Origin of the sequence: Psychrobacter sp. DWR1-2-3 (genome assembly GCF_049896465.1) — a bacterium.
GTDB lineage: Bacteria > Pseudomonadota > Gammaproteobacteria > Pseudomonadales > Moraxellaceae > Psychrobacter > Psychrobacter maritimus.
Genome location: NZ_JAFCUJ010000002.1, coordinates 288,357 through 403,699, shown reverse-complemented (window position 1 = coordinate 403,699; position 115,343 = coordinate 288,357). Strand labels below are relative to the sequence as shown.

Below are 115,343 nucleotides of genomic sequence, written 5' to 3'. Positions count from 1 at the left end.
AAGCTCGGATGAGGGTTCAAATGTTGCTGTCGATGCCACACTAATTACCGAAAGCACGGGTTTTGTGGCGCAGCGAGTTATTGCCATGGTAATTAATTTAGGTTGTGATATCGCGATGCAAGGTATTGCCACACCAAAGGATATCGACAATGCCGTCAAGCTTGGATTGGGTTATCCGTATGGTCCTATCTCATGGGGAGACGAGATTGGTGCCTCGCGTATTTTACTTATCTTAGAGCGTATTCATGGGTTAACGGGTGATCCACGTTATCGTCCTAGCCCATGGCTGCAACGCCGCGCCACCCTAGGTGTTTCACTGTTTACTCAGCAAAATAATTATTCAGGTTAATGGCGTATTAATGACTTAGCGCGCCCAGGTGTACAGTTGCTAAGCCTTATATTTTATTCAGAAAAACTCTCAAAACACAACAAGGAACAGTTATGTTAGACGCCTATATTTATGATGGATTAAGAAGTCCTTTTGGTCGCCACGCAGGGGCATTAGCCACGGTTCGTCCTGATGATTTGATCGCTACAGTGATGAAGAATTTAATCGAAAAGTACCAACTGCCTAACGATATCTTTGATGAAGTATTGATTGGTAATACCAATCAAGCCGGTGAGGACTCACGCAATATCGCCCGTAATGCTGCGCTGCTAGCAGGGTTAGATGTCAAAACACCCGGTCAAACCGTCAATCGCTTATGCGCTTCAGGACTATCGACCATTATCGATGCCGCTCGTAGTATTACTTGTAATGAGGGGGATATATTTTTAGCAGGTGGCGTTGAGTCAATGACTCGCGCACCCTTTGTATTTGCCAAAACCGAGCAGCCTTTTAGTCGTGAATTTAAAGTATTTGATACTACCATTGGCAGCCGCTTCCCCAATCCTATCATCGAAAAACAGTTTGGTAGCGATAGCATGCCGCAAACGGGTGATAATGTCGCTCGCAAATACGGTATCACTCGAGAAGAAGCAGATAAATTCGCAGCAGCCTCACAAGCTAAGTACCAAGCAGCCAAACAAGCTGGGTTCTTCAATGATGAAATAACGCCAATTATGGTATCGCAAGGTAAAAAACTGCCAGAAAAAGCGATATTGGATGATGAGCATCCTCGCGCCAGCTCTACTGTGGAAGCACTGCAAAAACTTAAGCCTTTAAACAATGAAGGTGTCGTCACAGCAGGCAATGCGTCAGGTATCAATGATGGCGCAGCTGCGCTGATTATTGGCTCTAAGCAGGCAGAGGAAAAGTTGGGCTTTAAGCCTATTGCCAAGATTCTGTCATCTGGTGCCATGGGCGTTGAGCCTAATATTATGGGCGTAGGCCCTGTTGAAGCCATTAAACTGGCATTGAAACGTGCTGATTTGACCCTTGATGATATGTCCATCATTGAGATTAATGAAGCATTTGCCTCGCAAGTACTCGGCTGCCTAAAAGGTTTAGACATTGATTTTGATGACAAGCGTGTCAACCCCAATGGCGGTGCGATTGCCGTCGGACATCCGCTGGGTGCATCAGGGGCAAGACTTGCATTAAGTACGGCACGAGAGCTACAGCGTACGGGCGAAAAATACGCGGTGGTCAGTTTATGTATTGGCATTGGGCAAGGGCTTGCCATGGTGATAGAACGAGTCTAAGCATTTTAAACTACCTTTACTATTACTGCCCTCGCCATACTATTTTATTATCAAGGACGACAATAATGACTTCTATACTTAACCAACATGAGGACTACCAGCAAGCTCAAGAAGCGTATGGTTTTCCTTTGATTATCAAGCAGCTGCTAAACCGTGCAAAAATTGCCTCTACTGATCAAACCATTAGTTATGCCGACAAGGTCACTTATACCTATGCTGAATTTTTTAAGCGGGTTAATCGCTTGGCAAACGTCCTTAAAAACATAGGGTTGCAAGCAGGTGACGTGGTTGCGGTTATGGACTGGGACAGTCATCGTTACCTTGAAGCGTATTTTGCCGTGCCAATGTCTGGCATGATTTTGCAAACGGTCAATGTACGCCTAGCCGAAGATAAAGTGCTGTATACCATCAACCACGCCAAACCCAAAGCCTTGCTCTTAAATGCCGAATTTGAGCCAATGGCGAAAAATTACCGTCATGAAGCGCCTTCTATTGAGCAAATTATTTGGCTCGATGATACTGGCTTTGATGATGCTGAGTATGGCGAAGACGATACAAAAAAAGATACAAAAACTGAGCAAGCTAGCATGCCAGATTATGTTGAAGGTGAGTATGAAGCCCTGCTAGCAGCGGCCAGCGATACGTTCGACTTTCCAGACTTCGATGAAAATACCATCGCCACCACATTTTATACCAGTGGCACGACTGGAGATCCAAAAGGGGTTTTCTTTACCCATCGACAGATCGTATTACAGACGCTGGCAAGCACGCTAGCATCCGCGCTAAACGCTGAAGGTCAAGGCGCGCGCTACAATGATGTGTACATGCCAATGACGCCATTATTCCATGTGCATGCATGGTGCTGGCCGTATGGGGCAACCATGATAGGGCTTAAACAAGTATATCCAGGACGCTATCTAGCCCCAATGTTGGTGGATTTAATTGAGCAGCACAAAGTCACGCTTTCACATGGTGTTCCTGCGATTTTACAGATGCTATTAAAAGAGATGGCAGCACGAGGACGTAAGTTTGATGGTCTGAAGTTGTTACTCGGTGGCTCAAAGCTGAATGAAGGTTTGGCTAAAGCGGCCATTGAAAGCGGTATTGAGTTTATGTCTGGATTTGGGATGTCAGAATCTTGTCCCGTGTTATCGAGAGCGGTATTTGATGATAAAACGGACTCGATGGAAATGAAAGAGCAGCTTAATTATCGTTGTCTGTCTGGCTCACCGATTATGCTCGTCTCAATGGAAATCTGGGATGAAAACGGCAAAGCTTTACCAATGGATGGTGAGTCGACAGGGGAACTTGTGATTCGAGCACCATGGCTGACTCAAAGCTATTTCAAAAACTCAGATGCTGGTAATGAGCTATGGCGCGGTGGCTGGATGCATACCCAAGATATCGCCTCTATCTCCTCTGACGGTACTCTAAGCATTACGGATCGATTAAAAGATGTGATTAAGTCTGGTGGTGAGTGGGTATCCTCGCTTGAAGTTGAGACCATTTTATCCTTTCACCCCAGTGTCGCTGATGTTGCCGTGATTGGAGTGCCAGATGAAAGATGGGGCGAACGACCTTTAGCATTGGTGGTTTTAAAACCTGAATATGTAGACACCAAAGCGGATGACATTTTAGCCTTAGGCCATCAAGCCGTGGAAAAAGGCCATTTACCAAAGTATGGCGTGCCAAGTGAAATCAAGTTTTTAGTGGAAATGCCTAAAACCAGTGTGGGTAAGCTTGATAAAAAAAGAATGCGCATGATGTGCGCAGAAAAACTGATTTAATTTAAAAAGGTCTTTCAATGACTTTAAAACAATCATTCAAGCTTACTGATAATTCTAACGTGTGTATTAATAACATGTATGTTTATTGGTATGACGAGACGAGAAAACTATGAAGGCTTTCGCTATATTACCGGAAATACAAGAGACACTGAATAAAGACAAACACCATCCCATGCATGGCTTTGCGGTTATCTATTCTCAACAAGTAGAGTGGGGCGATATGGATTCCTTTGGTCATGTTAATAATGTGGTCTATTACACTTATGCCCAAAACGCTCGTATTTACTATAACAGTCAATTAAATCTATTTAATGAAAATACCTTTTCAGTCATGGCAGCATCATCCTGTCAGTATTTTAAACCGGTGACTTATCCCGATACTTTATGGATTGGGGTTCGAGTGAAGAAAATTGGCAATGCCAGCTTGATTCATGAATATACCTATTATAGTACCGTGTTAAATACCATCGTTGCCAAGGCTGAGTCCGTGTTGGTATATCTTGATAAAGCCAGCGGACAAAAGAAAAATATCGATGAAACAAAAAAAGCCGCGATTAATGCTTTTGAAAGTTTTAATTAAATCAGGAGGCAAGTTTTTTATATAAGGATATGGTGCTGGTATTTATAAGACTAAAAAATGCGGTAGCAGTAGAGATTTAAAAGGATTGAAATGGATTTTAAAACAAAACAAGGAATGTATAGATCATGCTTTATATCAAAAAACTGTCTTTTGGTTTGGCTGTCCTTGGGGCATGCGTACAGGCACAAGCAATAGAGCTTGTCACAAATGGAGACACCACTTTAAGTATCGGTGGTTATGTTAAAGCCGAAGGTATCTTTTATTCTCCAGATGAAGGCGAGTCTGAGTTCAAAGGAAATGCACGGCAAACTCGGATTAATCTCAAAACCACCAAGAACGTAGAGGATAAAAAACTAACGGGTTTTATTGAAGGGGATTTTTATGGTAATGCTGCAAATGGTGGTTCAGACTTGCGGCTGCGCCATGCGTATGTTCAGCTCGATGATTTGACCGTAGGTAAGACATGGAATGGTCAGTTCTTAGCGGTTTACCCACTTTTGACTGAGCAGCTCGACTTTAAAGGTACGGGATTGGGCACCATCACTGGTGGCGGCGCTGATATTCGTCCAGATTTGACTATACATTACACTCATAAGGGACTTCGTTTTACAGCTCAAGACCCTGTTTATGATGAAGCTAACCTGCCTGATATGGTGGTCAGCTATAAAAATAACATATCTGATCTGAGCTATAACGTGGCGGTCACGGCGCGTGAGGCTAAAAATGGAGACGATTCAGATGTGGGCGTCGGTGCTTCTTTGGCGGGTAAACTCAAACTGGGTAATGACTCATTACATGCGAGCGTATATAACGGTAAAGGGATGGGAGCTTATTCTACAGTATGTGTCGGAAAAGTCCTTGGGGCGACCGGCGCTTCAGATTGTGACGCAGAAGACGGCAAGCTTATATCGCAAACTGGCTTTACGGTAGGCTATAGACACAAATTTACCGAGAAGCTTTTTAGTAACCTGCGTTATGGTGAGATTAATGTCGATGATGCGTCTGATACTTCTGTAAATGTGAAAAGCATCAACCTTATCTATAATTATTTACCTGATCTGGATTTTGGTATTGAATGGAGAGATCGCAGTGATAAGACCTTATCATCAGTAAAAGAAGGTCAGCAAGTTGAAATAATGGCCAAATATAATTTCTAAGCTAAAGGTTGCTAACACTGGATAAGATATAGTGCTAGCAACCTTTTTGTTAAAACGTTAATCCAAGCTATAAGGTTTACCAAGCTAATTAAACATAGCGTTCGCTAAGTTTTTAAGCCTATCATCACTCATGTGTGCCATGAATAGGATAATCGTTTTCTCGAATAAAAGACAAGCCGTTTGCAAGGGCTTCAAGCTCAGGTCTGACAAACGGAGCGTTCGAGATGTCTATGATTTGAATTTCCCCTTCAGCATTAATCACGAACACCTCAGGCTCGGCAAAGGGATGATCGGTTTCCTTCTCTGAGCGTGGGTCAGAGATGTACAGACCTAGCGTCTGCATCTGCTCAATCGTCAAACCATAAGCTATCGGAAAGCTGATAGTTAGTTTTTCCGAATGCTCCTCTAACTGCTGTTTACTATCTCCTGATATGGCAATGATATCGACACCAGTATCAAAAAATGCGCTTTTTATCGTCTCTAACTGATTGAGGTACTTGGTACAAATGGGACAATGCTTACCGCGGTAAACCACCACTAATTTCGGTGGTGTATCAGAAAGTATGCTGAGGGAATAAAGGAAGGAGGGTGACAGCCAAAGCAAGATGATATATTTGAGGTTATGAAGACACAAATAGATATCAGCTGCCCCGACTGTCACAGTTCCTATCTTATGAGTACTTCTAAAATTATGAGTTTTATTGAGACACTAGCAAAACTTCAAGAACAACGCGCCTCTGAAGAGAAATAAATCTAATAAAATCTGCTCAAAATAAAATCAAGAGATTCGTAGCTATGGGATGACTGGGATAAATTTAACAGTAAAAAAGGGTTTTCTAAAACTACGTCCGTTGTACATTAATAACATTGCTATAACATATCGTTTGTAGACTAATGACGACTTACCCTCTAAGATTTTATTATCTTTTGCCAGCGGGAAGCCAGCATGTCTAACTTAACATTAACGATTAATAAGCAAGATTATGAGTTTGATACTCTTGACCCGCGAACGACATTACTTGATGTTTGTCGCCACCATTTACATATCACCGGACCCAAAAAAGGCTGCGATCATGGGCAATGCGGTGCGTGCACCATGCTTATTAATGGGCGACGAATCAATTCTTGTTTGACGTTGGCGGTCATGCACGATGGTGATGAGATTACCACCATTGAAGGTATTGGACTACCTGAATCGCTATCAGAGTTGCAACAAGCTTTTAAAGACCACGATGCCTTTCAGTGTGGCTATTGTACGCCTGGGCAAATTTGTTCAGCAACGGCATTGATAGAAGAGGTCAAGCAACAATGGCCAAGTCATGTCACTACTGATTTGCAAAATCCCAATGGGCTGCTAGTACAAGAAATTGCTGAGCGCATGAGTGGCAATATCTGTCGCTGTTCAGCCTATCCTAATATTATCAAAGCCATCTCACAGGTACTCGAAAACCAACTATCAGATTCTTCTTCAGTGATTAACGATACACGCAATAATGAGGCAGCTGCTCTAACTATTAGCGGTATTTGGTCACCACCGCCAAGCGAAACACAAATTGGCAATCAGTCCATAGTAAAGCCGACTGCCCATGCCGATGCTGCCAGTGCTAAAGGAGAACGTTCATGAAACGCTTTGAATATATCCGTGCTCTTGAACCGCAACAAGCCGTGATGTTTGCTACTCCTAAAGACGCTTCATTTATTGCTGGTGGCACCAATTTATTAGATTTAATGAAAATTGAGATTGAGACGCCTCAAAAATTGGTTGATATCACACGCCTTGAATTAGCAGCAGTCGAACCTACTACTGATGGAGGTTTGCGCATCGGTGCTTTAGTCACCAATAGTGACTTGGCCGCGCATCCCTTAGTCACTGCAGGCTATCCTGTATTAGCGCGGGCAATGTTAGCAGGGGCATCAGGGCAACTGCGTAATAAAGCAACCACAGGCGGAAATCTATTGCAGCGTACCCGTTGTTATTATTTTTATCAGCCAGATAGTCCATGCAATAAGCGCAATCCTGGTTCTGGTTGTCCCGCTATCAAGGGGGAAAATCGCCCACTTGCCATCTTAGGGACGAGTGACGATTGTATCGCCCAGCACCCATCAGATATGGCGGTAGCGACGCGCTTACTTGATGCCATTATTGAGACGCTTAAAGCAGATGGCACCACGCGCCAGATTCCGATTAAAGACTTTTATTGTTTGCCAAAAGATACGCCAAACATTGAAACCGTTTTAGAAACGGGAGAGCTGATTACTCATATTGTTCTCCCAGCGCCCATTAAAGGGATGCACACCTATGATAAAGTCCGCGATCGCGCCTCTTACGCCTTTGCCTTAGTGTCCTGCGCGGCAGTAATCAACGTCAACGCTCAAGGGAATTTAGAAAACGTACGTTTAGCATTTGGTGGTATTGGCACTCAGCCTTGGCGTAATGAAGCGGTTGAAGCCTTACTTACGGATACAGACGGCAACCTTGATGTTATTACGCAAGCGGCAGATTTATTATTAAAAGATGCTAAGGGTCGTGGTCAAAACGACTTTAAAATATCGCTGACGCGGCGCTTGTTAAAACAAGTCATTCAGCGCGCATTGACGGCTAAGGGAGCATAATCATGTCATTATTGGACTCAGTACTGCTATCAGAACCCACAAAAAAACTGTCCATGGATCATCCAGTTGATTCTCTATTTGATGAAACTGCCAGTCAATTGGTTGGTAAACCTATCAACCGTGTAGACGGCTCCTTGAAAGTCAGTGGACAAGCGCCTTATAGCGCAGAATTTTATATTGAAGGGCAGGTTTACGGCGTCTTAGTGGGTGCGACCATTGCTAAAGGCAAGGTAAAGCATATCGATAGCCATGCAGTAGAAGCGCTTCCTGGTATTATTAAAGTGGTCACTGACCCCAAGCATTTTTTGCGTAACGCTCAGCAAGGCGGAAAGAAAAAAGCTCCTACTCAGGGCGCGGCCGAGATTTTTTATCATGGTCAGCCAATAGCTGCCGTGATTGCTGAAACTTTTGAAGCGGCTACTGAAGGCGCAAAAGCCCTCAAGGTGACTTATAAAGACGAGACAGAAGATGCCGTCATAGATTTTGAGGCAGCGTTAGAAAACGCCCATTCAGTCAATGAAGCGGAAGGCTCTGATAAAAACCACAAACAGGGGCATCCGGAGCAAGGACTTAAAGAGTCAGCGGTTTCGTTTGATCAGATTTATCATACGCCAAGCCAAAGTAATTCGCCCATGGAGCCACATGCCACATTGGCTTATTGGGAGGATGACAAGTTAATCATGTATACCTCCAACCAGATGTTGTCATCTTGCAAGCAACAAGTAGCAGATGCCTTAGAGTTGGATCCAGATAATGTACAACTGATTGCTCGTTATGTTGGCGGCGGCTTCGGCAGTAAACTTGGTATCGCCCCTGAATCGATTGCCGCGGCCATTTCTGCAAAAGAGCTCAAGCGTCCGGTATTGATTGTGATGACTCGTCCACAAGTCATGGAAACCACCATCAGACGCTCAGATACGCGTCAACGTATCGGCATTGGCTGCGATAAAAACGGTATTATTAATACCTTTATCCATAATACCATCACCAGTAATTTACTCGGCGAGAGCTTCTTTGAGCCCACAGCGTTGTCTACGCATTACTTATACCGCGGCGAAAATCGTCAGGTCGACTATCAGATGGTTGATGTCAATAAAGTCCTATCAGGTTCCATGCGCGCGCCTGGCGAGGCAGTCGGATTAATTGCTGTTGAATGTGCGATGGACGAGTTGGCCATTCAGTTAGATATCGATCCGATAGAGCTGCGCCGCCGTAATGAGCCTAAGCAAGATCCCAGTAAAGAGATACCTTTTTCAACTCGGCAACTGATTGCCTGTATGGAAAAAGGGGCTGAGCAGTTTGGTTGGGAGAAGCGCAATACCGTGCCTGCCAGCCGCTTAGAAGGAGATTGGTGGATGGGTATTGGTATGGCCGCCGCTGCTCGTGGCAATCAGTTAAAACTCTCTCAAGCACGAGCAACTCTACAAGTTGATGACTCAAAAAAGCTTGGGGTCAAAGCTATTATTGAGACGGATATGACCGATATTGGTACGGGCTCTTATACCGTATTTACCCAAGTTGCTGCTGACCTTTTGGGTCTACCGGTCGACCATGTTGAGATGAAGCTTGGCGATACCAGTCTGCCGCCAGCCGTTGGTTCTGGCGGTAGTATGGGTGCAGCAAGCTCAGGAAGCAGTATTTATCTGGCTTGCCAGCAATTGCGCGAAATGTTGGCAGATAAAGTCGGTCTATATTCTGACACCATCCAATTGCATGATGGGCAGATTAGCAAAATAGGTGAGCATAAAGTCACAGTAACAGAGACTATCCTCGAATCTGGTAAAAATTCTGCCACCGAGCTTGTAGATAAATTAGCAGAAAAGACGAGCGTACCTATCCCTGAATCTTTATTGGAACGCTTGCCAGAAACACAGAAAGCTAAACAAAGTAGCTATGATTTTAGTCATTCTAAAAGCTATTCACTGGCCGATATTGTTGCGCAATATGACGACCAAAAGCTCAGTGCGAAAGGCGAGATTAAACCGGGTAAAAATGAAAAAACCCATCGTCAATCCTCCTTCGGCGCTAACTTTGCGGAAGTCGCTGTGCACCGAGTGACGGGTGAGATTCGAGTCAAGCGTATGACAGGTGTGTTCGCCGCTGGGCGTATTCTTAATCACAAAACCGCCACTTCACAGTGCTATGGCGGCATGGTGTTTGGGATAGGTTCGGCGTTGATGGAAGAAGTTATCCATGACAAGCATGACGGGCGCTTGTGTAATCATGACCTTTCTGAATACCACATTCCTGTCAATGCTGATGTACCGCAACTAGAAGTTATTTTGCTAGAAGAAGACGACCGTTATACCAATCCGATGCACATCAAAGGCATTGGTGAAACGGCAATTTCAGGCGCAGCGGCAGCGATTGCCAATGCCATCTATAATGCCGTTGGCATTCGTATTCGCGATTTCCCAATTACCTTAGATAGACTTATTGACCAACTGCCAGATTGATTGTTATCAAATACTGTCTTACTTCGTTTCACTGAAAAACCCGATTAAATAACGGGTTTTTTAAACGTATTCTCTAAGGTTTTTTAAGTCTATATTTTAAGTTGATAAGAGGCATTATGAATCAAATCGCTGATATCCTAGAGCTTGCCACACAAGCGATACAACAAAACATCGATGCTGTATTAGCCACCGTGGTGCGTACAGAAGGCTCGGCGTATCGGCAACCGGGTGCGATGATGCTGATATGCGCTGATGGGCGGTCGGTTGGGATGATTAGTGGTGGCTGCCTTGAGCCGCATATTATCAAACGTGCCTTTTGGTTAACTCGTCATGGCGCGAGTGTGCAAGTCTACCAGACAGGCGATGACATTAGGTATCATAAAAATAGCAATTCTGATTCGACTTTTGTAAAAGACGTTAGTGTTAAAGATGAGGATATGTCTGAAGATGATTTTTTAGAGGGTGAGCTTAATTTTGGCTTGGGTTGTAATGGACGAGTGCATGTGTTGTTTGAGCGTTTAGCGACAGCAATACCTCTACTCGATTTAATTCGTCAGGTACGTCATACTCAGCAACCGGTAACGATTGCCACTCTTGTTAGATCGGATAATAGCGAAAACGGAGCGCTCGACCTGCAAGTTGGTAGCCGTATTTATTTAGATACGTATTTAAAAACAGGAAGTCTGACGGATATATATTTGAACCACAACGTGGCAGGCGACTCGGATACTGTTATAGATAATGTGTTGTTAAAAGCGATTAGAAAATTATCAAAGCATCAGTTTCATAAAAAAGATGCTGGATACAATGCGGAATACATCGAGCTGTCAGACGATTTAGAGTACCAGCCTACAGCTAATCGTCAGTATGAGAGTGGGGCCGAATTAGTGTTAAAAACAGGTCACACGGAGTGGTTATTGCAGTGGATTTGCCCACAAATGCGATTACTGATTTGCGGGGCAGGCAATGATGTTATACCACTGGTGACAATGGCAAAGCTGCAAGATTGGCATGTCACCGTCATAGACAGTCGACCGCAATATGCGACGCGTCTGCGCTTTAGCCAAGCAGATAGCGTGCTGTGTTTACCCTTGGATGATACCGACACGTTACTTAAGCTCAGTGCTGGCGCCGCCGTTGCTGTGATGTCTCATAGTCTGACCCAAGACCGCGCTCGACTTGCCGTGCTACTAAAACATTCTGCTCACTATCATTATCTTGGGCAATTAGGGCCTCGCTATCGTACTGAGCGCTTAATCAGAGAGATTGGTGAGACAAGCGTTAACCCGCATATTTTAGCGGATGGTATTGATAAATTGCATTATCCTATCGGCTATAAATTAGGCGGAGACGGCCCTGAAGCATTGGCACTGAGCATCATGGCGCAAATGAGTGCGGTAATGCATAATCAATCCCCTCAAACCATGAGCCCTAGCAGCCAAGAACAGCATAGCAAAACTGATGTGCAAACACCGGCATAGTCATGAACGTCACTAAGGCAAGAGAGGAGATAGATGCTTATTACAAATAGTCGTAATTTTAGTCATAGCCATAGCGATAGCCATGCCGTTATTCTCTTAGCAAGCGGACTTAGTCGACGCCTAGGTCAACCAAAGCAGTTATTAAATAAGAATAATGAGTCGCTAATTTGCTATATGACTCGCCTTGCTATGCTGACTCAGCCTAGCCTTATAGTGATCGTGGTTCCTCAAAACCAGTCAGCGATTTTAGATTCGATTGCTGATTTAACCGATCAGCTAAATAGCCTCCAATCATTGATTAAAATAGTAACGAATTCATCACCCGAAAAAGGGCTAGGCGAGAGTTTGTCGATTGGCATACAAGCCTTAGCTACGTTTGATGGTTTATCTGTCGATTCGGTACTAATCATGGGTATTGATCAAGTGTTATTGGATAGCGAACATTTGAGCAAGCTGTTGGCAGGTAAACACACTGTCGTTGCTAGTAGTTATAGCCCTTTAGATGACCATCATTCTAAGATTGCTAATGAAGCCGATATTATTGGTCTACCTATTGTCATTGATTACGAGCGTCTTAAAAACTGGCAATCGGCTCTGATAGGTGATAAAGGATTGCGGCATTTGATTAGAGCGCTGCCATCCAATCAAATCAGTACCGTTGATAATCATAAATTAAGCCACGATATTGATACGCCCGCACAACTTGCCTATGCTAAGCAAAAACATTGGGTTGATTAGTAGGGTTAAATGCTGTCACTTGCCGCAATCGCGTTTGTATAGTTACTAATAGAAGACGACATGCTCGGCAATTGAAGCTCCCGCAGCATTTCTAACCAATTTAGAACAAAACAATCTACATTGAGATACGCAATATAAGATGGTCCTGACTTATGATTGAGTGTAAATATACTTCACTAACAAGGATTAGAAATCATGTCAAACCAGCCTACTGATAACGATAACATCAAGAATGCCCTAGAGTCGCTTGAAAATACAACGGAAGCGCCTTCAAATAATGAAGTGACGGGTGTTGAGGTTTTAAAAGGCGATAAAGTAATGTATGAAGACGGTGATTTTGAAGATTACAATGCCGAAAAACAGATTGAGTCTGATAAAGAGGGTAAATCTGCTAAAGAAGATAAAACTAGCAACGAAGATGAATCTAACAACGAAGATGAATCTAATGAAAAAGATGAATCTAATGAAAAAGATGAATCTAGCGAAGATGATAAGTCTGAAAAAAATGACAAGTATGGTGCGACGATAGCTAATATCTACCAATGGGCGTCTAAGCTTAAGGATGATTTTATCTCTGATAAAGACGGCAAATCTGATTCTAATGAAAAAGAGAATTCTGATAAATCTGATAAAGATGAAAAACACAGCGCAACGATAGGTCATATCTATCAATGGGCGTCTAAGCTCAAAGATGATTTTACCTCTGAAGCTTCTAACATGACGCATGAAGTTTCTGAAAAAGCGCTTGCTATGATGCTCAATAGGCTTGTAGACGGTGTAGAGGCTGAGCTAAAAGCCTTTGATAAGAAGGTAGAAGACTCTAAAGAGTCAGTGCCTAATCTAGCCGAGGAACGTAGTAAAATTTCAGATAAAAAAGACAAATACCAGAGTATGCTTGACCAACTACGAAACTAATTGGCACCAAAAAAAATAAGTTGCTGTAACATCAGCTTATAGACATAAAAAAGCCTTGTATGCTTTACGCTACAAGGTTTTTTTGTGTTCGATGGGAGACTTTCCTAAAAACGTGTAACTGCTTATAAAGCATCTAGGACGGACGGTCAAGCAGAGACCATCCCAGATTCTGTGTAACTGCCATTTAGATTAAATGTTTACTGATGCGGCCATCAACAATTCTACAGCAACCTCAAAGCAATACTCATCTTTGATAGTAATCTTCACCTTCCCTTTATGAGCATTAGCAATGGCCTGAACGATGGACAATCCTAGCCCTGTCCCCGAATGCTGATTGCCCGTCTTATCATGACGATAGAAGCGCTCAAACAGCTTATCAGCTTCAATCTGATCTAATGGTTTGTCTAGACGATTGGTCATAGTTATCCTTAACCATAGCTGCTTTGAGGGTTGAGTATCGTCTTTTGCTACATTAAACGAATTGTTTGAAGTGAGGACGGTAGCGGATATCAGGATAGCGCTGTCACTAGCCGCATAATAAATCGCATTTGACATCAGATTGGCAAATAGCCGTTGCAATAAGCCTTCATCACCTAGTACTGTTTTAAAATCACCCGATTTCTCAAAAGTTATCTCACGATCTTCGGCAATCATTTCATAATAGTCTATCAGTTTTGTGATCAACCTCTCGGTATCGACATCACTGATTTGTGAATCACTCAGCTCTTTTTGGGTTTTTGCCAGTAGCAACATATTGTTAATCATGGCGGACAACTGCTCTAACGTATCGTGCTGATGATGTAATTGCTCGATGTATTCGTCGCCTTCTCTTGGCTTGGTTAGCATGACCTGCGTTTGCGTACTCAGCGTCGCTATTGGCGTGCGTAGCTCGTGGGCGATATTGTCTGAAAACCGTGACAATGATTCAAAGTTACTTTCAAGCTTGACCATCATCGAATTATAAGATTCTGCGAGTGGTCGCAATTCTAATGGCATATCGCCAACCACCACTCTTTCATCTAATCTTTGAAGATTTATGCCTTTCATTTTTTGTACGATAGTAGCTAGAGGAGCAAAACCCCAATACACACTTAATGCCGCTACTGAAACCAATAATAAGGTGATGGCTATAAGTATCAAGCTTAGCTGGCGATTAAACTCGATAAGATATTGATGGTGCACATCGATAGGTAGGGCAATAAATGCCAAAACCTCTTGATTTTCAATGATAATTGCTCGGTAATGCCTATTGTTTATCTTAATCATAAACTGCTGATCGTGATGATCCTGCCATAGTGGTAACAAGCTAAAATCAGCCGGTAAGTCATGGATGAAATTACTGGGATCGCTGGATAATAATTTGCCGTTTTTATCTGATATTAAGGTTTTTAAATCATAATCTAGCCAAGAGGAATGCAGGTGATTGTCATCAATGAGTGATTGCGACTTTGACACTGTCAATGGTTCTATATGATCGTCCAGATTAATCATACGTTTGCGCAGGTTAAAAGCCGCATGAGTAATAATTTCTGAGTCCATTTGCTCAAAGTGTCCACTCACAGAGCGCTGCACCCACGCATAGATGATGATCTGAGAGATAATAACGAAGACCGTCAGCAAGAAAATAGTTCGCCATAGCAGCGACCAGCGCCGATTTGTGAATTTATAGTTCATATTATTTAGAATGGTCTCCGCCCACGCCACTTTGAACCTCAGTAGCTAGCGCCTCTAATCGATAGCCCATCCCGCGTACCGTGTGAATCAGCTTTATATCAAATCCATCGTCTATTTTGATTCGTAAACGTCTTATAGCCACGTCAATGACATTCGTATCACTGTCAAAATTTATGTCCCATACTTGCGAGGCAATCACAGTACGTGGCAGTACTTCACCTTGGCGTTCTAGGAAAAGTTGTAATAAAGCAAACTCTTTAGCAGTTAGTTTGATAAGGGTATCACCTCTATATACGGTGCGTTTGGCAATATCCATTTTCAGGTCTGCTACATGTATGACTGAGCTTTTATAATCCGATTGATTGGCACGGCGCAATAGGCTTTTTATTCTAACAATCAGCTCAGCAAAAGCAAAAGGCTTGGTCAGATAATCATCGCCACCAATTTCAATACCTTTAATCCGATCGCTTAAATCATCTTTAGCCGTTAAAAATAAAACAGGCGTATGCTTGCCAGCGGCACGGTAGCGCTGTATCAGCTCAAAGCCACTGACATCAGGCAGCATGACATCCATCAGCACCACACTAAAATCTTCAGTCATTAACGCATGATAGCCATCCAAACCTGTTAGGTGATGATCAACAATAAAACCGGCCTCAGTTAAGCCTTTCTTAATATATTCTCCAAGTTTTTCCTCATCTTCTACTAACAGTACTTTCATCGTCGCTTTCCTTCATATCATTATGGTTGTCAACAGCATATTACTAATGTTGTTGGCTTATCAGCCGTATGTTTATCAAAAACCCTTGTGCTAACAGCGCTCTTTGGATAGAGGCAGATGCTGGTATTTGGCTTTAATGACAAGCAGATGACAAGCAGATGAAAATATTATGTTGTTCCTAACGAACATGTCATGTCCGTGTCATCTAGCTGTCAGCCCACATTTAGTATTCTAAATAAACGCCGCATAGAGGCTAGTCTCTGATACAGACCGCTTCTACAAGTTAAGCGATTATCTTACTTAAACAGCTTATTATTTATCTTCAAAGGGTCTTATATGAAAAACTATCGTTCATTAAAAAAAGCAGCTTTACTTTCAGTATCGATGTTAGTGGGCATGTCAGCGGCCAATGCCCATACCACACACTTAGAAGCTTCTATTCTTAGTAATTGTGACGCAGTGACGAGTTTTGCAAAGAACGCAGATCATAACGATGCACAGATTTCTAGCGCGCAAATGAAAAGCTATGTTGATGCGAGAGTCGCGTGTCAGGTACAGCATCAAGATCAGCACTTGCAGTCTGAAAAATATTTTGTGAAAAAATATGGTAGCGATCGTGATAGAAATGCTGAAGCCATATTAAATGAATATGTCGCGCATTAAAATCGAAAGCGATGAGAATGACAACATTGTAATCTTAACGTCATCTGCCAGTCAGAATGAATAACGTATCATTTAGACTGGTTTAACGGCTTTACCCTTAATCACTTTACCTTCAATAGCTTTTAATCCAATCAATAGGAATTAACTATGTCAAATTTTAAATTACTGTCTAAATCAATCGCAATGACGGCTATCGCTCTTATTGTATCGACCTCGGCGATGGCTCATGACCCAAAAATGCATGCTGAGAAAGACCAGATGAACTGTGAAAAAATGCAAAAGCATATGCAGATGATGGAAAAAATGGATCATAGCAAGATGGACATGAACGACCCCGCCATGAAAGCCATGATGGCTAATATGGGAAAAATGAAACAGATGTACCAAAAACATTGCGTGACTAGTGACAGTAAATCTTAAGAATTTCAGCTCTGTTAATCAGCTCTGTTAATCAGCTCTGTTAATCAGCTCTGTTAATCAGCTCTGTTAATCAGCTCTGTTAATCAGCTCTGTTAAATAATAGCCAACACTTAACGGAAACAAATTTTTAGGAAAACATATGAAATTTTTATTGGGTGTGCTCTTTACCGTATTTGTGACAATCACTGGCGTATTTGCGGTTGCTAGCAGTGGCGTTGTCAATGTGGGCGCAGACCAAGAGCATAGCCCAATGATGTATAGCTTTTTAGAGACCGCTCGCAATCGTTCTATAGAAAATGCCAGCAAAGATATTGTGGTACCAGACTTAGAGAAGGTGGACATGATCAGCTCGGGTGGCGCGGACTATAAGGATATGTGTGCAGGCTGTCACTTGTCTCCGGGAGTGGCACAAACTGACTTTAGCGAAAGCTTATATCCAAAGCCGCCCAACTTTACTAAGGCTGACATCGTCAAACGTTATCAAACAGAGGACGGTGCAAAGCAAAGCTTTTGGGCCATCAAGCACGGTATTATGGCGTCTGGAATGCCAGCATGGGGAGCTTCTCATGATGACGATAGGATGTGGGCAATGGTCGCTTTTATTAGATCGTTACCTGAATTGAATGAAAGTCAGTACACCATGCTAACGACTAGGTTAGACGACGATATGTTGGATATGTCATTTGATGGTGATATGAATATGTCGGATGATGGTTCTGGAATGCAGCATTAACCTTGTTTAGATATGAATGCGTCATAAGTAACGCGTGTCGTCATTAACAATGCAATACTTAAAGATGCTGCATTTAACCTTTATGTTTAAGTCTATAAAGGTCAAATATAGCGCGTAAAATTTTTAACATATCGAGCATGACAATAGACGTTTAGGAGTAATTTAATGAGACATTACACACATGTGTTTTCTAATGGACATCACCGGTTATCCGGTCGTGTTCTTTTATGGGTGGTGACAGCGGCATTACCCCTCACAGTAGCTGCTTGTAGCCAATCTACTACCAACGTCTCTGACTCGCAGTCAATACAAACTGAGCCTGCTGCTGTCCAGAACGTACAAAATAATAAATCAGCTCCGTCAAATGCTCCCGTCAACAGCTCGTCATCATTACTCAAAAACGTCTCAGCCACAGTGTATAAAGATGCCAACTGTGGCTGCTGCAAAGAGTGGGTAGGCTATGCAGAAGATAATGGATTAAGCGCGACCACGCACGATGTTGCAGATGTATCCTTGTTCAAAGAGCGATATGGCGTACCACAGCAAATGCGCTCTTGTCATACCACCGTTACCACCGACGGTTTTGTCTTTGAAGGACATGTCCCTGCTAAACACATGGCTCAGTTTCTAGAAAATCCCCCTGCACAAGCTATTGGACTTGCCGTACCGAGTATGCCGGTTGGTAGCCCCGGCATGGAATATCAAGGTAAATTCATGCCTTATAAAGTAATGCAGCTTAACAAAGACGGTACCACAGAAGTCTATGCCGCTATTGAGACTCCTCAGCAGCAACTATAGTGTTGGCTTAGATGTGAATAGATTCTGTTAAATATCGAAAATATTATAACTATAAGCTCACCATCTCTCAAATTGAATTAGGTCATCATTATGAATAAACAGAACATACTGAACCGCCGACGTTTTTTGACAGGGTCATCTACGCTACTTGGCGCGTCTATGCTATCGACGCTACCGACCATGGCCAGTAGCGCACTGGGACACTCAAGTCGCTCGGGCAGTCAGGGTGCTACTATCAATAGTGATCAAAACATTCATAAAGTGCCTGTATTGACAGGGAAAGAGTTTGATTTATACGTCAGTAAACAGTCCGCTATTGTTAACGGTAAAAAGAGCATGGCAACGCTCATCAATAATTCATTACCAGCACCGACGCTAAAGATGCGTGAAGGCGATACGGTGGTGATACGTGTTCATAATCAGATGGATGAATCAACCTCTATCCATTGGCATGGATTGCTGGTGCCGTTTGAGATGGATGGGGTGCCGGGTATTAGCTTTGATGGGATTCCTGCAAACAGCACCTTTACTTATAAATTCAAATTAAAACAATCAGGCACTTATTGGTATCACTCACACAGTGGCTTCCAAGAACAAACCGGTATGCTGGGTGCCATTGTGATTGAACCTAAAGGGCGTGAGCGTCATCCTATCGACGAAGACCATGTGATCGTGCTTAGTGATTGGACCAGCCGCAACCCGCATAATCTCTTGAAGCTGCTCAAACAGCGCGCCGACTTTGACAACTATCATCTGCCAGACTTCAAAAAACTGCTTGCTGATATTGCCGAAACGGATATGAAAACCGCGTTTGATAAGCGCAAAATGTGGAATCAGATGCGCATGATGCCCACTGATTTTACTGACTTGTCGGGCGAAAATACCTTCACCTACCTTATCAATGGCAAAACCACCGCGGCTAATTGGGCGCAAATAGTCAAAGCAGGACAGCGCGTTAAATTACGCTTTATCAATGCTTCAGCGCAAACCATCTTTGATGTGCGCATACCCGGTCTCAAAATGACTGTGGTGGCAACCGATGGTATTGATGTCGCACCCGTTGCGATTGATGATTTTCGTATTGGCGTGGCTGAGACCTATGATGTCATTGTCACCCCAACCAAAGATGCCCATACCATATTTGCCCAGAACATAGATCGCTCGGGCTATGTCGCCGCAACACTTGCCACCAAAGAAGGCGCTCGTGCAGCAACGCCTGCTATGGACAAAATCGAATGGCTCACCATGGCAGATATGATGGGCGCTATGGGTGCTGATGGTTATAAAGCTAAGCATGCCAAAACAGAATACGATTTTAAGAGTGATATGCGTGTGGACAGTCCACGTATGAACCTTGATGATCCCGGTATCAACCTGCGTAATATTGATAGAAAGGTGCTGAATTATAGCCAGCTGCGATCTGTCGATGAGGCAATATTTGTAGAGCAGCGCAAGCCTACCCGAGAGATCGAGCTACATTTAACCGGTAACATGGAGCGCTATATCTGGGCGTTTGATGGGGTTAAGTTTAGTGATGCGACACCGGTTAATATTAAGCCGGGGGAGCGCGTGCGTATTACCTTAGTCAATGACACCATGATGAACCATCCGATGCATTTACACGGCATGTGGAGCGATTTGCGTATGCCTAACGGCGAGTTTCAGGTGCGCAAGCATACTATTATGGTGCAGCCGGCACAAAAAATCAGCTTTGATGTCACAGGAGAAGCTGGTCGATGGGCATGGCATTGTCATCTGCTCTATCACATGGAAGCCGGTATGTTTAGAGAAGTGGCGGTCATTTAAGCAAATCTTTGATTGATAGGTGAGAGATGAGATGAAAATACATAAAGTAGGTTTACGGTTCGCTGGGGCATCATCATTGGTACTGCTGGCATCATCATTTGCTAATGCTGCTGACCCGTCCACTGCTAAAAAAGACATGATGATGTCAGGCATGGATCATAGTAGTATGGATATGTCAGGTATGGATATGTCAGGTATGGATATGTCAGGTATGGACATGTCAGATATGGATCACAGCAAAATGGATATGTCAGGTATGGACATGTCGGATATGGATCATAGCAAAATGGATATGTCTGGTATGGACATGTCGGATATGGATCACAGCAAAATGGATATGTCAGGTATGGATCACAGTGGCATGGACATGTCGGGTATGGATCATGGCAGCATGGATATGTCAGGTATGCAAGGTGGTAAGGCGCCAGCTGATGCACGAAGTTCCGACTACTCAAACGGCGTTCCCTATGGACAGTATGGTAAGCCTATGATGATGGGTGATATGCCATTATGGGGCGTTTCTGTAGATGATTTAGGTTATCAGTTTGATGACGATCAGATTAATTATGAGGTTGGTGCTTGGTATGGCCTAGATGAGCGCCGCCTCTCTTTACGCAGCGAAGGTAGTATTCAGACCGAAGGTGATAAAGAAATTGATAGTCTGACCTCACTATCTTACTGGAAGCCGCTAAGTATCTTCTGGAATGGCGAGGCCGGTGTTGCTTATGATACCGAAAATGACAAACCTGCCATTATGGCGGGTATTGTCGGTACTATGCCTTACTTTATTGAAACCGATGCCAGAGCTTATCTGTATTCTGATGGACAAGTTCGATTGGACCTTGGCGCAGAATACGAGTGGCGTTTGAGCCAGCACTGGGTTGTGATACCGGAAGTAGGACTAACAGCCTTTAGTAAAAAAGACAGCGACAATCATATTACCAAAGGTTTTAACGAGATGGATGCTGAAGTGAGGCTCACTTATGAGACATTCAGTCGCCAACTTGCGCCTTATGTGGGTGTGAGTTATGAGACAGCGCTTGGCAGTGCTCGAGATCAGCGTCGTCAACATAATGAATCGGTTGATAGCAGTAGTTTGACTGCGGGGGTTAAATTCTGGTTCTAATATTATTAATGTAATAGGAGATATACTATGAATGCTTCAGATCAAAACAACATGAATCATCAAAACCATCAACAAGGCATGAACCCTTATGTCAAGTTCACCCTGATGATTGTGACGTCTACGATTGTGATGTACATCATGATGTATTTCAATACCTATGAGTGGGATCACATCTACTTTAGTGAAACCCGAGCTTATATGGCGCTCTACATGGGTGCCGGTATGGCCGTCATTATGCTGGCCTTTATGGGTAATATGTACAAAAAAACCAAAGTTAATTTGATGGTTTATGGGCTAAGTGTATTGATGTTTGCCATCGGTATCTGGGGCGTACGCTCTCAAGCAACCGTCGATCAAGTCGATTGGATGAAGGCGATGATACCGCATCACTCGATTGCTATTTTGACCAGTTCGCGTGCTGATATCGAAGATCCACGCGTGCGTCAGCTTGCTGACGATATTATTAAGGCACAAAAGCGTGAAATCGCTGAGATGCAGGCGCTGATCGAAGAGTTGGAGTAAACAGTCATAAATTTTGAGCATTTCGTATTAGGTGTCATTAAGTAAGCACCCTATTGAAAGGTGTACGTACACACGCTAGTACTATATCATTACTAATACTAAGGAAATAATAAATAAGGAGTCTTTGTAATGGTTATTATGATGCACGGTATGATGAACGCGCCTATGCACGGCATGATGAATGGATCAATGCATGGTATGGGTTGGGGAGGATCTATTATCTCTCTGTTGTTCATGGTACTGGTTTTTGTGGTACTGATATTAATTATTATGTCGCTGATCAAATATCTGCGTAAACCAGACTAAATCTTATGCTTAACTAAGTTGTTAGGCATATAAAGCAAGAGTAGATACAACGGCTATCAGTGGTTGATATTACGGATTCAAAATCTCTACTCATGGTCTTCAAGGAGTGGTTTTATGAAACATATTGACGATACTCAATCTATGAAAGGCGGACAGTACGATAAAGTACCTGCTGGCTATAGTGGCACAATCTATACCTGCCCGATGCATCCTGAGGTCAGGGATATTGAAGATAGTGGCTGTCCAATATGCAACATGGCACTCAAACCTGAAGACGAGGTCACTAACTCAAGCAATAATAATCACGCCCATAACCACAGCCATGCACATGGTCATGGAGAAGGCGCGGACAGCGGTGAAGTAAAATCTGCCAAAGGTGGTAAATACGATAAAGTACCGGAAAACTATAATGGTACGATCTATATTTGTCCTATGCATCCAGAAGTAAGAGATGTTAAAAAAAGCGATTGCCCAATATGCGGTATGTTTCTTAAACCTGAAGACGAAATTGTTAAAGAGATCGCTGATTCCAAAGACAATGAAGACAGCCATTCACATTGTCATGGGAAAGATACTGACCGTACCGAGGTAAAGTCCGTTAAAGGCGGCAAATTTGATAAAGTGCCAGCTAGCTATAGTGGTACCGTTTATATTTGTCCGATGCATCCAGAAGTAAGAGACGTTAGGAATAGTGGCTGTCCGATATGCGGTATGGCACTTGAGCCAGAGACTGTCACTGCTGGTGAAGAAGATACCGAAGAGCTCGATGATATGACACGGCGCTTTTGGATTTGCACCTTACTTACCTTGCCGCTATTTATTTATGCCATGAGCGATATGTTTGGGATAAACCTAGATCAAATTGGCTCAATTGATATCTCTGGACAACTTGGTCAAATAATACAGTTAGTGCTTGCTACTCCGGTTGTACTTTGGGGCGCCGCACCGTTCTTCGTTCGAGGCTGGCAGTCTATCAAAAGCCGCAATCTGAATATGTTTACCTTGATTGCGCTAGGTGTAGGCGCTGCTTATATTTTTAGTATTGTCGCGACCTTTTTTCCGGGTATTTTTCCAGACAGTTTCAGAGATGCTAGTGGACAAGTCGGCGTGTATTACGAAGCAGCAGCTGTCATTGTCACCTTGGTACTACTGGGTCAAGTATTGGAGCTAAAAGCTAGAAGTCAAACTTCAGGCGCGATCCGAGCGTTGCTTGAATTAGCACCGCCAACCGCAAGACGTGTTGATGAAAACGGAGAAGAGAGTGAAGTCTCACTTGACGAAGTCGTCAGTGGCGACCAGCTAAGAGTTAGACCCGGTGAGAAGCTGCCAGTAGATGGTACTGTGCTCGATGGTAATAGTAATGTTGACGAATCAATGGTCACGGGTGAGCCAATCCCCGTATCAAAAGTACAGGGAGATACAGTGACGGGCGGTACGGTAAATGGTACCGGAACGCTATTGGTCGAAGCGGTCAATGTCGGAGCAGATTCGGTATTATCCAAAATTGTGCAAATGGTTGCCGAAGCCCAACGTAGCCGCGCGCCTATCCAGCGCTTGGTTGACAAGGTGGCAGGTTGGTTTGTACCTATTGTTATTGTTACCTCCATCGTAACATTTATTGTGTGGGCGATATTTGGCCCTGAGCCTGCTATGGCCTATGCAATGGTTAACGCCATTGCGGTGCTCATTATCGCTTGTCCTTGTGCGCTCGGACTTGCAACGCCGATGTCAATCATGGTCGGTACGGGTAAAGGGGCGCAAAACGGCGTCCTTATTAAAAACGCCGAAGCGCTTGAGACAATGGAAAAGGTCGATACTATCATTGTTGATAAAACTGGAACGCTGACTGCCGGTAAGCCTGAGCTGACTGCGATTGATGCGCTGGCAGGTCAAGATGAGGATGAGTTTTTAGCGCTAGTAGCTGCCGTAGAAAGTGCCAGTGAGCATCCTTTAGCAGAAGCTATCGTGAGAGCGGCTCAAGATAGGTCACTTACTATCTCCAAGGCTAGTGATTTTAATTCAACGACGGGCGAGGGCGTACAAGCGGTAGTCAACGGCAAACAAGTCGCTATCGGTAACTCAAAGCTTATGGAGCGTTTAAACAGCTTCGACCAGGATTTGTCTACTAAAGCTGACGTCCGTAGAAAGGATGGTGAAACGGTCATGTTTGTGGCGATAGATGGTGAAGCGGCTGGTATTATTTCAGTTGCTGACCCTATTAAACCAAGCACCAAGGAGGCTATTTCACTGCTTCATGATGCGGGACTAAAAGTCGTCATGCTAACGGGTGATAACGAAAAAACTGCGCAGGCAGTCGCCAATAAATTAGGTATCGATGAAGTCCATGCCGACGTCTCACCAGAGGATAAAAACCGCATCGTCAAAGAGATGCAAGACAGCGGTAAATTGGTGGCGATGGCAGGGGACGGTATCAACGACGCGCCCGCACTAGCGCAAGCGAATGTCGGTATCGCTATGGGTACCGGTACTGATGTGGCGATGGAGAGTGCAGGGATTACCTTGCTAAAAGGCGACTTAATGGGTATTGCCAAAGCCCATAAGCTGAGCCACGCCACCATGCGTAATATCAGACAGAATCTGTTCTTCGCCTTCATCTACAACGCACTTGGTGTACCGATTGCTGCTGGCGTGCTATATCCTGTGTTTGGGCTTCTTCTTAGTCCTATGATAGCGGCAGCAGCTATGAGTCTTTCTTCAGTATCGGTGATTGGCAACGCGCTGAGATTAAGTCGCTTGAAACTATAATTTTGGTACGGTGAAGAGGTACAGTGTGATATTTAATCCTTATCTACTACAGCCCCAAAATAAAAGTTATCAGTAATTGACGCTAATGTTTACGATGTCAGAGTAGTCATCAGGCTTGAAGTCGGCACTGGGTACGACAACATGCACAATATGTGATTGATTTACTCCAGTGCCTTTATCAGCCACGCCATTTTTTATGCTTTCAGCAGGAAGAGTATTACCCCATGCTGTTCCATCAGTAGATTGTAATTGATAAGGTATCACGTCGCTGTTAGGAATAGTCCCAGTCATAATGCCTGCACCATTTACGTTACCGTTGGAGGGAGCTAAGCCAATGTTGTAGGCAGCACCATTGGTGCAGGTTACACCGATACTAGTGCTGCCTTTGGTATTAGTCGCGCTTGCCGCAATATTTTTTAAATTGATATCGGTAGGTTTAGCAGTGATTTCGCAGCTTGGAATGACAGTTGCTTCAACGGTAAATGGGAATCTAAAAACTGCTTGAATGCCCTTTGTACAGTCAGCGTTAGGATTAGTATGATCACCGTCTTCGTATCTCAATGTAGTATTGCCTTTCTCCAAAAAACTACTGGTGTAGACACCAGGTGTGGCGTTAATATTACTGGGGTCTGAAACTAGGGAGAATTTTATACTGGTTTGGCCGGTAATAGTTGACCCGGCGGCAATTGGATGTGCGCCTGAATTATATTCAGAGCCACTACCATTGCGAGTACCCCAAAGAGTATTGTTTTGAGTCATGGTGAACGCTAAGCGCGGGTTTGTGCCTGGACCATTAATAGACATATAGCGTGGAGAGATGTTGGTAGGACTATAGCTACCACCATCAGCGCCTAGACAGACCGAGACAGTGCCTGCAGTGCTACCTAAGTTTGTGCAGCTATAAATTAAGGTGACAGTAAGGCTAGCGTTATGAGCGTTTGCAGGAGTAATTTTACTTCCAATATTTACATTGCCAGTGCTTCCTGCAGCGGTGTTCATGCCCGCTCTGCAAGCCACACTGACAGCATTTGTTTCAACATCTGTTTCAGCATTTGCCTCAATTGTTGGTAACCACCATGCGCCTAGCACTAAAAGCGGACCGTAATACCACCGAAATAACTTCATTATTATTCTACCTTTTGACAGATGAGAGGACCGATTAGTGGAATGTCAGCGCCTTGTTTATGATAATCAAAACTGACCGTACAACTATCATTGGAGGGCGTTATTACTTTGAGAACATTGTGCTCATCTAATGTATCCAAATAGACTTCGCCGTCAAATCCAATAATGGCTGAGGGCGCGTCCTTGTTCGTGAGTAACTGCACTTGACTGCCAAGCGGTAGCGGCTGGTTATCGCTGTCTGTGAGGATAACAGAGGCCGAGCGCACCGTTGTGATACCAAAGCTTACCAACACTCCAGCGCGGTCAGTCGGCGTGGCTTTAATATTCACCTTGTCAATACGCAGGTCGGCAGGCAAATCCATGGGGTCAATCGCAATCTTATTCTCTTGGTAAGCGTTCAATGGCGTCACCAATAACAGCCCCCGCTTATTTGTTGTACCAATGGGACTGTTTTGCAGCAGTACTGGTACATCAGCGATACCATCAGTGGAAACCACGGCAAAACCATTATTGATTTGGCGGGCGGCAAATAAGCCTCCGCCCATCATTACCAGCGCGCCTGTACCACTGGCATAAGTAGAGTAGCTATCGTTGTTACTACTGATACCAGCCTGTAATCGACCGTATGGACCAAGATAATTCAATTCGGCTAGGCCATCGGTACTGCTGTTATTAACCGTACTATTATTACCTGTACTGTGCCTTGCTTGTGCGCGCCAGCCTATGCCGCCCGCACCTGGTGTTGATTGCGACACATCTGTTACCAAGGAATGACGCTGGTTGGTGCTCTGCAGACTACTGTTCAGCGAGATATTACGATCTAAGGATAGCGAGGCGCCAAAAGAGACGCTGTTATTATCAGAGTTATGAATATCATGATTGTAATTAGCGTTCAGGCTCAGACGTCGCCCAAAGGACTTTCGCCAAGAGGCGCTGGCAAACTGTAAGGTCTCTTGCTGCGCAAAAGCGATCTGGTTATAACTGAGACCAAAACTGCCCATAGACTGGGTGTTATAACCTGTTGAGAGTTGTTCACTGCGGCGGTTGGGGGCGTCCCCGTAGCGTGTGGCGACGTCACGGTAGTTACCATGAGTACCGGTGGCATTGAGACCAATATGGAAACGACTGTTATTCCAAGAGTAATTTGCACTGTATTGCGAGCCACTTTCACCTTGGCTGTCGCTGCCCGCTAGCGAGGCAAATAAGACACCACCTTTACTACCCAATAACCAAGTGCCACCGACACCAGCATTACTAAGACTGTCAGTCACTTCAGCATGGGTTTCGGCAGTAAAGCGATCACTGACCCCATAACGCCAAGTGCCAAAGCCGGCGATATCGCTGCCGTAATCAAAAGATTTGAGCCCATAGTTTTGGCGTACGGCACCGAGCTCCACTGACCAATCGGACAGCCCTGTCTGCAGCAGGCGATGGGCATCATAAAGTGAGAAATTAAGCGTGGTATTTTGTCCTAGCGCATCGGTCAAGACGAGCTGGGCATTACCCACACCGCTAAAGCTAGGCGCTGTATTAAGCTCAAAAGGACCGGCAGGTACGTCACCGCTGTATTGCTTGAGACCATTAATATACAGCTCGACCGCTGAGGGCAGGGTGGCGGAACCAAAAAACGACGGTAAAGGCGTGGTGGTCATATAGGGCTGCAGGTCAAAATTAGTGCCAAATTGCAGTCCGCCTAAGCGTGTCGACCTGGTCCATGACAGTGCCCCTGTGAGTATGTCGCCAGCGCTGACGGCGAGCAGGTTATCAGGGAATGATTTGCTCCAACTGCTATCCAAACGCACCGTGCGGCTGTCCCAATCATTGCGATTAGTATCGCTACCGGCAAAGCGATTGCCAGTTGTCAGGGCAGTAGAGCTTAATACACCCAAGTCATTAAACGCGCGCAGTTCTGTATAAGCACTTAGGCTGGTCGCATTATTTTCGGTTTGGGTACCATAAAGGTTATAATTTAACAGAAAACCAGGCGAGGCGGTCGGTTGCGGGCGTTTACTATTGCGGGTATTAACGACGGTGGTGGCAAGGTTGAGCATGTTTAGCGGTGCAATGAGGTTGACTGTTTGCTGACGTGCATCATAATCAATCTTGATATCGGGTAGGGTGTTTAGCGGTATTGGTTCGAGGATATCGGGCGGCACTATAAAGCCGAGTTGCTGCAATACGTTGGTACTTGCCCATAATTGCTCGTTGTAGTATTCGAAGAACGCTAAGCCCTTATCAGCGCCGTTAAGCTTAACCTCCAAATAGAGATCAAGCTTGTCTGGATGGTCGTTTTCGTCACGATTGTCACGGTCTAAATCAAGCTGTGCGAGACTGTCGTTGGGAAGGTCTGTAGAGGTAGCTATGATATCGTTTGGTTCGATAGCATGGCTGATAGGTATCATTAAGGTTTGCAATAAGGCTATTTTAGCGATCGGAAGTGTCCAGCGTAACGTCTTGTATCGTCTCAGTTCCATTGATCATTGCCTTGAATTTACCACCTGTCGTTAGTGCCGAGGGCGGTGTTTTCAGTGTCCAGTACATGGTAGCGCCTGGTAAAACATAACCCAGCAAACCTTTATGGACATCAATGCTAGTACCAGTCGTATCTACAAAGCTTAGGCTTGCCAGTTGGGCATGACCTTTGCCGCTATTGTGGACACGTAACTTTATCTGCTTGTTATCTGGCTGCACATGTGTGCTCCATTGCAGTTTTGGGGCGGTCTTGACAACACCAACAGGCTGTACAAATACGGGTAGGGAATAGCTCAATGCAAACTGTAAGCCACTTTTTTGGTCAGGAGATTTAATCGGTAGCTCATTAACCAAAACTCGGTAGCTATCTGCTACAGCGCCACTGCCTTGCGGCGGTGCTTTGGCACGGATAATTCGGACTAATTGCTTGTCGTTGGGGTTGAGCTCAATCATTGGCGGACTGGCCAATAATCCTCGTGATAGTGTGAGCTGATCGCCTGTTTCATCCTGCGACCAGTGGTACACACGCACTTGCGCATGCACCACATTGTCACCGGTATTACTTAGGGTCAGACCACTGGCATTTTCTCGAGCTTGTATGCTTAAGGAGATGGGAGAGACTTGCAGCCCACTCGCCATCGCCCAATTGCTACACAGTAGCAAGCTTGAGATCACACTATATTTTGCAACACGGTGTAACCAGAGAGTTAACATAGCTGGCTAGTAAACGACAGAAACGCTAACCAGATCAGTGTAGTTACCAACGGTAACGTCGGTGCTGCCGGTTACTGAGGCATAAACTGGATGTTCAATAGCAGCTGTCATGCCTTCTCCGACGCTACTAACACTATTGCCGGCTTCGCCGTTTAATATTCCAGTACTACCCCAAACTGTACCCTCTAAATCGGAGTGTAACTGATAAGTAATAAGGTCTGTTGGCGCTGGTCCTGTCATAACACCAGCACCATTAGCATCACTGTTCGATGGGGTTAATTTAACCACATAAGGCGCACCGGTAGAGCACATCACGGAGAGGGCGGTAGCGTTTGTTTGGTTAGCTGTCGCTGTACCGCCAGCAGCAACTTCACCGAAAGTAATATCTTGAGTGAGAGGAGCGGCTGACAAGGTGCAAGCAGACACTACGGTCATGTTTACGTTAAAACTGCCTGCCTGTGTACCAGCAGCATTGGCACTAGACATAGCAGCGAATCCGCCAAGAGTAACTAATGTAGCGGTCATTAAGGATTTTTTAAATTGCATGGTAAATCTCCAAAGGTTTAGATCGGTTGGTATTTCAGTGATGGAATGCAGCATAATCCGTTGAATACGCTGCGCTTGCCGAGCTAGATAGCAGAAATTACGTCTTCTTAGCAATCTAGAACCCATTGGTATAAGATGATTACCGGAGGCGAACCGACTCTTTCAGTTACAATAACCACGACTATCTTTAATACTTGTTACTAAAGCATGACACCATTACTATAGAAGTTTGTGACTAACATGTATCCACAGATACATCCGGTTATAAACATATTGTTAATAGTTGGATAACCACAAACTATTTTTATGGATATTTCTCAAACTCTAGAAACAGAAAGTCTTTGTTTAACACATGACAAAAAAATGACTTGATGTCATTTCCTACTGTGGATTCTGATGAAATGGCTTGATGTTTTTATGTGATGAGATATTTCTTTAAATTACTGTTATCAAAAGAAAGTAATGAGAAGGCTGTTGAGTGCCAAAGGCTTATAACGTAGAGAAGCGGGAGGTTTGGACAGTATTGGGGATATAGCTATAAAACTGAAGTTACAAAAACTGCTTTGGAGTTTTTTTTGAGGCGATAGGAATTTGAAAAGGAACTAAAGGATTATTTACTCCGTAACACGGATGAAGCATTCTATCTTCTACAGCCACATTCAGCGCACTTCCATCTATTGGAAAATATTACATAATAAAGAATTATAAAGCTCCACAGGCCAAAGGTAATAACTATTGGAACTAAAGATAATGACCAATTTATCTTAATATTATTATAAGTATGTAGCGTTTTTCTGCCGCTACATTCGCAAAATATAAACTCTTCTTCAACGTTATTATCGATAATGATTGAGAAACACAATTTTTCTCGTTCTAATCTATGGGTAAGCACTATAACGACTAAAGAATGGTCAATGTATGTAAAGCAACAAAGCTTTACTATTCTTGTCTCAAGATAATAGCCAGCCAGTGTTGCTAAAAACGATACTAGCAGTTGAAACTAACGAGAAAAAAATATTATGAAAGCTAGGTATGCGATTGAGAGATTAGATGGCTTAGTGATGCAACGAAACAGTTAATATAAGCCTTTAATATAAGTCCTATAGATGTAAAAAAACCTTGTAGCGTAAAGCATACAAGGTTTTTTTGTGTTCAATGGTGCGCTTACAGGGACTCGAACCCCGATCGATCGCTTAGGAGGCAACTGCTCTATCCTGTTGAGCTATAAGCGCATAATGGAGTGCTATTGTAGAAAAAACCTATTACAAAAGCAATGAGTAATCATTAAGCAGCGGGCTTTATGCTCACTTACCATTGCTAAGGGCGTCGGCGACATCTACTTTCAGCTCGCCTGTTGCTTGTTTGGCGCCTGAGCTCGGTTTGAATAAATTATCCATATCGTTCTTATAGCCATCGATATTGTTATAATCATGCTGACTTAAGATGTCTTGTCCGGTACTTGAAAGCAAAAAGTTTCTAAAATTAATAGCAGCAGGGTTTGGCGTTAATACAACGCCATCTACTGCTTGCGTATCTTGTAACGCATAGCTAAATGAGATAAGGCTGCGGGTATCGGTATTGTCACTTTTAGCTTGCGTTGCCACTTCAGTATCAGTCTCATTATTTTCATTAAGACCATCTTCCGCTGTTTCCTCTTGAACGCTATTATTTTTCCCTTTGCTTTGATTGTGCTTATCTTGAGCTGCCTTTAATTGTTCTTGCAATGGAGAGAGGCGCTCTTTTGACAGCTTGCTATTAGCAATAATTATATCGGTATTCACGACATAAGATGCGCGCTCATCGTCAGTGCGATCACTGTCGGCAAATTCACTGTCAGATAGCGTTAGAAGGGCCGCGGAAGTAACATAGTTTGTGACTATCTGCACATGCGGATAGCGTGATTGAAAGGTTGTGATAACAGCATCTAAAGGCACTTGTATCTTGTCTTCTGCTTGTATATGCAAGGTGCTTTTGGCAATGGCGTTTTCATCATCCGCTGTCGCCGTTGAGGCATCATTATCATTTGCCATAATAGGCAGAGGATCCATGTTTTTACGGTTGCTGGTCCATAACCAAGTAAAGATGGCGATAAAAATAATCAGCAGCAGTAAAATAAGCCCGGCTAATAGCAGCTTGTAGTCTCTCATAAGTTACCGCTCTTTTTTTTGGTTAAAGTAATCAGTGATTTAAATGAATAACGAATGGTAGCAGATTTACTCGTGCTGATTTAACACCTCATCCGCCAAATCAGCCAGCATATCAGCAAAAATATCTGTCGCTTCTACTGCAGAAGCTGTTGTTTGTTGGTCGCTACTTTTTTGTTTAATAGGGCTATTTTTCTTAATGCTGCTAGCGTTATTTAATGGCGCAGCTTGGTAGTTTGAAGGGGAAACCGTCTGCTTGTCAATCGCTTTTGTTTCCGTTATTTTGGGCGCTACCGTTTGGTGCGCGGCTAAAGGCGATTCACCTGTCGCAAGCTTATCTTTGAGCCATTTAAAACCATTTGTCTCCCACCATGCCTCAAAGCGTGGTAACGTACTGCCGCGAACCGCCGCTGGCAAGTTTAAAGTACGCAGTTTTTGGGCGAGCACGGGGTCGCTAATGGCTTGATGAATGCTTAAATAAAGCGAGCTGCTATCATCGGTATAGGGCTGCCTGTTTTGCCATGACCTATCATCAATTTTCATGCGCGGCAGTGCCCACAGCTCACCGCGATAGTATACAACATATAAACGTCGTTTAGGATGGACAAAGATGGCATCAATGGGACGCAAAGGCATAGTGTTATAGTATCTCGTCAATATAAAAAGAGTAAATAGTTAAGTATCAACAACGGCAAACAGCGATATAAGACAATCAATTAAAATAACAATATCTTGTTTTGCAGAAAAATAGTCTTCTAGCAAATTAAGCGGCGTAATGGCACGACACTGACTGTCGCGCGGTGCTTCTGCCGCGATGAATAGACTGGTAAATAATCAGCATCAATGGCACACTAATATCCGCTTATTTTACAATTTCTCAGGCTTATGATTAATAAGTCGCTCGTCGTTAACCGTTGCTGTTATTTTTATGCGGCTATTTATTAGATTACGCTCAGTATGCTAGCAGAAATACAGTGCAGTAACGACCTAGAAACATAGATTGGTGAGTACTGCTTGTCGCATTTCTTAATCGCTATCAATGTGCGCTGTCTACTGAGAAGCTACTATAAAGACGGCGCTATAATAGTCAGTCATACTTCTCCACGTTAATTTTTCTTAATGTTACTTTTTCTTAACGCTATTTTATTATTCACCTTATCAATTCAATCAGACTATTCTTTATGTTTAAAATCATTCAGTCCCATCGTACCGAGCTTTTGGTTGAGCAGTTGTTGGAGGCTTATAAGTCCAAAAACCCACCCATTTTTGAAGAGTTTGTGGTCATTGTGCCGTCAATGGTACTTGGTGATTGGCTAGATAAGTCTATTGCAAGTCAAGCGGGTATCAGCACCTTAGTGACGACGACGTTTTGGGGTCAGTATCAGTGGACATTGATGCAGGATGTATTAAGCCGCCACAATGCCTATTTGTTAGAGCAAAATCCTGAAGCGGCAACGTTGAATGTGCCTGAGGTGGCAGTGCTGTCACCAACGGTAATGCAGTGGCGCTTGTTTGGCTATTTGACCTACTATCAAGAGGCGATTGTCGCTGATGAAAAACACCCTGTTCATCCGTTGCTGGCGTCTTTAATCGATGAGCCGCAAGAAGAGGTTCAGCAGGACAATGCACGACAAGACAATGCTCAACAAGACAATGTACGACAGGATAAAGCGCAACAAGATGCGCGTATTTGGCAGCTGGCAAGTGATTTGGCGAGGGTGTTTAACCGCTATTTGACCCATCGTGAGGACTGGTTGGACCTATGGTCACACAATAAGCCGCTTAATGTAGATGCGCTGATAGCAGATAAAGATGCACTATCCCTGCGCTTCGATAAGTATGCGCGTGGCACGCCTGAGTGGTTGGTGGCGCACTATGTAGAGTTAGAGGTCGCGCAGCGTTTCTTATGGTCGCATTTGTTTGCCGATGTGCATCAGCACCGTGTCGCGCTTGAGGATACCTTTTGGTCAGCCTTAAAAGAAAACAAGGCGAATGAACGTGCTCAACTGCCCAAAGTACTGCGTATTTTTACCATTCAGCAATTGCCACAAACCGAGCTCGACTTTTTACAGCGCTTATCACAATACATGAATATCACACTGCTGCACTACAACCCATCCAAGCTGTTTTGGGCAGATATTGTTGATAAGTCGTGGCTACAGCGTCAGCAGATTATTAACCCTGAAAGCGTGTTTTTACGTGATTATGGTCACAGTTTGCTATCGCGTTTGGGCAAACAGTCACGTGATACCTTTGCGATGCTTGCTAATTTATCGGGTAATGAGCAATACCAAGATGCACTCGTCGAGTGGCAGGACATCTTTAATGAGGGCGATGATAACAATGATGACTTGCGCGACGAGTTCGGTATTGGCTTTGATGACAGCGCTCAACATGTGCAAGATAGCGCAAGTTTATTAAGGCGTTTGCAAAATGATGTGTTGATGCTGAATGAGCAGTCTACCCAGCAAGCGACCGCAGCAAAAGTCTCGCAAGCAGTCAGTAAACAACTAGAGACGGGCTCTGATCAAGACGAGAAAGAGACACCATGGTATGACGATGAAGTGTTAGAAAATAAACGCTTTGAGAAGGAGCGTTTTTGGGCAATGTCTGCGCAAGATAATAGCCTAAGCATTCATTCGTGTCATAGTTTGCAGCGTCAACTTGAAGTACTGCGTATTATGATCGGTCGTTGGCTCAATGAACCGCTAAAATCTGGTGAGAAAAAACGGCATATATCCGATATTGTCGTTTTGCTACCCGATGTTGAGCGTCACCATGCGCTGATCAGCTCTATTTTTGTGAGCGGTAAAGGTCAAGACGGTTTAACCCTGCCCGCAAAGGTAACCGGTGTTGTTGATGCGGATATTCGTCAGCTATGGGAAGCCATTATTGGTTTTTATAAGCTGTTAGGCAGTCATAGTGCCCGCTTTGAAGCCGCTGAGGTGCTTGATTGGCTAATGCTACCACCGCTGTATGAAAGTTTTGGCTTAACCCATGATCAGATGAGCCGTGGTTGTGATTTGCTGGTAGAGGCAGGCTTTATCCGCGGCTTTGATGAATGGCATCTTAAACAAACCCTAGATAGCAACGACTATGACTACCGATTTACCTTTGCTCAAGCGCTAGATAGATTGACGCTTGGTCTGGTGATGCCAGAGGCCAGTTTGAGCGATTGCTTATATCCTTTGGCACAGGAAGATTGGCCAAGCACAGCCTTGCCAGAGATGAGTTTGCCGCTGCCGCAAGTAAGCCTAAACGATGCGATGATTGTCGAAGCGCTTTGTCGTATCTATGCCGGCTTGACCGCGCGCCGTGATGATCATACACAAAAACTTAAAGCGGAGGATTGGCTCGATCAGATTGAGACACAAGTGATTCATCGCTATTTTGGTGATGTTGATCAAACGCGTACGATGCGCGCCATCTATAATGCCATGAATGGCTTTAAGTCAAGCCTGAGAGCCAATCGCCACTATAGACAGTACGCCAGTAGCGATAGTGTCAGTAATGCTAACAAAAAAGAAGTAGAGCAAAGGCTGGCAGGCGTTGAGCAATTGCCATTAAAGCTGAGCTTTATGCTGGACAGTATTGAAGCGGAGCTTGAGAGTCAGCAGGTCAGTGCCGAGCCGACTGGGGTGATTACCTTTGGTCGATTTGGTGCGTTAAGAAACGTGCCTTTTGATTTGGTGGTGATGCTCAATATGGATCTCTCTGAATTCCCTGGGCGTGATCTTGATAATCGCTATGATTTGATGAAAGCCACCAATTCCCGCCGCGGTGATAGAGTCAGTGAAGATGATGATAATGGTGCGTTCTTAGACGCATTGCTGTGCGCGCGCAGTGCTTGCTGGATATTTTATAACGGTCAAAGTCTGACAGACACCCACGAGCACCTGCCAGCCAACCCAGTCAGTGAGCTATTACAGTTTTTGCAAGGTGAGGTGCAGTGGCAGGTCAACTCGCTTGAAGCGTTAGACACATTGCCTGAGAATGTTGACTCTACCACCGAGAGCCTTAAGCGTTATTTACCTAAATTGATTAAACAGTGGCTGGTGACGGAGCATCCAGCTTTGCCTTTTCATGCGAGTTTGTTTGAAACAGACATTGAAGACGCAGATGTTGCTGAGCAAGCGTCTGACACTCCTAAGCTCAATTTGAATGAAAGCGCAGCTATCCACACTGACAATAATATTCAAGACAACAGCCTTATTGATAATGCAGATGAGCTAGATGTTCTTTTGAATAAAGCCATGCGCAAAACCAAGCTTGCGCAAAAACGTCAGTTTCCGCCTGCGCCGCTTTGGCAAGCGGTGTTTCATACCTTAAAGGGTAGAATATCTAGTGAGCATGCAGAACTGGTTGGCTTGCCTACCAAAGCACAGTACGAATCAATCGCTCAGCTGCTTGGTCAATCTCTAGGTCAGTTAGGACAAGTAGACAATCAAACCTTAGATGCATTGGCTGAGATGCTGTCATTAGAAGCGACAGCTGTCTCCAGTGATTCTGCTGCTGTAGGTGAGCCTACTAAAAAGGCACTTTCCGAAACTGTATTTAATATTGGAGAGATAGACGTTGAAGGGGTATTGGCCTATCAAGTGCGTCATCCGGCCAAGGCATTTTTGCGTACTCAAAAGGTGCATGTGGTGCAAGGCGAAGAAGCGATGGCACATCAAGAGCCGCTATTCCTAGACAGCCTGACGACCTATCAGATTAAAGAGTATTTGATTAACGAGCTGGCGAGCGATGCCGCCAATAACAATTCTGATAGCTCAGCTCAGCAAGACAGCCCAATATTGATGTATCAAAAAATCATGCCAGCAGGTGTAGCGCGCCAAACGACCTTGCCCAATCAACAACAAAAACTGCAACAGCAATGTCAGGAATTTAAAGAGCAGCTAATTGCTAATGGCTTGGATGATGCCCCGATATTAGAGGAGAGCGATATAGGTGGTTTGCAGCTACTGACCCCAACCACCGAGCATCCCGTTCAGATAGAGCTAGCGGCTGTATTAAATGATACTGATAATGCGCCATTACTGAAGCTATTGCCTCAACTCATTAAAATAAAAGGCTCAGTACCAATATCAGTAGCAATAAATGCTAATAACAATCGCGCTAATCTACAGGCTGGCGTGTCCTATGCCGAGCAATCCCCCAAGCAGTGGTTAAACATACTGCCCAATTCTGCTAGCCCCAAACATTTAATCAAGTTTTGGTTGTCGCATTTGTATTGGCAAGTTGCCAGACGCACTACTGCCGAGCAAGTCGTATTAAATGATGGGGTGAGTATTTGGCGTTTTAATAAGCCCAACTCACAAGTCAAAAAATATGAAAAAGTAACCGCCTTTAAGCTAAACCCTATTGTGTATGAAGATGCCGTAGCTGAGCTCATAAAATGGGCGATGTTTGGCAAGCTAGCAGGTCAAGTGCCGATTACCTTATTGCCAGAATATGCGCTCAGTTATCTTGATAAGTGTACAAAAGCGGCAGAGAGTGAGGACGAGAGCGGCAGATATTGGCCAAAACGCGCAGACTTCTCAGATTGGCTAAGACCTAACTATCATGTAGACACGGTATACGATACCTGCTCGCAGCATGCCATTTGGCAATATGTACTGCGTGATCAAGACGCGTTTAAAGCCTTATCAGCAGCATTAACGACGTTAGCACAGCCACTGTATGAGCCGATGTTTACTGCCCTACAAGGTTTAGATAGTTAGCTGGCTAGTTGGTTATTCAAAACGGTTCGTTTTTTGCCCTTTGGCTTAATTAATAATAAAAAGTGTACGCCCCTATGACAGAATTTACCGCCACCACTCACATGATGGACATTTCTACCCAGCCACATTTATCCGATGAGTACCTAAGTGAATCGCCTCATTCATTTGATACATATCAGGGTATGACTGACAGTGAGGTTGCGAATCACGACATGACCAAGCCTAAGAATAAGCCAGATGTGATACCAGCGGTTGATGTTGCATTGACGGGTCGGCATCTTATCGAAGCGTCAGCCGGTACTGGTAAAACGTGGACACTAACTGGCATTGTACTGCGTCTGTTGATTGAAGCACGGCGTGCGCCAGAGCAAATCATTGCGACGACCTTTACTCGCGCCGCGGCAGCTGAGATGCGTCAGCGTATTCATGATCGTTTGGTGGATTTTTATCAGCTGCTGCAATGGGTGAGTAGCCTGAGCGCTGACCCCGCTAATAAAGAGAGTTTGTATCCGCATATACTACAGGTGACGCCTGACAATGATAGTGATAAGGATAAAAAGGCGAGCAAGAACTTAAGCACGGATTCAAACGCTGAAACAGATGCTGATGAACTAAATCAAGACGTTGTTTATAACAAAGCTCATGACAAAAAAGCCGCTGCTGAAAAGCGTGCACAAGCAAAAAAAGATCGTGAGGATTGGTTGGTCGCGCAGGCTAAATATGTGCGCTTAGATGACATCATGCAAGACCCTATTAATCTGCATTTGGTCGGCTACTTGCTTGATCATGTATACAGCTATCCCATGACGGAAGCCATTCGCCGTACGGCGCTGGTATTAACCACCTTGGATAAACTGTTTGTCGGTACCCTTGATAGTTTGGCGCAGAAATGGTTGAAGGAATACAGTAGCGAGACCGGTCATCAGCAAGGCATGGCTATTATTGAAGACAGCAGCATTGAACAAGTGACGGACAGTATTATTCATGATGAACTGCGTCAGTTTCAAAGTAGGCTGTATCATGAGCAGCCCAAATTGTATGCATTGATGGATCAGCAAGGTAAGCTGACGGCGGTGGGCGATCATAAAAATTATGTGACTCGGTCGCTTAATTTTATCTCTGCGCCGATTAATGAAGTTGTGAGCAGTGACTTTTCTTTTGAGGGTTATGAGCGGCTTATCCACAGTATCATTGAGCGCAGCGATGAGCTTGATGCTTTCTTTAAGCCTGACGGCGAATATTATGAAGTTCCCAAAGGACAGTTGCAGAATAACAGAGAGTCTTGGCCGAAAATCATTCAAGTGTTAGAAGAGTCTGGTCCAGCCGCTTATAAGTTCATATCAGACAAAAAAACTTATACTGGAAAGTTAATTGAAGCTTTTCAGAAAACTGATGATATAGGCAAACAGTTCTACAAGCCAAAAGACGGTGAAAGAGTTAATTTAATATTTAATGAGTTGCAGGTGGTTCGTGACTTTAAACGGTATATTGAAGAAAGTAAAAAGCTTGATGCATACATCATTACTGTCTTAGCCAATCTAAATCGCCATATCGTGCTGGCGGTACGTGACAGGCTGCCAGTTATCTTAGAAGAGCGCGGTGAAACCACCTTTAGCTTGCAGATGGTACGTTTGAACCAAGCATTAACCGGTCGGCAAGGAGAGAAGCTGGCGCGTTATATTCGTCATCACTATCCAGTGGCATTGATTGATGAGTCGCAGGACATCAATGGCGAGCAAGCCATTATGATTGAAAGCATTTATTTGCCAACAAGTAAACGTAAACCGTCGGCCAATGACAAACAGGCTACTACTAATAAAGCCAACCATGAGTTTTTGTTATTGGTGGGTGATCCTAAGCAGGCCATTTATGGGTTTCGCGGCGGTGATGTTGCCAACTACAATTATATGAAAGCCCAGTTTGACAAAAGCAGCCTTTGGACGCTCGATATTAACCGTCGTTCAAACGCCAGTGTGATTAATGCTCTAAACTGCTGGTTTGGTATGCCTGCGCCTGTGACTAATGAGAATAGGCTCGCACAGTTAGGCACAGGGATTTATTACCAGCACATCAAAGCATATAAAGAAAAAAATCAGCTGTCTTGGTGTAATGAGCCAGACATACTAACCAGTGACCTAAATAGCGACTTAGTGAGTGACGTGCTCTCTGCTCAGCCAGTGAGTGTGTTGCACCTGCCTTATGATAAGGACAAAGAGCTTGAGTACGATGAGCATGAAATCACAGCGCGTCATATTGCGACCTTACTCAGCAGTGGTCAGACATTAAAAGGCAAACCGATTCAGCCGAGCGATATCGGCGTGCTGGCACGTGCCAAAAAAGACTTAAAACGGGTCGAAGACGAGCTAGTAAAGCTCAATGTGCCGACCTTGACCACCAGTGATGTCAGTATCTTTGAAACCGTCATGGCAGAGGATGTGGCAGCGCTGCTGAGTGCCATGCTATATCCTTATCGTCATGACATGATTAATCGGGTGCTGACCAGTCATTTGTATGGCCTGAGTATAAAAGATATCAAAGCCATGATGACTGACCATGAGTCAGGGGCTTTAGATTTAAATAGCGCTAATACAAAAGCCGTTGATAATAAAAAAAGCTATCAAGACTTTATTAGCTATTTAAAAGAAGGTACACAGCGTTGGCAGCACTTTGGCATATTATCGGCCATGCATTACTTGTTAGATCAAAGCCCTGTGCAGCCGCAAGGCGTTTGGCAAGCATTAGCCGCGCATCCAGAAGGCGCGCGTCATATTATGGATTTGCGTCATGTGATGGATATATTAGCGCAGTATGGTATCGGCATGGGTGAATATGAGCTGCTGGCCTGGTTTAGACAAAATATAGATACCGCGCCTAGCAGTGATTGGGCCAAGCAATATCCGCTACCGACAGAGTCTGGCGTGCAGCTGATGACCATTCATAAATCAAAAGGGTTGGAGTTTCCCATTGTTTATGTGCTGGGTATGGGCGATGCCAGTAGGAAGTCAGGTAATAAAGAAGAATATGGATTGTATCTCTATAACGCGCAACAAACCCCTACCCAGCAAGATGATACTCAACAAGACGCTATTCAACAAAATCAGTCAGCGCTAGCTCAGCAATCGACAGGCAATCAGCGCCGATTCTCTCCTGTACAAGGCTCTGCGACCACAGAGGGCTACTATACCGATATGGAGACGCAGGAGGGTTTTGATGAGATGCGCCGGCTTGGTTATGTGGCATTTACTCGCGCCAGTGAGCAGCTTTATGTGGTGCTGCGAGATCCCCATAACAAAACAGGTTTTGAATTAAAGCCGGTGTTCTATTGGTTTGACTCACCAGAGCCAAAGTTTGAATTGCCAGATAGACTCAAAGGCACTATAGGCATGATTAGAGGCCATAAGGTCAATGAGTTCTATAACGATAACTGTGCTGCAGCTAAAGCAGGCGCATTAACGGATAATGGAGCGCTTGCTTCGATTAAGCCCAAAACAGAGCCGATTAAGTATGATGATTTTTCAGAAGTTATGAAAATTAATTACTTTTATGGTTGGGCTAAGACCAGTTTTACCGCCTTAGCCCGTCAGCTAGACGAATCAACGCAGACAATGGCTATCATGGATGAGCGTATTGATGATGCGATAGATATTGACATGACCGAAACTTCAGTTTCAGTTGTGCCATCACTGAATAATGATGAGTCTGTTGAGCAAGTCGATGAGCTAAGTCTCAAGCTAGAGGATGATATTCGTTTTACTTTTGTGAAAGGTGCCAATGCGGGTACATTTTTGCATGAGATATTTGAAAAAATTGATTTTAATAATAAATCGCAGTGGTCTCAGGTTATCGATAGAGCGATCAGTAGCTATCAGCTGCCATTGGTATATAGCAGCGCTGAAACCCAAAGCCGTCGATTACAAACGAAGAAGCAAGAGCAAGGTGATGAGAGTTCATCCGATACTGATTCATTTAATCCTGACTCGATAGATGCTAGCAAGCATGCAGCTCTCATTGGCTGGATTGAAGAGGTGCTACATACGCCGTTATTAGCATCCAATCAACCGTTATACTCTATTGATGCAGGCCAGAGGTTCGCTGAATTAGAGTTCAATATGGGGCTGTCAGAGCGTTTTAAAGCACAAGATATTAATAGACTTTTTCAACAGTACCTACCTAATGAAACCGACAAACATGTCAATCTTGTCCCGCAAAACAAAGCGCATTTGTATCGTTATTTGCGTGGTGAAATCGATTTGGTGTATGAGCATGCTGGCAAGTATTACGTCGTCGATTATAAGAGTAATTTTTTAGGAAATAGCCTAAGCGATTATGACGAAACTACTCTCAAGCAAGCAATGTCCAAAGCAGGATATTGGTTGCAAGCAGCGATTTATCAGGTGGCGTTGCATCGATTCTTATCGATGCGGATTAATGACTATGCAGGCAATGAAGATAAGTATTTGGGCGCGGTGGAGTATGTCTTTTTACGAGGCGTATATGATCCAGCTGCCTCGTTAGCTATTAAGGCAGCAGAAGAGGCTAATACGCTTGACGGTAGCAACTTAATGCACAGTAATTCAATAAAGCATAAATCAATAAGCAGTGCCCGCTATGGATTGGTGACTTGGGACATACCTATTGATTTTATTAAAGCCTTAGATACGTTGTTTGGCATGCCAAGTTAGCAGGCTATACAAAATGCAGGCAATTACGAATTTGATGCAACAAATTACTATAGCGATTAATCATATAAATATAGAGAAAAACATACTATGAGTAATAATAAGAGCAGGGCCGATATAAGCTTACAAGAAAGCTGGGCCAGCAACATCAGTGATTATATTTTGCTGCGCCGTCAGCAAACGCATTTAGCGTATAACGTAACCGATGCCAAGCCTAATACTGATACTGATAGTGCAAAAATAGATAAAACACCAGATAGTGGTTTGTTTACGGCTTTATTCACTATGTTGGCGACGCATTTAGAAGAGGGGCATACTGTACTCACCATTGAGGAAACTGAGCATGAAGTACCGCTCAGCGGTCATATCAATGGTGAGCTAGTGACACTATATGCTTGGCAACAGCAGCTGTTAGAGATGCTAGCAACGCCAATTATTGCCTTGATTGACACTCAAATAGAGGCTCAATCAGAGACAGATATTACGGCTAAGGCATCGATATTTGTATTGCTAGAGACTTTGTTTGCTAAGCAAGACCAGTTATGGGCGCAGCTGGCACTCAGTAATCATGACAAAGAGATGTTGGTTAAAAGGTTTGATGCCGTTGCCTTACTTTATAAGTTATTGAAAAATAGCAACATGACGTCTTTTGCTAAGTTAATCGATGAGCACACTTTGTTCGCTAGCGTTAATGCTAACGCAAACCATAATGAAAATAAAAATAGCCTAAGCAGAAATAATCAACCTATCGTTTATCAGCTTATCAACAATAAAGAGGCTGATAAACAAAACGCAGCAATCACTTTTTGGTTACACCGAGCTTGGCAAGCAGAGTTTAACTTAGCCGCGCGCATCAACACTATTTTAGACCAGCAGGTAACACCGCTAGAGATAGCAATACCCGAAAACCTTCACGAAAATCAGATAAAGGCAATTACTGTCGCTAATAACAGTGCCTTTAGCATTATTACTGGTGGGCCAGGCACGGGGAAGACCTACACCGTTGCTCAACTAGTGATTGCACTGCAACAGGCAACAGAGAGTGGGGCAGATGCGTCTGGAAGCATTAGATTTAGCACTGACAGTGCCAGCTTGGCATTAGCAGCACCAACGGGTAAAGCTGCACAGCGGATGCAAGAGTCTCTGCAGGCGGCGTTAGACGCAGCGGATGTTGAGCTACAGTTGCAAGAAGCAAAAACCATTCATCGCTTGTTAGGTATTGGTCGGACGGGCAGACCGCGTTACCATGCTAACAATCCACTTGGCGAAGATATTATTATTGTCGATGAGGCATCGATGCTAGGGGTTGAGCTGGCGAACTATCTTGTGAGTGCGGTAAAGCCTGGCGCAAGGCTCATATTATTAGGAGATGCGAACCAATTGGCAGCGGTAGATGCAGGGGCGGTATTGGCTGACTTGTGCCGTATTCCACTATTACAACCCATTCATGCAGAGCTAACAGAGAGTCGTCGATTTACAGCAGACTCGGGTATCGGTAAGCTTGCTTATCAAATCAACAAAACGGAGACAGATACTCATGCTATTTGGCAGTTGTTAAAGCATGATAAGGCACTGAGCTTTCAATATGTGAATAGCATCAACACCTTACAAACTGAAGCTTCTCTAGATAATAAGATAGAAAATAGCCTAAGCAAAAATAAAGATATCTCAAACCTCATCTTAAATTACCATCCCTATATAAACAAAGTCAAAACGTTGCTGATAAATCCAATAGAAAAATCCATGCCAGAATCAGTTAAAGATACCATTGCTTCATTAATGGAAACCTTTAATCAGTTCAGGGTGTTAACTGCCGGCCATAATGGCGAGTGGGGCGATCATTATATTAATAATTACTTTACTCAATGGCACCTTACTGAGCTTAAGCTACCACTGGGTCAAAACACATGGTTTCATGGTCGTCCCGTTATGGTCCTTCAAAACAACTATGAGCTAGGATTATTTAATGGCGATATTGGTTTTTGTTTGCAAACTGGTGATGAGCGTAGTCGACTCGAAGTGTTTTTTGAAAATAAGAAGCAGGGGATTGCGGTCAATCTGCTTAATGAAGAGATGATTGCCACCGCCTATGCGATGACCATTCACAAATCGCAAGGGTCTGAGTTTGATCATGTAGCCATTACTTTTGATAATAGTCATGCAAGGCTACTGAGCAAAGAGCTTATTTATACCGCTGTGACCCGTGCCAAAAAACAGGTAACCATATATAGTACGAAATCTGCTTTGGAAAAGGCTGTCCAGACACCCACTGAGCGTCATACGGGTTTAGCATTACAGTTTTAATTGCCCCTGACTACAATCAAAGCAATAAGCAATAAAAAAGCACCCAGTGGGTGCTTTTTTATTATGCGATACATTCAAAACATTCAACCAAAGAATGACTAGATTTTGTCTTCTTTAATAGCATAGATACCAGGCAAATGACGCAAGTAACCATGGAAATCCATACCACAGCCATAAACATAACGGTCTGCGACATTGATACCAACAAAATCAACGTCAAAGTCTGCAACCTTGCGATCGTGCTCTTTATTAAGCAACACGCAAGATTCGATAGATAAAGGATTCTCTTTACCCAATTCTTTAACGATGGCTTTTAGCGTAATACCTTCGTCAAAAATATCGTCAATTAATAAGACGTGTTCGCCCTTGATGCTCACATCAGGCTTAAATTTCCAATCAAGCTCATTCGTACCTTCATTATCACGATAGCGTGACGCATGGATATAATGCATGCGATGGTAGAACGTCAGATGCGTCAATAACTGACCGGCTGGGATAAGTCCACCGTTCATAACGACCATAACGATTGGATTTAAGCCGGCATAATGTAGGTTGAGCTGGGCGGCAAGGCGCTCATAAGCAGCGGCTACTTCGATACTGCTGATAAGGCACTCTGAGTTGCGCAGGGTTTTTTCGATTTCTTGATTACTAATTTGGGTCATGAGTTGCGCCTTCGATAAAAGTGCCGCCTATTTTAGCAAATTTTAGCAAATTTGCCCAACACTACAGTCTTAATAAAAATATAATATTCGTTATTCAGGCTTTTTTACGATAAAAGGACGATAATAATTGGCCAAACGGTTCAAAGAGCTGTCCGGCAAGTCAGGTAATAGCTTATTTAATGCCATAGACATGCCTTTATCGATAGCTGCCTTTGCCATTGGCACAGACTTGCGTTTAATCATGCCCAATTTTAACGTATCAGCATAGCGGCTGATAAAATGCGTTAAAGTCTCTTCGTTTACCGTTTCAAGTGCTTTTTTAAACAGCGCTCTATCAACGTGCTCAGGCGTAATCGCCGCAAAACCATCATCAATGATTTTAGCATCTGCATCTGACAACTTAAAACCGATGCGCTTGACGCCTTCGTTATCAATGAATGTCGCTTGATCCCTTAAAAAATGAAAACTTGGCATCACTTCTTCATTGTTCTCTTTACCCAACAAGATATTGAGTAGGGTATCCGTCGCACGCTCGATGGTGCCAACGATTTTACGCATAGAGGCTTGGCGCTCAGGATTTGGAATAATATCTACCAGTCCAACCAACAATTTATCAGTAAGGTCGCGAGCCGTTTGGTGGGTCAGGGCGTCACGGTAAGGGTAGTAGTCTACTTTTTCGTTTGATTCAACGACTTGCTCTGCCTCAATAATTAATTCTTTCAATTTATCTGAAGGTACGAATCCAAAATAGTGTGTCATTCTAACTCCTTTATTTGTTGTTTTTAACGTCTTATCAACGTTACATCCCTCATCAAATCAGTTACTATTTAAAAAGAATACTAAGAAAGGATTCAGGCAATTGGTACTCGTTAATGAAGTGCCTCAATCTTAAAATATAATGCTTTGTTGGTCAGTAATAATATGGCGAAGATGCTTCTATTTGCCTAATAACGGGTGCTCTGAGTCGCTCACCGCCCACTAATCTAGCATATTTTTAAGATTTTACTTTAAAAAGCTTGAACTTATAAGGCTATCTAATACTTGTCTAGGGAGAGATAAGATGAATAGTGCTATTGTACTGTTGGTTGCGGTTGCCGCCATGCTTTGCGGTTATCTGTTTTATTCAAAATTTATCGCCACCAAAATCTTGGCATTGGACAACAGTCGTCCCACGCCAGCGCATTCCATGAAAGATGGGGTAGATTATATCCCCACCAATAAATACGTACTATGGGGGCATCATTTCACCTCGGTCGCAGGGGCGGCACCGATTATTGGACCTGCGATTGCGGTTATTTGGGGCTGGGTACCTGCCATCATTTGGGTAGTTTTAGGCACTATCTTTATGGCTGGTGTCCACGATATGTCTGCTATTTGGGCCAGTATGCGCAATCGAGGTCAATCGATAGGTTCTATTGCGGGTACTGTCATGGGCACACGTGTGCGCAGCTTAATGATGGTGGTTATCTTTTTATTATTATTAATGGTCAATGCGGTATTTGGCGTTGCTATTGCCAATATGATGATAAAAACCCCGTCTTCGGTGTTGCCGGTTTGGGGCGCTTTAATCGTAGCGTTTATCATTGGTCAGTGTATTTATCGCTATAAGATGAATCTGGTTTGGGTCTCCATCATTGGGGTCACCGCTTTATACGGGCTTATTTATCTCGGTCCTATGTTCCCTATCGTATTACCTGAGACCTTTATGGGTCTACCGGATAATGCGATCTGGATTCTTATTTTATTTGCTTATGCAGCAATCGCGTCTTTGTTGCCTGTTTGGATGCTACTGCAACCGCGCGATTACATCAATGGCTTACAGTTATTTGTCGGTTTGATTTTATTATACGCTGCCATCTTTATTGCTACGCCGAACATTGTCGCGCCAGCAATAAACACGGCATTGCCAATCGGCACACCATCTATGCTGCCCTTATTATTTGTGACCATTGCTTGTGGTGCAATCTCAGGCTTTCATGGTTTGGTGGCAACGGGTACGACGTCCAAGCAAATTGATAAAGAAGAAGATGTACGCTTCGTTGGTTACTTCGGTGCCATGGGTGAGGGCATGCTGGCACTTGGTGCGATACTTGCGGCAACCGCAGGCTTTGCAACCCTTGGCGACTGGCAAGCCGTTTATCAAAAATTTGGCGACGGCTCGATTGGTGCCTTTATTGATGGCGGTGCGACCATATTAAATGCCGGTGTTGGCATTGATATGGTGTTATCACAGACGATGCTGACGGTAATGGCAGCCTTGTTTGCCGGTACTACGATGGATACTGGCGTTCGATTACAACGTTATATCTTCCAAGAATTTGGTGAGATTTATAAGCTGCCGGTATTAAATAAAAGTGTGGTGGCAACATTTCTTGCCGTTGGTAGCTGTCTGTTACTAGCATTTGGTGCTGGTGGCATTGATGGCGCGGGCGGTATGATTATTTGGCCGCTATTTGGCACGACCAACCAGCTCATGGCTGCTTTAACCTTAATGATTGTGACTGTCATCTTGTTACGTAAAGGCAGACCTGTATGGTATACCTTAGCGCCATTATCGTTCTTGTTGGTTATGACCGTTTTTGCGTTATTGATTCAGCTAAAAACATTCTTTAATGACGGTAATTGGCTGCTTATTATTATGGATATTATTATCTTGATAGCCACGATTTTAGTGACATTTGAGAGTTTATCAGTACTCCGTAAAGAATGGACGTTACATAAAGGAAAAAGCAACCTTTAAAAGTGATTCCTAATTGATAATAATATAGGTATAAAAAACATAGGTATGAAAAAACGCTAGCAGCAATTGCTGGCGTTTTTTGTATGGTATAGGCATGATAGATGATAAGAAATAAGCAAAATGCGAGTAAATCATGGAAGATAACAAGACACCAAATAACCTAGAAAACATGCCAGACCGTCTAAAAGACAACCAATCGTGGTGGCAACGGTTTGTGGCAGGACTGAATGAGTTTTATCATGCACCATATCGGCAAACGATGGCACGTGCAGCGCGTGACGAAGAAGATTTCTTTATGCTACTTATGTTTGCTGAGAGCCTCGGTATTGATAACCCTGCCAGCTTTTATACACTAGAGTTGCAGCCGTTATTTTTAGAAAACTTCCACGAATGGCACACACGCATGGGTATGGATAGATGTCCTTTTGATCACGTTGGTTGCTGTTAGTCGGATGATAATTTATTAATTGTTATTGTTGATTGTTACATTGATTCAATATTGAGACACCAGTATGGCTTTACGTCCTCTACACAAACTAATAGAACAACTGGCAACGCAGCCGATTATATTCGTCGGTGGTAAAGGCGGTGTTGGTAAAACCACCACTGCAGCGGCGCTTGCCAGTCATTATGCTAGCCAGCAAAAAAAGACCTTAATTGTCTCAACCGATCCGGCGCATAGCTTGGGTGATGTGCTTAATATACGGTTAAGCAACGAGAAAACAGCGGTAACGCCTTATCTTGATGCTATCGAGCTAAACCCTGACATCATCGTCGATGCACATTTTGCCCAAGTTGAGCGTACCATCAGTGCCTATGCCAATCCCGATATGATGCCCAAAATTCGTGAGCACCTACGCCTATCAAAATCTGCGCCTGGCGCACAAGAGGCCGCCATGCTCGAGTCCATGTGTCAGCATTTAGTCAGCGCAGCGGATGCCAATTATGAACATATCATATTTGATACCGCGCCGACAGGTCATACATTGCGCTTATTGGTCTTGCCTGAGATGATGGGCGCGTGGACAGATGGGTTATTGGCGCAGCAAAGGCGGCAAGCTAAATTGCGCTCGGTCGCGGACCATTTAGACAGTCACAATCAAAAGAGCAATCAAAAAGACGTCGATAATGATGTGCCAAATCCATTTGCTGCAAACAAATCTGACCGCTGGGAGCAAGCAGTATCCGTACTAGAAAAACGCAAAGCGCTGTTTCGTCAGGCAGGAATATTGCTGCATGACCGTAGCCAAACCGCGATTGTATTGGTGATGACGGCAGATGTACTACCACTGGCAGAGACCAAACGCGCTATCGAACAGTTACAGGACAGTAAACTGCCGCCAGCAGCGATAGTAGTCAATCAACTGATAACACCAATACAAGCTGATGAGTTTTGGCAACATCGTGCCGAGCGCCAGCAGCAGCTAATGCATGATATTGAAAAGAGTTTTACGAATTATCCGCTGTATCCAATTTATCTACAGAAAACAGATGTGCGCGGTACTGGTGCATTAAGTACTTTACTAGAGGCATAGTTATGAAGCATGGTTAGATAAGAACAGTCCCATAAAAAACTGTTCTTACTCAACTGGTATTATTCAGCCCCACGTGACTGTAATTTGCTAGCCAGCGACCACGCCATATCTGCGCGTAATAGCTGAGCCTGTTCAGACTTACCGCTACTCAGCGATGACCACTGCGGTTTGCCACGGGCTTTTTTGAGCTCACTTGGCAGTTTATGTGTCGGCCATGGTGTGACGGTGTTGCTTTCGTCATCTAACGACTGTTCAATACTGGATTTTTCACCTTTATACAGCAATTGCGTGGCATCAGTTGCTGCATGACCACGATGACGCAGGGCGGTGAGTAAATCTATCGCACGAGTGGCGAGCAAGGTTAGAGTGGCAGGGTCGATATACAAACGTTTTACCCCAGTGATTCTATCAGCGATGCTACTGGTATTAGACAATAGCCCACCTGCGATACCACCTATCGCGGCACCCAATCCCAACGTCGTGCCTAATGCTGCCGCATCAATACCCAAGCCTAATAATGCGCCCGCTGCCGCGCCAGATGTGGTGCGAATACCATAGCTTTTGAGCAGCTCAGGGTCAAAAGGGTCTTGCTGATACGCTTGTAATTCAAGTGGGGTTGCTGCCACGGCATTATCATAAAACTTATATAAATTGAGTAGGTTGTGCTGCATCGCCCGTTCACTTTGTCTAACGGCCTCTTGCATTTGTTCCAATACGGGCAGTGGGTCATCATCTTCACTAATCTCGCGCACAAATGATGCGACATTTAACAAAAAGTCCGCCATGATGATGTTAGCCTCATCATAGAGTTGCGCCCAGTTCTCCGTACGGCGTACCATCAATTGCTCAAGCATCTCCGAGTGAGTGAGCATGGTGGCGAGATTTTGCCATAGGCGCATTTCATCTTCAAATTCAAACGCCACTGAATCAAAACGGGTCGAAATATGCAGATTACGTCTGGCGAGCATCGTTTGCCAGTCATCGATATTGGCATCCTGACTGTCCGTAAAGTTAAATACCGGCATCACAGGTATCGCGGCCCACGATAAAATAGCCAGCTCGTCTTTATACTTACCGAGTACTGGCTCACGCGCGTCGACGACATAAATAGCCATATCACTTGCCAGCAACTGACGGATAACTTTGGCTTCTTGGCTATAGTCCTCATTGCTAATTAACGCATCACCACCTTGGGCAATGTCTGCTGCCAAAAATTGCTGCAAACGTTCAATACCATCACGGCGACTGGCCGTATTGTCTTCCAGCCAATCCATCAGCCCTGAGGCATCTTCTAGACCAGGGGTGTCATATAGTATGACCAAATCTTCACCGGTTTGGCTGTCTGTTAGTTTGGCTTGCTCCACATGACGGGTAGTCGCGGCTTCGTTTTTAACCTCACCAAAATAGACATCACGCAATAGAGTACGCAGGATAGAGGTCTTACCCGTATTGGTATGACCAACGACTGCTAATTTAAGTGCTGCACCACTGGCTATCGTGGTTTTTTTGCTAGAGCGTGCTGTCAGATTTTCAGATTCATCAGCAGAATAATCTATGGGGGTGGTATTAACATTGTCCTGAGTAGATGCTGTTGCCTCTGGGTTCATTAGGTTGCTGCTAGGGTCGTCTTTTAATGCCTTGTCAGCAAATAAACCGACGGGTCTACTATTGGTCTTATTATTATCCATCTTATGTTTCCATATCATTTGTATACAAGCTATTGAGTAAAGCTAAGGACATAACGCTACTTAGTGTCCACCAGACCAATTTTTCGCGCAGAGAGCGCGGTTTGCCACTGTTGATAGCGAACATCTTGATTTCCCGCCACCGGCTCCGATGTTTGCTTTTTTAAATCTGCCGTACTTGAAACAGCGTTATTTGAAATATCAGTATTAATATCATTATCAGTCAAGCTAGTATCACCAAGCAGTTGTACGATGAGCCCATCTGTCGCATGCTCTGCGATACGATCGAGTTTACGTAGGGTGCCACGGTCAGGCAGCGCTTTACTATGAATCCCTAATAACACCTGCACTGGGTGCTTATCAAGATAGCTTGTCAAGCGATCCATATCATCGCGATCATCAACGATACCGAAATCCTCTATCTCACTATTATCATTGATATTGGCATCAATACCCTCAAGCCACCAGTTATCCTGCTCTGATGGGTATTCGAGTAAAGCCACCAATTTCTTGCCAGTACTGACCGTCGCTTTTGGGGCGATAGGAGCGGGTGCTTCTTTAAAATCATCAGCATCAACCACATGACGCTGCCAAAAATTCAAAATCTTTTGATAATAAGGCTGCTTGATATCCAAACGCATCTTTTTACGACGGAACATCAACGCGCAAGACGCCCAAGCGATTGCTCTAGGTACAATACCGTACATCAGCAGACTACCAACCAATAACCCCGCCCATTGCCGCGCGACAGACAGCGGCATCGCATCAGTCACCAAGCGACTCTGAACGATAGCGGTACTGTCTGGCACACCAAACCCTACCATGCCTGGCAGCCAGCCGAGTATCTGAGTCAACGTGATAAGCGCCTGATCAGACAGTAGTGTCGACTCCCAGCTAAAACTGTACTGACGCACAATCAACAAAAACACAATCGCCAGCAGCATACCGGTTAATGTAGCGAGCCATAATTGATGGCTAAAGCGTCCCAAATACCAACGCATACCGCTGTGCTGTAATTGACGCTCGTACAAGTCAACGGCCGCCTTAGTCACATCATCCTTGCCACGGATGAGATAGCTAGGACTGACAAAATTGGCAAACCAATTCGAGGACTGCTTGCCTTGATTGATTAGCGTCATCACTAGCCAGCCTAAGAGCATAACGGTATGGAAACCAAGCAGACAGACCAGCACATAAAAGAAATTAACCACATTGGTCTGAAGTAGGGTAAACAATCCCAAAAACCCTGAGATGCACCACACCACACTCATAACCACCATGATGCCCTTTATGCGACCGTCAATCTTACCGAGCACACGTGCCAGTGCACCGTTACTATCAATACGCGAGGCGCGGCGATGCAGTTTTTGGATAGGTTTTCCATCCTCACCTTGCAGTTTTTCGGTAATCAGTAGCGGGTCAGTAGCAAAAACATGCTGCTGCGTCTCAAGCGTACGTACCAGCTCAGTTAATTGGTCTTGGGGTGATAGCATAGTGCGATGATATCCCTATAAAAGCGTTGGTTAAAAAGTATAAGTATGATTTTATTATGTCAATGCTTACTTAAAAATGTTGAGTATTCTACCCATTAGTGATTATTGTAGCTCATATAGTGCAGCGATAACTTCTATTATTCTTAGCGTTTTATCATAGTAAATGTAAAGTAAATGCGCCAAAATGAATGCAGGTGAGTAATAGATAATAATACAGAGAGCAATAAGGAAGACCTTGTGAATAATAAGAATTATTTAATTATTGGCGGCACCGGTGGTATTGGTCAAGCGATTGTGAAAGAGCTATTACAACGGATTGCTAATGAACAAAATGAACAAAGTGATGGAAATATAGGAAATACAAGGGTATACGCCACTTATCACACAAGTCAGCCTGACTTTGCGGCAGATAATTTGTATTGGATATCGATAGATGTGAGCGATGAGGATAGTATCGAACAAGCCATTACTGATATTAAGCAGCAAACTCCCCATATCGACTGGGTGATTAACTGCGTCGGCTTATTACATACAGCACACAATCCGCCAGAAAAAGCACTACGACAACTGGAGACGGACTTCTTTTTGCAGAGTATGCAGATTAACGCTTTAGCAAGCTTGCTGATTGCCAAGCATATCAAGCCATTACTCGCAAAAGCTGAACGTGACGCTGACCAGCCTGCCATTTTTGCGACCATATCGGCCCGTGTTGGCAGTATCACTGACAATCAGTTGGGTGGTTGGTATAGCTACCGTATGAGTAAAGCGGCACTAAATATGGGTATGAAGAATTTGAGCATTGAATGGAGTCGGTCGCTAAAGGATGTCTGCGTGGTCGTCATGCAGCCAGGTACGGTTGATACCCAGTTATCTTCACCTTTTCAGGGCAATGTGGCTGACGAAAAGCTGTTCTCGCCAGCCTATAGCGCCGAGCATTTATTGGAAGTGCTTGATAGTATGAGCGCTGCCCAATCTGGCAGTTTTGTCGATTGGGCAGGTGAGTCCATACCTTGGTAAAGGATTGATAAAAGCAGGACTCATCAAAACCAAAAGGCGCTGAATTATTTATGCGCTTTAAAATTAATTAGCGACAAATAAATCCATAAACTCATTAACAGGGGTTTGCTCCAAGCGTTGTTGGTCATCACATAGAGCGAAAATATCCGCACAGCGACTGTCAATAAAACGCGTTGCCAAACTTGCTCGGAACTTTGCTTCTAATACAGGGATGCCTTCAGCGCGGCGACGTTTATGGCCAATCGGGTATTCCACAGCGACTTTATCAGTACTACTGCCATCTTTAAAGAATATTTGAATGGCATTGGCAATCGAGCGTTTGCTTGGGTCATGATAATCCTTTGAATAATCGGTATCCTCTACGACAACCATCTTACGACGCAACTCATCAATCAAAATATGATGCTGTTCATGATAGTCGTCTTCGTAGTTTTCTGCCATCAAGTCGCCCGTTAATAAAGGCACGGCGACCATATATTGCAGACAATGATCACGATCGGCAGGATTATCAAGCGTGCCTTCTTTAGAAATGATTCGAATGGCTGAATCATGGGTAGTTAGGACGATTTTTTCAATGTCATCAATCCTATCGTCGATACGCGGATGCAGAATGACTGCTGCTTCACAAGCGGTCTGGGCGTGGAACTCAGCAGGGAAGCTTATCTTAAATAAGATGTTTTCCATCACATAGCTGCCAAACTCACGCTGGAAGGTAAAGCGGCGCTCACTTTCGGGTTTGAGTGCCAAGTCTTTATTGGTATGGCTAAACAACACATCATAAAAGCCCCATTGCGGCGCGGTTAACGCACCAGGGATTCCCATCTCGCCGCGGCGGGTGATATCGACTAAGCGTACCGCACGACTGGTGGCGTCGCCTGCTGCCCATGATTTACGGCTACCAGCATTTGGCGCATGGCGATAGGTACGTAATGCTTGACCATCGACAATCGCTTGCGAGATGGCTGCCATGATGCGCTCGCGTGGTAAGTCATATAGTTTAGCAACCACTGCTGTCGAGGCGAGTTTGACTAGGAACACATGGTCAAGCCCCACACGGTTAAATGAATTGTCTAAGGCAAGCACGCCTTGAATCTCATGCGCCATTATCATTGCTTCTAAAACGTCGTGCATGGTGAGCGGTGCTTTATTTTGGCTGACATTCTGCTGACTGATATAGTCCGCCACTGCCAAAATTCCGCCTAAGTTGTCCGAAGGATGTCCCCATTCAGCAGCAAGCCATGTATCGTTATAATCAAGCCAGCGCACCATACAGCCGATATCAAAAGCGGCTTTGATAGGGTCGAGTCGATGGGAAGTACCGGGGACGCGCGCGCCGTTAGGGGTTATTTGGTCGGCGCAATCGGGTCCTAGATGCTTGGTACATTCAGGAAAGCGTAATGCCAGTAGTCCGCAGCCTAGCGTATCCATCAGGCAGTAGCGGGCGGTATTCCAAGCATCAGCGCTATTAGGCGAGTCATTATCGATAGAGTAATTGAGCACGTAATCGGCAATTTTTTGAATTTCATCGTCGTACTCTGGACGAATATTGCTCTCTACGGTGGCATTTTGAGTGTTAGACATAATCGTTACCCCTTCCTTGAGTCAAATATTTGAGCGATTAAACATTAAGCGATGCGCTTTAACGGTCTATTAGTTAGAGTTTCTATTAATAAACCATTTGTTAATCAGCCATCCATCAAAAATAACATACTCAATATCGAACAACAGTGAAGTCGTGTAAGACTGTTTTATCGTTTAATAAGTTTTGATGAATCTATTCAAGGTAAAGGTAAAAAGACGCGCGGCTATCAAATCATGAGATAAACCAAACCGACAATGAATAAAAGCGCCAGTATCAAGAGTAAAAAGCTGAGGATGCTACTTACCATCCCTGAGCGTTCTTTTTTTACTTTTACTTTTTTAATGACGGGCAAAGCCATGGTGACATGCTCAAGGCCGTCTTCAAGATAGCGCTCACCTTCAGCAATAAAGCCGAGTGACTCATAGAAGTGTAGCAAATAAGTCTGGGCGGAGATGATGATGGTTTTTTTACCATAATTTTTACGGCAGTACTTGATGGCCTCAAGCATTATTTGACGGGCAACGCCATTGCCTCGGTGCTCTGCTAGCACCAAAACTCTGCCAATCGCAGGTATGGGACCTGAAGGGTTAACCGAGGATCTTTTATGATTAAATTGCGGCGGGATAATGCGGCAATAGCCAATCAAGGCTTCATTTTGATGGGCGACCAGATGTAAGCAATCAAAATCTACCTCGTCCATATCTTGATATGGGCAGTTTTGCTCGACCACAAATACTTGTGAGCGGGCTTTTAAAATATGATAAAGATCAACGGTGGTCAGCTCATCAAAGGTTTTTATAGAAAATTCACAGGTCATAGTCAAATAGCTTCTAACGATTTAAAGGGCGTTCATAGGGTAACAATATAAATTCTAAACATTCTAAATATAGCAATTAAATATAGCAATAATGCATCAAAGACTGAGCATTATAACGATTTCGCCCTACATTAACTATTTAAGGTTTGACTGATTTTATCTAAATTCAAACTATCAGACATGGCATTGAATATCTCATAGTATTTACCGTGATTGGCATAAAGCTCGTCGTGCGTGCCAGTCTCCATCACACGGCCATTTTCAATCACCACCAAATCATCAGCATCGATAATTTGCGAGATATTATGCGAGACGATAATCACCGTACGGTCTTTTTTAATTAAATCCAAGCTGTGCTTAATCTGCTGGGTGGCGATGGCATCAAGGCTGGCGGTTGGTTCATCCAAAAATACAATCGGTGGGTCTTTTAAAAACATACGTGCCAGCGCAATACGCTGCTGCTGACCACCAGAAAGCAGCTTAGCCTCACTTTCATAACCTTCAGGCATGCCAAGGATTTGCTCATGAATAGAGGCTTGTTTGGCGGCGTCAATAATTTCTTCATCGGTGGCATCCATCGCCCCGTAGCGAATGTTGTCAGCGATGGTCCCTGAGAAAATATGGTTTTTTTGTAGTACCAAGCCGATTTGTTCACGCAAGTTATGGGTGCTGTAGTCTTCTAGATTGCGACCATCGAGACAAATAGTGCCGCTACTGGGGTCATAGAATTTAACCAATAAATTAATAATGGTGCTTTTACCTGCGCCGCTTAATCCGACCAAAGCGGTAATGCGATTGGGATAAATATTAAAACTCACATCATGCAGCGCCTGTTTGCCATTCGGATAGGAAAAATTGACATCTTTTAGCTCAATATGACCTTTTAAATCGGTACATTTGACTTTGCCTTCGTTCTCAATCGCTTGGTCATCGTCCAAGATATCAAAGAAGCCTTCCGCATAAGTGAGTGCATTATTGATTTGATCATAGATACGGTGCAATTCGCGAATGGGGGCGGCGACGTTTTGAAATAGTAAGATATGAAACATAATCGCGCCAATGGTCATCTGCCCATTGAGCACAAAATACGAGGTCAAAACAATAATGACGACCACGCCGATTTGCTCGATAAAGGTTTTGCCAGCGTTATACATAAACGCGATACTGCGAATACGTAGCTGATTGGCGGTCATATCCTTTTGGATTTCCCAGTGCTTATCGGACTCAATCGGCTCACGAACAAACGACTTAATAACGGTGATAGAGTCAATAATCGAAATCACCAAGCCGCTTTTGGTCTCACGGTATTGGCGCATTTGTTTGCGGAATCCTTGCAAACGATTGGCTTGGCGCTGACTGACAAAAAAGTAAATCGGCACGATAACCAAACCGACCATACCGACCCAAAAATTGGCATTAAACATAATGATTAATGACACGATGGCACTGGCAAACAGCGGCAGCATGTCAATAAAGAAGTTTTGCACCAGTTGCGTGAGGCTGCTGACACCCAAATCAATACGGGTTTGCAGCTTACCGCTAGCGTTCTCATCACTGGTATAAAACGCCATTTTGTAAGACAAAATACGGTCGACCACTTTTTGAGACAGGTCACGCGATAAGTTAATACGGATACGCTCACCAAAGTAGCGCTGACCAAAGGTGATGATGACGTTTAGTATCTCTTTCACCAATAAAATCACACTAATGAGCGTGAGTAGTCTTATGCCTTCTACCCATGGGTCGGGCAAATCGACAATATTGGTTAAGGTATCAATGGTATATTGCAAGACAAAGGCGTTAACCTGCGCGGTAAACGACCCGAGCACCGTCAGTATAAGGGTTAAAATGAAAAGCCCGCGATAGGGCCTTGCAAACTCTCCCAGCCTTTTTAGGATAGACCACAGCAAAGCCCCCCGTTCTGCTTTCTTAGTGGGAGGCTTATTATCTAAAGGAACACGGCGTGACTGGGGACGGGTTGTCATAAAAACTTAGCTCATTGATTTGGATATTTCACTAAATTATATTTACATTAAATATTAAATATTAAATATTAAATTTAAGTTTGGTATTATGTGGAGATATTCTTTGTTATCTTTTGGTGAACGCCGTTTGAAAATACTTCCTTATATCTTGATTAGCCTATTAGGAGGTGCCATTGTTCCGCTCCAGCTGGCTATTGTCAACGCTTTTCGAGAAAGTACGCAAGCCTCTCAAATCCAATCTACCTTTTATTTATACTTAGGAGGTGCATTGGCTTCTTTAGTGCTGTCCTATATGATGAGTGGTGGTATCAAACCGCCAATAATTGAAAATGCGACATGGTGGATGTGGTTACCAGGATTCTTGGGCAGCTTTTATATCTTGTTTATGTTTATTGCCGCGCCAAAGATAGGCGCAGGTAATACATTGCTCTGGGTTTTTCTAGGACAAATGTATTTTGCCTTGATTCTAAGCCAGACTGGGTTGTTTGGCTTAGAGGTCAAAACGATAGATATCTATAAAATTGCTGGTTTAGCCTTAGTCACTTTAGGCGGGATGTTAATGATATACGGTGAGAGTAAAATTAGCGGTTAAAAACTATCCGCTGGCACAAAAATTTCACCAACCATAATTCGGCGAGCAGAGCGGCTCATGGAGACTTTTTTGGCTTGCCAGCGACCATCAACTTGCTCGGTTTTACCACCAACTAAAAGCGTTCCTGATGGATGCCCAAAACGCACTTCACCTAATTCGCTACCACCAGCTGCTTCATTGACCAATGTACCTTGTGTGGTTGCCGCTGCGGCAATCGCCACCGCTGCCGTACCCATCATCGCATGATGCAATTGCCCCATACTCATGGCGCGTACCACTAAGTCAATGTCTGCTGCCTCAACTGCTTTTCCACTTGAGGCGCTATAACTTTGTGCAGGGGCAACCCAAGCAATTTTTGGGATATGCTGACTGCTTTGTGCTTCAGAGACGTCTTTAAATAAGCCCATTGCAACGCCGCCTTTGGCACGGATTGCCTCTAACTTAGCTAAGGTTCCGCTATTACTATTGATGTCGCCTTGCAGCTCAGTACCGGTAAAGCCTAAATCTTCTGCTTTCATAAAGATGGTTGGGATACCGGCACTGATAAAGGTGGCTTTGACGCTATCGGTATTTAGACCACAGCCAGACACATCAAAATCATCGATTAAATTGTTGGTCGGGAACATATCACTAGAGGAATCAACCGGATCAATAAATTCGATTTTGACTTCGGCAGCAGGGAAGGTGACGCCATCTAATTCAAAGTCGCCGGTTTCTTGCACTTGTACTTTGCCTTGCTCATCTAAGTAAACAGGCACATGAGCAATAATGGTTTTACTAATATTCTCTTGCCAAATACGCACTTCGCAAATGCCGTTGCTCGTATTATTACTGACACTAGCTTTCACTTTGGCCGCGTCAATCAAGCCCATATTAATCGCACAAGCGCCAACCGCAGCGGTTAAATTACCGCAATTTCCCGCCCAATCAATCATAGGCTTGGCGATATTGACCTGTCCAAACAAGTAGTTCACATCGTGGTCTGTCTTATCAGACTCAGATAAGATGACGGTCTTAGAAGTGCTAGAGCTACCATTGCCCAAGCCGTCAATTTGCTTACCATAAGGATCAGGGCTACCGATGACCCGCAATAGGAAATTATCGCGCGCCTTGCCAGCAATTTGGCAGCGCTCCGGTAAGTCGGATAATTTAAAGAAGGTACCTTTTGAGGTACCACCGCGCATATAGGTGGCAGGGACAGAGACTTGTGGGGCGAATTTTGGTGTGTTTTTTAAAGGTGTATGTTGTGAAGTTGATTGGGTCATTTCTTATTCCTTATATCTGTTTATGAGGATGAGAGTCGTTAATACACTATTTTTGTGGTAAAATGCCACAAGGATTAATATTTTGAATATGGAGAAATTTATGTCCACTGCAAGCATACGTCTTAACAAGGCGCTGGTTGATAAAGCCTATGCGATATCTAAAGCACAACATCGTACCCCGCCAAAGCAAATAGAGCATTGGGCTACCATTGGACAAATTATGGAAGACAACCCTGATCTGTCTTACGAATTTGTTCGTCAGCTTTTGATTGCTCAAGCAGAAGTTGATGCTGGTATGGTTGAACCCTACGAATTTGGATAGTTTATTTTGGATAAATAATGACTCAGTCTTTAAGTGTTATTCAATCACATAGTTTTAAAAAAGCCGTTAAAAAATTGCACAATAATCAAAAAGCTGATTTAGATGATGCTGTACGTGCCATCATTGACAATCCTGGGCTAGGTGTGCAAAAGGTAGGTGACTTATCATCAGTACGAATTTATAAGTTTAAAATGCTAAAGCAGTTAACATTATTGGCTTATCAAATCGATGATGGTCAGCTTGTCCTTACCTTGTTAATGTTTGGCCCACATGAGAACTTTTATCGTGATGTTAAATTAATACTTTAATGCTTGTTATATGGCACTAGGCTCATTATTTTTCATATCCAAAGATTAAAAAACCGATGCCGTATAATTTATACAACATCGGCTCTTTAATTATTTAACACTCATGACACTTACGCAATATCTAGCGTGCCATCGATAAACTCTTTGGCAAAACGTTGTAGCATACCGCCCGCGTTATACATTTTGACCTCATCCGCGGTATCTAAACGACAGATAACGGGCGCTTTATCAACGGTGCCGTTTTTACGATGAATCACTAGCGTCATCTCGCCGCCAGCAGATACTTCGCCTTCGATATCAAACACTTCGGTGCCATCGATATTTAGAGTATTACGATTAATCCCTTCTTTAAACTGGACGGGTAGTGCACCCATGCCAACCAAGTTCTGACGATGGATACGCTCGAAATCTTCAGCGACCACCACTTCAACGCCAGCCAGACGTACACCTTTGGCAGCCCAGTCACGGCTTGAGCCTTGACCATAGCCGTCGCCTGCGATGATGATAAGCGGCTGCTCGCGGTTCATATAGGTTTCAATCGCTTCCCACATGCGCATGACCTGACCTTCTGGTTCAACTCTAGCAAGCGAACCTTGGATAACGTCACCGTTCTCATTGCGTACCATCTCATTTAATAGCTTAGGATTAGCAAAGGTTGCACGCTGGGCGGTTAAATGGTCGCCGCGATGGGTCGCGTAAGAGTTATAATCTTCCGCAGGCAGACCCATGGTATCAAGGTACTCGCCAGCGGCTGAGTCACCCAAAATCGCATTAGACGGTGATAAATGGTCAGTGGTGATATTGTCACCAAGCACCGCTAATGGACGCATGCCTTTTAGCTTATTCATCGCTGCCATTTTGCCTTCCCAATACGGCGGACGGCGGATATAAGTGGTCTGCTCGCGCCAGTTATAGAGTGGGCTTAATGCTTTTCCAGTGTCTTTTTTGGCCTCATCAAACATCGGGATATAAACGGCGTTAAATTGCTCAGGCTTCACCGCTTTGGCAACGATAGCATCAACTTCGTCATCATCGAACCAGATGTCTTTTAGATACACGTCATTGCCGTCTTGGTCTTTGCCCAACGAGTCTTTTTCGATATCAAAGCGAATGTTACCGGCGATAGCATAAGCAATCACCAGTGGTGGCGACGCTAAAAACGCTTGCTTGGCATACGGGTGGATACGACCATCAAAGTTACGGTTGCCTGATAGTACCGCGGTGGTAAATAGGTCACGCTCGATGATTTCTTGCTCAATCTTAGGATCAAGCGCGCCACTCATACCGTTACAAGTGGTACAAGCAAAGCCAACCACGTCAAAGCCGATTTCTTGTAGCTCAGGCATCAGACCGGCTTCTTCTAGGTACATTTTTACCGTTTTTGAGCCAGGTGCTAATGACGATTTCACCCAAGGCTTACGCAATAAGCCTTTTTTATTCGCATTACGGGCGACAAGACCAGCAGCAACCATATTGCGCGGGTTAGACGTATTGGTACAACTGGTAATCGCGGCGATAATCACCGCGCCATCTGGCATTAGACCATCTTTTGGTTCAGGTAATTTATCACCTTCACCATGAGCAATCCCTTTCGCAACCAAGTCTGTGGTTGATACGCGTGCATGCGGACGTGAAGGGCCTGCCATATTACGGACGACAGCCGATAAATCAAACTCAAGCACACGGTCATAAACCGCATTTTCCATGCCGTCAGCCCATAGACCGGTTTGCTTAGCGTATTGCTCAACCAATTTAATTTGAGCCTCAGAACGACCGGTTAGGCGTAGATAATCGATGGTTTGCTCATCGATATAGAACATCGCTGCGGTTGCGCCATATTCTGGGGTCATGTTTGAGATAGAAGCACGGTCACCGACGCTTAATTGGCGTGCACCTTCACCGAAGAATTCGATATAAGTAGATACCACGCCTGCATCACGTAAGAATTCAGTCATCGCCAATACCAAATCGGTACCAGTAATGCCTTTTTGCAATTTGCCGGTTAGCTTAACACCAACGTAATCTGGCAGGCGCATATAAGACGGGTTGCCTAGCATGACGCTTTCCGCTTCAAGCCCGCCCACCCCAATTGAGATAACGCCTAAAGCATCAACCATCGGGGTATGGCTATCAGTACCAACCAAAGTATCGGCAAACGCCACTTGTTCACCAGCTTTATTTTGTACCACTTGTACAACCGGTGACATTTTTTCTAGGTTGATTTGGTGCATGATGCCGTTACCGGGCGGTACGACGTTGACGTTATCAAAGGCATACTGACACCAGTTAATAAAGTGGAAACGGTCATCGTTACGGCGCTCTTCGATAGCACGATTTTTTTCAAAGGCATTCTCTTCAAAACCTGCATGCTCAACAGCTAGTGAATGGTCAACGATCAATTGCGTTGGTACGATAGGATTCACTTTTGATGGGTCACCGCCTTGCTCAGCGATGGCGTCACGTAGACCAGCCAAGTCAACAAACGCAGTCTGACCTAGGATATCATGACAAACGACGCGAGCAGGATACCACGGAAAATCTAGGTCTTGCTTGCCTTCGATATGCTGCTTAAGCGCTGCGGTTAAGTCTTCTGGTGGGCAGCGGCGTACCAAGTTTTCACACAATACTTTTGAGCAGAACGGTAGCTTGTCATACGCGCCAGCTTCGATGTTTTCGATGGCTTCACGGGTATCAAAGTAATATAAATCTGTGCCAGGTAATGGCTTTTTAAAGGGTTCATTCATCGGTTGTACAAGGGCGTTGTCCATAAGTCACCTTTAGCTGTTGGCTGGTTGCAATGTTGCAATGAGGGCTACTCGTAAAAGAGTTTTTGATAATTTTGATAAAACGAGCGGTTCTTTTAGCAAAGCATTATCTAGCGTTGATGATTAAGCGCTAAAGAATCAGCTTTACTAAAAAAACGGGCATTCATTAGAAAATGGCTAAGCGCATGAGAAGTAATTGTAGGATGCGCCTTACGCACCAATAAGACAGCACACCCTACAAACCTTCTATATCATGAAAAATTAACGCGCACTCATCTCTGGTACTGGACGCAATTCTTCACCGGTATATTCCGCACTTGGGCGAATGATACGGTTATTGGCACGTTGCTCAAACACGTGTGCGGCCCAGCCTGTTAAACGCGAGCAAACAAAGATTGGCGTGAACAGTTTGGTTGGAATACCCATAAAGTGATAGGCAGACGCATGGAAAAAGTCAGCGTTACAGAAGAGTTTTTTCTCGCGCCACATGACTTCTTCACAGCGAACTGAAACAGGATAAAGCACTTCATCACCAACATCGGCTGCTAGCTTCTCAGCCCAACCTTTAATAACGACGTTACGTGGGTCTGATTCGCTATAAATAGCATGACCAAAGCCCATGATTTTGTCTTTACGCGCCAGCATTGCCATCATCTCAGACTCTGCTTGGTCAGGAGAGGTAAAGCCTTCAATCATATCCATCGCCGCTTCATTGGCGCCGCCATGTAAATGACCGCGTAATGAGCCAATCGCGCCGGTGATACAAGAATGGATATCAGATAGGGTAGAGGCACACACACGCGCAGTAAAGGTTGATGCGTTAAACTCATGCTCAGCATAAAGAATCAGTGATACATTCATTACCTTGGTATGCAGCTCGTTTGGTTTTTCACCTTTAAGCAGATGTAAGAAATGACCGCCAATCGTATCATCGTCGGTTTCGGTTTCGATACGCACATTGTCATGGGTAAAGCGATACCAGTAATTGATGATTGATGGGAATACCGCCAGCATACGGTCGGTTTTATCGTTCTCTTGTGAGAAGTCAGTTTCCATCTCAAGGTTACCAAGCATCGAGCAACCGGTACGTAATACATCCATCGGATGGGCGTCCGCAGGAATACGCTCAAGCACATCTTTTAATGCTTGAGGTAAGCCACGTAAACCTTTCAATTTAGTTTGATACGCATCAAGCTCGCTTTGGGTTGGCAAGTTGCCGTATAGAAGCAAGTAGGCCACTTCTTCAAAGATACATTTGTCAGCCAGCTCTGATACATCATAACCACGATAAGTCAGACCTGAGCCTGATTTACCAACCGTTGATAATGAAGTCTTGCCAGCGACCTGACCACGTAGACCTGCGCCTGAAAGTTCTTTCTGTGCTGCCATGCTTAAATTCCTTTTATAGGTAGCTTTTTTGAGAAAGCGTTAATAAGGGTTTCGGTATTATTAAATAGCCATCAATAAAACTGAATATCAACGATATTGCTAAATTGCTAAGATGTTCACTGATGGTTTATTTGTATGTTTCTTGATTATCTTTACTTATTTACTATCGGCAAATAACTTATCGAGCGTTTGCTCAAACTCATGATAGTTTAAGAAGTCATAAAGCTCCATACGGGTTTGCATGGTATCGACGACTTTTTCTTGCGTGCCATCATCAAGCAGATGCTGATAAACGTTTAATGCCGCTTTATTCATCGCACGAAACGCTGACAATGGATAAAGTACCATATCAACCCCAACCGCATATAACTGTTCGGTAGTATAAAGGTCGGTTTGACCAAACTCAGTCATATTGGCAAGGACTGGAATATCGAGTACATCGGTAAACTTACGGTACATCTCGATATCCGTCAATGCTTCGGCAAAAATCATATCAGCACCAGCTTCTTGGAAAGCAACCGCGCGCTCAACCGCTGCATCAAGCCCTTCAACAGATAGGGCGTCTGTACGAGCCATCACCACAAAGTCTTTATCCGTTTTTGCATCAAGCGCCGCTTTTAGGCGATCAACCATCTCAGAGATACTCACGATTTCTTTATTTGGGCGATGACCACAACGCTTTTGTGCGACTTGGTCTTCGATATGTACGGCGGCAACGCCTGCTTTTTCCATTTTCTTAATGGTTTGGGCGATGTTAAATGCGCCGCCAAAGCCGGTGTCGATATCGACCAATAATGGCGTATCAACCGCATCGGTGATACGGCGCGCATCTTCTAAAACATTATCAAGGCTGGTCATACCTAAGTCCGGCAGACCAAATGAGGCATTGGCCACGCCAGCACCAGAGAGGTATAACGCTTGATGACCGACTTGGGTCGCCATCATCGCCGTATAGGCGTTAATCGCGCCAGCAATCTGTAGCGGTTGGTTGTTATCGTTTTTTTGTTTCATTGCACTGCGAAAGCGAGCGCCGGCTGATAAAGTCATGTCGTAGTCCTTACGTGGAGGGATAATCTTATTAATATGAGGCAAGGTGTTATTGTTGTGCCTGATTATACCCAATTATCCATGATTACAAAGCGGTGTTTTATATCAACTCATTAGTAATATTTAATATAATTAGTACTATAGTTAAATTCATTCATATAATGAATAGCTATATCCAATTTTTAGAGATTTACTGAAATTACTATTCATATTGCTAAAGTTAAAAAATCTTCGCCATACTATTATTTACATTTAGTTACAAATAGCTTGGTTTTTTAATCTACTTATGCCTTTGGCAATAAATAATAAATGAGAGGACTTATAAATAAAAAGCCCTGATAGCTAAGCTAAAAGGGCTTTTATGATAAAAGGCTTTCTAAGTACTTTTAATCAAAGTTAACCAGAATTAACCAAGGAATCCTGCAAGGTTGGCTAGGAACAATAGCGCAAAACCTGCTAAAAATATCAGTCCTGCAATGGATAAGGCATTCATACCGGCTGATATTTTTTGATGGCTGCGTACCAGTGAGTAGTTGAGCCAACCAAAGATAGGCGCAGAGACAAACGCCGATATCATGGCAAATTTCAGCATTGAGCCTAATTGTCCGGTAAAGAAGGTGATAATCACCAGTCCGCCACCAATCGCATAAGTGGTCCAAAAAGCGATTTGTTTCTTATTAATCTCGCTTTGACCTTTAATCAAACGCCAGCATTCGGCATTGGCACGGCCATAGCCATCAGCACAAGTAATGGTAGTACCAAACATACACATAAAGGCGACGAACGCGACCAGTAGTCGTGACCATTCACCAATGGTTGCGGTATACATATTAATCAGCTGGTTGATATAGGCGCCGCCAACCAATTCAATCTCTTGACCTGAACCATACTGGACAAACACCCCTAACGCTAAGAAAAACAGCGCCAAAATAGCCGAAACCGCATAGCCAACGTTAAAGTCCAATAAGCCTTGGCGATGGGTGGTGTTATCAGCTTTTCTTTTTGCTGAGGTCCACATCGAGGTAATAGCAGCAAACTCAAGTGGCGCTGGCATCCAGCCCATCAGTGCCACAATGAAGCCTAAAGTTGCAAGATTCCAAGGAGAGGCGGCAACAAAATCCACCGCCATAACCGTTGGCTTGCCCGCGGCAATCACGACCGCTGCTACCGTGGCTGACGTCAGGGCAATCATAATCCACTTAGTCACGCCATCGAGCAGCTTATAATGACCGGCAATTAAAAAGAACCATGAGACCGCAACGATGATTAAAGCCAAGCTCATGGTGGATAGACCAAGAGAGGCGGGTAGCATAAAGCCCAATATCACTGCCGCAATCAAGGATACCGCACCGGTACTAATCACCGCTGATAGGATAGAGAGGAGAAAGTAAATCCAAAGATAGGCTTTTGAGCGTTTGGCATAACCTGCGATTAAACTCTCGCCGGTGTCATAAACATAATCAGTACCGAAGCGAAAAAACGGATACTTAAACACGTTAGCTAAAATAATCATAATCGCCAGCTGCCAGCCATAAAGTGCGCCAGCCTGTGTCGACGAAATCAGATGCGAGCCACCGATAGCAGCGGTCGCCATTAAGATACCGGGTCCAAAAATCCGCCAGCTAAATCCTTCTTGCTGCGCGGTCACGGTAGCGCCATCGTCCGTGGCGCTCGGGTTGTTGAGTGGTTGTGTGGTCATGAATACCTCGAAATGGTTAAAACGGCAAATTATCACTTACCTGTGTCAGCTTGCCAATGATCATGAGAGAAACGATTTATCAAACAGCTAAATATAAAACGATTCGTCTTGTCTCGACTTTAGCATAATGCTGCTAGACAGGATAATGATTATTCTAATTATTATTACTAATAGTTTGCATGCCCATTCTCGATAGTTAGCATAATAAGTTATGAATATCAAGGGTTTTGAGCAGGTATTTTTTGCCGGTTCTTTATAACACAATACGCCGCCGATATCTGCCATTTGGCGCTATTTAGAGCGCTTTAATGCGCTTTAACGCTGTAAGGTAAAGCTTTGCTTGCGATAAGTGATACCGCGGCGCTCATATACCTGATAAATCGCGCTCAGCAGGTCAGGGATTTTAGGATGGACAAAGTCTTTGAGGGTATGCAGGTAAATAGGAGAGGTGGCGTTTTCATGCAGCAGGCGTCGATAGACGATCTGCTCGGTGCGCACCGTTTTTAAGCTGGCAGGTACCAAGGTAATGCCTTCGCCCGCGGCAACCAAGCCAAGCGCCACTTGTAAATCACTGACGGTGGTGGTCATAAATGGCGAGATGCCATATTGGGCAAACAGATGTAGCAAGGGTTCGGTCACCGGTTCAAGAGAAGGCTGCTCGTCAGATGACTGTTTATGTCGGCTGCTGCTTTTATCAGTAGCAGCGATATGGTTAATAGGCGTATTAATAGGTTGGGTGGTCGTTGATATAGGCAAGTGGGTTTGATGGTATAAAATCAAACGGTTATTTGCCAAATCAATCAGACGTTGCTCATCAATATGAGCGAGCGCATGCGCTTTAGGAAGCGCCACCATATAACGCTCATGACGTAATAATATTTGCTGAATCCACGGGTCTTGATGGGCAAAGCGCCCAAAACCTATATCAATCTCACCGGTTTTTAAGGCTTCGATTTGCTGATAGGAGCTGATGTCCTTGAGATTGACCTCAATATCAGGATTGGACTGTTTTAGCTTAGCGATGACTTCGGGTAATAAGCCGTACAGCACCGATGGTACAAAGCCGATATTTAAGGCAGTACTTGGCGCCGACAAGCGTTGGGTCATGCTAGTAACCGTATCAATCTCTGTCAGAATGGCGCTGATTTTATCGTAAAAGAAGACACCCGCTTCTGTCAGATGTAGTGGTCTATGATAACGGTCAACCAATTCCACCCCCATATCGGTCTCAAGCTGCTTGAGCAACCGGCTAAGCGTCGGCTGTGACAACCCTGTTTTGGTGGCAGCGGCGCTAAAGCTTCTTAAGTCCGCGATAGCAATAAAAGCATTGAGCTGTTTTAAATCCATATTGTGATGCCCATCTGTCTATGACGCTTATTTAACCGGATATGGTGGCTATTTTATATAAATAGGAGGAACAAGCGTAAAATTATACTTGAAGGAGAGCAGGCGACCCACTATATTGTGTGGTAACGATAGTGTTACAATTTAGCAAACAATTGATGTAAATTAGCCATACCAACAAAACGTGCAAACAAGCTGTATTTACCCTCATTCTAGCAATTTTCTATTTTTCGTGGCATTAACTGTTCTGGTATCACTTCATGAGCGATAAAAAAAGCAACCAAAGTGCGGATTTAGAGGCCAATTTAGCGAAGATTGCTAATGCTAAGCCACGAAGACGCTCTCGTAAAGACAATATTTATGAGCGCTTTATCACGCGTGTCGAAAATGTAGACAGCAGCGATAATAATACCAATCGCGAACAAGCGAATGTCAACGACGGCAGGCTTGCGCCATTAAAACCGCTAAAAAACGCCGATAAGCTGTCATCATATGAGCCTTTGAGCGCCGCAGAGCTGGAGTTATTTGCTAGCCAGCAAGATGAGTTGCGACAACAGAGCAGTCTACAGGGAACGAATGCCTCAAGCACGGGTGTTAATTTAGACTTTTCCGATGAAAACGAGAGTTTGGGTAAAAGTCGTGCAGCCATAGCTGATATAAATGACTCATCAAATACTGAAGCAGATGACGACTATGCAAACAAGGCTAATAACACTACTGCCAGAGAGACATCTTCGTTTTCTAGTGCAGCGCCTTTAGATGATGCAAATCGCATTTCTGAAAGCTATGAGAAAAATGAAAGCATTGATATTAAAAGCCTTGATATCGACGATATAGCCACACAAAGCTCAACTAAATTAATCCCAGTAAAAGATAAGAAGCTGGCAAGTAGCAAAAAACCGCTTATCATCGGGATGATAGTTGGCTCATTATTGATTGCAGCAGTCGTATTGACCCTTATCTTTACCGGCTTCTTATCAACCAACACATCGACTGAGCCGGCGCTACCTATTAATGCTGGCACGCCTAAAAGCAATAGTGACAGCAGTGGCAATAAGGTAGCTACAGCAAGTAATACGCCTGATACTGGTAATCAGTCGACCATAGATGCTCAAACCAGTGTACCAAGCACTGGCAATAAAGATCTTGATAATAAAAACACTGCCAAGAATACACAAGGTGCCGATGGTCAATCTACAGCGGCCACGACCAATAATTCAGAAAATGAATCGGCATCTGAGCCAGCTATTACATACGAAGATTTTAGAGAAGAGTCACAAAGTACGTTATTTCGTGAGACCAACGATTAAGAAGGTTTAATATGCTAAAAAGGCATTAAATCTGTGCTTTTATACCGTTTATCCGCTAATCCTAGCGCTCATACCAAAAACCGTTGCATCGTGTCATAGGTTACGTATCATCATATAAAGACGCGGATATATACCGCTCATCATATATATGGATACGGTACTGACTTATGAGCCCCTCAAGTAATGACATAAATCCTGATATCGCTACAAAGCTGCCTAGCAATAGCCTTAACAGTGATGATGTTATCTTGAATATCGAGGGTCGAAAGCGTATGCGTCGGCCCTATGAGCGCTACATGCAGCAGCAAGCCATGCAAAAATCGTTAGAAAATTCTGCAGCGGATGCGACTATGGTACATAAGCTACATAAGCTACATAAGCTACATAAGCAGAGCGAGAACCATCAATCCTCAGATATCATTCATTCTAACGAAAATGAAACAGTCACAGCTCACCAATCAACCTCTCCCTGCTGTGCTGACACGGCTAAATTTACAAAGAAACCTAGAAAGAGTAGCTCGCTTAATCATGCCAAGTTTCTCAGTGTTATGGCTATTTTTTGCGCTGTCTTCTTATTTGCCGTGTTTGCCTTCAATTACTTACTCTCAAAAAACTCTCAGGTACCACTAGGATTTAACAGCGCGTCAGTTGCTAAGCAAATGAATGCAGACTTAGTAACCGACCCTAATTCTATTCCTACTTTCATTGCACCACGAGATGAGACAAAAAATGAAAGGCAAAATGGTAATGAGCAAATCAATACTATAAATGCTATAAAAGTTAAAACAGCACTTAGTGAGCATGATTTTAGACAAGAGGCGCAGAATACCTTATTCCGTGACTCAGAAAAACAGGCCAGCCAGAAGCCTGACATTGCGACTCAACCAAAAATTAACCCGCAAGATTTTAAAGCAGAAGCTAAGAGCACCTTATATCGGGATGAGACTAAAGCAGGTAAATAATCTGAGACGGTCTTAATTTCAACGCCTGTCTATTTCAGAATATTCTGCTGGCAATTGGCTAAAAAAATACGTGAGAGAAAACCAACACCTTAGACAACTTCCATTTCTAATAGTGTAGTAGATGACGCTTCTAACTGATCATATTTTATCACCACATTATTACCTTCAAGACTGGTATCAAGCTCAACATGGTAAGTAGCAAGCGTGACACTTGTATCATCCAAGCATTGACCGGTGGCAAGGTTAAATCTCTGCTTATAAATAGGTGAGGCCACATACAGTACCGCTTCATCAATGCCAGCATCGTTGGTCACGGTAGTGCCTCCAATTAACCCTCTAGATACTACATTGGCTTGACTAAAGGGGTCATAGTTATCAAGCGCAAACAGCTTAGCATCCTTAGTGCGAAAAATTGCCACTTGTTTACCCTCTATCAGTGCGCAAACACCAGTCTCAGGGAGTATGTCTTCTAATTTACAAACGGTATACTGGTTCATTGGGTGATCCTTATTCGTATATGATCGGAAAGTGTTAAACGTTGATTAAGCCAGCTCGGTCACTAAGATTTTAGCCTTTTCACTATCGGTCGCAGGGCGAATTTGCTCGCGCTCGGTGACAAAGACCACATTGTCATCCCCTTGCTCACTATTGACGAAGTGACGGAAACGTTTGAGCTTTTCGCTATCGGTGATGGTGGCTTTCCACTCACATACATAGTTGTCGATCAGCAGTTGCATCTGCGCCTCTAGCTCATCAGCGATGCCTAAACTGTCTTCAATAATAACGGCTTGTAAATATTCCAATCCGCCATCTAAGCTCTCGCGCCATTTTGAGGTACGCTGGAGTTTATCTGCTGTTTTTATATAAAACATGATAATACGGTCGATGTATTTGATGACCGTGTCGCTATCAAGATCGGTGGCAAACAGCTCGCCATGACGCGGGGTCATACCGCCATTACCACAGACAAATAAATTCCAACCATTTTCGGTGGCGATAATGCCAAAGTCCTTGCTTTGTGCCTCCGCACACTCACGCGTACATCCGGACACGCCCATTTTTATCTTGTGCGGTGAACGCACCCCTTTATAGCGGTCTTCTAATCTTAGGGCTAAGCCGACACTGTCATCGACACCATAGCGACACCAGTTATTACCCACACACGATTTAACTGTTCGCAGTGACTTACCATAAGCGTGACCGGTCTCAAAGCCAGCTTGCACCAATTGTGTCCAGATATCAGGGAGTTGGTCTAGACGTGCGCCAAATAAATCCACGCGTTGACCACCTGTGATTTTGGTATACAGATTAAATTCTTTGGCGACTTGTCCGAGGATGATCAGCTTATCAGCGGTGATTTCACCACCCGGCACACGAGGTACGACAGAATAGGTGCCGTCTTTTTGGATATTGCCTAGATAATAGTCATTGCTGTCTTGCAACGGTGTCAGTTCAGGCTTAAGCACATAATCATTCCAGCATGAGGCCAAGATGGAGGCGACCGTAGGTTTGCAAATCTCACAGCCATGACCGTTACCATGCTCATCCAAGAGAGCATCAAAGGTTCTAATACCATGAACACGAATCAAGCTATAGAGCTCTTGACGGGTATAGGCAAAGTGCTCACATAAATCATTATTGACCTCAAACCCAAGGGTCGTTAACTGATAGCTTAAAGTATCTTTCACCATAGGCGCACAGCCACCACAGCCTGTACCTGCACTGGTACAAGATTTCAATTCTGCAATGGAGTACGCACCGTTCTCAACCGCCGCGCAAATAGCCCCTTTGGTGACGTTGTAGCATGAGCAAATCGTGGCACTATCTGGTAAATTTTCTATACCCATCGTTGGTTTTTCAACGTTAGGTAAAATCAGGCTTTCAGGATGGGCAGGCAAGTCGATATTGTTGAGATATAGCTGTAATAGATTGTTATAGTCTTCGGTATCACCGACCAACACCGCGCCAAGCAAGCGTTTATTATCAGGCGTTGTGACCAATTTCTTATAAATGCCCTCAGCAGGATTTTGGTACAAATAGCTCAAGCTGTCCGCGCTGTTGCCATGGGCGTCGCCAATACTACCCACATCCACGCCCATCAGTTTGAGCTTGGTGCTCATATCAGCGCCCGTAAAGGTTTGCGACTGATCTCCTGTGATTTGTGCCGCGCAAATACTCGCCATGCTGTAGCCTGGTGCTACTAAGCCAAATATCTTGTTATCCCACACCGCGCATTCGCCAATAGCGTAGACATGCGCGGCATTGGTGCGGCATTGTTCGTCAATTAAAATACCACCTCGTGCACCTATCTCAATACCGCACTCAGGATTGTTTTTGATAATGCCATCTTGCGGACGAATACCTGCACTAAAGACGATCATATCGGTGTCAAGCGAGGTATCATCGGTGAATTGCATGGTCAGCTGGCACGGATTCTCACTAAAGGTGCTCAGGTTTTTATGTATCGCGTCGCTATTATCAATAATGGCTTGGGTATTCTTACCAGTCAATACTTTGACGCCAAGCGCCTCAATTTTTCGTTTTAAAATATCGCCGCCAGCCGCATCAAGCTGTACGCCCATCAATTGCGGAGCAAACTCTACCACATAAGTCTCTAGTCCTAAGGTGACCAGTGCTTTTGCTGCTTCAAGCCCGAGTAACCCTCCACCTACAACCACGCCTCTTTTTACTTTTGGTTGTTCCGCGATGGCAAGAATGTCATCCAAATCAGCAATGGTGCGATATACATGACAGTGTGCATGCTCACGCCCTGGAATCGGTGGTACAAATGGATATGAGCCTGTCGCCAGCACCAGCTCACCATATTCAATCCGCTCGCCAGCTTCAGTGATGATGTATTGATTATTGGTGTCAATATCTACAATACGCTGGTTCAGGTGCAATTGAATCTGGGCAGATGCATAGGCGCTTAAATCAACCAAGTTGAGCTTACTAACATCTTTATGCTCAAAGTAGCTCGATAAATATACCCGATCGTAAGCGGGACGGTCTTCTTCAGCAAACACATGAATATCAAACTGCTCATGTAACCCTTTTTCTATGGCTCGCTCAATAAAATGATGTCCAACCATACCGTTACCAATCACCACCAACTTAGCTTTACCTGCCTTACTCACTATAGTGCTACTCATGTAATTATCCTTAGTCATGGGTTTGTCTAAATAGTGCTTACAGTAATTACATCTTCAATAACTGTGCCAAGCACCGTTATATAGCGCCATATCTTTAAGCGAGAGTCTCATCACTACAGACGAAAAACCTGACGATGACAGTGTATTTCCTAGGCGGCGTGGTATGTGTGAGGATATAAATAGCAACGATAAATAAAAAAGTCTTCTCTCATTAAAAGTGAGGATACAAAAAATGGATGCACCAAAATAGATAAAACCATGCACCAATTTGATTGTATTTATGGCAGTCAGGGTTTTTCATTCATCTCGATAAAATAAGCGTTTCTATATGGCTATTAAATTATGTATAACCTTGTAATAGCTGCTTGGAAGTCACCTATAGCAAAGCATGAACGCTTTTATCAAAGCCGAGGTTTTATCTGTATAACGAAGCTGATAGCGGCAGCTGGCACAGCCATTGCACCCCCTTAAATGCTCTAACTGGTCAGTTCGTTCAACATAACGTGTTCTTACGGCTTTCCATGTTAGCCCTGAATTTTACTATTTAAGGAAACCGCTTATGTCGTCATCGCCATCACCGAGCCCTGCTGCACCAAATAAAAATAAGCTCAATATTCTCTCTTTTACTGGTAAAAACCAGATACTCCATCTTGGATGGATGGCTTTTTTTCTGACCTTTTTTGTATGGTTTAACCACGCACCATTCTTATCTGCCATCGGTGAGACTTTGAGTTTGACCAAAGACCAAGTCAAAACGTTATTGATACTAAACGTCGCCTTGACGATTCCAGCGCGAGTCATTATTGGCATGTTGACCGATCGTTTTGGTCCGCGCCTCGTCTATACCGCCATTTTGGCTATTGGAGCGATTCCCTGTTTTACCTTTGCCTTTGCGCAAGATTACAACACGCTGGCATTGTCCCGTTTTTTCTTGGGCTTTGTGGGTGCAGGGTTTGTGGTAGGCATTCGTCTCATGAGTGATTGGTTCCCTGCAAGCGAGTTGGGTACTGCTGAAGGTATTTATGGCGGTTGGGGTAATTTTGGTTCTGCTGCGGCGGCCCTGCTGTTGCCAACAGTAGCTATTATTGCTGCTGCTATATTTGGTGGTGATGAAGGATGGCGTTATGCGACAGCCACCTCCGGGGTGGTGATGATGCTCTATAGTGTGATTTTTTATAAGATGGTGCGTGATACGCCTAAGGGTGCGACGTATTTTAAGCCCAAAAAATCTGGTGCCATGATGGTGACTTCAGCAGGTGACTTTTGGCTGATGATGGCGTTTAAGCTGCCAATGTATTTGGCGTTAGCGCTTTTGGGATGGAAGTTATCACCCGCTAGTGTCAGCTTACTCAGTCAGGCAAGTGTCAATATCGTCTACATCGGATTGGTTATTTTATATATTTATGAGTTTGTGAGTAGTTATCGCTTTAATAAAAAGGTATTTACGACTCCTGTGCCAAAAGCGCATCAATATGATTTTAAGCAAGTCGGTATCTTAAATATTTTATACTTTGCGACCTTTGGCTCAGAGCTTGCCGTAGTGTCTATGTTGCCGCTTTTCTATCAAGAGACATTTAATCTATCAATTGTGATGGCAGGGGTTTTGGCATCTAGCTATGCGTTTATGAACTTGATGTCGCGACCGGGCGGCGGCTGGCTCAGCGATAAGTTTGGTCGCAAAATCACGCTGCTGATTTTGACTGCAGGTTTGGCTGTTGGTTATTTATTAATGGGTATCGTGGATTCAACATGGCCAATTGCCTTGGCATTATTCATCACGATGTTTTGCTCTTTCTTTGTACAAGCGGGTGAAGGTGCTGTGTTTGCAGTCATTCCACTGATCAAACGTAGCATGACCGGACAATTTGCTGGCATGACCGGCGCTTATGGTAATGTTGGCTCGGTTGTTTATTTAACTGTCTTAAGTCTGGTTTCTTATCAAGTATTCTTCATGGTAATCGCCGCGACTGCTGTCATTGGCTTCTTTGCGCTGTTCTTTTTAAAAGAACCTGAAGGCGTCATCATCGAAGAGATGCCTGATGGCAGCTTTGCCCAAATTAAAGTGAGCTAATTATGCCAATGAATGAGGCACTGTGGTTGCTTGATTTTCATACCATGCAAGGGCGTAAGTCTGAAAATCAAGACAGCTTGCTGATAACAACCTGCTTGCCGTATGGACAGTTTACAGCAACCATCAACGGCGGTGTTCAGTGTCCTCATGCGCCTTTATTGGTTTTAATGGCTGATGGTGTCAGTGCCTGTCAGTTTCCCAAACAAGCCAGCCAATTGGTGGTCAACACTGTCACGCACCATCTTACCTTAGCACTTAAAAACGGGGCACTTAAAAATAAAGCAATTGAAGAGATGGTATTGGCAGAGAACCAATCGCAATCAGCAAACATAGACTTTGATGACAATCAAGTTGCCATTTTGATTCGTGAGGCGGTCAATAAAGCCAATGACGCCCTCTATTTCCCGCAAGTCTATGAGCGCGTGCCACCACTATTATCCACCTTATCAGGCCTGCTGTGTATTGGCGACCGTATCCATCTGTTTCATACAGGCGACTCGCGTATTTACCGTGTCGGTTTAGAGAGTATAAAAGTACTCAGTAAAGACCACCGCATTCACCATGGGCAAGATAAAGGCGCGCTATCTGCCGCTATTGGCGCGGATACGATGGTCGAGCTCCAGCAGTCAGTATTTACCTTGCATCAAAATGAATGCTTAGCACTGATGACAGATGGCGTCTATGAGTCTATTGCAGCGTCCGAGCTCCAGTTTGAGCTATGTTCAGCAGTAAAGGCGCTGTGTCAGCCGAGTCAGACGATAGATACGACGGATAATAGCTCGAATGACGGGGCAGTGAATAGTCTTAGCATCAGCCAAAGCATATGCGAGCAAGCGTTTAACGAGGGCAGTCATGACAATTTAAGTATGGTGATACTCGGTATGAATGCGCAAGCGCTCCATAAGCAAAAGACAGCCGATAGCGCTCATACTAAGAACAATAGTAATAATAAAAATGCTAGCCTGCATGATGCGATGTCTCACGACATCCATCGGTATCAGTTATTAACGGGCTTAGAAGTTGGGGCACGGATTGATGGTTTTATTGTCAAGCATATCATAGCTCGTACTGCTCGTAGCGAAGTATATCTAGTAGAGGATGAAAACCATCATCTATTTGCACTAAAGTCACCAAGCCTTAGTGCTATTACCGATGGTCATTATCTGCGCGAATTTTTAAAGGAGCGTAAAATTGGTTTGAGCTTATCTAAGCATAGACGGGCGGGCGAGCCTGCCTATAATCAAGCAGATCCTAATAACCTATATAGCGACAGCAGCCTTACAAGCATCAGCAGTATAAAACCCTATCTAGACGCAAGCTCAGCGCTTAGTGCTTCAGGGTTGCTACGCTATTACCCCATACCAGCCAGCAGTGCATACTTATACCATCTCACAGAATATATTGAAGGCGAAAGCCTAAGAGATTTTATAGATCGTCATGCGCCTTGTGATGTGTGGCAGACCTATGATTTGCTCATTAAGATTGGTATGGCAGTTCGGATGATGCATCGAAACTATCTATTGCATCAAGATATCAAGCCGGAAAACATCCTATTGACCACATCAGGCGCGGTCAAATTGATAGATTTTGGTTCAGCCAGCTCTTCCATACTTAAAGACAGTACGCGACCACCGAACGGTGATTTGCACTACGCTGCACCAGAATATTACACCGATGCACCAAAAGGTGTGCATTCTGATTTATTTTCCATAGCGGTGATTGGTTATGAGCTGCTAACAGGTGAGCTTCCATTTAGCTCGCAAGCGTTGATGCATTCACATCAAGCAAATCATACCTTAACGCTACCTACTCAATTATTACGTCAGTACCGTGTACCTGCTGCCAGCAAGCAAGCGCTAATGCGTGCGCTGCTTGCTAATACCCAAGCTCGCTATCAAGCGATTGGTGAGTTCTTGCAAGATTTTAACCCTGAGAATCATAATTATATTAGCGACCCTGAGCCGCTTATCATACGCAACCCATTACTGGTATGGCATAGCATTTGCTTTATTCAGTTTGTGGTCATTTTTTCGCTGTTGGCTTATTTCTTATAAGCGCAGGCTTTAAGCACAAAAGATACTCTGACACGCCATCTAATTAATGCTGCGCGTTGCGGCTAAGGGATTTTTTGCTCATGTCATCAGATAGATCAAAATTAACAATACAGACAATGTCTTATGCTTATTCAACTGCGGGTATTGTCATCATTGGTGCTGGCATGGCAGGCAGCCGTTTTGCCATTGAGCTGGCACGTGCCCAACAACAAAGTAAGTCGCCAAATAACCAAAGACCATTACCGATTACCCTTATCAGCAAAGAGCCAGAGGTCGGCTACAACCGCATTATGCTATCACCAGTGCTGGCAGGAGATAGCGCCTTTGAGGATACTTATTTATACCAGCAATCAGATTATGAACAGTTGGGTATTGTTGTCTTAGCAGGGATTGCAGTTACCGCTGTGGACACCAAGCAACAGTCTATTAAGCTTGATAATGGACAGACGCTGGTGTATGCCAAGCTGGTTATCGCTACAGGTTCGAGCGCTCGAGTCATTCCTTTTCCTAATTATGATGCGACAGGCGTGCATGTGTTCCGAGAGGTAGCTGATGTTAATGCTTTAATTGAATACGCGCGCCAAGGGAAAAAAGGTCTAGTAATTGGTGGCGGGGTGCTAGGGCTAGAGGCCGCCTGCGCGCTGGCTTCTCAAGGAGCAGATATGACGGTCATTCATGTAGACAGCTATGTTCTTAACAGGCAGCTTGATTTACCTGCTGCCCAGCTGTTGCAAGCTGAGCTGGCTCTTCGGGGCGTAGGTGTGAAGGTCTCTGCTATTACTGATTATATTGCGGTCAATGACCAGTATGAGGTTAAAGGCTTATCATTGAAGGATGGACGTACCTTGCCGGCAGATTTTATTGTGATGGCAGTCGGGGTGATGCCTAATATAGCACTGGCGAGAGACTGCGGTCTTGAGGTCAATCGCGGCATCATTGTGGATGATTGCATGCACACGAGTTGTCCGCATGTCTACGCAGTTGGCGAATGCGTAGAGTTGGATGGTGAGCTATTCGGTATGGTGGCACCTGTTAATCAGCAAGTGGATACCTTAGTCTCTGTGCTAAAAGACACTCGACTATCGGGCGACAGCTTAGGCTCTAAAGAGAACTGGCAGCCTTTTCGCAGTACACCGCTGTCTTTAAAGCTAAAAGTATCTGGCATCAGTACTTTTTCAGCAGGGCAAGTCGACTTTGATGACGAGGAAGCGGCAGCTATCGAAACCATCACCTATCAGCAGACCAGCATCAACCATTATCATTGCCTCTATCTTAGAAACAATAAACTGATCGGCGCTGTACTCTACGGTGAGGTCAATGAGGGCAGTTTCTATAGCCAGCTGATCAATAGCAATAGTGATATCGCGCCTATAAAAGCGGATTTAATATTTGGTGAGGCTTACTGTGATTTGGAGAAGGTAACGACAGATAGTGAGGCTAACGGAGACATGTATAACGATAGCGATCTGGATTTATTAAGCGCAGCAGACATAGTAGGAGCGGCGTCATGAGTGAAGTGATCTTGAGTAATAAACCGAATGCTAGTCAAGAATTAGAAAGTGGTATACGTCGATCTAATAACAAATCTGATGACATGGTCAATCCTTCAAAAACGGCTCTTATTGCCACTTATACTGAAGAAACGACGTCCACCATACGTACCACTTGTCCTTACTGCGGGGTAGGATGTGGCGTCTTAGCCAGTGTCGATGCGACAGGGGTAGTGAGCGTAAAAGGAGATCCTGAACATCCTGCTAACTTTGGTAAACTATGCTCAAAAGGCAGTGCGCTGGCACAAACTTTAGGCAGTGAGCGACGCTTAACTAAGCCTTACTATCAAAACAAGCAAGCGGTAATGCTACAGCATCGACCCATGCAATTGGTTAATGATTTTAACGCTATCGACATATCTGATGAGCCACTTACAAAGCCTACCGATTGGAATAACGTCTTAGATGATATTGCCACGCGCTTAAACGACACGATCGCCAAGCATGGTCGCGACAGTATCATGTTTTATGTCTCAGGACAGCTACTCACTGAGGATTATTACGTCGCCAATAAGTTTATCAAAGGCTTTATCGGTAATAATAATATTGATTCCAACTCACGCCTATGTATGTCTTCTGCAGTAGCAGGGCACAAACGTGCCTTTGACGCTGATTTGGTGCCTGGTAATTATGAGGACTTAGAGTCCTGCGATTTATTAGTGCTGGTGGGCTCAAACATGGCATGGTGCCATCCTATTTTGTTTGGACGTTTTTTGGCCGCCAAAAAAATTGATCCCAGTAAAAAGCTGATTGTCATTGATCCGCGTCGTACGGACTCCTGTGAGTTCGCAGATTTGCACTTACCAATAGCAGCGGGCACCGATACGCATTTATACAATGGGTTGTTGCACTATCTTAAGCAGCAAGGTTGTTGCGATAAGCGTTATCTCAGGCAATGTAATGATGTCGATCTCGCTTTGGAGGCTGCCAAGACGTGGAGCATCGACAAAGTCGCTCAAGCATGTAAAATCAGCGCTGACCTTATACGCCAGTTCTATGAGCTAGTTGCTGCCAATGACAAGACAGTGACCGCGTTTAGTATGGGCGTTAACCAATCAAAAAGTGGCACCGACAAGGTCAATGCCATTATCAATAGTCATCTGTACACCGGACGCGTAGGAAAAGTAGGCGCCAGTCCGTTTTCACTCACTGGTCAGCCAAACGCTATGGGTGGCCGTGAAGTCGGGGCGCTGGCTAATTTGCTGGCGGCACATTTAGATTTGAGTAATGGTATTCATCGTCAACTGGTGGCTGACTTTTGGCAGGCACCGCAGTCTATTGCGCCAGAGGTTGGCATCCAAGCTTGTGATGCTGCCGATGCTATCTTAGATGGGCGTATCAAAGCCATTTGGATTATGGCGACCAATCCAGTCGTGAGCTTACCTGAAGCGGATAAATTTCGCCGCGCATTAGCGGCTTGTGACTTGGTAATAGTCTCTGACTGCTCGGTAGACAGCGATACGGTGAAGTGCGCAGATATTGTATTACCAGCACAAGGTTGGGGCGAAAAGTCAGGCACAGTCACCAATTCTGAGCGGCGAATCTCAAGACAACGGGCATTGAAGCCTGCACTAGGACTCGCTAAGCCTGACTGGTGGATACTGTCTCAAGTGGCTACCCGCATGGGGCTAGCTGGGTTTGATTACCAGCATCCTAGCGAGATATTCAATGAGTATGTGGCATTGACCGCTTATAAAAACGATCCTAGCCAAGTGCCCTCTATTAGCAATCAACCGCGCTATCTGAATTTGGCCAAAGGTTTCTCAATATTATCCATAGGGTCAAAGCCAAATCGTCAATATGGACAGCAAAACACAGGCACGTGTCTATCAAGATTAAGCCCTGAGGCTTATGATGTGATGACTCCCTTTCAATGGGGCGACCAGCGAATCACGATGGCGCACTCAAACTTTATCGCTATTACACCCTCAGATAGTGCCAGCTTACCTAATAGGCATCAGCGTCGCTCAAGACCGAAAGCTAATGACAAAACAGAAAGCGATAATATAGCGAGCGATAATAGAAAAAAGGATGACAGGCGCGATAAGCTGCATAACGGTCACTCATCGACCGTGGATCTACGCCTTATTACCGGTAGATTGCGTGATCAGTGGCATACCATGACCCGCACAGGACTGGCGCCACAGCTCAATCAACATGAATCTGTGCCGACGCTGACTATCCATCCTAATGAAGCCAAACAACTCGGTGTTGAAAAGGGCGACTATGTGCAGCTACATCCTCGCTATGAGCAGATCCTGCCGAATAGTGAGGCGACAACTATTGATACTAATAATTTTAGTACAGATACAGATACAGATAATGAGAATATAGAGCAAACGGTTTTAGCGCAAATCGCCATCAGCGATAGTATGCGTGTTGGTGATGCATTTATGCCCATGCACTGGAGTAATGCCTTTGCTAGCTTTGCACGGGTAGGAACACTCATTCCGACTGTGGTCGATCCATATTCAGGGCAGCCTGAGCTAAAAAACTCAGCGATTCGCATGAGCGCCATGCCTATGCAGACACTTGGCAAGATTATGGTGCATCCTGATTTGCAGGACACCATATTAGTGCACTTGCGTGCGACGACTGCTCATTTTAAGAAGGAAGCAATAGCGGGTGAGTCGCAAACAGCGTCTACAAACTTTGAGTTAAATGGTGCAGGTTCGTCTCTCTCACTACCAGCGCTGACATGGAGTATCAGCAGGCAAGCCAATAGTGTGCTCATTACTCTTGCCAGCCCAGCCGAGCGCACAGCTAGGCAGTTGCTTGACCCTAAATTTTGGCAGCAGTTTATCGATGACTATCAAAAGTCTGTATCAGACAAGTGGTTGACTGGCAATGCCGACGATACTCTGACGGTTAATAGTGCTTTCACCTTGAGTAAACCAGAGAGGCAACTACGCTTTATCTCGACTCAGTCGGAGGTGAGGAACAAAGCATTAAATCATATATTGCCAAGTGATTCAGACTCCGCCGTACCTAGTGATCAGCTGCTATTAGCTATTTATTTTGCACCGAAAGTGATGTATTTGCCTAGTACACATTGGCTTGACAGCTGCTTTGCCAGTACCGCTGCCATACCAGTACAGCAGCGCTATAAATGGCTGCTGGCAGGTCGTCCAGCTACCGGCTATATCGATCCAGGTCCGTTGGTGTGCTCTTGCATGGCAGTCGGAGAAAACATCATTATCAATGCAATCACCAAGCAACAGTGCCATAGCGCACAATCAGTGGGCAAAGCGTGCCGTGCTGGTACCAATTGCGGCTCGTGTGTGGGTCAAATCAATGCGCTTATTGAGGAGTATGCATCATAGCTGTCTTATAACTTCTTTATAACCGCCTTATGAAATACAACCAACTGATCAATATGGCATAGGGCTTGCACCGTATATTGCACTAACAGCATCATTAGGAGTCACCGTCATGACGGATTCATCTGCCTTTATCGCAACACTACCTCCAAACGATTTATCTAATAAAAAGTGTGTCGTCAATGCGCTAAACACGCCATTAAACATAGCAGCTGCAAAAGTAGGCACTGTGCATTTAGTCGGTGCAGGCTCTGGTGATCCTGAGCTGCTCACACTAAAAGCTTTGCGAGTCATGCAGCGCGCTGATGTGGTGCTTTATGATAGTTTGGTCTCAGAGGATATCTTGGATATGTGCGAGCCGACAGCAGAGAAGATATTCGTCGGTAAACGCCGAGCCAATCATGCGCTGCCGCAAGAAGGCATCAATGAGCTGTTGGTCAAGCACGCGCTGGCAGGTAAAACAGTTGTAAGACTCAAATGCGGCGACCCTTTTATCTTTGGGCGCGGCGGCGAGGAGCTTCAAGAAGTGGTGCGCCATGGTATCTTTTTTGAATCTATCCCTGGTATTACTGCCGCCAGTGCCGCTGCTGGTAGTGCAGGTATTCCATTGACGCATCGCGACCATGCGCAGGCAGTGAAGTTTGTAACGGCATATAAGAAATCAGGAGCGCCAAATAATAACTATGACGAGCATTTAGATAGCACCCAAACGGTTGTTTTTTATATGGGACTGCATCAGCTAGATGAATTGACCGAAGGGTTGATAGCAGCGGGACGAGATAGCGCGACGCCTTTTGCGGTAATTAGCCATGCCAGCTTGCCCACGCAGCAACTGCTCATCGGCACGCTTGGTAGTATCGCTAAGCAGCAAGCTGAAGCGAAATTGCCAACCCCAGCATTACTGATTATGGGCGATGTGGTGACGCTATATCATGAATTTGCAGACTACAACCTTGGTGCATTTGGTAAGCGTGCAGTCTGCAATATTAAACAATCCATCACTGATCAACATCTTATACCTACTTTTGAGAGTGTTGCATAAAATATAGGGTTAGTCTAAATGCTCAATAAGACAAGTTCAAGATTGGCTAATCTTATCTATTATAAATTTCGTAATTGCTCAATTAACCAGCGATGTATACCACTGTCGCTGGTACGTGGATGCCATGCCGCGATTACCTTAAAGGTAGGCGGTAATGCTTCGATTTTAATCTCTTTGACTTTACTATTTGGTAATAGTCGCGCAGGATAAAAGGCAATCATGTCGGTGGTGTGTAGGATATCTGGCACGGCTGAAAAGCTAGGCACTGACATCACAATATGGCGTTTAAGCCCTTTCTCTGCAAACCATTGATCATGCGATCCGCGCAAATTGGCCCGCGAAGGCGATACCACCAGCTGCGGGTGGGCGGCAACTTGCGCCAGTGTGAATATCTCTGTTGCAAAGGTGTTTTTATAACCCGTCACACATAAATGCTGTTCTTCAAATAGCGTCACATACGATAAATTATCAGGGATAAACTCCGGAAAAGTAATCAGCAAATCAAGTTCACCTGCCGCAATCAGCTGATTGATATTGTCTGAGGCAAAATCTCTCACTATCAGCTTTAAATGAGGCGCTTCACGGCGTGTGATACTAAATAACTGCGGCAATAATGCCTGCGTCGCATAGTCGGTTACACTAATCGTAAAGACGCCTTTGTAGGTTTGCGGCGTAAACACTTCTGGCTCTAACAATACTTCCAACTGTTTTAATATCTCGTCAATCGGTTGCCGCATCGCTAGTGCTTTTGGTGTTGCCACCATGCTATTACCTTGACGAATAAACAAACGATCATCAAACAAATCCCGTAGCTTACGCAACTGCTCACTAATCGCTTGTTGCGTCAGTCCCATTTTGCGCGCAACTTGCGAGAGATTTTTTAGATCAAGTAGTGCCTGCAATACTCTAAGCTGCTTGATATCTAGCCGATTCATACCATTCATAACACTTACCATTAATAGTTGTACCCTAAACAAGAAAGGCTTGTTTCTAATTGTACCTATAAAACTCTATGCTAACCAACATTACTTAAGCAGCCCATTAAACCTAAAAATAGATTCAGTGGCTCACCGTTTGCTTTAAAAGAGAGTGTTATGAAACAAGCTATGCCAATTATGCCAAATACCAGCGCGTTATTTTCACCTGTACAACTTGGACCTTATACCCTTAAAAACCGTATCGTGATGCCGCCTTTGACGCGCTCTCGTAGCACGCAACCTGACAATATCCCTAATGATTTAATGGCAAGCTATTATGCACAGCGCGCCTCAGCAGGTTTTATGGTGACTGAAGGTACACAGATTGAGCCGCGTGGCCAAGGTTACGCATGGACGCCGGGTATTCATTCACCAGCACAAATTGAAGGCTGGAAAAAAGTCACGCAAGCAGTACATGCTAAAGGCAGTATTATTTTTGCGCAGCTGTGGCACGTTGGCCGCGTATCTCATACCAGCTTACAACCAAACCAAGCTCAGCCTATCGCTCCATCTGCCATTACTGCCACTAACGTCAAAGTATTTATTGAGACAGGTCCAGGCGAGGGCGCTTTAGCCGACCCAAGTGAGCCACAGGCACTGAGCACAGAAGAAGTGGGTGAGCTGGTCGCTATGTATGCACAAGCCGCGCGCAACGCACTAGAAGCAGGTTTTGATGGGGTAGAGCTACACTGTGCAAATGGTTATTTGGTAAATCAATTTATCTCTGAGCATAGCAATACACGTGATGATCAATATGGTGGTTCGTTGACCAATCGTCTGCGTTTTTTAAAAGAAGTGGTTGCTGCCGTCAGTGAGGTGGTTGGCGCTGATCGTTTAGGCGTACGTTTTGCGCCTTTATTTGCCAGTACAGATGAGACTCGTGTGTATCTAGGCTTAGTAGAAGCAGACCCTCATCATACCTATATTGAAGCGATTAAAGTACTTGAACAGGCGGGCATTGCTTACTTATCCATTGCAGAGGCTGATTGGGATAATGCGCCTGACTTGCCTGAGCCTTTTTATCAAGCCGTCAGAGCTGAGTTTTCAGGCCGTATTATTTATGCGGGTAAGTACACTGTGCAGAAGTCGGTCGATATATTATCTAAAGGTTATGGGGATTTATTTGCTTTTGGTCGTCCTTTTATTGCTAATCCCGATTTACCTGAACGTATAGCCAATCATTGGCCACTCAATGAGGCAGATCCTGCCACGATGTATGGTGGCACTGCCATTGGCTATAGTGATTATCCTCGCTATCAAGAATAGTCAAAAAAGTAGTGCATAAAACAAGGTCGATCACGGCCTTGTTTTCACCGCAGTAAGCGATGGGTATAAGCGGTACGATGACACTGTAAAAATGCACATAATTCTAAAGATATTTTATTTGTCAGTATTTATCAGTTGGTAGACGCAATGAATAAAAGTTTGAAAGACAGACTGATACGCATATTAGTAGGATATGTCGGACTTTATCCGACGCTCTTAATCGTATTAACGTTATTAAAGCCTGTGACTCATGGTCTAAGTCTGCCAGTGGTGGTATTGATTGAGACCATAATACTCGTGCCGTTGACGCAGATGGTGTCATTTCCACTAGCAGGCTGGCTCATTGAGCGCTTAAGAAGATAACAATCTAAAACCCATGCTATCAGTGACTCTAAAACAGCCTATTTAACATAATATACATTATGCGAAAACAAACTAACGGTCTTAAGGGTAAAGCAGATAATATTTTAGACACTGCATCTTAGACACTACGATTTGCGAATACTTCCGTTGATTTCTATTTGTGCTTATTCAAAAATATTTTTATCAGCATTTAAAATTAATATCAGTCTCGGCACACAATCAATATTTCAGGTTTCAGTTAACGACAAGCGTTTTGCAAATGCTCTCGTAAAGATGAGCCGTCCTCATCTAAGATAACGTCTGCCACTTGGCAGGTAGAATCATCACAGGACAATTCATAATACACATCATTGCCTTGCGCCAAGCTGACTTGAACCAATCCTTGCGTGGTCACTGAAAACTTTTTCTCTTGTCCATAGTCAGGATCTTGGGAGCTCCACAACACGTCATAACCAATATGACATGACGTTTGCTCTCTAGCAAAGTAATCTTGCTCAAGCCGCATGGCTGCCTGTAGCTCTTGGTTGCCATATTGTTGTAATACCACCGGATAATCTTGACCCTGATTATTCACATCTTGCTGGTACATATCAGCGATGGTCGTGACTTTCATGGCGAAAGCCGTCTGTAAGGCCTCTGTTAGATTGGCGGTCGCAGAAATAGCAGAAAACCCTAGGAATAGCATCATTATAGAAAATAGTGTCTTCTGCATGGCGTCCTCCATCTGCTATCACATATTTAGTAGTATATTCATTAAAACATATATAAACTACCACTTTACTGCACAATTGTGTTGGTAAGGTTTATCGGACAAAAACCTTGTTTACACAGCACCATTATTAACTTTGAGCAGTTATGAGTACTATTGATGAGCAAAACCTCATTTAACTCAGTACTTATTTAGGTCTCAGGTCCAATGCCGCTATTATAATTTTAATAAGCTACGATAAGGATATTCTTATGATGCCGTCATCTCGTTCTAATATTTTTCAGTCAGGTTTTTATAAATTAACGACTGCTGCATGCTTTGTCTCCATACTTGTTGCGACTGGCTGCTCATCTTCTGCTGAATCCAATGTCAAAATACCCAGTCAGCAAAACGGTAATACCTCAGCGCCTATCGTCTCTGATGCCAGCCAGCAAACACTTAGACAACAAGCATTACGTATTCAGCGTGCCCTAGCGAATGACGACTTTGCGCGCATCACCAATGATATCCATCCGACGCGCGGCGTGCGTTTTTCCATGTATGCCTATGTGCGCCCTGAGACCGATAAAGTCTTTAGCCGTGAGCAATTCGCGCAGTACTTACAACAAGCCAAAATCCGCTTTACTTGGGGTGAACGTGATGGGTCTGGTGAGCCGTTAGTGATTCCGCTGCCAGAATACTTGGAAACGTGGGTCGATGGCGATACCTATAACAATGCCAGTATCAGCGTTAATGAGTTTAAGCACAGTGGTAATATGATTAATAATTTAAAAGAAATTTATCCCAATTCCGAGTTTGTTGAGTTTTATCACAAAGGCTCAGAACAATACTCTGGTATGGATTGGCGTATCCTGCGCTTGGTGTTTGATGAGTACCAAGGCAAACGCTATTTGGTCGCTATCGTCAATGAGCAATGGACGGTTTAAATATTTTTATCTGCAAAAACAGATATTTACACCTATAAAAGATAATAAGAGGCAGTGTGATTAAATCAATACACTGCCCTTTTTATTTGCTTTTATTGCTATATATTCACTTTTGATTAGAGCGGCGTTTGGCGAAAAAACTTCACCATTATGTCGTAAATATCAGGATAAGCCTCAATCAGCTTTTGCGGCGTTTCAAAAAACACCTCACTGAGTACCGCAAAAAACTCCGCAGGATTGGTCGCGCCATAACGGTCGAGACCTGATTTGTGATGGCTTTGAAAATCCTCAAAATCTCGCGTCATAATCTCAGTCCAGCGCGCCGGATCCATATCCGGGTGCAGCGGCGGAAAGCCATTGGCACGACCATTTAGCATATCAAGCTTATGCACAAACTCATGAATGACGACGTTATGACCATCGCGCTCGCCTGAGTGTTTGGCATCCTTCCACGACAGAATAACAGGACCACGCAGCCATGCTTCGCCGCTACGGTGCTGACTGCCCTCATGGACAACCCCCAATTCATCGACAATGGTGGTTTCGCTTTTATAAGAACCCGGATAAATAATAATGGCTGACCAGCCAGCGTACCACTCAAGGTTTAGGTTTAAAATAGGCAGGCAAGCTTGTAAGGCGATAGATTGCTTGACCGCGTCGGTAATCTCGAAACCTTGTGCGCCAGTAATCGACTTATCCGCCAAAAATAACGTCGCCAGCTCAAACAGACGTATTAGCTCATCCTCGTCTAGCCTATCAAGTATCACAATACGCTTAGCCGCTTGCAGCCAGTCAGCATGGGTAAACTCGCTGTTGTCTAAGATACGATGCTCGCGCCAGTCTTTTATCATGCTAAACATAGTGAGTTTCCTTTAATTTTGTCGTTAGACTGAGCTTTTTATTATTAGCGTTATGTGTTTTTAAGTGGTTAAATGGTGCTGACAATAAACCTGTTTATCAAGACTCTAAGGACAGCATATTCATAATCAATTTAATCAAGGTTTCTTTTTGGTTGGGGTCAGACTCGGCAACCAATAAGGTTAATGCGGCAAGGCCTGTGTTATTGATGACCATATCACCTTTATCATTGAGCAGTCGATTATTCCGATGCAGAAAATCTACAAACAAAAAAGCGCCGCTGCGTTTATTGCCATCGGTAAAAGGATGATTTTTGACCATAAAGTACAGCAGATGCGCCGCTTTACTCTCGATGGTCGGGTATGCAAAGGATGATTTTTGACCATAAAGTACAGCAGATGCGCCGCTTTACTCTCGATGGTCGGGTATGCAGGCGCGCCAAACACCGTCTGCTCTAAATTACCCAGCACACTGTCCAAGCCATCACCGCGAGGCTTGGCAAATAGCTCAGTCGCCTCACCTCTATCTATCAGCTGTGCTTTCAAATCCGTCAGCGCTGCCATTGCCTCAGTTGGACTGGGTAAGATACCGCCCTCTTGCCCTGCGGGATCGTCAAGCAAGCCTTCATCATAGCGCTGTAACCATAAGAATGTCTGTGTATAACGGCTGATAATCTCAACCAAGCCGCGACCTTCATCGGTTTTCAGCTCGGGACTTTGCGCGGTTTTTCGAATTAAATTTAACGCTTGTTGTAGCTCGCTTGAATTTTTATCAAAGCGCTCTTGATTGAGCGTGTAGCCTTGGACCAAGTATTCACGTAAGCGCTGCGTTGCCCAGCGTCTAAACTGCACACCTTGAGGAGACTTGATGCGATAGCCCACTGAGATAACCACATCTAAGTCATAAAACGTCACAGGGCGATCAGAATTTGCAATATGCATTTTTTGCATATTGCTTTTTTCAGCAATTTCTTCATCGTTTATAGCATTGGCAATATGACGCGAAATCACTGATTGGTCACGACCAAACAGCTCAGACATTTGTGCTTGCGTAAGCCAGACAGTCTCTTGCTCAAAGCGAACGTCTACCTGTGCCTTTCCATCAGCGCTTTCATATATCTCTACTTTTGCCACGTCATCATTCATAACGTTAATCATCTCAGCTCTCCCCCAATCCTAATCCCAATATAAATGCTTACGCTGTGCTTATTATTCTTAATAGGCAAATCATACAGCGACTGCATGACAGAGTACATAACAATGACTATTCCGTGCCTGTGCTTGGCGTATCTCGCGGCGTATAACCGAAATGCTGCTTATAAATACGAGCAAAGTAACCTTGGTCGCTATATCCGACTCTATGCGCCACTTCATCGATGGTCACATAACTTTTGGTTTTTAAAATATGATTGGCTTGCTTTAAGCGCAGTTCTTTTACCCATTCCGAAAAACTATAGGGCAACTCAGCAAATAGCTTATGCAAGTATCTGACTGATATATGACAAGCAGCAGCGACCATCGCTGGGGTTAAAGTAGAGCTTTCTAGGTGCAGATGGACGTAATGCTCGATGCGCTTTAGGTGTACCGACTGTATGGACGAGCTGCTACTCATCACCACCTCTTTCGGGGCGCTCAATGCCAATATAATAAGGTTAAGCAGCTGCTGCTCTAGGATTTTAATCTCTAAAGCCGCCAATCTATGTTGTTGAATCAGCTCTAATATCTGTCTGATTTGAAAAACCAGCAACCTGCCAGCCCCTTCATCAATAGACAGGCTACGGGCAAACTGCCGCTCTATGGTGCCCATTTGCGGGCTTAATAGCGCTAATGGCACCTTAATCACATATAACGATACTTGCTGCAGATGATAAAACTCATAAGGTAAGTTTGATAATTCAATAAAAAACTGACCCGGGTTTGAGATTAATTGGCGGTTTTTTTGCGCAAAACGGACGCTACCGGTCACAGGAAAGGTGATTAAAATACTGTCGTCGCTACGGTTATTACTATTGCCGTGACTAGACTGATTGCTTGCTAAGCTGCGCTTATAATGGACGGTATTGGCATGATAATGCGATACCCCAATATCCAAAAGCTTGGCGTGTTGCAAGTAACCAGAAAACTGACTTGGCTGGCGAAAGCTGACATTGAGATCAAAATAGGTGTCATTGATGGTGCGCTTCCAATCAAACGCGTCTAATGTTTGTGCCGTGCTTATAGGAGGCGTTGAAGGTAACCATAAGGAAGGGGTTAATTTTGCATTCATCCTTGAATACTCTGTGTGTAAAAATAGCTATCACAAAATTGATAGGCATTTAGGTATCATGCCAGCTAATAAAATGTCGTTCTCCTTTATATCATACCTGTATGACGACTGGATTTCTAAATATGATGCGTACTAAATACGATATCAAAAACAAACATCAGGCATTAAACGAGGTTTAATGCCTGATGGGAAAACTATAAAGCGATAACGCTGAAAACAGCAAGCTAAGCGGCTTTGGTTAGCTTATAAGTGCCCGTCTCATGCAATTCTGCTTGCCAGCCTTTTTTAATCACAATCGTGGTGGTTGGCTCTTGAATAAGCGCCGGTCCTGCAATCAGCGCCCCTGCCCCAAACTCTTCACCATTATAAATAGGCGTATCAATCCATTCGTATTCTTGATCCATGATCATCTCACGGCTGCCAACTTGCGCCTGACTGATATCGCCTTGTTGCTTAGCAAGCTCTGGTAGCTTGGGCTTACTGATTTTACCGATGACAGCGACTTCGATATTGACCAGCTCGACCTTATTGTCACGCTCATCATAAGTATAGAGCTCTTTATGACGATGATGAAAGGCTTCCAAAATCGTTTGCACGCTATCGGCATCAAGCTTGCCATTAGGTATCAGTACATTACACTCATGCACCTGCCCGACGTAGCGCATCTCCATGGTGCGCTCGATGATGATATCATCTTCTGCAAAGCCATCTTCTAGCAGCTTTTGCACGCCCAAGCTTTCTAGCTCATGTAAGGTGGCATTGAGTGACTGTAGCTCTGAATCTGGCGCAATAATCATCATCTGCGTGGCCAGATAATTATATTTAATATCAGAGATGATTTGACCAAAGGCGCAGAGACAAGAGGCAATCTTTGGTATCAAAATAGTGCCAATACCCATCTCTTCTGCCAAGTCGACAATATGCATGCCAGCAGCGCCGCCTGCACAGATAAGCGCAAAGTCGCGAGGGTCATAGCCTTTTTCAATGGTAATACGGCGAATACCGTTTGCCATGTTTTGATTAACGATGGCACTGATACCAAAGGCTGCATGTGCCAAGTCAATTTTTAATGGATCGGCGATATGTTTTTGTACCGCTTGCAGCGCTTTGTCTTTATCCAAAGTCACGCAGCCGCCTAGCACGGCATCCGGCTCAAGATAGCCTAAAACCAGATTGGCATCGGTCACCGTTGGCAACTCACCGCCTTTACCATAAGAGGCAGGACCTGGGGTCGCACCAGCACTTTGTGGACCGACCTCGAGCATACCAAAATTATTTACATGACCAATAGAGCCGCCACCTGCGCCCAGCGTTTCGACATGAATCATCGGCACGCCAATACGATTGCGTAAAAAATCAATATCACGGTTTAGGCTGGTTCGACCAGATTTGGCCATCGTGATATCAAAAGACGTCCCGCCCATATCAACGGTGATAATGTTATCAATGCCAAAGGCGCTGGCAATATACAGTCCTGCTTGCGGTGCTGATGCGGGTCCTGAATTGATGGCATTAACCGCGCGTTCGCGCATGATGTTACCGACCGCAAGCCCGCCATTCGACTGAAAGTAACGGACCGGCTGCTCAGCGCCGAGTGCCTTAAAGTAATCATCAATCTTATGTACATAAGACGCCATAACCGGGCTTAAATAGGCATTAACCAGTGTCGTTGAGGTACGCGTATATTCCTTAATCTGCGGATATACTTCACTACCGCAGCAGACAAACACCCCCGGCATATGCTGCTCAATCAACTCTTTGGCACGTTGTTCGTGCTCGGTATTACGGATAGACCACACAAAAGAGATGGCAACCGCTTGCACGTCTTGCTGTTTTAACACTTCAATCGCATCGAGGATATCTTGCTCATTTAACGGCTCGTGTTCGCTGCCGTCTGCCAAGATACGACCACGGATAGGAAAGCGGCGGTCACGCGTGGCAATCTGCGGCGCTGGCGGGTAACTGGCATCGTAGCGGTGCCCTTCTTCTTTGTGCCCTAAGCGTATCTCGATACTGTCTTCATGCCCTTTGGTACATAGCAAGCCTACTTTCACACCTGTCATCTGAATCAGCGCATTTAGGGCGACTGTCGTACCATTAATACACAAGTCACAGGCTTGAATGATGTCCTCGATAGGACGGTTAAATTTGTTGGCAATTTGCTGGAGACCATTGGCAATGGCTAGGGTGCCATCCTCTGGGGTTGATGGTGCTTTAAACAGATGAATATCACCGGTTTTTTCTGCCAAGACAAAATCTGTAAAAGTCCCGCCAGCATCAACGCCAATACGAAAATCGTTGTTCATAAGTCATCCTTAACTCAATCATGAAAGTTCAATGTGTGTTTTATGCGGTTATCTGGCGGCGTAAGTACTCAGTTTCGGCTTCATTGAGCGCCAGAGTTTCTGGGTCAAGTACCACGCCGTATTCAATCTTTGCCGCAGCAATTGAGATAATTCTTTCTTTTACATCCTTGATGACCGCTTGAATATCGCGATCAAATGAGCTGCCGTAGCCGCCGCCACCCGGATTGATATTGCGCGCGCGTTCACCCGGCGTGATTTCCGTAACAGTGTTTTTTCTATATAAGTCCGTTTGCCCGTCTTTATGTAGTATCTCTAGACGCCCAACTTTGAGCTCAGGTGAGATTTGTTCCGCGCCGCCGGCGCCCATAGTAGGATGCTGGCGACCTTCGCCAAAGGCAATAACCGTCATAGTATGGTCTAATGGCTCAACTTCCCAAACCGTACCACAACCGCCGCGGTACTCGCCTGCGCCGCCACTGTCTTCTGCCAAGCCATATTTATGGATTAAAATAGGATACTGGTATTCCAACAGCTCGATATCTCCTGAGCTTAGCGCGCCAAAGCAGCTCAATGGCCCACAAGCATGCCAGCCATCCATCTGCTGGGTGGCGCCGGCACCCGAGATAATCGATGCTAATATCATGGTGACGTATTGCTCACCAGTTTTTGGGTCAATCCCAGCAATATTAATCCCTGATGAATGCCCCCAAGAGGCGGTAACACGCTCAGGTGCCGCTGCTTCAAATGCCATACGTACCGCATCGGTTAAGGTTTCCATCGGCGTGGTCGTACAGTTGACGTGCGGCGCCGGTTCTTTGGCATTACATAAAGTGCCATGCTCACCCAAATCAACGGTCACACAGCGGTATAAGCCTTCGTTATACGGCGGCTCTACTTGGGCAAACATCATTAGCCCAAGCAATACTCCTGACATCGAGTTACCAGCATAAGAGTTGATAAAATAAGGGACTTGCGGCGGACTGGTGATTTTAATATGTACATCACTGTCTTTGATGACAATGTCGGCGCTGATGGTCATATCACCCAAGCCATGACCTGAGTCTTCTAATACCGCCTCGCCATGATAATCGCCATCTGGGATAGACGAGATTAACGAGCGCATATGATGGTCAGCCATGCTCTTTAGCTCTTCAATCGCTCCACGTACCGTCTCAATGCCATATTTGTCTAGCAGCGCAATCATATTACGCTCACCGACGGCACACGCGCCGTACTGAGCATTGAGATCGCCTTCTTGATTACGGCGTGAACGCATATTACTGTGTATGAGGTTAATCACATCACGACGTCTGACGCCTTTTTCCCAAATCTTAATAGGCGGAATGCGTAAGCCTTCGGCATATATCTCTTTGGCGTCAGGGTTATAGCCGGCTGGCACAGGGCCACCGATATCAGTGACATGACCTTTACAGACCGTCCAAAAGACTAACTCACCTTTATAAAACACCGGCTTATACATACAGCAATCTAGGATATGGCTGCCCATCATCACAGGGTCGTTATGATAAATGACATCGCCTTCATGAATGTCATCACCATAATATTCGGCGACGGCTTTCATGGCTGGCATGAGTGAGCCTAAATGAATGGGAATGTCTTGCCCTTGCAAAATCATCTCAGGCAGATGATCAAACAGCGCATTACTATAGTCATGAGCTAAGTTAAAGACACTCGAACGGGCGGTTTTTTCTAAGGTGGTTGTCATCTCACGCTGCGCCGTTTCTAGGGCGCCACGTACGACAGACAAGGTAATGGGATCTATAGAGGGGTGAGCGTTGCTCATGAAAGACTCCTTGTCGAGAAATTTGGGTCGGAAACAGCGCGTTTATATAGGCGAAATAAAAGAATATATCGGTCTATATGACCATTTATCCTTACCCTTCAGCGCGCGCTTTATCTGGCTTATCATCTATCCTAATGATCAAGCTTTTTCACTATAGCGAGGTTTTGGCAAAATAGATTGACTGTGCGTGCAGAGTTTTTGACTGTGAGTGTACAGCTGTAGCTATAAGCAGCCTGTTTTCATCTTTATCATAGTGGGATATAAAGCGTTCAGAATAAAAAAAGGAGCAATGCTTCATATGTGATGCACTGCTCTTTTTGCCTATTCTTACTAACCCTATAGGAAGCTATAAGTTATTTACTACTATGCGTGCGCAGACTTCCTGCCTAGGCCCATCTTCACATTAGCCAAAATCAGTCCAGATAAGATGAGCACCATTGCTAGCATCTTCCACCATGTAACCACTTCTCCTATGAGCAGCACTGAAGTCGCCATACCGAATACGGGCACCAGTAAGGCAAATGGCACAACCTTAGAAGCGATATTTTTACTAAGCAAATGCGCCCACAATCCAAAGCCGATCAGGGTTGAGACATAGACGATAAATCCAAGCGATAACCAAGACTTGAAGGACGCCTGCGTAAATGTTGCGAGCGTCCATGCCTCATTTTCAAATAGTAGAGAGGATAAAGTCAAAACTACACAAGCAATCAGACCGCCCCATACCACTAGTGATAACGCAGATAGTGCCGATGTTCTATTTGAAGCTTTGTTGTTGCTATTAACAGGCGAGGCATTAGAAAAATTACTAGCGCTTTGCTGCGTTGAGGCCTGTTTTGAAGCAATATTGCCAAAGCTCCAACCTATGGCTGCAATCAAGATACAGATAAAGCCAACCAAGGGCATATCACCGCCGAGATTTAGCGCAATTACACCAAGCCCTAGCACACCAACTAACATACCCATAATCTGCATACGACTCACAGGCTCACCTAATATGACATACGCCAGCAAGACGGTAATAAAAATTTGAACTTGCAATAATAGCGCCGTTAATCCTGCTGAAGCTCCTAAATGCATGGCGGTAAATACAAAAGCATACTGCATGACAAAGGTGCCGATGGCATAAATAAATAACGCACAGTTGAATTTGGGCGGTTTAAGGAACAGCACCAACGGCACGGCAGTAAAGAAAAAACGTAGCGCAGTGAGCATCAGTGGCGGAAAGCTTTCGAGCGCCCATGCAATAAAGGTAAAGTTTACACCCCAAATAAAGGCAACCAATACAGCTAGAGCGATGTGTAGAAGGGTCATAGGCTTATCCTAGAATAGCTATTATTAGTTCTGAGTTGTTATTAATGTTTGAATCTTAACAATCAACTATAGTTTAAATGCCCATAACAGACCCGATACAGTTTTACGAATGGTGAACAAAGTGTATAGTTACTCTTAACGTTACAATTAATCATGACATTGAAGAGATAAGCACATTCATTATGGTCGAAACCTATACGCTCAATCCAAATTTAACCAAGACTGCCGCCGTCGCTGAATGGTTACAGCAGCGTATTGACTGGCAGATTTACCTGCCCAATCAGCGTGTGCCCTCGGTGCGAAAGTTAGCGAAGCTATTAAATATATCAAGCTTTACGGTGGTACAAGCTTATGAGCAATTGGTGGCTACCAGCGTGCTAATTGCTAAGCCCAGCTCGGGCTATTATGTCAATACGCAAGCAAAAGTAGTTCAGCCGAATGATGATAAAAGAGCAGTCGTTAAGCACCCAGTAATAGATACGCGCTGGCTGGTGCAGCAAGTCTTTAGTGATATCCCGCATCATCGCTCGCCGGGGGTGGGAACATTACCGAGAGACTGGGTACGTAATGATAAGATGGAATGGGCCATACGGCAGGTAACCCAGCAAGCCGATAGCTTTATCTATGATTATGGTAATGTTCATGGCTATTTGCCGCTACGTCAGCAGCTGGTTCAACACCTGCATACGCTGGGCATGCAAACCCATACCGAGCACATAATTACTACGGCAGGAGTGTCGCAAGCCGTGACCATGGTGGCGCTGCTGCTTACTCAAGCTGGGGATACGGTGGTCGTTGATGGGCCGGGCTGGTATTGGCTATCAAGCTGTTTGCAACAACAAGGATTAAACGTCGTCTCTGTAGAACGTGACCATCAAGGGCCTAATATCGAGCAGATGCAAAAGCTGTTTGCGACGCATCGTCCCAAGCTCTATTTGACCAACAGTGTGCTGCATAATCCGACCTCTTGTAACCTGCATCCTGCTCGCGCGCACCAAGTACTCAATCTTATTCATGAGTACGATGCTTATATTTTTGAGGACGATTTATACGCCGCATTTGTACCGGGTGGTCAAGTGCTGCGTTATGCCAGCCTTGATCAGTTTGAACGGGTGTTTTATGCGACTGGGTTTTCAAAGTCAATGGCGTCAGGCTGGCGCGTTGGCATGTTGGTCTGTCCTGATAACTATATCGATGATGTATTGCGTATTAAAACCTTAAGCAATTCAAACACACCAGAATTTGGTGAACGGGTTTGTCATCATTTATGGACGCATGGTGAGTATCGCCGGCAGATTAAAAAAGTGCAGCAGCATTTATATAGCGCTCATGAAAGAATGCGCCAAGCATTACCAAGGATAGGACTTATCTACCCTGAGCATACACAAGCAGGTATCTTTGTTTGGGTAGACACGGGGCAGGATACCAGCCAACTGGCATTAGATGCCTATAAAGCAGGTTGGCTGGTCGCACCGGGGCAATTATTTTACCCAGATGCCCGCGCCTCAACCCATCTGCGACTCAATGTATCAACAACAAGCGATGAGTTTTTGAGTTGGTTGGGTGATTATTTGGATAAAAGCTGTCAATACTGATAAAACTCCATTACCCCACCACCAACCGCATCATCTGCGTACTGATATAACCACCAAAGGTACCCACGGCATAGCCTAAAATACCCAAAAACACCCCAACGGGTGCCAGTGACGGATGAAATGCTGTGGCGACAATCGGTGCCGATGACGCGCCGCCAGTATTGGCGTTGGAGCCGACCGCTAAAAAGAAAAACGGCGCACGAATCATCCTAGCAACCGCAAAAATAATCACGACGTGGATACTCATCCATAATAAACCAATGAGTAGCAAGCGCCACTGCGAGACAATACCGGCAAGATTGATTTGCATACCGATAGCGGCAATCAAGACAAAGATAAATACCGTCCCGATTTTTGAGGCGCCAACATGGTCAAGGCGGCGAATTTTGGTAAAGGAGAAAATCACCCCTATTAAGGTGATAATCACCACCATCCAAAAGAATGAGCTGGCAAAGCTATATTGTACCGCCCAACTGTAAGGGGCAAAGAAGCCTGCTATTTGCCCGCCTACGAAATGCGCCACTCCAACCATGGCGAAACACAAACCAAACATCACCATCAAATCATTTAAAGTGGCTGGGCGCGCATTGTCACGCTCATAGCTTTCAACTGCGGCAATCACTTTATCAATACTACTGCTATCAGCCCGTAAAAACTTATCTATCTTAGCGCTATGCTTGGCCATGACCAAAATAGCCAATAACCATAGTGAGGCATTGGTAGTATCAACCAAAATCATCATACCAAATAAATCATCGCTGACGCCAAACAGCTCTTTCATTGCCGCTTGGTTGGCCGCGCCGCCAATCCAACTGCCCGCGACCGCTGAAAATCCGCGCCACAGGGTATCGTCGGTAAACATCTCAGGTGATATCCATTTAGCAATACCTAAGCTAATCGGACCGCTAATGACGATGGCAATGCTAGCGGCGAAGAACATGGCAATCGCTTTCCAGCCTAAGCCTAAAATTTTAGGGACATCCATCGATAAGGTCATGAGCAGCAAACTGGCTGGCAACAAATAAGTGGCAGTAAAGCCATAAATCTGTGAGCCGATGCCATCAGCGAAGACACCCAGACTGTTGAGCGTGGCTGGGATAAAGCAGCACAGCACAATACCCGGCAATACCGCATAAAAACGTCGCCAAAATTTACCTGGCAGCCCTTGGGTATAAAATACCAGACCGATAATGGCCATGATAATGCCAAATGCTAATGGCAGATTGTCAATTGCTAAATAAGAGATGTCGGGCATCAGATGGCTCCGCAGCAGACGATGAATAAAAGCCTGTCAGTATAGACAAGGCGAAAAAGACGCGCAAGCAACGATCTCGCATTGTTGATTTTTTATCGATGTTTTATCATTGACATAGAGCCGCCTTACTATAAAACCATGACGCACAAAAAAGCCAGATAACAAGTATCTGGCTTTTTTGGTGCTAGGTTATAAGGTTAGGTTAAGAATCTTAATAGACACTGTCGTTAACCATTATTGATAGCAGTATTACGAGTTGTTACTACGGTTGCCACCGCTTGAGCGACCTTGACCACGGCTGTCAGCACGACCAGCTGGGCGACCTTGGCTGCCACTTGGACGACCACGACCCGTTGCAGCACGCTCGCCACGTGGAACGCCAGTGCTATCACCACGGCTAGGAGCACCAGTGCGCTTGCCTTGATACGGCTTGCCACCTGAACGCTCATTTGGTTTGCCAGATGAATCACGTGGCTTACCTTGATAACCGCTGTCATTGCTAGCGCGTTGACCAGTCGATGCGCTGTCGCTTGAACGACCACGAGCATTAGCAGGATTGCCTTGATAGCCACCACCCGCGCGACCACGGCCTTGACCGTTACCGCCGCCACTTGAGCGTCCGCGACCACGGCCACGACCATTACCTTTGTTTTCGCTAGGTACATAAGTCTTCTTAGGCTCCATACCTTCGATGACCGATACTTCCATTTTGCGATCTAAATAACGATTGATAGCGTTTAGCTGTGGACGATCATCCATGCTACATAGGCTGATGGCAATACCCGTACGACCGGCACGGCCACAACGACCGATACGATGCACGTAGTCTTCTGTTTGACGTGGCAAGTCATAGTTAATGACGTGCGATAGTGCTGGCACGTCAAGACCACGAGCAGCAACGTCAGTCGCTACTAAGATTTTACATTTACCATTACGCAAGTCTTGAACGATACGGTTACGCTTGCTTTGTGGCAAGTCACCATGTAAGAAGCTGGCTTTATGGCCTTGCTCTTGTAGAGATTTGGCTAATTTTTCAGTACTACGTTTGGTCGCAGCAAAGATGATGACTTGTTCCATCTCTTTATCGCAAACAATTTTGTCAAGCAAACGGTTTTTATGATCAAAATCGTCACAGTAATACACTTTTTCTTCGATGTGTGCTGATTCAACTTTGATTGAAACGCGCTCAGGGTTTTTGGTGAAGCTGGCAGCAATCTTGCCAACAGGACCATCCCAAGTTGCTGAACACATGATGGTTTGACGGTTATCAGGAGCGGCTTTCAAGATATCGTTGATATCATCGGCAAAACCCATGTCAAGCATACGGTCAGCTTCATCAAGTACCAAAACTTCTAGGCTTGATAAGTCAACGCGGCCCGCATTGATATGGTCAAGTAAACGACCAGGAGTCGCAACAATTACTTGCACGCCTTTTTTCAAAGCAGTAATCTGACCATTGTAAGGTGCGCCGCCTACTAATGGCACACAGAACAAACCGCGCATATCTTTAGAATATGTACGCACACTGTCATGTACTTGCTGAGCAAGTTCACGCGTTGGCGTTAGGATAAGGGCTTTGGTTAGTTTGTCAAAGCTAGTGGCACGGCTTAAACGGTCAAGTACTGGGATAACAAATGCCGCTGTTTTACCACTACCGGTTTGCGCTGACAATAATAAGTCGCGACCCGCTAGAGCAAAAGGAATGGCTTGTTCTTGAATAGGTGTTGGATGGGTATAACCACTGCGATCAAGCGCGGTCAAAATTGGCTTGGCAATATTAAGTTCAGCAAAAGTGATTTTGTTTTCTTCAGCAGCGTCAGTAGTAGCCGCTTGATTATTAGTATCGGTATTTGCAGTTGTGTTTGGGGTATCAGTGCTTTCGATGATGCCGTTTTCAGCGGCGATAGCAGATAAGATGTCAGTCATAGTAATCCTTGGTAAGTATAAGCTGCTGTAAATTCAGCAAGCTTGATGCATACCACTGATAACCGTTCACCACGCTGCATTTATAAAATAATTATCTCACCCTAAAAAAGGCTTAACAATCAAAAGCCAAGCTTATAAAGCTTGTCAATATTATAAAGGCGTTCGTGCTGTCTGACGTATTTTGGTGGTAGTGCCGAGTGTCTCATCCTTGTTCATTAAAAGCGCATTATCCATGCTTTGTCCAAAGCAGATAAAGGCTGGTAACAACCAATCTAGCCCATATATGGGTTCGTAGATAAGATATGAGTCAAAAATAACGTGTTTTTCAATATGTATATGAAGGGTTATTTAAGTACACAAAATCATCGGCAACAATTACTTATGGTCATCCTAGACCCAAAATCGCAGGCGATGTTATCAATCTCATAATTCACGATAGTCTAAGCTAACGTGGCGACGCAGTATAGCATAACAAAAATGCAAGTAGTAGATTTTTTTCTGTTTATTAGCAAAATAAGGGCTATAGCTGCAAATATATGCTTAAAAACTGATGTTAAACCAAGCCTTTAAGCAAGTTGCTGTTTTCATTAAATTTAATTATATACGTGACACTTTTACTTCCGTCACATAGGTTGGTAATTGCCAAGCACCGCCTACCTCTATCAAGCGACACATGCCTGTGGTGCTTTCATGGCTCTTCTCAAAAGCTTTGCCCGTCCATACCCAGTCGGTTTTAGATAAGCAGTCGCCAATCCCGCGGCCTTTTTGCACCGAGGTTAATTTGCCATTGCTGTAATCGGTTGCACTGGTCGTCACCAAGGTTGGCTGATAAGGCTTAGTATCATTGAGCACCCAAGCGCCCATGCCAGTGTTATAAGCACCCATCCAGCAATCATGCTGTACGAGCAGCTGCTTGCTATTTAGACGGCTGACCCGCCAAGGTGACTTATCTGCTAAGTTTGGGCAATCTGTATCTGCATCCTTCATGGTGGTTTTCATCAGCTCGGCTAACTGCGATGAGCGCATCACAAACTTTCTCTTACTGCTAGAGATGGCTTTAGGGTTTGGCGTGACCAAGCGTAGCGCGGGTGCTGCTTTAGGCGCCAAGACACTACTATTAGATTTGCTTGCGCTATCGGTACTGATAAAGGCACTTGGTGTCCCTACTCGGCCCTGTGCTTCATCGGCTTTGAGCATGACGGCACTGGCACCTTTATCCGATAGCTGCCAGCGCGTATTGCGAATCACCAGCTCAATCTTACTTGATTTAGTCAAGGCATCAAGTAGCGCGTTGACTTGCGCTGAGGTCAGCTCTGCATGACCTGCCGCCACCGAGTATGGCTTGGTTTCTCCGTAATCTCTATCATTAATAAACAAGGATATGCGATGGCGGTTGCCAAGCTGCATCAAGGCCTTTGCTGAGCTTTCTTTTGCGCCGCCAAGTTTGACCTTGCCATCGACGGTGGCATTGGCACCTGCGCGGCGCACCAATAATAACGACACCGGTAAATCGCTATTGTTCTCTGCTTGGTAACCTGCCAGCCTGCAAGTGCGGGTATTATCACAAGCCACTTGCCAATCTTGGTTGCTAAAATCAACAGCCGCGCCAGCCTGCGCCGCTGAACTAAATAAAGCCGTGCTAATGGCTGCAAATAAGGGTAATAAAATTTTCTTTGTCATCAATAAGGGTATCTTTTTTGTTTTTATAGGATTTATTGTGCGATGAGTGCTATCTGTTAAGAGGTTGGATTTTTTATGGCGCTGCTGATTGGCATTGCTATTGCTGCTACTATTTTTACTACCACTACCATAGTTAGCATGACCAAAATTAACTGTTATCTCACGCGTTAAGGGTGATGATGCACGCGTCGTCTTATTATTATCCTTCATAATCATTACTCATTAATAGAATAAATATCAACACCTGCCCATTAAGGCGGTGGCTGCTATTTTAACGTACCAATGTTTCTATCTGTTATACTAATGTACCATTATGTAAAGACGGAAGCATAGTGCTGATTCAATATATAGATAAGTATATTTGTAATAAAGAATATATTATACGGAATATAGCAAGCAAAAGGTTAATAAGCAAATTGCCTATTAACCTTTTTTATTGGATTGTTTTTTATTGAATCATATGATGCTCTGCCATCTACTCGGCAATAGCGTAAATGACGATTGACGATTTTGACTGGCGTCTAAATGAGCGTGCTGGCGTCAATAATCGTTGAGATAGACAGCTTAAAATACATGCTTAAGTAATGAGATTCAGTAATCAGACTCAGTAATGGGCTTAAACAATAGGCTTAAGCACTAAATCTACCGCGCGTCTAACCGCTGGACGCTCGGCAATTTTTTGTGCCCAACGCTTTAGATGCTTATACTCCTCTACTTGTAAGAACTCGGCGGCATCATAAAGCTTACCAAGTACCAGTTGACCATACCATGCCCAAATAATCATATCGGCAATATTATAGTCAGACTCAGCGTTGCCACACATATACTCGTGGTCTTTAAGATGCGTATCCAAGACATCAAGCTGGCGTTTGGTCTCCATCGTATAGCGATTGATAGGATACTCTAGCGGTTCAGGCGCATAGGCATAAAAATGCCCGAAGCCGCCACCTAAGAACGGCGCGCTACCCATCTGCCACATCAGCCAAGACAGACAGTCTGCCCGTGCTTTACCCTGCTGCATCGGGATAAACTTGCCAAACTTTTCCGCTAAATATAATAAGATAGCGCCCGACTCAAAAAGTGCAATAGGCTCGCCCGCCTCTGAGTTATCTACAGTAGCAGAATAATCTACCAGCGCAGGAATTTTTGAGTTCGGATTGATAGCGACAAATCCTGAGCCAAACTGGTCACCTTCAGAGATGTCAATTTGATAGGCGTCGTACTCAGCACCCTTAATATTCAGCTCAGCAAGCTCTTCTAACAGGATATTTACTTTCACGCCATTGGGTGTATTCAATGAATATAGCTGTAAAGGCGCCTCGCCGACGGGTAGTTTTTGCTCATGGCGCGCGCCAGCCGTTGGCCGATTGATACTGGCGAACTTACCGCCATTTTCGCTGTCATTTTCCCAAACTTTAGGCGGAGTATAGCCGCTAGCATTGTTGTTTTGAATGTTGTTGTTTTTATCATTACTTGCTTGATTATTATCATTACTCATAAGATTACCTACTTTTTTTATTGCTTTATTATGTGTTGTTTGATTGCTCTTTACCGCTATCTACTATAGCGAGGATTGATGCTTTGATTAAAGCCCTGTCTTGTAACCTAATTTTTAAGAGTCATTAAAAGGAATGCCAAAGCGTTTAAGGGTAAATTTCTAATAACTGGGCGTATACCGTTACTTTGCTACTCTTTAACTCAAAGGTAGTTGTTTTTATACTACCCACACCTTAGCGGCTTTTTAGAGACTTGGTTTTTCAGAAACATAGTTTTCTAGAGACATAGCTTTTTATAAACATAATTGAAAATAGTAAAAAGACGCTCTAATCGGCACTTTTAATGCACTCTTAAACCCCTCTTTTAAAAACTGCGCTTAGCAACAATGGTCGTAAGATATGGTGATGTCAATATGGTAACCCTAACCCCAACCCAAGATAAATACCTACCCTATGTGCTAGCGGTGGCGTTATTTATGCAAATTTTAGATGCCACCATCTTAAATACCTCCTTGCCACAGATGGCGCAAGCGCTTGGGGAATCACCGTTAAAAATGCAATGGGCGGTCATCAGCTACGCGCTAACCCTTGCGATTTTTATTCCTATCAGTGGATTCTTAGCCGATAAATATGGCACACGGCGGGTGTTTTTATACGCCATTATTATATTTTGTATTGGCTCGCTATTGTGCGCTGCCTCGCCGACATTAGATTTCTTGATTGGTTCGCGCATTGTACAAGGTATTGGCGGCGCGATGATGACCCCTGTGGCACGTCTGATACTGGTCAAGTCCTATCCACGCAACAAGCTCTTAACCGTGATGAACTTTGCGGTGATACCGGCGTTAATTGCGCCGTTAGTCGGGCCGGTATTAGGTGGTTATATTGTGCAATATACCAGTTGGCATTGGATATTTTTAATCAATATCCCGATGGGCGTTTTTGGTTTTATCATGGGTAGAAAACTGGTACCGGCATTATTTGAGGATACCAAACGTTTAGATTGGACAGGTTTTGCTTTGTTTGCCGCAGCCGCTTGTGGTTTTACCCTTGCGGTAGAATTTGGCTCACAGACAGGTCGAGGGCTTTACGGTCTGCTACTTGGATTAGGCGCAAGTCTATTGATAGGCGCTTATGTGTGGCATGCTAAACGCCGCGCAGCACCACTATTTCCCCTAAGCTTGTTTAATATTCGTACCTTTCGTATTGGTATTACTGGTAACTTATTCACGCGCTTAGGTATCAGCGCTGTACCTTTCTTATTGCCACTATTGCTACAAGTGGTGTTCGAATACTCGCCATCGCAAGCCGGTTGGCTGCTTGCGCCCATTGCAGTTGGTGCAATCGGTATCAAACCTTGGGTCAGTAAAATCATTCAGCGCTTTACCTACCGTAAGGTGTTGGTGGCTAATACCTTTTTAATCGGTGTGCTTATCATTGTCTTGGCGCAGTTTAACGATGCCGCAAATTGGATTTGGTTTATTCCTATCTTGACTGTGATGGGTGCTTGTAACTCAATGCAGTTTAGTGCGATGAATACCATTACCATCGGTGATTTAGAAGGCACGCAGACCAGTAGCGGTAATAGCTTAATGGCCGTCAATCAGCAATTGGCGATTAGTTTTGGCATTGCCTTTGGTGCGGCGTTATTAAATCTGCTACGTGAGCGCTTCGAGCTTGATACCTTGGTGGCATTTCAAACTACCTATTGGATACTCGGTATCATCACCATTCTCTCGGGATTATACTTCTTACGCCTTAAACCTCAAGATGGGCGCGGCTTGTATTAAGCATTTTTATTGAAACCATCAAAAAACGAATGGTATTTATCTACTTTGAATACAGAAACGTTAGACATAAAAATGCCAGCGTATACTAACAGAGGTCTTAAATTGACTTTTTAGTATGCGCTGGCAGGTATCAGCACTTTTTATAATTTTAAGGCGCTTTATCGTCATCCATTTGCGATTGGATATAGTTTTCAACGCCAATATCTTTAATCAAGTCCTGTTGCGTCTCTAACCAGTCTTGATACTCTTCGTTGCCGTCTTTTAAGCTGACGAGTAGCTGGCGCGAGACATAGTCACGCTTGCTCTCACATAAGGTGATTGCATCGGTGATAATATCGAATTTCTGCTTCTCTAAACGCAGGTTGCAATCGATAATCTCTGGTACATCTTCCCCAACCAAGACTTTACCCAATTCTTGCAAATTTGGCAGACCGCCTACTAGCAAAATACGTGCAATCAGCTCATCTGACCATTTCATCTCAGCAATCGACTGCTTATATAGTGAGTCATTTAACGACTCTAAGCCCCAATGGCGTGCGATACGTGCGTGCAAAAAGTACTGATTGATGGCTATCAATGACTGACCGAGCACTTTATTCAGCGCACGTGTGATCTCTTTATCCCCTTTCATCTTTCTCTCCCTATATTCATTATTATTTTATTACGGATAGTTCTAACAAGTGTTAAAGGTGCTTAGTGAATAAAATACTAAACAATATCAGGAGACACTTCCGCCATCTGGCTTTGCAAGTAATTAGGTAGACCAATCATATCAATCAGGCGCAACTGCTGCTCGAGCCAATGAGCATGATCTTCTTCGGTGTCTTTGAGCTGTTCAACCAGCATCTCACGGGTGATATAATCATGCTCTGCTTCACAAAGCGCAATGCCATCTTTAAGGTGCTGTTGTACCTGATACTCTAAATCGAGATCAAGCTGCAACATCTCAGGAACCGTCGTCCCAATATTAATCTCATTGACGCTCATCTTAGGCGTACCGCTCAACATCAAAATACGGCGGATAATCGCTCGGGCGTGCAGTGTTTCATCGTGCATCTCATGGCTGATACGGTCATACAGTTTGCCGTAATGCCATTCTGCATACATCTCAGAGTGAATGAAATATTGGTCACGAGCTGCAAGCTCACCACCTAATAAAAAATTTAAATAATCAATGACCTTTGGGCTGCCTATCATCACCTATACTCCTGTATTTTTATTTATCTGCGTCTACATTCACAATAATACATATATAGAAAGTACTATTAGTAAACTAATCAGTAAAGATTAGAACCAACGAAATGTCTTACAAAGTAAGTCAGATATAGTAGCATACGGGAATAATGGCGCTTGTAACGATATGAACTAAGAATAAGATGCTAATTGAGAATCGTAATTAATTCGTATAACGAGCCTTAGTGTTTGAGAGTTTTAACGAGGTTTTTCATGCACTTATTTAATAAAGTTAACAAGTGATATTAGAGAATTTAAGATAAATAAGTGCCGATAGTAGACGTCATTGAGTACTGCCCTGCTACGCTTTTTATTGATAGCAGGTCATCAATAGCAAAGTCGACAAGGAGTGCTTAAACGGCATAAGCCAACGCATCAAGTTTGGCGTGATGTTCATCAAGGTAGTCATTGACCATAGGTTCGCAGCAGCCACAGCAAGTCGCTACATCAAGGGTATCTTTTAAACCGTCTAACGTATCAATGCCTGAGGCAATAGCGGCTTTAATTTGTTTTTCTTTGACGTCGTTACAGATACATACGTACATGTGCTGGCTCCTACATAAATGTCAATCTTGTTATTCGTTATAATAACGATAATTATTACCATTTACAATAGTATTTGAGGTATTGTTCAGTCACATCGTTATTACTACAGGGTTATCTTACCCTTACTTAATCCATGTAACTGCATATAACCTTGGGTGTAACTATAACGTACCAAAGGTAGTAAAATGGCGACGAACTGTAAATTTGCTCATTTTTTAATCGATTTTACAGATGACTGCTGTTATATTGACCCCCTATTAACTAGATTCATATTGGAATTGCTCTATGTCTAATAATAATTCTACGATACAACCGCTTGAGTTATTTAAAGTATTGTCTGACCCAACGCGCTTAAAAATCTTCCAAATCTTATTTAACAAAGAATCGCGCTGTGTGGGTGAATTGGTAGAAATACTTGACCAACCACAGCCGACCATCTCGCGTCACTTGAATCATTTGAAAAAGCTGGGTATTTTGAGCTGTGTTCGTGATGGGACATGGATGTGGTATGAGGTGTCTGATAATCTGCCAGAATGGTGCCAAGAGATTTTGGAAATCACTTATAAGCAGATATCGACCAAAGACATCAATATGCCGAAGCCTGCTTAACTTGATGCTAAGAGCAAGAGGTATTGATATAGTTAGTTCAAAATAAAATCGATGTTAATAGTTGTGTGCGACTGGTATAAATTTTCCTTGCTTGCTGCTATCACAGAGGCTACGAAAAATTAATCCCCGTCACACTGTATCTGTTTTAGAGTGAAGCCACTATAATTAATACTTCAGCGCATAAAAAAAGACCTATCAATGATAGGTCTTTTTTTTGTTTTCAAATTTTGTCTTAAAATACGCCTTTAGATCTAGATTAGACTAAGTCTAAAAAATCACTCACAAAGGCGTTGGCTGGCTGGTGAATCAGCTCCTCTGACGTCCCTACTTGCTCAACGCGACCATGGTTCATCACCACAATTTCATCAGACACCGCCCGCGCCTCTTCTTGGTCATGCGTCACCATGATGCTGGTAATACCGAGCTCGTGGTGGATATTCTTTAGCCAAGTACGCAGCTCTTTACGTACCTTGGCATCTAGCGCCCCAAACGGCTCATCTAACAGCAGTAATTTTGGCTTAACAGCAAGCGCTCGTGCCAGCGCAATACGTTGACGCTGACCGCCTGATAACTGATGTGGATAAGCATTGGCAACTTGCGGCAGCTGTACTAAGTCTAGCAATTCAGCAACGCGTTTATTGATATCCGCTTTACTTGGGCGCTCGTTTTTTGGTAATAAGGTTAAGCCAAAACCGACATTATCGGCGATGTTTTTGTGGCGAAACAACGCATAGTGCTGAAACATAAAGCCAATATGGCGCTTTTGTACCGGTGTATTGGTGACATCTAACTCATCAAATAATATCTGCCCTGAGTCTGCATATTCTAGACCAGCAATGATACGCAGCAAGGTGGTTTTACCGCAGCCTGAAGGACCAAGTAAAGTGGTCAACTTACCCGTCGGTACAGTAATATTGATATCATCTAAGGCGGTAAAATTACCGAATTTTTTATTAACGTTGCGAATCTCGATGCTCATAATGGGTTCTCTTATTATATTTTTGGCTTAACGTCTTCATGTGACAGATGGCTTGTTAACGACTACTTTATAGCATAGCGCTTATAGACGACCGCTGCTTTCTGCCAGGGTTGCATCTTTAGGGTTTGATGCATTGCTAGCATTGGCACTAACTGGCAACTCAGGCACAGTTGCTAAGCGCTCAGACTTGGCAAATTTGCGCTCTTGCAGCTTGGTCATCACTTGTTGTATTAGCAGCGTTACCAGCGCCAAGGCAGCAAGTAAGCTCGATAAGGCAAAAGCCGCGGTAAAGTTATAATCGTTATAAGCAATCTCAACCAATAGCGGCATGGTATTGGTTTCACCGCGAATATGACCGGAGACTACGCTGACTGCGCCAAACTCGCCCATTGCCCGTGCATTGGTCAAAATCAACCCATACAGCAGCGCCCATTTGATATTTGGTAGCGTCACATGCCAAAACGTCTGCCAACCTGTAGCACCTAGTGTCAATGCTGCTTGCTCTTCACTATCACCTTGCGTTTGCATCAGAGGAATTAGCTCACGGGCGACAAACGGAAAGGTGACAAATAACGTCGCTAAGATAATCCCTGGTACGGCATAAATCACCTGAAAGCCCATGCTTTCAAGCCAGCCACCAATCGTAGAATTCAGCCCGAACAACAGCACAAACATCAAACCTGCAACCACCGGCGACACCGAAAACGGTAAATCAAGCAATGTCGTCACCAGCTGCTTACCTTTAAATTGATAACGGGTCACCAGCCACGCAATTGCAATACCCATCACCATATTAATCGGCAATACAATCGCCGCGGTAATCAAGGTTAACTTAATCGCTTGTAAGGCTTCAGGGTCGACCAATGAGGCAATATACAACTGCCAACCATTTTTAAAGGCTTCATAAAAGACCGCGAACAGTGGCACGACCAACATGATGACCATAAATAACACCGCGATGGTGATAAAGGTACGGCGTATCCATGGCGTGTCTTTGGTCGCTGGGTTGCTTTGGTAGTCGTAGCTATTAGAGATTTGCATTAGCGGGCTCCTACGCGGCGCGACAGCTTCCACTGTACGATATTAATGGTCAATAAAATCACAAATGAGATCAGTAGCATAAAGAGTGCGACGGCTGATGCTCCTTGCACATCAAATTGCTCAAGCTTACTGATAATGATTAGTGGCAAAATCTCAGACTGCATCGGAATATTACCGGCGATAAAAATCACCGAGCCATACTCACCAGTGGCACGGGCAAACATCATGCCAGCGCCCATCAGTAAAGCCGGCAATAGCTCTGGTAAAATCACCTTACGAAAGGTCGTAAAGCGATTGGCGCCCAGTACCGCCGCTGCTTCTTCAAATTCAACCGATAATTCGGCAAGCACCGGCTGCACAGCACGGACGATAAAGGGAAAGCTGACCACCACTAAAGCGAGCCAAATACCTAATGGCGTAAAAGCCACTTGAATATCAAACTTAGCAAACCACTGTCCGATTAAGCCATTAGGCGCATAAAGGGTGGCAAGCGAGATACCCGTAACAGCTGTCGGTAGTGCAAATGGTAAATCAACCAACGCATTAATCAGCGATTTACCCCAAAACTCGTAGCGCACCAGCACCCAAGCAACCAGCGTACCAAACACCATGTTGGTGAGCATCGCTAAAAACGACATCCATAAGCTGAGTTTGATAGCAGCGGTCACTTGCGGCTGAGTAATGGTCTCCCAAAAACCCGTCCAGCCCATTTGTGTCGTGGTATAGGCCATCATGGCAAACGGCAGCACCACCAGTAATGATAAGCTAAAGACAGTGATGCCCATGCTTAGTCCAAACCCTGGTAGCACATTGCGCTGGCGCAAGCGGGTCAGCCAACCTTTTTTATTGACAGGTTTGCTGGCAGGAGAAGTTGTTGCACTCATAGTGATGTCCTATTGCCTAACTGATGGCGCTTATTTGTTGCTCGTAAGCACCACGTGATATCAGATGTATTTATTATTGGTCTGCTTAAGCGATAAAGGACACAGCGTGGGTAGCCATGTCCTTTATGTGCTCGGACGTTACTCTAAAGCTGACTGCTTAAACGTTATCTAATGAAAAGCTCATAAAAACTTTATAAATGGGCTACGCAGTCAGCGTACTAGCGGCTTACTTTGGTGCATTAATGGCTAACTGATCGAACACGCCGCCATCGCTAAAGTAAGTGCTCATGATTTCATCCCATGTGCCAAAGGCATCATTTGGACGGAAAGTATCGATAGGTGGCAATTTATCACTGTTCTTATCAAGCACACTCTTCACACTTGGGCGCAGATATAAATTGGCTGCCAATTGCTGAGCAGGCTCGCTCCATAAGTAATCAAGATAGGCTTTTGCCGCATCGGTGGTACCTTTTTTATCGGTCACGGTTTTCACGACAGCGACTGGGCTTTCAGACTTGATAGAGTATTTAGGATAAACGATATCCACTTTACCCAAACCAAAATCGGTCGCTGCTAAATTGGCTTCGTTTTCAAAAGTTACCAAGACATCACCGATACCGCGCTGAACGAAAGTCGTCGTCGCTGCACGTCCACCATTCTCGTATACTTTGACATTTTTCAGCATGTCTTTGACGTAGTTTTTGGCTTGCGTTTCATCTTTATTAAAGGCATGTAAACCATAACCATAAGCGCCTAAGAACGCATAGCGACCATTACCCGTGACTTTTGGGTTGGCCATAACAATCTCAACGCCTTCTTTGGTCAAGTCTTGCCAATCGTTAATACCTTTTGGATTGTCTTTACGTACTAAAAATACGATGGTACTGGTAAAAGGTACGGCATTATCTGGGAATTTACTTTCCCAATCAGCCTCAACCAAGCCTTTTTTCTCAAGTAGCTCGATATCAGAGCCTTGGTTCATGGTCGCCACATCGGCTTGCAAACCGTTAGCAACCGATAATGCTTGCTTACTTGAGCCGCCGTGTGATTGCTTGATTAAGATATTGCTGTTTGGATTTTCCGCTTTATAGTGCTCAACGAATAATGGGTTGTAATCTTTATAAAAGTCGCGCGCCACATCGTAAGAGACGTTTAATAGCTCAATATCTTGACCTTCGGTAGTGGCTGGCGTGCCTTCTGCGTTGGTTGCTGGTTCAGCTTTATCGCTATTACTACAGCCTGCGATACCCAACGTAAGCGCCACACCGGCGATACTTAGTACGCTAAGCGTTTTGTTTTTATATTTATAACCTGTGGTATATGATGTCATGGCTGCCTCAAAAGGGATTGGTTAGTGAATGCAAGTATGCTAACAGCGCCAGCTTATTATGTTTAATGATGAATATGCGTATGTTATTGCCAAAACGGAATATAGTATTTATAAAGATAAGGTTATCAATAATTTAAATACGATAAGCAATAGATAACCTTAAATATTTTATAAATTGACACTTTGGTGCCAAGATATTTATTCATTATTATTTATGGTCATTTAGCGCTTTAACCACTTATAAACGGCTTTATAAAGCGTTAAAAGCGTTAAAAGCGTTAAAAGCGTTAAAAGGGTTAAAGCAGCTAATGAATGGCTTAGGCGCTGTCCGTTACTTTACCCGCGCTAGCTGATCAAAACGCCCACCATCGACAAAGAAAGTCTCCATGATACTGTCCCAATCCCCAAACACGGCAACCGGCTCAAAGGTTTGAATATCCTTTAAAGTGCCTGTATGGGCTGCGAGCACCTCTTTGTTGCTCGGACGCAAATACATCTTTGCCATCAGCTCTTGCGCCGGTTTATCCCACAGTGTTTTTAGATAAGCAGTTGCCGCGGCGGTGGTGCCTTTTTTATCGGTTACGGTTTTCACCACAGCAACAGGGTTGGCAATCACAATAGAGTAACTTGGATAAACGATATCGACCTGACCTTTGGCAAACTGCTTAGCAGCCAGATGCGCTTCGTTTTCAGTGGTGATTAAAACATCACCAAGACCGCGCTGGGTAAAGGTCGTGGTGGCAGCGCGCGCGCCATTGTCATAGGTGACGACGTTTGCCAGTAGTTTTTTGATAAAAGCATCGGTTTTGGCGGGGCTTTGCACCTTTTCTTTAAAATGATGTAAGCCGTAGCCATAAGCGCCCAAAAAGGCATAACGCGCCGTGCCACTGGTCTTTGGATTTGGCAATACTACGGCAATATCGTTACGGGCTAAGTCTGACCAGTCTTTGATGCCTTTTGGGTTGCCCGCACGAACTAGCAGTACCATAGTACTGCTATAAGGCACGGCATTGTTTGGCAATGCCTGCTGCCAATCGCTAGCCACCAAGCCTTTTTCAACCAGCAAATTCATATCGCTTTCTTGGTTTAGAGTAACGACGTCTGCCTGCAAGCCATTGGCAACCGCCAGCGCTTGTTTGCTCGAGCCGCCGTGCGATTGGTTGATATTAACCTTGATACTTGGGTGTTTTTGCTGATAATTTGCATTAAACAACGGGTTGTAGTCTTTATAAAAGTCGCGTGACACATCATAAGATACATTTAATAAATCAATATTTTTTGCCTTATTGGCGGCGTCATTTTGGTTGGCTTCGGTAGGGTTGCAGCCTGTGATCAGTACCGCCGCTGCGAGCACACTACCAAGGCCAAAACTGCTGGCAAAGTTGATAGTAAAGCTAAAGCGATTGGTGAGCACTGTGCCGATGCTTTTAGGTTGAATGGCGAAAGTAGCACGCGCATTAATGTGCTTAGGAGGTATCTTTTGACCGCTCTTTTTATTTGGCTGCATATTTGCTCTCTAATAATAGGGATAAAAACCTTGCGTTTCGAAATTCGGTTCTATGGATAATGAGCAATATGCTAACAGCCTGTGAGACAATTGCTTAGTGACAAATACGCTTATCGAGTTATTAACTTGGCATAAGTAATTTTATTAGTTATTCTAAAGTGTTTGTTTTTTCTCGGTATTTTTGTAGTTTTGTGATAAGCAGACACTTTTGAGTAAGTTACGGTATTGCTTAGGCTCTAGACGAGCCTCTATAGAGTCGATATTATCCCTTAGCTTGTTGTATATCAGGCGCTGCACTGATAAAACTTAGCCGATCCGCTTTCACTTATTTTCTGTTTACTAACCCCTTTATTAAAGGTAATG

88 protein-coding genes and 1 tRNA gene (1 of these 89 only partly in view) are annotated in these 115,343 nt (G+C 44.3%); 43 read left to right on the top strand and 46 right to left on the bottom strand.

The features are described from left to right. From ACP7AA_RS04865 to ACP7AA_RS04845, 5 genes are all read left to right on the top strand, one after another. Positions 1-349 carry the 3' portion of a 3-hydroxyacyl-CoA dehydrogenase gene (locus tag ACP7AA_RS04865; protein ID WP_201618521.1) on the top strand. 1,244 nt of this gene lie to the left of the window's left edge, so the window shows 349 of its 1,593 coding nt (coding positions 1,245-1,593); its start codon lies off the left edge, out of view; it ends in the stop codon at positions 347-349. 92 nt (positions 350-441) lie between these two features. Beyond that, positions 442-1,644: a 3-oxoadipyl-CoA thiolase gene (locus ACP7AA_RS04860; RefSeq protein ID WP_201618520.1), complete on the top strand. Its 1,203-nt coding sequence runs from the start codon at positions 442-444 to the stop codon at positions 1,642-1,644. 65 nt (positions 1,645-1,709) lie between these two features. Continuing rightward, complete coding sequence (locus ACP7AA_RS04855) at positions 1,710-3,431, top strand: fatty acid--CoA ligase (RefSeq protein ID WP_201618518.1); 1,722 nt, start codon at positions 1,710-1,712, stop codon at positions 3,429-3,431. 109 nt (positions 3,432-3,540) lie between these two features. Next, entirely contained in the window at positions 3,541-4,011 is a 471-nt protein-coding gene (locus ACP7AA_RS04850; RefSeq protein WP_201618517.1) for an acyl-CoA thioesterase, read from the top strand. 125 nt (positions 4,012-4,136) lie between these two features. Further along, positions 4,137-5,168 (top strand): hypothetical protein, encoded by a 1,032-nt coding sequence (locus ACP7AA_RS04845; RefSeq protein WP_201618516.1) that lies wholly within the window; start codon positions 4,137-4,139, stop codon positions 5,166-5,168. A 124-nt stretch (positions 5,169-5,292) separates the two neighbouring features. On the opposite strand, the gene ACP7AA_RS04840 is transcribed toward ACP7AA_RS04845, so the two are convergent. Next, entirely contained in the window at positions 5,293-5,829 is a 537-nt protein-coding gene (locus ACP7AA_RS04840; protein WP_201618515.1) for a redoxin domain-containing protein, read from the bottom strand. A gap of 285 nt (positions 5,830-6,114) precedes the next feature. Here ACP7AA_RS04840 and ACP7AA_RS04835 point away from each other — a divergent pair, with 285 nt between their 5' ends. The 6 genes from ACP7AA_RS04835 (at position 6,115) to ACP7AA_RS04810 (ending at position 13,371) form a co-directional block, all read left to right on the top strand. Next, positions 6,115-6,792 (top strand): 2Fe-2S iron-sulfur cluster-binding protein, encoded by a 678-nt coding sequence (locus tag ACP7AA_RS04835; protein ID WP_201618514.1) that lies wholly within the window; start codon positions 6,115-6,117, stop codon positions 6,790-6,792. Continuing rightward, positions 6,789-7,781: an FAD binding domain-containing protein gene (locus tag ACP7AA_RS04830; RefSeq protein ID WP_201618511.1), complete on the top strand. Its 993-nt coding sequence runs from the start codon at positions 6,789-6,791 to the stop codon at positions 7,779-7,781. The genes ACP7AA_RS04835 and ACP7AA_RS04830 overlap by 4 nt, the downstream gene beginning before the upstream one ends. Before the next feature lie 2 nt (positions 7,782-7,783). Beyond that, a complete protein-coding gene (locus ACP7AA_RS04825; protein WP_201618509.1) occupies positions 7,784-10,237 on the top strand; it encodes a xanthine dehydrogenase family protein molybdopterin-binding subunit in 2,454 nt (817 codons plus the stop codon). Between the two features lie 116 nt (positions 10,238-10,353). Beyond that, positions 10,354-11,718 (top strand): XdhC family protein, encoded by a 1,365-nt coding sequence (locus ACP7AA_RS04820; protein WP_201618507.1) that lies wholly within the window; start codon positions 10,354-10,356, stop codon positions 11,716-11,718. 33 nt (positions 11,719-11,751) lie between these two features. Beyond that, the gene (locus ACP7AA_RS04815; RefSeq protein ID WP_201618505.1) at positions 11,752-12,456 is read left to right on the top strand and encodes a nucleotidyltransferase family protein; all 705 of its coding nucleotides are present in this window, start codon (positions 11,752-11,754) and stop codon (positions 12,454-12,456) included. Between the two features lie 195 nt (positions 12,457-12,651). After that, positions 12,652-13,371, top strand: coding sequence for a hypothetical protein (locus ACP7AA_RS04810; protein ID WP_201618504.1), 720 nt, complete (start codon positions 12,652-12,654; stop codon positions 13,369-13,371). A 189-nt stretch (positions 13,372-13,560) separates the two neighbouring features. Here ACP7AA_RS04810 and ACP7AA_RS04805 read toward each other — a convergent pair whose 3' ends face one another. After that, the gene (locus tag ACP7AA_RS04805; protein WP_201618683.1) at positions 13,561-15,045 is read right to left on the bottom strand and encodes an ATP-binding protein; all 1,485 of its coding nucleotides are present in this window, start codon (positions 15,043-15,045) and stop codon (positions 13,561-13,563) included. A 1-nt stretch (position 15,046) separates the two neighbouring features. Beyond that, positions 15,047-15,766, bottom strand: coding sequence for a heavy metal response regulator transcription factor (locus ACP7AA_RS04800; RefSeq protein WP_201618502.1), 720 nt, complete (start codon positions 15,764-15,766; stop codon positions 15,047-15,049). 336 nt (positions 15,767-16,102) lie between these two features. Between ACP7AA_RS04800 and ACP7AA_RS04795 the strand changes: the two genes are divergently transcribed. The 9 genes from ACP7AA_RS04795 to ACP7AA_RS04755 all read left to right on the top strand — a co-directional run bounded on the left by ACP7AA_RS04795 (position 16,103) and on the right by ACP7AA_RS04755 (position 24,906). Further along, complete coding sequence (locus ACP7AA_RS04795; RefSeq protein ID WP_201618500.1) at positions 16,103-16,429, top strand: hypothetical protein; 327 nt, start codon at positions 16,103-16,105, stop codon at positions 16,427-16,429. Between the two features lie 147 nt (positions 16,430-16,576). Continuing rightward, on the top strand, positions 16,577-16,849 hold the full coding sequence (locus ACP7AA_RS04790) for a hypothetical protein (RefSeq protein ID WP_201618498.1): 273 nt from the start codon (positions 16,577-16,579) through the stop codon (positions 16,847-16,849). A gap of 139 nt (positions 16,850-16,988) precedes the next feature. After that, complete coding sequence (locus ACP7AA_RS04785; protein WP_201618496.1) at positions 16,989-17,582, top strand: c-type cytochrome; 594 nt, start codon at positions 16,989-16,991, stop codon at positions 17,580-17,582. A 165-nt stretch (positions 17,583-17,747) separates the two neighbouring features. Further along, positions 17,748-18,380 (top strand): DUF411 domain-containing protein, encoded by a 633-nt coding sequence (locus ACP7AA_RS04780; RefSeq protein WP_201618494.1) that lies wholly within the window; start codon positions 17,748-17,750, stop codon positions 18,378-18,380. A gap of 90 nt (positions 18,381-18,470) precedes the next feature. Then, on the top strand, positions 18,471-20,186 hold the full coding sequence (locus tag ACP7AA_RS04775) for a copper resistance system multicopper oxidase (RefSeq protein WP_201618493.1): 1,716 nt from the start codon (positions 18,471-18,473) through the stop codon (positions 20,184-20,186). A 31-nt stretch (positions 20,187-20,217) separates the two neighbouring features. After that, positions 20,218-21,312, top strand: a complete 1,095-nt coding sequence (locus ACP7AA_RS04770; protein ID WP_426222792.1) for a copper resistance protein B — start codon at positions 20,218-20,220, stop codon at positions 21,310-21,312. A gap of 27 nt (positions 21,313-21,339) precedes the next feature. Further along, entirely contained in the window at positions 21,340-21,834 is a 495-nt protein-coding gene (locus ACP7AA_RS04765; RefSeq protein WP_201618487.1) for a DUF305 domain-containing protein, read from the top strand. Between the two features lie 129 nt (positions 21,835-21,963). Continuing rightward, positions 21,964-22,140, top strand: coding sequence for a hypothetical protein (locus ACP7AA_RS04760; protein ID WP_201618484.1), 177 nt, complete (start codon positions 21,964-21,966; stop codon positions 22,138-22,140). Between the two features lie 114 nt (positions 22,141-22,254). Beyond that, positions 22,255-24,906, top strand: coding sequence for a copper-transporting P-type ATPase (locus ACP7AA_RS04755; protein WP_227670327.1), 2,652 nt, complete (start codon positions 22,255-22,257; stop codon positions 24,904-24,906). A 69-nt stretch (positions 24,907-24,975) separates the two neighbouring features. On the opposite strand, the gene ACP7AA_RS04750 is transcribed toward ACP7AA_RS04755, so the two are convergent. The 7 genes from ACP7AA_RS04750 to ACP7AA_RS04720 form a co-directional block, all read right to left on the bottom strand. Beyond that, on the bottom strand, positions 24,976-25,923 hold the full coding sequence (locus tag ACP7AA_RS04750) for a spore coat protein U domain-containing protein (RefSeq protein ID WP_298906712.1): 948 nt from the start codon (positions 25,921-25,923) through the stop codon (positions 24,976-24,978). A gap of 110 nt (positions 25,924-26,033) precedes the next feature. Then, entirely contained in the window at positions 26,034-28,505 is a 2,472-nt protein-coding gene (locus tag ACP7AA_RS04745) for a fimbria/pilus outer membrane usher protein (RefSeq protein WP_201618481.1), read from the bottom strand. Next, the gene (locus ACP7AA_RS04740; RefSeq protein WP_201618479.1) at positions 28,456-29,217 is read right to left on the bottom strand and encodes a fimbrial biogenesis chaperone; all 762 of its coding nucleotides are present in this window, start codon (positions 29,215-29,217) and stop codon (positions 28,456-28,458) included. Before ACP7AA_RS04740 ends, ACP7AA_RS04745 begins: the two co-directional genes overlap by 50 nt. A 6-nt stretch (positions 29,218-29,223) precedes the next feature. After that, positions 29,224-29,763 (bottom strand): Csu type fimbrial protein, encoded by a 540-nt coding sequence (locus ACP7AA_RS04735; protein ID WP_201618477.1) that lies wholly within the window; start codon positions 29,761-29,763, stop codon positions 29,224-29,226. Positions 29,764-30,919: 1,156 nt separating this feature from the next. Next, positions 30,920-30,995: transfer RNA gene (locus ACP7AA_RS04730), tRNA-Arg, on the bottom strand. 72 nt (positions 30,996-31,067) lie between these two features. Next, positions 31,068-31,910: a hypothetical protein gene (locus ACP7AA_RS04725; protein WP_201618476.1), complete on the bottom strand. Its 843-nt coding sequence runs from the start codon at positions 31,908-31,910 to the stop codon at positions 31,068-31,070. A gap of 66 nt (positions 31,911-31,976) precedes the next feature. Beyond that, complete coding sequence (locus ACP7AA_RS04720; RefSeq protein ID WP_201618474.1) at positions 31,977-32,543, bottom strand: hypothetical protein; 567 nt, start codon at positions 32,541-32,543, stop codon at positions 31,977-31,979. Between the two features lie 545 nt (positions 32,544-33,088). Between ACP7AA_RS04720 and ACP7AA_RS04715 the strand changes: the two genes are divergently transcribed. From ACP7AA_RS04715 to recD, 3 genes are all read left to right on the top strand, one after another. Beyond that, positions 33,089-37,630, top strand: coding sequence for an exodeoxyribonuclease V subunit gamma (locus tag ACP7AA_RS04715; RefSeq protein ID WP_426222791.1), 4,542 nt, complete (start codon positions 33,089-33,091; stop codon positions 37,628-37,630). A 74-nt stretch (positions 37,631-37,704) separates the two neighbouring features. Next, complete coding sequence (locus ACP7AA_RS04710; RefSeq protein ID WP_201618471.1) at positions 37,705-42,312, top strand: UvrD-helicase domain-containing protein; 4,608 nt, start codon at positions 37,705-37,707, stop codon at positions 42,310-42,312. A gap of 87 nt (positions 42,313-42,399) precedes the next feature. Next, on the top strand, positions 42,400-44,613 hold the full coding sequence (recD, locus tag ACP7AA_RS04705) for an exodeoxyribonuclease V subunit alpha (RefSeq protein WP_426222790.1): 2,214 nt from the start codon (positions 42,400-42,402) through the stop codon (positions 44,611-44,613). Between the two features lie 98 nt (positions 44,614-44,711). On the opposite strand, the gene ACP7AA_RS04700 is transcribed toward recD, so the two are convergent. Both ACP7AA_RS04700 and ACP7AA_RS04695 read right to left on the bottom strand, forming a co-directional pair. Beyond that, complete coding sequence (locus ACP7AA_RS04700) at positions 44,712-45,275, bottom strand: hypoxanthine-guanine phosphoribosyltransferase (protein ID WP_201564134.1); 564 nt, start codon at positions 45,273-45,275, stop codon at positions 44,712-44,714. Between the two features lie 90 nt (positions 45,276-45,365). Then, positions 45,366-46,034 carry a hypothetical protein gene (locus tag ACP7AA_RS04695; protein WP_201618469.1) on the bottom strand — a complete coding sequence of 223 codons (669 nt, stop codon included), beginning with the start codon at positions 46,032-46,034 and terminating at the stop codon, positions 45,366-45,368. Positions 46,035-46,335: 301 nt separating this feature from the next. Between ACP7AA_RS04695 and ACP7AA_RS04690 the strand changes: the two genes are divergently transcribed. The 3 genes from ACP7AA_RS04690 to ACP7AA_RS04680 all read left to right on the top strand — a co-directional run bounded on the left by ACP7AA_RS04690 (position 46,336) and on the right by ACP7AA_RS04680 (position 49,550). Beyond that, on the top strand, positions 46,336-48,015 hold the full coding sequence (locus ACP7AA_RS04690; protein ID WP_201618468.1) for a carbon starvation CstA family protein: 1,680 nt from the start codon (positions 46,336-46,338) through the stop codon (positions 48,013-48,015). Positions 48,016-48,148: 133 nt separating this feature from the next. Further along, positions 48,149-48,463: a cory-CC-star protein gene (locus tag ACP7AA_RS04685; RefSeq protein WP_227670325.1), complete on the top strand. Its 315-nt coding sequence runs from the start codon at positions 48,149-48,151 to the stop codon at positions 48,461-48,463. Positions 48,464-48,527: 64 nt separating this feature from the next. Continuing rightward, complete coding sequence (locus tag ACP7AA_RS04680) at positions 48,528-49,550, top strand: ArsA family ATPase (RefSeq protein WP_201618467.1); 1,023 nt, start codon at positions 48,528-48,530, stop codon at positions 49,548-49,550. 59 nt (positions 49,551-49,609) lie between these two features. Here ACP7AA_RS04680 and ACP7AA_RS04675 read toward each other — a convergent pair whose 3' ends face one another. Both ACP7AA_RS04675 and ACP7AA_RS04670 read right to left on the bottom strand, forming a co-directional pair. Next, positions 49,610-51,238: a DUF3482 domain-containing protein gene (locus ACP7AA_RS04675; protein ID WP_201618466.1), complete on the bottom strand. Its 1,629-nt coding sequence runs from the start codon at positions 51,236-51,238 to the stop codon at positions 49,610-49,612. A gap of 56 nt (positions 51,239-51,294) precedes the next feature. Next, entirely contained in the window at positions 51,295-52,728 is a 1,434-nt protein-coding gene (locus ACP7AA_RS04670) for a DUF2868 domain-containing protein (protein WP_201618465.1), read from the bottom strand. 237 nt (positions 52,729-52,965) lie between these two features. On the opposite strand from ACP7AA_RS04670, the gene ACP7AA_RS04665 reads away from it, so the two are divergent. Then, positions 52,966-53,745, top strand: coding sequence for an SDR family oxidoreductase (locus ACP7AA_RS04665; protein WP_201618464.1), 780 nt, complete (start codon positions 52,966-52,968; stop codon positions 53,743-53,745). 63 nt (positions 53,746-53,808) lie between these two features. On the opposite strand, the gene ACP7AA_RS04660 is transcribed toward ACP7AA_RS04665, so the two are convergent. The 3 genes from ACP7AA_RS04660 to ACP7AA_RS04650 form a co-directional block, all read right to left on the bottom strand. Then, positions 53,809-55,326, bottom strand: coding sequence for a bifunctional 2-methylcitrate dehydratase/aconitate hydratase (locus ACP7AA_RS04660; protein ID WP_201618463.1), 1,518 nt, complete (start codon positions 55,324-55,326; stop codon positions 53,809-53,811). A gap of 227 nt (positions 55,327-55,553) precedes the next feature. Beyond that, complete coding sequence (locus ACP7AA_RS04655; protein WP_201618462.1) at positions 55,554-56,144, bottom strand: GNAT family N-acetyltransferase; 591 nt, start codon at positions 56,142-56,144, stop codon at positions 55,554-55,556. Positions 56,145-56,275: 131 nt separating this feature from the next. Next, the gene (locus ACP7AA_RS04650) at positions 56,276-58,129 is read right to left on the bottom strand and encodes an ABC transporter ATP-binding protein (protein WP_227670324.1); all 1,854 of its coding nucleotides are present in this window, start codon (positions 58,127-58,129) and stop codon (positions 56,276-56,278) included. Positions 58,130-58,256: 127 nt separating this feature from the next. Between ACP7AA_RS04650 and ACP7AA_RS04645 the strand changes: the two genes are divergently transcribed. Continuing rightward, positions 58,257-58,721, top strand: coding sequence for a DMT family transporter (locus tag ACP7AA_RS04645; RefSeq protein WP_201564197.1), 465 nt, complete (start codon positions 58,257-58,259; stop codon positions 58,719-58,721). Here the strand turns inward: ACP7AA_RS04645 and prpF are convergent. Beyond that, entirely contained in the window at positions 58,718-59,986 is a 1,269-nt protein-coding gene (prpF, locus tag ACP7AA_RS04640; RefSeq protein ID WP_201618461.1) for a 2-methylaconitate cis-trans isomerase PrpF, read from the bottom strand. The two genes, ACP7AA_RS04645 and prpF, sit on opposite strands and share 4 nt — an antisense overlap. A 100-nt stretch (positions 59,987-60,086) precedes the next feature. Between prpF and ACP7AA_RS04635 the strand changes: the two genes are divergently transcribed. Both ACP7AA_RS04635 and ACP7AA_RS04630 read left to right on the top strand, forming a co-directional pair. After that, positions 60,087-60,308, top strand: a complete 222-nt coding sequence (locus ACP7AA_RS04635) for a TA system antitoxin ParD family protein (RefSeq protein ID WP_068404729.1) — start codon at positions 60,087-60,089, stop codon at positions 60,306-60,308. Between the two features lie 17 nt (positions 60,309-60,325). Further along, on the top strand, positions 60,326-60,616 hold the full coding sequence (locus ACP7AA_RS04630) for a type II toxin-antitoxin system RelE/ParE family toxin (protein WP_201618460.1): 291 nt from the start codon (positions 60,326-60,328) through the stop codon (positions 60,614-60,616). A 110-nt stretch (positions 60,617-60,726) separates the two neighbouring features. Here ACP7AA_RS04630 and acnD read toward each other — a convergent pair whose 3' ends face one another. From acnD to ACP7AA_RS04605, 5 genes are all read right to left on the bottom strand, one after another. Continuing rightward, complete coding sequence (gene acnD / locus ACP7AA_RS04625; RefSeq protein ID WP_201618678.1) at positions 60,727-63,360, bottom strand: Fe/S-dependent 2-methylisocitrate dehydratase AcnD; 2,634 nt, start codon at positions 63,358-63,360, stop codon at positions 60,727-60,729. A gap of 282 nt (positions 63,361-63,642) precedes the next feature. After that, positions 63,643-64,770 carry a bifunctional 2-methylcitrate synthase/citrate synthase gene (prpC, locus tag ACP7AA_RS04620; protein ID WP_193031173.1) on the bottom strand — a complete coding sequence of 376 codons (1,128 nt, stop codon included), beginning with the start codon at positions 64,768-64,770 and terminating at the stop codon, positions 63,643-63,645. Positions 64,771-64,926: 156 nt separating this feature from the next. Continuing rightward, entirely contained in the window at positions 64,927-65,817 is an 891-nt protein-coding gene (prpB, locus tag ACP7AA_RS04615; protein ID WP_201541503.1) for a methylisocitrate lyase, read from the bottom strand. 406 nt (positions 65,818-66,223) lie between these two features. After that, positions 66,224-67,516, bottom strand: a complete 1,293-nt coding sequence (locus ACP7AA_RS04610; protein ID WP_193031177.1) for an NRAMP family divalent metal transporter — start codon at positions 67,514-67,516, stop codon at positions 66,224-66,226. A 315-nt stretch (positions 67,517-67,831) separates the two neighbouring features. Then, entirely contained in the window at positions 67,832-68,863 is a 1,032-nt protein-coding gene (locus ACP7AA_RS04605; RefSeq protein WP_201618459.1) for a LysR family transcriptional regulator, read from the bottom strand. 257 nt (positions 68,864-69,120) lie between these two features. Here ACP7AA_RS04605 and ACP7AA_RS04600 point away from each other — a divergent pair, with 257 nt between their 5' ends. Both ACP7AA_RS04600 and ACP7AA_RS04595 read left to right on the top strand, forming a co-directional pair. Next, on the top strand, positions 69,121-70,170 hold the full coding sequence (locus ACP7AA_RS04600) for a hypothetical protein (RefSeq protein ID WP_426222789.1): 1,050 nt from the start codon (positions 69,121-69,123) through the stop codon (positions 70,168-70,170). Between the two features lie 296 nt (positions 70,171-70,466). Then, entirely contained in the window at positions 70,467-71,132 is a 666-nt protein-coding gene (locus ACP7AA_RS04595; RefSeq protein WP_426222788.1) for a hypothetical protein, read from the top strand. A gap of 89 nt (positions 71,133-71,221) precedes the next feature. On the opposite strand, the gene nirD is transcribed toward ACP7AA_RS04595, so the two are convergent. Continuing rightward, the gene (nirD, locus tag ACP7AA_RS04590; RefSeq protein WP_201618456.1) at positions 71,222-71,629 is read right to left on the bottom strand and encodes a nitrite reductase small subunit NirD; all 408 of its coding nucleotides are present in this window, start codon (positions 71,627-71,629) and stop codon (positions 71,222-71,224) included. 45 nt (positions 71,630-71,674) lie between these two features. Next, a complete protein-coding gene (gene nirB / locus ACP7AA_RS04585) occupies positions 71,675-74,284 on the bottom strand; it encodes a nitrite reductase large subunit NirB (RefSeq protein ID WP_201618455.1) in 2,610 nt (869 codons plus the stop codon). Between the two features lie 559 nt (positions 74,285-74,843). Between nirB and ACP7AA_RS04580 the strand changes: the two genes are divergently transcribed. The 5 genes from ACP7AA_RS04580 (at position 74,844) to cobA (ending at position 84,321) form a co-directional block, all read left to right on the top strand. Beyond that, positions 74,844-76,355, top strand: a complete 1,512-nt coding sequence (locus ACP7AA_RS04580; RefSeq protein WP_201618454.1) for a NarK family nitrate/nitrite MFS transporter — start codon at positions 74,844-74,846, stop codon at positions 76,353-76,355. A gap of 2 nt (positions 76,356-76,357) precedes the next feature. After that, a complete protein-coding gene (locus tag ACP7AA_RS04575) occupies positions 76,358-78,409 on the top strand; it encodes a bifunctional protein-serine/threonine kinase/phosphatase (RefSeq protein ID WP_201618453.1) in 2,052 nt (683 codons plus the stop codon). Positions 78,410-78,489: 80 nt separating this feature from the next. Further along, positions 78,490-79,920, top strand: a complete 1,431-nt coding sequence (locus tag ACP7AA_RS04570) for an NAD(P)/FAD-dependent oxidoreductase (protein ID WP_426222787.1) — start codon at positions 78,490-78,492, stop codon at positions 79,918-79,920. Beyond that, the gene (locus ACP7AA_RS04565) at positions 79,917-83,282 is read left to right on the top strand and encodes a molybdopterin-dependent oxidoreductase (RefSeq protein ID WP_426222786.1); all 3,366 of its coding nucleotides are present in this window, start codon (positions 79,917-79,919) and stop codon (positions 83,280-83,282) included. The genes ACP7AA_RS04570 and ACP7AA_RS04565 overlap by 4 nt, the downstream gene beginning before the upstream one ends. A gap of 109 nt (positions 83,283-83,391) precedes the next feature. Continuing rightward, positions 83,392-84,321, top strand: a complete 930-nt coding sequence (gene cobA / locus ACP7AA_RS04560) for a uroporphyrinogen-III C-methyltransferase (RefSeq protein ID WP_201618450.1) — start codon at positions 83,392-83,394, stop codon at positions 84,319-84,321. Between the two features lie 59 nt (positions 84,322-84,380). Here the strand turns inward: cobA and ACP7AA_RS04555 are convergent, their stop codons facing one another. After that, the gene (locus ACP7AA_RS04555) at positions 84,381-85,265 is read right to left on the bottom strand and encodes a LysR family transcriptional regulator (protein ID WP_201618449.1); all 885 of its coding nucleotides are present in this window, start codon (positions 85,263-85,265) and stop codon (positions 84,381-84,383) included. A gap of 171 nt (positions 85,266-85,436) precedes the next feature. On the opposite strand from ACP7AA_RS04555, the gene ACP7AA_RS04550 reads away from it, so the two are divergent. Continuing rightward, positions 85,437-86,564 (top strand): alkene reductase, encoded by a 1,128-nt coding sequence (locus ACP7AA_RS04550; RefSeq protein WP_201618676.1) that lies wholly within the window; start codon positions 85,437-85,439, stop codon positions 86,562-86,564. A 147-nt stretch (positions 86,565-86,711) separates the two neighbouring features. Further along, on the top strand, positions 86,712-86,927 hold the full coding sequence (locus ACP7AA_RS04545) for a hypothetical protein (RefSeq protein ID WP_193031187.1): 216 nt from the start codon (positions 86,712-86,714) through the stop codon (positions 86,925-86,927). Positions 86,928-87,165: 238 nt separating this feature from the next. Here the strand turns inward: ACP7AA_RS04545 and ACP7AA_RS04540 are convergent, their stop codons facing one another. Next, positions 87,166-87,639: a hypothetical protein gene (locus ACP7AA_RS04540; protein WP_201628390.1), complete on the bottom strand. Its 474-nt coding sequence runs from the start codon at positions 87,637-87,639 to the stop codon at positions 87,166-87,168. 248 nt (positions 87,640-87,887) lie between these two features. Here ACP7AA_RS04540 and ACP7AA_RS04535 point away from each other — a divergent pair, with 248 nt between their 5' ends. Then, on the top strand, positions 87,888-88,562 hold the full coding sequence (locus tag ACP7AA_RS04535; RefSeq protein ID WP_426222785.1) for a hypothetical protein: 675 nt from the start codon (positions 87,888-87,890) through the stop codon (positions 88,560-88,562). Between the two features lie 116 nt (positions 88,563-88,678). Here the strand turns inward: ACP7AA_RS04535 and ACP7AA_RS04530 are convergent, their stop codons facing one another. The 7 genes from ACP7AA_RS04530 to ACP7AA_RS04500 form a co-directional block, all read right to left on the bottom strand. Then, complete coding sequence (locus ACP7AA_RS04530) at positions 88,679-89,422, bottom strand: zinc-dependent peptidase (RefSeq protein WP_426222784.1); 744 nt, start codon at positions 89,420-89,422, stop codon at positions 88,679-88,681. A 97-nt stretch (positions 89,423-89,519) separates the two neighbouring features. Continuing rightward, on the bottom strand, positions 89,520-89,753 hold the full coding sequence (locus ACP7AA_RS04525; protein ID WP_426222974.1) for a Fic family protein: 234 nt from the start codon (positions 89,751-89,753) through the stop codon (positions 89,520-89,522). Continuing rightward, entirely contained in the window at positions 89,681-90,577 is an 897-nt protein-coding gene (rhuM, locus tag ACP7AA_RS04520) for a RhuM family protein (RefSeq protein ID WP_426222783.1), read from the bottom strand. The genes ACP7AA_RS04525 and rhuM overlap by 73 nt, the downstream gene beginning before the upstream one ends. A 106-nt stretch (positions 90,578-90,683) precedes the next feature. Continuing rightward, positions 90,684-91,685 (bottom strand): AraC family transcriptional regulator, encoded by a 1,002-nt coding sequence (locus ACP7AA_RS04515; RefSeq protein ID WP_426222782.1) that lies wholly within the window; start codon positions 91,683-91,685, stop codon positions 90,684-90,686. A 224-nt stretch (positions 91,686-91,909) separates the two neighbouring features. Beyond that, positions 91,910-93,991, bottom strand: coding sequence for a hydantoinase/oxoprolinase family protein (locus tag ACP7AA_RS04510; RefSeq protein ID WP_426222781.1), 2,082 nt, complete (start codon positions 93,989-93,991; stop codon positions 91,910-91,912). Between the two features lie 40 nt (positions 93,992-94,031). Next, positions 94,032-95,795 carry a hydantoinase B/oxoprolinase family protein gene (locus ACP7AA_RS04505; RefSeq protein ID WP_298906779.1) on the bottom strand — a complete coding sequence of 588 codons (1,764 nt, stop codon included), beginning with the start codon at positions 95,793-95,795 and terminating at the stop codon, positions 94,032-94,034. 363 nt (positions 95,796-96,158) lie between these two features. Next, on the bottom strand, positions 96,159-97,109 hold the full coding sequence (locus ACP7AA_RS04500; protein WP_201625433.1) for an EamA family transporter: 951 nt from the start codon (positions 97,107-97,109) through the stop codon (positions 96,159-96,161). Positions 97,110-97,291: 182 nt separating this feature from the next. Between ACP7AA_RS04500 and ACP7AA_RS04495 the strand changes: the two genes are divergently transcribed. After that, positions 97,292-98,704, top strand: coding sequence for a PLP-dependent aminotransferase family protein (locus ACP7AA_RS04495; RefSeq protein ID WP_298906784.1), 1,413 nt, complete (start codon positions 97,292-97,294; stop codon positions 98,702-98,704). A gap of 10 nt (positions 98,705-98,714) precedes the next feature. On the opposite strand, the gene ACP7AA_RS04490 is transcribed toward ACP7AA_RS04495, so the two are convergent. The 4 genes from ACP7AA_RS04490 to yghU form a co-directional block, all read right to left on the bottom strand. Then, entirely contained in the window at positions 98,715-99,959 is a 1,245-nt protein-coding gene (locus ACP7AA_RS04490; protein ID WP_298906787.1) for a DUF819 domain-containing protein, read from the bottom strand. 249 nt (positions 99,960-100,208) lie between these two features. Beyond that, entirely contained in the window at positions 100,209-101,885 is a 1,677-nt protein-coding gene (locus tag ACP7AA_RS04485; RefSeq protein WP_201618438.1) for a DEAD/DEAH box helicase, read from the bottom strand. A 597-nt stretch (positions 101,886-102,482) separates the two neighbouring features. Next, the gene (locus ACP7AA_RS04480; protein WP_426222780.1) at positions 102,483-103,775 is read right to left on the bottom strand and encodes a DUF1176 domain-containing protein; all 1,293 of its coding nucleotides are present in this window, start codon (positions 103,773-103,775) and stop codon (positions 102,483-102,485) included. A gap of 406 nt (positions 103,776-104,181) precedes the next feature. After that, positions 104,182-105,063: a glutathione-dependent disulfide-bond oxidoreductase gene (gene yghU / locus ACP7AA_RS04475; RefSeq protein ID WP_426222779.1), complete on the bottom strand. Its 882-nt coding sequence runs from the start codon at positions 105,061-105,063 to the stop codon at positions 104,182-104,184. Positions 105,064-105,474: 411 nt separating this feature from the next. On the opposite strand from yghU, the gene ACP7AA_RS04470 reads away from it, so the two are divergent. After that, positions 105,475-106,851 (top strand): DHA2 family efflux MFS transporter permease subunit, encoded by a 1,377-nt coding sequence (locus ACP7AA_RS04470; protein WP_426222778.1) that lies wholly within the window; start codon positions 105,475-105,477, stop codon positions 106,849-106,851. Between the two features lie 148 nt (positions 106,852-106,999). Here ACP7AA_RS04470 and bfr (ACP7AA_RS04465) read toward each other — a convergent pair whose 3' ends face one another. The 3 genes from bfr (ACP7AA_RS04465) to ACP7AA_RS04455 form a co-directional block, all read right to left on the bottom strand. Further along, entirely contained in the window at positions 107,000-107,482 is a 483-nt protein-coding gene (gene bfr, locus ACP7AA_RS04465; RefSeq protein ID WP_281491519.1) for a bacterioferritin, read from the bottom strand. A 77-nt stretch (positions 107,483-107,559) separates the two neighbouring features. Then, positions 107,560-108,048, bottom strand: a complete 489-nt coding sequence (gene bfr, locus ACP7AA_RS04460) for a bacterioferritin (RefSeq protein ID WP_426222777.1) — start codon at positions 108,046-108,048, stop codon at positions 107,560-107,562. A gap of 389 nt (positions 108,049-108,437) precedes the next feature. Beyond that, positions 108,438-108,629 carry a (2Fe-2S)-binding protein gene (locus ACP7AA_RS04455; protein WP_149489495.1) on the bottom strand — a complete coding sequence of 64 codons (192 nt, stop codon included), beginning with the start codon at positions 108,627-108,629 and terminating at the stop codon, positions 108,438-108,440. Positions 108,630-108,915: 286 nt separating this feature from the next. Between ACP7AA_RS04455 and ACP7AA_RS04450 the strand changes: the two genes are divergently transcribed. Next, a complete protein-coding gene (locus tag ACP7AA_RS04450; RefSeq protein WP_201565897.1) occupies positions 108,916-109,239 on the top strand; it encodes an ArsR/SmtB family transcription factor in 324 nt (107 codons plus the stop codon). A gap of 256 nt (positions 109,240-109,495) precedes the next feature. Here ACP7AA_RS04450 and ACP7AA_RS04445 read toward each other — a convergent pair whose 3' ends face one another. The 5 genes from ACP7AA_RS04445 to ACP7AA_RS04425 all read right to left on the bottom strand — a co-directional run bounded on the left by ACP7AA_RS04445 (position 109,496) and on the right by ACP7AA_RS04425 (position 114,980). Next, positions 109,496-110,218 (bottom strand): sulfate/molybdate ABC transporter ATP-binding protein, encoded by a 723-nt coding sequence (locus ACP7AA_RS04445; protein WP_183618246.1) that lies wholly within the window; start codon positions 110,216-110,218, stop codon positions 109,496-109,498. A gap of 81 nt (positions 110,219-110,299) precedes the next feature. Further along, on the bottom strand, positions 110,300-111,259 hold the full coding sequence (cysW, locus tag ACP7AA_RS04440; RefSeq protein WP_201625429.1) for a sulfate ABC transporter permease subunit CysW: 960 nt from the start codon (positions 111,257-111,259) through the stop codon (positions 110,300-110,302). Beyond that, on the bottom strand, positions 111,259-112,143 hold the full coding sequence (cysT, locus tag ACP7AA_RS04435; protein WP_183618248.1) for a sulfate ABC transporter permease subunit CysT: 885 nt from the start codon (positions 112,141-112,143) through the stop codon (positions 111,259-111,261). Before cysT ends, cysW begins: the two co-directional genes overlap by 1 nt. 226 nt (positions 112,144-112,369) lie before the next feature. Next, complete coding sequence (locus ACP7AA_RS04430; RefSeq protein WP_281491521.1) at positions 112,370-113,473, bottom strand: sulfate ABC transporter substrate-binding protein; 1,104 nt, start codon at positions 113,471-113,473, stop codon at positions 112,370-112,372. A 331-nt stretch (positions 113,474-113,804) separates the two neighbouring features. Next, the gene (locus tag ACP7AA_RS04425; RefSeq protein WP_281491522.1) at positions 113,805-114,980 is read right to left on the bottom strand and encodes a sulfate ABC transporter substrate-binding protein; all 1,176 of its coding nucleotides are present in this window, start codon (positions 114,978-114,980) and stop codon (positions 113,805-113,807) included. Positions 114,981-115,343 lie beyond the last annotated feature (363 nt).

Bases quoted from the DNA above. Each gene is read 5' to 3' on its own strand.
- ACP7AA_RS04860 (WP_201618520.1), top strand. From the start codon at position 442: ATGTTAGACGCCTATATTTATGATGGATTAAGAAGTCCTTTTGGTCGC.
- ACP7AA_RS04855 (WP_201618518.1), top strand. From the start codon at position 1,710: ATGACTTCTATACTTAACCAACATGAGGACTACCAGCAAGCTCAAGAA.
- ACP7AA_RS04850 (WP_201618517.1), top strand. From the start codon at position 3,541: ATGAAGGCTTTCGCTATATTACCGGAAATACAAGAGACACTGAATAAA.
- ACP7AA_RS04845 (WP_201618516.1), top strand. From the start codon at position 4,137: ATGCTTTATATCAAAAAACTGTCTTTTGGTTTGGCTGTCCTTGGGGCA.
- ACP7AA_RS04835 (WP_201618514.1), top strand. From the start codon at position 6,115: ATGTCTAACTTAACATTAACGATTAATAAGCAAGATTATGAGTTTGAT.
- ACP7AA_RS04830 (WP_201618511.1), top strand. From the start codon at position 6,789: ATGAAACGCTTTGAATATATCCGTGCTCTTGAACCGCAACAAGCCGTG.
- ACP7AA_RS04825 (WP_201618509.1), top strand. From the start codon at position 7,784: ATGTCATTATTGGACTCAGTACTGCTATCAGAACCCACAAAAAAACTG.
- ACP7AA_RS04820 (WP_201618507.1), top strand. From the start codon at position 10,354: ATGAATCAAATCGCTGATATCCTAGAGCTTGCCACACAAGCGATACAA.
- ACP7AA_RS04815 (WP_201618505.1), top strand. From the start codon at position 11,752: ATGCTTATTACAAATAGTCGTAATTTTAGTCATAGCCATAGCGATAGC.
- ACP7AA_RS04810 (WP_201618504.1), top strand. From the start codon at position 12,652: ATGTCAAACCAGCCTACTGATAACGATAACATCAAGAATGCCCTAGAG.
- ACP7AA_RS04805 (WP_201618683.1), bottom strand. From the start codon at position 15,045: ATGAACTATAAATTCACAAATCGGCGCTGGTCGCTGCTATGGCGAACT.
- ACP7AA_RS04800 (WP_201618502.1), bottom strand. From the start codon at position 15,766: ATGAAAGTACTGTTAGTAGAAGATGAGGAAAAACTTGGAGAATATATT.
- ACP7AA_RS04795 (WP_201618500.1), top strand. From the start codon at position 16,103: ATGAAAAACTATCGTTCATTAAAAAAAGCAGCTTTACTTTCAGTATCG.
- ACP7AA_RS04790 (WP_201618498.1), top strand. From the start codon at position 16,577: ATGTCAAATTTTAAATTACTGTCTAAATCAATCGCAATGACGGCTATC.
- ACP7AA_RS04785 (WP_201618496.1), top strand. From the start codon at position 16,989: ATGAAATTTTTATTGGGTGTGCTCTTTACCGTATTTGTGACAATCACT.
- ACP7AA_RS04780 (WP_201618494.1), top strand. From the start codon at position 17,748: ATGAGACATTACACACATGTGTTTTCTAATGGACATCACCGGTTATCC.
- ACP7AA_RS04775 (WP_201618493.1), top strand. From the start codon at position 18,471: ATGAATAAACAGAACATACTGAACCGCCGACGTTTTTTGACAGGGTCA.
- ACP7AA_RS04770 (WP_426222792.1), top strand. From the start codon at position 20,218: ATGAAAATACATAAAGTAGGTTTACGGTTCGCTGGGGCATCATCATTG.
- ACP7AA_RS04765 (WP_201618487.1), top strand. From the start codon at position 21,340: ATGAATGCTTCAGATCAAAACAACATGAATCATCAAAACCATCAACAA.
- ACP7AA_RS04760 (WP_201618484.1), top strand. From the start codon at position 21,964: ATGGTTATTATGATGCACGGTATGATGAACGCGCCTATGCACGGCATG.
- ACP7AA_RS04755 (WP_227670327.1), top strand. From the start codon at position 22,255: ATGAAACATATTGACGATACTCAATCTATGAAAGGCGGACAGTACGAT.
- ACP7AA_RS04745 (WP_201618481.1), bottom strand. From the start codon at position 28,505: ATGGAACTGAGACGATACAAGACGTTACGCTGGACACTTCCGATCGCT.
- ACP7AA_RS04740 (WP_201618479.1), bottom strand. From the start codon at position 29,217: ATGTTAACTCTCTGGTTACACCGTGTTGCAAAATATAGTGTGATCTCA.
- ACP7AA_RS04735 (WP_201618477.1), bottom strand. From the start codon at position 29,763: ATGCAATTTAAAAAATCCTTAATGACCGCTACATTAGTTACTCTTGGC.
- ACP7AA_RS04725 (WP_201618476.1), bottom strand. From the start codon at position 31,910: ATGAGAGACTACAAGCTGCTATTAGCCGGGCTTATTTTACTGCTGCTG.
- ACP7AA_RS04720 (WP_201618474.1), bottom strand. From the start codon at position 32,543: ATGCCTTTGCGTCCCATTGATGCCATCTTTGTCCATCCTAAACGACGT.
- ACP7AA_RS04715 (WP_426222791.1), top strand. From the start codon at position 33,089: ATGTTTAAAATCATTCAGTCCCATCGTACCGAGCTTTTGGTTGAGCAG.
- ACP7AA_RS04710 (WP_201618471.1), top strand. From the start codon at position 37,705: ATGACAGAATTTACCGCCACCACTCACATGATGGACATTTCTACCCAG.
- recD (WP_426222790.1), top strand. From the start codon at position 42,400: ATGAGTAATAATAAGAGCAGGGCCGATATAAGCTTACAAGAAAGCTGG.
- ACP7AA_RS04700 (WP_201564134.1), bottom strand. From the start codon at position 45,275: ATGACCCAAATTAGTAATCAAGAAATCGAAAAAACCCTGCGCAACTCA.
- ACP7AA_RS04695 (WP_201618469.1), bottom strand. From the start codon at position 46,034: ATGACACACTATTTTGGATTCGTACCTTCAGATAAATTGAAAGAATTA.
- ACP7AA_RS04690 (WP_201618468.1), top strand. From the start codon at position 46,336: ATGAATAGTGCTATTGTACTGTTGGTTGCGGTTGCCGCCATGCTTTGC.
- ACP7AA_RS04685 (WP_227670325.1), top strand. From the start codon at position 48,149: ATGGAAGATAACAAGACACCAAATAACCTAGAAAACATGCCAGACCGT.
- ACP7AA_RS04680 (WP_201618467.1), top strand. From the start codon at position 48,528: ATGGCTTTACGTCCTCTACACAAACTAATAGAACAACTGGCAACGCAG.
- ACP7AA_RS04675 (WP_201618466.1), bottom strand. From the start codon at position 51,238: ATGGATAATAATAAGACCAATAGTAGACCCGTCGGTTTATTTGCTGAC.
- ACP7AA_RS04670 (WP_201618465.1), bottom strand. From the start codon at position 52,728: ATGCTATCACCCCAAGACCAATTAACTGAGCTGGTACGTACGCTTGAG.
- ACP7AA_RS04660 (WP_201618463.1), bottom strand. From the start codon at position 55,326: ATGTCTAACACTCAAAATGCCACCGTAGAGAGCAATATTCGTCCAGAG.
- ACP7AA_RS04655 (WP_201618462.1), bottom strand. From the start codon at position 56,144: ATGACCTGTGAATTTTCTATAAAAACCTTTGATGAGCTGACCACCGTT.
- ACP7AA_RS04650 (WP_227670324.1), bottom strand. From the start codon at position 58,129: ATGACAACCCGTCCCCAGTCACGCCGTGTTCCTTTAGATAATAAGCCT.
- prpF (WP_201618461.1), bottom strand. From the start codon at position 59,986: ATGACCCAATCAACTTCACAACATACACCTTTAAAAAACACACCAAAA.
- ACP7AA_RS04635 (WP_068404729.1), top strand. From the start codon at position 60,087: ATGTCCACTGCAAGCATACGTCTTAACAAGGCGCTGGTTGATAAAGCC.
- ACP7AA_RS04630 (WP_201618460.1), top strand. From the start codon at position 60,326: ATGACTCAGTCTTTAAGTGTTATTCAATCACATAGTTTTAAAAAAGCC.
- acnD (WP_201618678.1), bottom strand. From the start codon at position 63,360: ATGAATGAACCCTTTAAAAAGCCATTACCTGGCACAGATTTATATTAC.
- prpC (WP_193031173.1), bottom strand. From the start codon at position 64,770: ATGGCAGCACAGAAAGAACTTTCAGGCGCAGGTCTACGTGGTCAGGTC.
- prpB (WP_201541503.1), bottom strand. From the start codon at position 65,817: ATGACTTTATCAGCCGGCGCTCGCTTTCGCAGTGCAATGAAACAAAAA.
- ACP7AA_RS04610 (WP_193031177.1), bottom strand. From the start codon at position 67,516: ATGACCACACAACCACTCAACAACCCGAGCGCCACGGACGATGGCGCT.
- ACP7AA_RS04605 (WP_201618459.1), bottom strand. From the start codon at position 68,863: ATGGATTTAAAACAGCTCAATGCTTTTATTGCTATCGCGGACTTAAGA.
- ACP7AA_RS04600 (WP_426222789.1), top strand. From the start codon at position 69,121: ATGAGCGATAAAAAAAGCAACCAAAGTGCGGATTTAGAGGCCAATTTA.
- ACP7AA_RS04595 (WP_426222788.1), top strand. From the start codon at position 70,467: ATGCAGCAGCAAGCCATGCAAAAATCGTTAGAAAATTCTGCAGCGGAT.
- nirD (WP_201618456.1), bottom strand. From the start codon at position 71,629: ATGAACCAGTATACCGTTTGTAAATTAGAAGACATACTCCCTGAGACT.
- nirB (WP_201618455.1), bottom strand. From the start codon at position 74,284: ATGAGTAGCACTATAGTGAGTAAGGCAGGTAAAGCTAAGTTGGTGGTG.
- ACP7AA_RS04580 (WP_201618454.1), top strand. From the start codon at position 74,844: ATGTCGTCATCGCCATCACCGAGCCCTGCTGCACCAAATAAAAATAAG.
- ACP7AA_RS04575 (WP_201618453.1), top strand. From the start codon at position 76,358: ATGCCAATGAATGAGGCACTGTGGTTGCTTGATTTTCATACCATGCAA.
- ACP7AA_RS04570 (WP_426222787.1), top strand. From the start codon at position 78,490: ATGTCATCAGATAGATCAAAATTAACAATACAGACAATGTCTTATGCT.
- ACP7AA_RS04565 (WP_426222786.1), top strand. From the start codon at position 79,917: ATGAGTGAAGTGATCTTGAGTAATAAACCGAATGCTAGTCAAGAATTA.
- cobA (WP_201618450.1), top strand. From the start codon at position 83,392: ATGACGGATTCATCTGCCTTTATCGCAACACTACCTCCAAACGATTTA.
- ACP7AA_RS04555 (WP_201618449.1), bottom strand. From the start codon at position 85,265: ATGAATGGTATGAATCGGCTAGATATCAAGCAGCTTAGAGTATTGCAG.
- ACP7AA_RS04550 (WP_201618676.1), top strand. From the start codon at position 85,437: ATGCCAAATACCAGCGCGTTATTTTCACCTGTACAACTTGGACCTTAT.
- ACP7AA_RS04545 (WP_193031187.1), top strand. From the start codon at position 86,712: ATGAATAAAAGTTTGAAAGACAGACTGATACGCATATTAGTAGGATAT.
- ACP7AA_RS04540 (WP_201628390.1), bottom strand. From the start codon at position 87,639: ATGCAGAAGACACTATTTTCTATAATGATGCTATTCCTAGGGTTTTCT.
- ACP7AA_RS04535 (WP_426222785.1), top strand. From the start codon at position 87,888: ATGATGCCGTCATCTCGTTCTAATATTTTTCAGTCAGGTTTTTATAAA.
- ACP7AA_RS04530 (WP_426222784.1), bottom strand. From the start codon at position 89,422: ATGTTTAGCATGATAAAAGACTGGCGCGAGCATCGTATCTTAGACAAC.
- rhuM (WP_426222783.1), bottom strand. From the start codon at position 90,577: ATGATTAACGTTATGAATGATGACGTGGCAAAAGTAGAGATATATGAA.
- ACP7AA_RS04515 (WP_426222782.1), bottom strand. From the start codon at position 91,685: ATGAATGCAAAATTAACCCCTTCCTTATGGTTACCTTCAACGCCTCCT.
- ACP7AA_RS04510 (WP_426222781.1), bottom strand. From the start codon at position 93,991: ATGAACAACGATTTTCGTATTGGCGTTGATGCTGGCGGGACTTTTACA.
- ACP7AA_RS04505 (WP_298906779.1), bottom strand. From the start codon at position 95,795: ATGAGCAACGCTCACCCCTCTATAGATCCCATTACCTTGTCTGTCGTA.
- ACP7AA_RS04500 (WP_201625433.1), bottom strand. From the start codon at position 97,109: ATGACCCTTCTACACATCGCTCTAGCTGTATTGGTTGCCTTTATTTGG.
- ACP7AA_RS04495 (WP_298906784.1), top strand. From the start codon at position 97,292: ATGGTCGAAACCTATACGCTCAATCCAAATTTAACCAAGACTGCCGCC.
- ACP7AA_RS04490 (WP_298906787.1), bottom strand. From the start codon at position 99,959: ATGCCCGACATCTCTTATTTAGCAATTGACAATCTGCCATTAGCATTT.
- ACP7AA_RS04485 (WP_201618438.1), bottom strand. From the start codon at position 101,885: ATGACTGACATCTTATCTGCTATCGCCGCTGAAAACGGCATCATCGAA.
- ACP7AA_RS04480 (WP_426222780.1), bottom strand. From the start codon at position 103,775: ATGAAGGATAATAATAAGACGACGCGTGCATCATCACCCTTAACGCGT.
- yghU (WP_426222779.1), bottom strand. From the start codon at position 105,063: ATGAGTAATGATAATAATCAAGCAAGTAATGATAAAAACAACAACATT.
- ACP7AA_RS04470 (WP_426222778.1), top strand. From the start codon at position 105,475: ATGGTAACCCTAACCCCAACCCAAGATAAATACCTACCCTATGTGCTA.
- bfr (WP_281491519.1), bottom strand. From the start codon at position 107,482: ATGAAAGGGGATAAAGAGATCACACGTGCGCTGAATAAAGTGCTCGGT.
- bfr (WP_426222777.1), bottom strand. From the start codon at position 108,048: ATGATAGGCAGCCCAAAGGTCATTGATTATTTAAATTTTTTATTAGGT.
- ACP7AA_RS04455 (WP_149489495.1), bottom strand. From the start codon at position 108,629: ATGTACGTATGTATCTGTAACGACGTCAAAGAAAAACAAATTAAAGCC.
- ACP7AA_RS04450 (WP_201565897.1), top strand. From the start codon at position 108,916: ATGTCTAATAATAATTCTACGATACAACCGCTTGAGTTATTTAAAGTA.
- ACP7AA_RS04445 (WP_183618246.1), bottom strand. From the start codon at position 110,218: ATGAGCATCGAGATTCGCAACGTTAATAAAAAATTCGGTAATTTTACC.
- cysW (WP_201625429.1), bottom strand. From the start codon at position 111,259: ATGCAAATCTCTAATAGCTACGACTACCAAAGCAACCCAGCGACCAAA.
- cysT (WP_183618248.1), bottom strand. From the start codon at position 112,143: ATGAGTGCAACAACTTCTCCTGCCAGCAAACCTGTCAATAAAAAAGGT.
- ACP7AA_RS04430 (WP_281491521.1), bottom strand. From the start codon at position 113,473: ATGACATCATATACCACAGGTTATAAATATAAAAACAAAACGCTTAGC.
- ACP7AA_RS04425 (WP_281491522.1), bottom strand. From the start codon at position 114,980: ATGCAGCCAAATAAAAAGAGCGGTCAAAAGATACCTCCTAAGCACATT.